General features: G+C 61.4%; 99 protein-coding genes (1 of these 99 running past the window's edge). 50 read left to right on the top strand and 49 right to left on the bottom strand.

Annotation, left to right across the window (positions count from 1 at the left end; genetic code table 11):
- Positions 1–207: 207 nt before the first annotated feature.
- From ACROHD_RS05745 to ACROHD_RS05755, 3 genes are all read left to right on the top strand, one after another.
- On the top strand, positions 208–2,181 hold the full coding sequence (locus tag ACROHD_RS05745; RefSeq protein WP_432676405.1) for a heme lyase CcmF/NrfE family subunit: 1,974 nt from the start codon (positions 208–210) through the stop codon (positions 2,179–2,181).
- Positions 2,178–2,639, top strand: a complete 462-nt coding sequence (locus ACROHD_RS05750) for a cytochrome c-type biogenesis protein (protein ID WP_432676406.1) — start codon at positions 2,178–2,180, stop codon at positions 2,637–2,639. The genes ACROHD_RS05745 and ACROHD_RS05750 overlap by 4 nt, the downstream gene beginning before the upstream one ends.
- Positions 2,640–2,718: 79 nt before the next feature.
- Positions 2,719–3,495 carry an enoyl-CoA hydratase-related protein gene (locus ACROHD_RS05755; RefSeq protein ID WP_432676407.1) on the top strand — a complete coding sequence of 259 codons (777 nt, stop codon included), beginning with the start codon at positions 2,719–2,721 and terminating at the stop codon, positions 3,493–3,495.
- 85 nt (positions 3,496–3,580) lie between these two features.
- On the opposite strand, the gene ACROHD_RS05760 is transcribed toward ACROHD_RS05755, so the two are convergent.
- Genes ACROHD_RS05760 through ccmI form a run of 3 tightly spaced genes read right to left on the bottom strand, consistent with a single transcriptional unit; the run spans position 3,581 to position 5,570 of the window.
- The gene (locus tag ACROHD_RS05760; protein WP_432676408.1) at positions 3,581–3,817 is read right to left on the bottom strand and encodes a DUF1289 domain-containing protein; all 237 of its coding nucleotides are present in this window, start codon (positions 3,815–3,817) and stop codon (positions 3,581–3,583) included.
- Positions 3,814–4,293, bottom strand: a complete 480-nt coding sequence (ruvX, locus tag ACROHD_RS05765) for a Holliday junction resolvase RuvX (RefSeq protein ID WP_432676409.1) — start codon at positions 4,291–4,293, stop codon at positions 3,814–3,816. Before ruvX ends, ACROHD_RS05760 begins: the two co-directional genes overlap by 4 nt.
- Entirely contained in the window at positions 4,290–5,570 is a 1,281-nt protein-coding gene (gene ccmI / locus ACROHD_RS05770) for a c-type cytochrome biogenesis protein CcmI (protein WP_432676410.1), read from the bottom strand. Before ccmI ends, ruvX begins: the two co-directional genes overlap by 4 nt.
- Before the next feature lie 191 nt (positions 5,571–5,761).
- On the opposite strand from ccmI, the gene ACROHD_RS05775 reads away from it, so the two are divergent.
- From ACROHD_RS05775 to rarD, 6 genes are all read left to right on the top strand, one after another.
- Positions 5,762–7,006, top strand: a complete 1,245-nt coding sequence (locus tag ACROHD_RS05775) for a sarcosine oxidase subunit beta family protein (protein ID WP_432676411.1) — start codon at positions 5,762–5,764, stop codon at positions 7,004–7,006.
- Positions 7,007–7,382: 376 nt separating this feature from the next.
- Positions 7,383–7,706: a sarcosine oxidase subunit delta gene (locus ACROHD_RS05780; RefSeq protein ID WP_432676412.1), complete on the top strand. Its 324-nt coding sequence runs from the start codon at positions 7,383–7,385 to the stop codon at positions 7,704–7,706.
- Positions 7,703–10,714 (top strand): sarcosine oxidase subunit alpha family protein, encoded by a 3,012-nt coding sequence (locus ACROHD_RS05785; protein WP_432676413.1) that lies wholly within the window; start codon positions 7,703–7,705, stop codon positions 10,712–10,714. The genes ACROHD_RS05780 and ACROHD_RS05785 overlap by 4 nt, the downstream gene beginning before the upstream one ends.
- Positions 10,707–11,270 (top strand): sarcosine oxidase subunit gamma, encoded by a 564-nt coding sequence (locus tag ACROHD_RS05790; RefSeq protein ID WP_432676414.1) that lies wholly within the window; start codon positions 10,707–10,709, stop codon positions 11,268–11,270. The genes ACROHD_RS05785 and ACROHD_RS05790 overlap by 8 nt, the downstream gene beginning before the upstream one ends.
- A gap of 275 nt (positions 11,271–11,545) precedes the next feature.
- Complete coding sequence (locus ACROHD_RS05795) at positions 11,546–12,151, top strand: superoxide dismutase (RefSeq protein ID WP_432676415.1); 606 nt, start codon at positions 11,546–11,548, stop codon at positions 12,149–12,151.
- A 146-nt stretch (positions 12,152–12,297) separates the two neighbouring features.
- Positions 12,298–13,176, top strand: coding sequence for an EamA family transporter RarD (gene rarD, locus ACROHD_RS05800; protein WP_432676416.1), 879 nt, complete (start codon positions 12,298–12,300; stop codon positions 13,174–13,176).
- Here the strand turns inward: rarD and ACROHD_RS05805 are convergent.
- The gene (locus tag ACROHD_RS05805) at positions 13,142–13,693 is read right to left on the bottom strand and encodes an LOG family protein (RefSeq protein ID WP_432676417.1); all 552 of its coding nucleotides are present in this window, start codon (positions 13,691–13,693) and stop codon (positions 13,142–13,144) included. The two genes, rarD and ACROHD_RS05805, sit on opposite strands and share 35 nt — an antisense overlap.
- Positions 13,694–13,802: 109 nt before the next feature.
- Between ACROHD_RS05805 and ACROHD_RS05810 the strand changes: the two genes are divergently transcribed.
- Positions 13,803–15,872 (top strand): LysM peptidoglycan-binding domain-containing protein, encoded by a 2,070-nt coding sequence (locus ACROHD_RS05810; protein WP_432676418.1) that lies wholly within the window; start codon positions 13,803–13,805, stop codon positions 15,870–15,872.
- Positions 15,873–16,005: 133 nt separating this feature from the next.
- The gene (locus tag ACROHD_RS05815; RefSeq protein ID WP_432676419.1) at positions 16,006–17,916 is read left to right on the top strand and encodes an ABCB family ABC transporter ATP-binding protein/permease; all 1,911 of its coding nucleotides are present in this window, start codon (positions 16,006–16,008) and stop codon (positions 17,914–17,916) included.
- Between the two features lie 244 nt (positions 17,917–18,160).
- Here ACROHD_RS05815 and ACROHD_RS05820 read toward each other — a convergent pair whose 3' ends face one another.
- Together ACROHD_RS05820 and ACROHD_RS05825 are read right to left on the bottom strand one after the other, a co-directional pair.
- Positions 18,161–21,925 carry an efflux RND transporter permease subunit gene (locus tag ACROHD_RS05820; protein WP_432676420.1) on the bottom strand — a complete coding sequence of 1,255 codons (3,765 nt, stop codon included), beginning with the start codon at positions 21,923–21,925 and terminating at the stop codon, positions 18,161–18,163.
- Positions 21,922–23,226, bottom strand: a complete 1,305-nt coding sequence (locus ACROHD_RS05825; RefSeq protein ID WP_432676421.1) for an efflux RND transporter periplasmic adaptor subunit — start codon at positions 23,224–23,226, stop codon at positions 21,922–21,924. Before ACROHD_RS05825 ends, ACROHD_RS05820 begins: the two co-directional genes overlap by 4 nt.
- Positions 23,227–23,508: 282 nt before the next feature.
- Between ACROHD_RS05825 and ACROHD_RS05830 the strand changes: the two genes are divergently transcribed.
- From ACROHD_RS05830 to ACROHD_RS05845, 4 genes are all read left to right on the top strand, one after another.
- Positions 23,509–24,309, top strand: coding sequence for a hypothetical protein (locus tag ACROHD_RS05830; RefSeq protein WP_432676422.1), 801 nt, complete (start codon positions 23,509–23,511; stop codon positions 24,307–24,309).
- Positions 24,310–24,356: 47 nt separating this feature from the next.
- Entirely contained in the window at positions 24,357–25,685 is a 1,329-nt protein-coding gene (locus ACROHD_RS05835) for a PQQ-like beta-propeller repeat protein (RefSeq protein ID WP_432676423.1), read from the top strand.
- 104 nt (positions 25,686–25,789) lie between these two features.
- Positions 25,790–27,232: a ribosome biogenesis GTPase Der gene (gene der, locus ACROHD_RS05840; RefSeq protein ID WP_432676424.1), complete on the top strand. Its 1,443-nt coding sequence runs from the start codon at positions 25,790–25,792 to the stop codon at positions 27,230–27,232.
- A 5-nt stretch (positions 27,233–27,237) separates the two neighbouring features.
- A complete protein-coding gene (locus ACROHD_RS05845) occupies positions 27,238–27,984 on the top strand; it encodes an SDR family oxidoreductase (protein ID WP_432676425.1) in 747 nt (248 codons plus the stop codon).
- A gap of 134 nt (positions 27,985–28,118) precedes the next feature.
- Here ACROHD_RS05845 and grxD read toward each other — a convergent pair whose 3' ends face one another.
- From grxD to ACROHD_RS05875, 6 genes are all read right to left on the bottom strand, one after another.
- A complete protein-coding gene (gene grxD / locus ACROHD_RS05850) occupies positions 28,119–28,478 on the bottom strand; it encodes a Grx4 family monothiol glutaredoxin (protein ID WP_432676529.1) in 360 nt (119 codons plus the stop codon).
- 1 nt (position 28,479) lies between these two features.
- Entirely contained in the window at positions 28,480–28,773 is a 294-nt protein-coding gene (locus tag ACROHD_RS05855) for a hypothetical protein (RefSeq protein WP_432676426.1), read from the bottom strand.
- 7 nt (positions 28,774–28,780) lie between these two features.
- Positions 28,781–29,017 carry a BolA/IbaG family iron-sulfur metabolism protein gene (locus tag ACROHD_RS05860; protein ID WP_432676427.1) on the bottom strand — a complete coding sequence of 79 codons (237 nt, stop codon included), beginning with the start codon at positions 29,015–29,017 and terminating at the stop codon, positions 28,781–28,783.
- A gap of 126 nt (positions 29,018–29,143) precedes the next feature.
- Complete coding sequence (purL, locus tag ACROHD_RS05865) at positions 29,144–31,303, bottom strand: phosphoribosylformylglycinamidine synthase subunit PurL (protein WP_432676428.1); 2,160 nt, start codon at positions 31,301–31,303, stop codon at positions 29,144–29,146.
- 78 nt (positions 31,304–31,381) lie between these two features.
- Entirely contained in the window at positions 31,382–31,771 is a 390-nt protein-coding gene (locus tag ACROHD_RS05870) for a GNAT family N-acetyltransferase (protein ID WP_432676429.1), read from the bottom strand.
- Positions 31,772–32,074: 303 nt separating this feature from the next.
- The gene (locus ACROHD_RS05875; protein ID WP_432676430.1) at positions 32,075–32,977 is read right to left on the bottom strand and encodes a LysR family transcriptional regulator; all 903 of its coding nucleotides are present in this window, start codon (positions 32,975–32,977) and stop codon (positions 32,075–32,077) included.
- A gap of 167 nt (positions 32,978–33,144) precedes the next feature.
- On the opposite strand from ACROHD_RS05875, the gene ACROHD_RS05880 reads away from it, so the two are divergent.
- Positions 33,145–36,546, top strand: a complete 3,402-nt coding sequence (locus ACROHD_RS05880; protein WP_432676431.1) for an indolepyruvate ferredoxin oxidoreductase family protein — start codon at positions 33,145–33,147, stop codon at positions 36,544–36,546.
- Positions 36,547–36,670: 124 nt separating this feature from the next.
- Here ACROHD_RS05880 and ACROHD_RS05885 read toward each other — a convergent pair whose 3' ends face one another.
- Positions 36,671–36,898, bottom strand: a complete 228-nt coding sequence (locus ACROHD_RS05885; RefSeq protein WP_432676432.1) for a sulfurtransferase TusA family protein — start codon at positions 36,896–36,898, stop codon at positions 36,671–36,673.
- 94 nt (positions 36,899–36,992) lie between these two features.
- Between ACROHD_RS05885 and ACROHD_RS05890 the strand changes: the two genes are divergently transcribed.
- The 3 genes from ACROHD_RS05890 (at position 36,993) to ACROHD_RS05900 (ending at position 40,422) form a co-directional block, all read left to right on the top strand.
- Positions 36,993–37,742 carry a cytochrome c biogenesis CcdA family protein gene (locus tag ACROHD_RS05890; RefSeq protein ID WP_432676433.1) on the top strand — a complete coding sequence of 250 codons (750 nt, stop codon included), beginning with the start codon at positions 36,993–36,995 and terminating at the stop codon, positions 37,740–37,742.
- A 65-nt stretch (positions 37,743–37,807) separates the two neighbouring features.
- Positions 37,808–39,076 (top strand): hypothetical protein, encoded by a 1,269-nt coding sequence (locus tag ACROHD_RS05895; protein ID WP_432676434.1) that lies wholly within the window; start codon positions 37,808–37,810, stop codon positions 39,074–39,076.
- A complete protein-coding gene (locus ACROHD_RS05900; protein WP_432676435.1) occupies positions 39,073–40,422 on the top strand; it encodes a cytochrome P450 in 1,350 nt (449 codons plus the stop codon). Before ACROHD_RS05895 ends, ACROHD_RS05900 begins: the two co-directional genes overlap by 4 nt.
- Here ACROHD_RS05900 and tpiA read toward each other — a convergent pair.
- The 7 genes from tpiA to mazG all read right to left on the bottom strand — a co-directional run bounded on the left by tpiA (position 40,410) and on the right by mazG (position 44,808).
- Positions 40,410–41,159 carry a triose-phosphate isomerase gene (gene tpiA, locus ACROHD_RS05905; RefSeq protein WP_432676436.1) on the bottom strand — a complete coding sequence of 250 codons (750 nt, stop codon included), beginning with the start codon at positions 41,157–41,159 and terminating at the stop codon, positions 40,410–40,412. The genes ACROHD_RS05900 and tpiA overlap by 13 nt on opposite strands.
- A 62-nt stretch (positions 41,160–41,221) precedes the next feature.
- Complete coding sequence (locus tag ACROHD_RS05910; protein ID WP_432676437.1) at positions 41,222–41,545, bottom strand: TfoX/Sxy family protein; 324 nt, start codon at positions 41,543–41,545, stop codon at positions 41,222–41,224.
- The gene (locus ACROHD_RS05915; protein WP_432676438.1) at positions 41,542–41,922 is read right to left on the bottom strand and encodes a HesB/IscA family protein; all 381 of its coding nucleotides are present in this window, start codon (positions 41,920–41,922) and stop codon (positions 41,542–41,544) included. The genes ACROHD_RS05910 and ACROHD_RS05915 overlap by 4 nt, the downstream gene beginning before the upstream one ends.
- A 52-nt stretch (positions 41,923–41,974) precedes the next feature.
- Positions 41,975–42,688 (bottom strand): DUF3307 domain-containing protein, encoded by a 714-nt coding sequence (locus tag ACROHD_RS05920; protein WP_432676439.1) that lies wholly within the window; start codon positions 42,686–42,688, stop codon positions 41,975–41,977.
- Positions 42,681–43,328 carry a hypothetical protein gene (locus ACROHD_RS05925; protein ID WP_432676440.1) on the bottom strand — a complete coding sequence of 216 codons (648 nt, stop codon included), beginning with the start codon at positions 43,326–43,328 and terminating at the stop codon, positions 42,681–42,683. Before ACROHD_RS05925 ends, ACROHD_RS05920 begins: the two co-directional genes overlap by 8 nt.
- A 52-nt stretch (positions 43,329–43,380) precedes the next feature.
- The gene (locus ACROHD_RS05930; RefSeq protein WP_432676441.1) at positions 43,381–43,734 is read right to left on the bottom strand and encodes an SUF system Fe-S cluster assembly protein; all 354 of its coding nucleotides are present in this window, start codon (positions 43,732–43,734) and stop codon (positions 43,381–43,383) included.
- 264 nt (positions 43,735–43,998) lie between these two features.
- Positions 43,999–44,808, bottom strand: coding sequence for a nucleoside triphosphate pyrophosphohydrolase (mazG, locus tag ACROHD_RS05935; RefSeq protein ID WP_432676442.1), 810 nt, complete (start codon positions 44,806–44,808; stop codon positions 43,999–44,001).
- A gap of 66 nt (positions 44,809–44,874) precedes the next feature.
- On the opposite strand from mazG, the gene ACROHD_RS05940 reads away from it, so the two are divergent.
- On the top strand, positions 44,875–46,038 hold the full coding sequence (locus ACROHD_RS05940; protein ID WP_432676443.1) for a M20 aminoacylase family protein: 1,164 nt from the start codon (positions 44,875–44,877) through the stop codon (positions 46,036–46,038).
- A gap of 6 nt (positions 46,039–46,044) precedes the next feature.
- Here the strand turns inward: ACROHD_RS05940 and ACROHD_RS05945 are convergent, their stop codons facing one another.
- Positions 46,045–46,548: a flavin reductase family protein gene (locus tag ACROHD_RS05945; protein ID WP_432676444.1), complete on the bottom strand. Its 504-nt coding sequence runs from the start codon at positions 46,546–46,548 to the stop codon at positions 46,045–46,047.
- Between the two features lie 127 nt (positions 46,549–46,675).
- On the opposite strand from ACROHD_RS05945, the gene speB reads away from it, so the two are divergent.
- The 6 genes from speB to ACROHD_RS05975 all read left to right on the top strand — a co-directional run bounded on the left by speB (position 46,676) and on the right by ACROHD_RS05975 (position 51,357).
- Entirely contained in the window at positions 46,676–47,647 is a 972-nt protein-coding gene (speB, locus tag ACROHD_RS05950; RefSeq protein WP_432676445.1) for an agmatinase, read from the top strand.
- A 79-nt stretch (positions 47,648–47,726) separates the two neighbouring features.
- Positions 47,727–48,641: a lysophospholipid acyltransferase family protein gene (locus ACROHD_RS05955; protein WP_432676446.1), complete on the top strand. Its 915-nt coding sequence runs from the start codon at positions 47,727–47,729 to the stop codon at positions 48,639–48,641.
- Positions 48,622–49,434, top strand: a complete 813-nt coding sequence (locus ACROHD_RS05960; protein WP_432676447.1) for a glutamate racemase — start codon at positions 48,622–48,624, stop codon at positions 49,432–49,434. Before ACROHD_RS05955 ends, ACROHD_RS05960 begins: the two co-directional genes overlap by 20 nt.
- 80 nt (positions 49,435–49,514) lie before the next feature.
- A complete protein-coding gene (gene ccmE, locus ACROHD_RS05965; protein WP_432676448.1) occupies positions 49,515–49,985 on the top strand; it encodes a cytochrome c maturation protein CcmE in 471 nt (156 codons plus the stop codon).
- Between the two features lie 242 nt (positions 49,986–50,227).
- A complete protein-coding gene (locus ACROHD_RS05970; protein ID WP_432676449.1) occupies positions 50,228–50,839 on the top strand; it encodes a holin-associated N-acetylmuramidase in 612 nt (203 codons plus the stop codon).
- On the top strand, positions 50,830–51,357 hold the full coding sequence (locus ACROHD_RS05975) for a holin family protein (RefSeq protein ID WP_432676450.1): 528 nt from the start codon (positions 50,830–50,832) through the stop codon (positions 51,355–51,357). Before ACROHD_RS05970 ends, ACROHD_RS05975 begins: the two co-directional genes overlap by 10 nt.
- Positions 51,358–51,374: 17 nt before the next feature.
- On the opposite strand, the gene ACROHD_RS05980 is transcribed toward ACROHD_RS05975, so the two are convergent.
- Positions 51,375–53,801, bottom strand: a complete 2,427-nt coding sequence (locus tag ACROHD_RS05980) for a GcvT family protein (RefSeq protein WP_432676451.1) — start codon at positions 53,799–53,801, stop codon at positions 51,375–51,377.
- Between the two features lie 207 nt (positions 53,802–54,008).
- Between ACROHD_RS05980 and ACROHD_RS05985 the strand changes: the two genes are divergently transcribed.
- Positions 54,009–54,413 (top strand): hypothetical protein, encoded by a 405-nt coding sequence (locus ACROHD_RS05985; RefSeq protein ID WP_432676452.1) that lies wholly within the window; start codon positions 54,009–54,011, stop codon positions 54,411–54,413.
- Positions 54,414–54,416: 3 nt separating this feature from the next.
- Here ACROHD_RS05985 and ACROHD_RS05990 read toward each other — a convergent pair whose 3' ends face one another.
- Both ACROHD_RS05990 and ACROHD_RS05995 read right to left on the bottom strand, forming a co-directional pair.
- Positions 54,417–55,784, bottom strand: a complete 1,368-nt coding sequence (locus tag ACROHD_RS05990) for a M20/M25/M40 family metallo-hydrolase (protein ID WP_432676453.1) — start codon at positions 55,782–55,784, stop codon at positions 54,417–54,419.
- Between the two features lie 59 nt (positions 55,785–55,843).
- Complete coding sequence (locus ACROHD_RS05995; RefSeq protein WP_432676454.1) at positions 55,844–56,575, bottom strand: VIT1/CCC1 transporter family protein; 732 nt, start codon at positions 56,573–56,575, stop codon at positions 55,844–55,846.
- A 163-nt stretch (positions 56,576–56,738) separates the two neighbouring features.
- Between ACROHD_RS05995 and lipA the strand changes: the two genes are divergently transcribed.
- Positions 56,739–57,692 (top strand): lipoyl synthase, encoded by a 954-nt coding sequence (lipA, locus tag ACROHD_RS06000; protein ID WP_432676455.1) that lies wholly within the window; start codon positions 56,739–56,741, stop codon positions 57,690–57,692.
- Positions 57,693–57,747: 55 nt separating this feature from the next.
- Here the strand turns inward: lipA and ACROHD_RS06005 are convergent, their stop codons facing one another.
- On the bottom strand, positions 57,748–58,215 hold the full coding sequence (locus ACROHD_RS06005) for a hypothetical protein (RefSeq protein WP_432676456.1): 468 nt from the start codon (positions 58,213–58,215) through the stop codon (positions 57,748–57,750).
- A 174-nt stretch (positions 58,216–58,389) separates the two neighbouring features.
- On the opposite strand from ACROHD_RS06005, the gene ACROHD_RS06010 reads away from it, so the two are divergent.
- The 3 genes from ACROHD_RS06010 to ACROHD_RS06020 all read left to right on the top strand — a co-directional run bounded on the left by ACROHD_RS06010 (position 58,390) and on the right by ACROHD_RS06020 (position 62,460).
- Entirely contained in the window at positions 58,390–59,661 is a 1,272-nt protein-coding gene (locus ACROHD_RS06010) for a tetratricopeptide repeat protein (RefSeq protein ID WP_432676457.1), read from the top strand.
- Between the two features lie 65 nt (positions 59,662–59,726).
- Positions 59,727–61,094, top strand: coding sequence for a tetratricopeptide repeat protein (locus tag ACROHD_RS06015; RefSeq protein ID WP_432676458.1), 1,368 nt, complete (start codon positions 59,727–59,729; stop codon positions 61,092–61,094).
- 22 nt (positions 61,095–61,116) lie between these two features.
- Entirely contained in the window at positions 61,117–62,460 is a 1,344-nt protein-coding gene (locus ACROHD_RS06020) for an SEL1-like repeat protein (RefSeq protein ID WP_432676459.1), read from the top strand.
- Here the strand turns inward: ACROHD_RS06020 and ACROHD_RS06025 are convergent.
- The 3 genes from ACROHD_RS06025 to hpt all read right to left on the bottom strand — a co-directional run bounded on the left by ACROHD_RS06025 (position 62,452) and on the right by hpt (position 64,596).
- Complete coding sequence (locus ACROHD_RS06025; RefSeq protein WP_432676460.1) at positions 62,452–63,342, bottom strand: c-type cytochrome; 891 nt, start codon at positions 63,340–63,342, stop codon at positions 62,452–62,454. The two genes, ACROHD_RS06020 and ACROHD_RS06025, sit on opposite strands and share 9 nt — an antisense overlap.
- A 60-nt stretch (positions 63,343–63,402) precedes the next feature.
- Positions 63,403–63,888 (bottom strand): c-type cytochrome, encoded by a 486-nt coding sequence (locus ACROHD_RS06030; RefSeq protein WP_432676461.1) that lies wholly within the window; start codon positions 63,886–63,888, stop codon positions 63,403–63,405.
- Positions 63,889–64,053: 165 nt separating this feature from the next.
- On the bottom strand, positions 64,054–64,596 hold the full coding sequence (hpt, locus tag ACROHD_RS06035) for a hypoxanthine phosphoribosyltransferase (RefSeq protein WP_432676462.1): 543 nt from the start codon (positions 64,594–64,596) through the stop codon (positions 64,054–64,056).
- Between the two features lie 95 nt (positions 64,597–64,691).
- Here hpt and ACROHD_RS06040 point away from each other — a divergent pair, with 95 nt between their 5' ends.
- The 3 genes from ACROHD_RS06040 to ACROHD_RS06050 all read left to right on the top strand — a co-directional run bounded on the left by ACROHD_RS06040 (position 64,692) and on the right by ACROHD_RS06050 (position 67,607).
- Positions 64,692–65,138: a type II toxin-antitoxin system RatA family toxin gene (locus ACROHD_RS06040; protein ID WP_432676463.1), complete on the top strand. Its 447-nt coding sequence runs from the start codon at positions 64,692–64,694 to the stop codon at positions 65,136–65,138.
- A 24-nt stretch (positions 65,139–65,162) separates the two neighbouring features.
- A complete protein-coding gene (locus ACROHD_RS06045) occupies positions 65,163–66,230 on the top strand; it encodes an NAD(P)H-dependent flavin oxidoreductase (protein ID WP_432676464.1) in 1,068 nt (355 codons plus the stop codon).
- A gap of 72 nt (positions 66,231–66,302) precedes the next feature.
- Positions 66,303–67,607 (top strand): MmgE/PrpD family protein, encoded by a 1,305-nt coding sequence (locus tag ACROHD_RS06050; protein ID WP_432676465.1) that lies wholly within the window; start codon positions 66,303–66,305, stop codon positions 67,605–67,607.
- Between the two features lie 13 nt (positions 67,608–67,620).
- Here the strand turns inward: ACROHD_RS06050 and ACROHD_RS06055 are convergent, their stop codons facing one another.
- The 4 genes from ACROHD_RS06055 to ACROHD_RS06070 all read right to left on the bottom strand — a co-directional run bounded on the left by ACROHD_RS06055 (position 67,621) and on the right by ACROHD_RS06070 (position 71,104).
- The gene (locus tag ACROHD_RS06055; RefSeq protein ID WP_432676466.1) at positions 67,621–68,802 is read right to left on the bottom strand and encodes an ammonium transporter; all 1,182 of its coding nucleotides are present in this window, start codon (positions 68,800–68,802) and stop codon (positions 67,621–67,623) included.
- A gap of 114 nt (positions 68,803–68,916) precedes the next feature.
- Complete coding sequence (locus tag ACROHD_RS06060; RefSeq protein ID WP_432676467.1) at positions 68,917–69,441, bottom strand: CinA family protein; 525 nt, start codon at positions 69,439–69,441, stop codon at positions 68,917–68,919.
- The gene (locus ACROHD_RS06065) at positions 69,441–69,932 is read right to left on the bottom strand and encodes a phosphatidylglycerophosphatase A family protein (RefSeq protein WP_432676468.1); all 492 of its coding nucleotides are present in this window, start codon (positions 69,930–69,932) and stop codon (positions 69,441–69,443) included. The genes ACROHD_RS06060 and ACROHD_RS06065 overlap by 1 nt, the downstream gene beginning before the upstream one ends.
- On the bottom strand, positions 69,929–71,104 hold the full coding sequence (locus ACROHD_RS06070) for a bifunctional 2-C-methyl-D-erythritol 4-phosphate cytidylyltransferase/2-C-methyl-D-erythritol 2,4-cyclodiphosphate synthase (protein ID WP_432676469.1): 1,176 nt from the start codon (positions 71,102–71,104) through the stop codon (positions 69,929–69,931). The genes ACROHD_RS06065 and ACROHD_RS06070 overlap by 4 nt, the downstream gene beginning before the upstream one ends.
- Before the next feature lie 169 nt (positions 71,105–71,273).
- On the opposite strand from ACROHD_RS06070, the gene dusB reads away from it, so the two are divergent.
- From dusB to ntrX, 5 genes are all read left to right on the top strand, one after another.
- Entirely contained in the window at positions 71,274–72,257 is a 984-nt protein-coding gene (dusB, locus tag ACROHD_RS06075) for a tRNA dihydrouridine synthase DusB (RefSeq protein WP_432676470.1), read from the top strand.
- Positions 72,254–73,336, top strand: a complete 1,083-nt coding sequence (locus tag ACROHD_RS06080) for a two-component system sensor histidine kinase NtrB (RefSeq protein WP_432676471.1) — start codon at positions 72,254–72,256, stop codon at positions 73,334–73,336. The genes dusB and ACROHD_RS06080 overlap by 4 nt, the downstream gene beginning before the upstream one ends.
- A gap of 12 nt (positions 73,337–73,348) precedes the next feature.
- The gene (locus ACROHD_RS06085) at positions 73,349–74,725 is read left to right on the top strand and encodes a response regulator (RefSeq protein ID WP_432676472.1); all 1,377 of its coding nucleotides are present in this window, start codon (positions 73,349–73,351) and stop codon (positions 74,723–74,725) included.
- 138 nt (positions 74,726–74,863) lie between these two features.
- Positions 74,864–77,080 (top strand): sensor histidine kinase NtrY-like, encoded by a 2,217-nt coding sequence (locus tag ACROHD_RS06090; RefSeq protein ID WP_432676473.1) that lies wholly within the window; start codon positions 74,864–74,866, stop codon positions 77,078–77,080.
- Positions 77,077–78,480, top strand: a complete 1,404-nt coding sequence (ntrX, locus tag ACROHD_RS06095) for a nitrogen assimilation response regulator NtrX (protein WP_432676474.1) — start codon at positions 77,077–77,079, stop codon at positions 78,478–78,480. Before ACROHD_RS06090 ends, ntrX begins: the two co-directional genes overlap by 4 nt.
- Before the next feature lie 4 nt (positions 78,481–78,484).
- Here ntrX and ACROHD_RS06100 read toward each other — a convergent pair whose 3' ends face one another.
- Entirely contained in the window at positions 78,485–78,934 is a 450-nt protein-coding gene (locus ACROHD_RS06100; RefSeq protein ID WP_432676475.1) for a hypothetical protein, read from the bottom strand.
- Positions 78,935–79,092: 158 nt separating this feature from the next.
- On the opposite strand from ACROHD_RS06100, the gene trkA reads away from it, so the two are divergent.
- The 5 genes from trkA (at position 79,093) to ACROHD_RS06125 (ending at position 84,473) form a co-directional block, all read left to right on the top strand.
- Positions 79,093–80,469: a Trk system potassium transporter TrkA gene (trkA, locus tag ACROHD_RS06105; protein ID WP_432676530.1), complete on the top strand. Its 1,377-nt coding sequence runs from the start codon at positions 79,093–79,095 to the stop codon at positions 80,467–80,469.
- A 3-nt stretch (positions 80,470–80,472) separates the two neighbouring features.
- Complete coding sequence (locus ACROHD_RS06110) at positions 80,473–81,987, top strand: TrkH family potassium uptake protein (RefSeq protein ID WP_432676476.1); 1,515 nt, start codon at positions 80,473–80,475, stop codon at positions 81,985–81,987.
- A gap of 145 nt (positions 81,988–82,132) precedes the next feature.
- Complete coding sequence (gene hfq, locus ACROHD_RS06115; RefSeq protein ID WP_370255128.1) at positions 82,133–82,366, top strand: RNA chaperone Hfq; 234 nt, start codon at positions 82,133–82,135, stop codon at positions 82,364–82,366.
- Positions 82,363–83,664 carry a GTPase HflX gene (hflX, locus tag ACROHD_RS06120; RefSeq protein WP_432676478.1) on the top strand — a complete coding sequence of 434 codons (1,302 nt, stop codon included), beginning with the start codon at positions 82,363–82,365 and terminating at the stop codon, positions 83,662–83,664. Before hfq ends, hflX begins: the two co-directional genes overlap by 4 nt.
- A gap of 77 nt (positions 83,665–83,741) precedes the next feature.
- A complete protein-coding gene (locus tag ACROHD_RS06125) occupies positions 83,742–84,473 on the top strand; it encodes a class I SAM-dependent methyltransferase (RefSeq protein ID WP_432676480.1) in 732 nt (243 codons plus the stop codon).
- A 12-nt stretch (positions 84,474–84,485) separates the two neighbouring features.
- Here the strand turns inward: ACROHD_RS06125 and ACROHD_RS06130 are convergent, their stop codons facing one another.
- The 6 genes from ACROHD_RS06130 to ACROHD_RS06155 form a co-directional block, all read right to left on the bottom strand.
- Entirely contained in the window at positions 84,486–84,707 is a 222-nt protein-coding gene (locus ACROHD_RS06130) for a ribbon-helix-helix domain-containing protein (protein ID WP_432676481.1), read from the bottom strand.
- Between the two features lie 27 nt (positions 84,708–84,734).
- Positions 84,735–85,664: a Hint domain-containing protein gene (locus ACROHD_RS06135; protein WP_432676482.1), complete on the bottom strand. Its 930-nt coding sequence runs from the start codon at positions 85,662–85,664 to the stop codon at positions 84,735–84,737.
- A 59-nt stretch (positions 85,665–85,723) separates the two neighbouring features.
- On the bottom strand, positions 85,724–85,912 hold the full coding sequence (locus tag ACROHD_RS06140; RefSeq protein ID WP_432676484.1) for a DUF4169 family protein: 189 nt from the start codon (positions 85,910–85,912) through the stop codon (positions 85,724–85,726).
- Positions 85,912–87,306 carry a class II fumarate hydratase gene (gene fumC, locus ACROHD_RS06145; RefSeq protein WP_432676485.1) on the bottom strand — a complete coding sequence of 465 codons (1,395 nt, stop codon included), beginning with the start codon at positions 87,304–87,306 and terminating at the stop codon, positions 85,912–85,914. The genes ACROHD_RS06140 and fumC overlap by 1 nt, the downstream gene beginning before the upstream one ends.
- A 165-nt stretch (positions 87,307–87,471) precedes the next feature.
- Positions 87,472–88,032, bottom strand: coding sequence for a class I SAM-dependent methyltransferase (locus ACROHD_RS06150; protein WP_432676486.1), 561 nt, complete (start codon positions 88,030–88,032; stop codon positions 87,472–87,474).
- Positions 88,033–88,129: 97 nt separating this feature from the next.
- Positions 88,130–88,618, bottom strand: coding sequence for an SspB family protein (locus tag ACROHD_RS06155; RefSeq protein ID WP_432676488.1), 489 nt, complete (start codon positions 88,616–88,618; stop codon positions 88,130–88,132).
- Between the two features lie 220 nt (positions 88,619–88,838).
- Between ACROHD_RS06155 and ACROHD_RS06160 the strand changes: the two genes are divergently transcribed.
- The 5 genes from ACROHD_RS06160 (at position 88,839) to ACROHD_RS06180 (ending at position 102,978) form a co-directional block, all read left to right on the top strand.
- On the top strand, positions 88,839–95,186 hold the full coding sequence (locus tag ACROHD_RS06160) for a type I polyketide synthase (protein WP_432676489.1): 6,348 nt from the start codon (positions 88,839–88,841) through the stop codon (positions 95,184–95,186).
- Positions 95,173–96,171, top strand: coding sequence for a glycosyltransferase family 2 protein (locus ACROHD_RS06165; protein ID WP_432676490.1), 999 nt, complete (start codon positions 95,173–95,175; stop codon positions 96,169–96,171). Before ACROHD_RS06160 ends, ACROHD_RS06165 begins: the two co-directional genes overlap by 14 nt.
- Positions 96,172–96,175: 4 nt before the next feature.
- Complete coding sequence (locus ACROHD_RS06170) at positions 96,176–100,741, top strand: MupA/Atu3671 family FMN-dependent luciferase-like monooxygenase (RefSeq protein WP_432676491.1); 4,566 nt, start codon at positions 96,176–96,178, stop codon at positions 100,739–100,741.
- Positions 100,742–100,744: 3 nt separating this feature from the next.
- On the top strand, positions 100,745–101,476 hold the full coding sequence (locus ACROHD_RS06175) for a 4'-phosphopantetheinyl transferase family protein (protein ID WP_432676492.1): 732 nt from the start codon (positions 100,745–100,747) through the stop codon (positions 101,474–101,476).
- Positions 101,477–101,628: 152 nt separating this feature from the next.
- On the top strand, positions 101,629–102,978 hold the full coding sequence (locus ACROHD_RS06180) for a Wzz/FepE/Etk N-terminal domain-containing protein (protein ID WP_432676493.1): 1,350 nt from the start codon (positions 101,629–101,631) through the stop codon (positions 102,976–102,978).
- Here the strand turns inward: ACROHD_RS06180 and ACROHD_RS06185 are convergent, their stop codons facing one another.
- From ACROHD_RS06185 to ACROHD_RS06210, 6 genes are all read right to left on the bottom strand, one after another.
- A complete protein-coding gene (locus ACROHD_RS06185) occupies positions 102,979–103,890 on the bottom strand; it encodes a CpsD/CapB family tyrosine-protein kinase (protein ID WP_432676494.1) in 912 nt (303 codons plus the stop codon).
- Positions 103,891–103,982: 92 nt separating this feature from the next.
- Positions 103,983–106,061 carry an NAD-dependent epimerase/dehydratase family protein gene (locus ACROHD_RS06190; RefSeq protein ID WP_432676495.1) on the bottom strand — a complete coding sequence of 693 codons (2,079 nt, stop codon included), beginning with the start codon at positions 106,059–106,061 and terminating at the stop codon, positions 103,983–103,985.
- A gap of 12 nt (positions 106,062–106,073) precedes the next feature.
- Positions 106,074–107,045 (bottom strand): glycosyltransferase family 2 protein, encoded by a 972-nt coding sequence (locus ACROHD_RS06195; protein ID WP_432676496.1) that lies wholly within the window; start codon positions 107,043–107,045, stop codon positions 106,074–106,076.
- The gene (locus ACROHD_RS06200) at positions 107,042–108,274 is read right to left on the bottom strand and encodes a glycosyltransferase family 4 protein (RefSeq protein WP_432676497.1); all 1,233 of its coding nucleotides are present in this window, start codon (positions 108,272–108,274) and stop codon (positions 107,042–107,044) included. Before ACROHD_RS06200 ends, ACROHD_RS06195 begins: the two co-directional genes overlap by 4 nt.
- Positions 108,271–109,218, bottom strand: a complete 948-nt coding sequence (locus ACROHD_RS06205) for an NAD-dependent epimerase/dehydratase family protein (RefSeq protein ID WP_432676498.1) — start codon at positions 109,216–109,218, stop codon at positions 108,271–108,273. Before ACROHD_RS06205 ends, ACROHD_RS06200 begins: the two co-directional genes overlap by 4 nt.
- Positions 109,206–110,354, bottom strand: coding sequence for a Gfo/Idh/MocA family protein (locus tag ACROHD_RS06210; RefSeq protein WP_432676499.1), 1,149 nt, complete (start codon positions 110,352–110,354; stop codon positions 109,206–109,208). The genes ACROHD_RS06205 and ACROHD_RS06210 overlap by 13 nt, the downstream gene beginning before the upstream one ends.
- Positions 110,355–110,480: 126 nt before the next feature.
- Here ACROHD_RS06210 and ACROHD_RS06215 point away from each other — a divergent pair, with 126 nt between their 5' ends.
- Positions 110,481–111,227, top strand: a complete 747-nt coding sequence (locus ACROHD_RS06215) for a WecB/TagA/CpsF family glycosyltransferase (protein WP_432676500.1) — start codon at positions 110,481–110,483, stop codon at positions 111,225–111,227.
- Here ACROHD_RS06215 and ACROHD_RS06220 read toward each other — a convergent pair.
- The 4 genes from ACROHD_RS06220 to ACROHD_RS06235 all read right to left on the bottom strand — a co-directional run.
- A complete protein-coding gene (locus tag ACROHD_RS06220; protein ID WP_432676501.1) occupies positions 111,224–111,985 on the bottom strand; it encodes an SDR family NAD(P)-dependent oxidoreductase in 762 nt (253 codons plus the stop codon). The genes ACROHD_RS06215 and ACROHD_RS06220 overlap by 4 nt on opposite strands.
- Positions 111,982–113,556, bottom strand: coding sequence for a GMC oxidoreductase (locus ACROHD_RS06225; RefSeq protein WP_432676502.1), 1,575 nt, complete (start codon positions 113,554–113,556; stop codon positions 111,982–111,984). Before ACROHD_RS06225 ends, ACROHD_RS06220 begins: the two co-directional genes overlap by 4 nt.
- A 71-nt stretch (positions 113,557–113,627) precedes the next feature.
- On the bottom strand, positions 113,628–114,554 hold the full coding sequence (locus tag ACROHD_RS06230; protein WP_432676503.1) for a site-specific tyrosine recombinase XerD: 927 nt from the start codon (positions 114,552–114,554) through the stop codon (positions 113,628–113,630).
- Positions 114,551–115,343: the 3' portion of a hypothetical protein gene (locus ACROHD_RS06235; protein WP_432676504.1), read on the bottom strand. Its footprint extends 713 nt past the window's final position; the window shows 793 of its 1,506 coding nt (coding positions 714–1,506); the start codon falls outside the window, past its right edge; it ends in the stop codon at positions 114,551–114,553. Before ACROHD_RS06235 ends, ACROHD_RS06230 begins: the two co-directional genes overlap by 4 nt.

Genomic DNA, 115,343 nt, shown 5'->3' on the forward strand with positions numbered 1-115,343 from the left:
CGGGGGCGCTCGCCCGTGCCGTGCTGCCGCGAATGAGGGGCGCGGGCCGGGGCACAGAGGGTGCGGCTGCGCCAGGTGGTGCGGGCGGTTGTCTCCGGCGGAAGCAGTTGAGCCAAGACGAAGACCACTGCGTCAGGCGGTCACGGAGACGTGGGAAGATACCGGTTACACTTGGCGGTCGGACGCTGCTGGACTAGGTTGCCTGTCATGATCGTAGAACTCGGACATTTCGCCCTCATCCTCGCCTTTGCCGTGTCCATCTTCCAGATGGTCGTGCCGCTTGTCGGTGCGCACAAAGGCTGGCCTGAATGGATGGCCGCCGCTGCCCCCGCCGCGAGCGCGCAATTCCTTCTGACGGCTGTCAGCTTCGGCGCGCTGACCATTGCTTTCGTGACCTCCGATTTCTCGGTGGCACTGGTAACCGCGAACTCGCACACGCTGAAACCGCTTCTCTACAAGATCACCGGGGTATGGGGGAACCATGAGGGTTCCCTGCTGCTGTGGGTTGTTATCCTGAGCCTTTTCGGGGCCATGGCGGCCTGGTTTGGCGGCAATCTGCCGCCAAGCCTGCGTGCTCGTGTTCTTGGGGTGCAAAGCAGCATCGGCGTGGCTTTCTTTGCCTTCATCCTTTTCACCTCGAACCCGTTTCTGCGGCTGGAATCGCCGCCAATGAACGGGGGAGACCTGAATCCGCTGTTGCAGGATCCCGGCTTGGCCTTCCATCCGCCGTTCCTGTACCTCGGCTATGTGGGCCTTTCCATGGCCTTTTCCTTTGCCGTGGCGGCGCTGCTGGAAGGCCGCGTGGATGCCGCCTGGGGCCGGTGGGTGCGGCCCTGGACTTTGGCGGCCTGGCTCTTTCTGACGATCGGCATCGGGCTTGGGTCCTGGTGGGCCTATTACGAGCTTGGCTGGGGTGGGTTCTGGTTCTGGGACCCGGTGGAAAACGCGAGCTTCATGCCCTGGCTAATTTCGGCGGCCCTGCTGCATTCGGCCATCGTGGTTGAAAAGCGCGAGGCGCTGAAAAGCTGGACGATCCTGCTGGCGATCCTGGCGTTCGGCTTTTCGCTCATCGGTACCTTTATTGTGCGTTCCGGCGTTCTTACCTCGGTCCATGCCTTTGCAAATGACCCCGAGCGCGGTGTGTTCATCCTGCTGATCCTGGCGTTCTTCATGGGGGGGGCATTCCTTCTCTTCGCCCTGCGGGCAGGGGCGATGGAAGCCAAGGGCGTGTTCGGGCTGGTCAGTCGCGAAAGCGCCCTGGTGCTGAACAACCTGCTCCTGGCGGTGTCCTGTTTTGTGGTGTTCATCGGGACGATCTGGCCGCTGTTGGCCGAAATGTTCTTTGACCGCACCTTGTCCGTGGGACCGCCTTTCTTCAATGCTGCCTTCTCTCCCTTTGTTTTCGTGCTGGCCGTGGTGCTGCCTATCGGGGCGGTGATGCCTTGGAAGCGCGCGTCGATCGGACGGGCGGCGAAGCAGATGATGCCAGCGGCGGTGCTTGCCGTGGCGGGCGGTCTTTTGGCCTATGCGATCTTCACTGGGCATTCTGCCATTGGTCCGGTCTTTATCGGTCTGGCGGTCTGGCTGGTCGTAGGCTCTGTGACGGATTTGTTTAGCCGCACCGGGCGGGGTTCATTTTCTGGGCGTCTGGCGCGTCTGACACGCCTGCCGCGGGCGGATTGGGGCAAGGCGGTTGCACATGCGGGCTTTGGCCTGACGCTTTTTGGTGTTGCCGCGCTGACCACTTACGAATCCGAGGATATCCGTATTGCCCGATTGGGAGAGACATATGCGGTTGGGCCCTATGAGATCACCCTGACAGGCGTTCGTGAACATGAAGGGCCAAACTATGTGGCGCTTATGGGCACGGTAGAGGTGGCGCGGAATGACGCTGTGATTGCAACCTTGCATCCAGAGCGGCGGTTCTATCCGGTTGCCGGAATGCCGACGACAGAAGCCGCCATCGACGGGGGCTTTACCCGGGACGTCTATGTGGTTCTGGGGGAGCCGCAACAGGGCGGCTTTGCCCTGCGCACCTATATCAAGCCCTGGGCGAACTGGATCTGGGGCGGGTCGATCATCATGGCGCTCGGCGGACTCTTGTCGCTTACGGACCGGCGTTATCGTGTTGCGGCAGGCGCGCGGCGTCAGGCTGAACCGAAAGGGGTGCCCGCCGAATGAAGCGGTTTCTACTGATTCTGTGCATGCTGGCGTCGCCCCTATGGGCCGTGGAACCTGACGAGATGCTGTCTGACCCGGCCCTGGAGGCGCGGGCGCGGGAAATTTCTTCGGGTCTGCGTTGTCTGGTTTGCCGCAATGAATCGATCGACGAAAGCCACGCGGATCTGGCGCGCGATTTGCGCTTGTTGGTGCGTGAACGGCTGGTCGAGGGCGATAGCAACACAGAGGTCGTTGACTATGTCGTGGAACGCTACGGCGAATACGTACTGCTCCGGCCAACGGCGACCGGGGCGAACCTGCTGCTATGGCTTGCAGGCCCCGCAATGGCGTTGATCGGGATGGGTATGGCATTGGCCTATCTGCGTCGCCAGTCGCGGCGCAAGGCAGAGGGTGAAGCCACGTCTGCAGCACTGAGTGACGCGGAACAGGCGCGGTTGAATGAGATCATGAAAGACTGACGCTGCGTTGCCCTTCCGGTCGGGCGCCTGCCGCCCTACCTGAGAAGGCGGACGCAGACGATCGAGGGAATCTACTGCCATGGACTATTTGACCATCTCCAGCGATCTGCATGACGGGATCGCCGTTATCACCCTGCGCCGCCCGGATGTGATGAATTCCCTCAATACCCAAATGCGCGCGGAACTGTGCCACGCAGTGCAGGAGGCAGGGCACGTCGCTCGGGTTGCCGTGATCACCGGCGAGGGGCGGGCGTTTTCCGCAGGGCAAGATCTGGGAGATACCGGCAATCTCAATGACCTGAACCTCGAAAAACTGTTGCGGGACGAATACTCGCCGATTTTGCGCGCAATTGCCGAGGCACCTATTCCGGTAATTGCGGCGGTGAATGGTGTGGCCGCCGGGGCCGGTGCCAATATTGCCTTGGCCTGCGACGTCGTGATCGCGGCGGAAAGTGCGTCTTTCATGCAGGCTTTCTCCAAGATCGGACTGATCCCGGATGCTGGCGGCACTTACGCGCTGCCTCGCAAGGTCGGGTTTGCCAAGGCCATGGGGCTGGCGCTGTTTGCAGAGAAGGTGAGCGCGCGCGAGGCCGATGAGATGGGGCTGATCTGGGAAGCGGTGGATGACGCGAGTTTTGAGGCGCATTGGCGGGCACGGGCGCAACATCTGGCAAGCGGCCCGACGCAGGCGTTTTCACGGATCAAGCAGGCGCTGCGGGCAAGTCTTGGGAATGACCTTGAAGATCAGCTGATGCTGGAGGCCAGGCTACAAGGCCAGGCAGGCAAGACGCGCGATTTCAAAGAAGGTGTGCTGGCGTTTCTGGAAAAGCGACCGGCGCGATTCGAGGGGCGCTAGAACAGGGCGCGGGGAAGGCTTTTGAAAAAGCCTTATAAGGATCTTGCAAGATCCTTCCACCGCAGAACCCAAAGCGTTGGTTCTGCTAGAGCCCGCGCTTCAGGCGAGCCGCACGACCGCCACGGCGCTTCTGGATGAGGCTCTGGCGCGCGGGAAGCTCGGCCATGATGCGGCTGCGATCTTCGGGCGACATGCGGCTCCAGGCCCCGATCTCATCGATGGACCGCAGACAGCCAGTGCAGAGCCGCGCCTCGGGATGCACGACGCAGATCTTCACGCACGGGCTTTGAATCTCGTCGCGTTTCCAGACCTGATCTGTCATTCGCCGGCACCTTTCAGATGTGCCAGCCTGTCCAGCACCCCTTGCAGGATAAACCCGGCCGCCACATGGTCGATCACCTCTGCGCGACGTTTTCGGGACGTATCCGCCTCTAACAGCGCTCTTTCGGCGGCAACGGTGGACAGGCGCTCGTCCCAGAAGGTGATTGGCATGTCCACCAATCGATCCAGATTGCGGGCAAAGGCGCGGGTTGCCTGGGCGCGCGGCCCCTCGGTGCCATCCATGTTCATCGGCAAGCCAAGCACCAGCCCGCCGACCGACCTATGCGTCAGGATCTTCTGCAACGCAGCCGCGTCCTGAGTGAACTTCACCCGGCGAATGGTTTCCAGCGGCGTCGACACGCTCAGGAAAGGATCGGATACGGCCACGCCGATGGTCTTGGTCCCAAGATCCAGCCCGGCAAGGGCGCGCATGGCGGGAAGGGCGGCGGCAAATTCCGCGATATCCTCAAAGATCACTCTGACGGCTCCCGCAGGGGCGCATCGGCGGGCAAGGGAATGTCGCCACCCGCGTCAAGCGGCGCGCCCGCTTCGCGGATAATCTCCAGCGCCGCATCCGATTGGGCAAAAGCGGACAGAGCCTCCTGATAAATGGGGCGCGCCCGCTCTGGCTGCCCCAGAACGATATAGGCCGAGATCAGCCGCGCCCATTCTTCGGGCGTGCCGCCCTCGTTGGCCAAACGCTCCGACAGACCCGCAACCATGCTTTCGATCATCGACTGACGGTCTTCTGCCGACATCTCGCTGGCGGCTTCGATATCTTCAGCCGTCGGGCCGGGCTGGTTCGGCAGAGGCGGCTGCGGCAGTAGCTCGACCGAAATGTCATCCCCTGCCATTGCGGCGACAAGCTCGATCTGTTCGCGAATGGCCGGCAGCCAGGGCGCGTCTGGATCGCTATCGGCAAGCAGGTTGCGCCAGATCGGATAGCCCAGGTCAGGCCGGCCCTGCTGCGCATACATCAGACCGACATAGTAGCGCGCTGCGCCGTTCATGCGGTCTTCCTGCAAGACGCTGTTCAGCAGTGCCTCTGCCTCGGGCGAAACATAGCCACCAGCGGCAAGGAACATCATCTCCGCCAGATCCAGCCGGTGCTGCGCGGTCGCCTCATCGCCCAATACTTCGATCAGATGCGCCTGTGCGGTCCGGGCGGCAACATAGTTTCCGACACGCGCTTCCTCGAAGGCCAACAGGCGCAGCCCTTCGGGCTCATCAGGGTGTGTTTCCATCGCTGCCCGCAAATCCGCCACAAGTTCCGCGCGGCGCGGATCGGGGTCTTCGCGGGTCACTTGCGGAACGCCAGCCTCTGCCTCCAACTGCGAGGGACGGGCGGCACGCGCCTCTTCCACAAGGGAAATCCGTGTCTCAATCGGCAGGTCAGGATAGTTGGGTGCGCCGATCAGACGGTAAAGCCCGAAGGCCCCTGCGATCACTACGACGACACCCACGACAATGGCGATGCGCTGCGGGCGACCGGCATGGGTGCCAGCCGTCTCCGCTTGCAACGCCCGATCTGCCTCCAGCACCCTGCGGGCCACTTCGGTGCGCGTGCGCTCTGCCTCGTCCTCGGTCAGAACCCCGCGGGCCAGATCCTTGTCAATTTCGCGCAGCTGGTCGCGATAGACTTGCAGGTCATAGGCCGCCGCCGGATCGGTATCGTCGCGCGACCGCCAGGCCGCGATCACAAGCGCGCCGCCTATCAAAAGCGACAACAGCCCTGTGAGCATCCAAAAACCCATGATCCCTCCGCGCGATAGCTTCCCGACACATCTATACATAGCGAGCGTTCACCAAAAGACCCAAACGGTTCCGAAAAGCGGCACAGCCCTGCGCGCCTTGTCGCATTTTCCATGCGAAATGCCGCCGGGGGGTGGACCAGATCGGGCGCAATCCAGCATGTAGTCTGGGCACGCAGCCGTCGGGGATTACCATGCGCCGTTATTCCGCCTTTGCCATCGCCCGCGAAGCCGCCCGCTACCATCAGGGATGGGAACGGGCCTGGGCCTCGCCCGAACCGAAAAAGTCTTACGATGCGATCATCGTGGGGGCAGGGGGGCATGGGCTCGCCACTGCATTTTATCTTGGCAAGAATTTCGGCATCACCAATGTGGCGGTGATCGAAAAGGGCTGGCTTGGCGGCGGCAATACGGGCCGCAACACCACCATCATCCGCTCGAACTATCTGCAGGACGCCTCGGCCGCGATCTATGAAAAGGCGCGTGGTCTCTATGAGACGATGAGCCAGGACCTGAACTACAACGTCATGTTCAGCCCGCGCGGCGTCATCATGCTGGCCCAGACCCATCACGAGGTGCGCGGCTACCAACGCACGGCCCATGCGAATGCGCTGCAGGGTGTGAAGACCGAGTTCATCTCGCCGCAGCGCGTCAAGGAAATCGTGCCGATCATCAATCTCGACGGCCCCCGCTACCCGGTTCTGGGAGGTCTCTGGCAGGCGCGCGGCGGCACCGCCCGGCATGATGCCGTGGCCTGGGGCTATGCGCGGGCCTGTTCCGACATGGGCATGGACATCATCCAGAAGACCGAAGTCACCGGCATCCGAAAGGAAAACGGCGCCGTTGTCGGCGTGGAAACCTCTCGCGGCTTCATTGGCACCAAGAAACTGGGCATCGTGGTTGCAGGCCATTCCGGCGTGCTGGCGGATATGGCGGGCTTCCGTCTGCCGGTTGAATCCGTGGCGCTACAGGCACTTGTCTCGGAACCCATCAAGCCCTGCATGGATTGCGTGGTGATGGCCAACACCGTGCATGGCTACATGAGCCAGTCCGACAAGGGTGAGATGGTCATCGGCGGCGGCGCGGACGGCTACAACAACTACACGCAGCGCGGGTCGTTCCACCATATCGAGGAAACCGTGCGCGCGCTGATCGAGACCTTCCCGATGATCAGCCGGTTGAAGCAGCTGCGCCAGTGGGGCGGGATCGTGGACATGACCGGCGACCGCTCGCCCATCCTGTCCAAGACCCCGGTGGAAGGCGTCTTCATCAACTGCGGATGGGGCACCGGCGGCTTCAAGGCGATCCCCGGCTCTGGCTGGGGTTTTGCCGAACTGATGGCGCGCGGCTACTCGCCGCTGACCGCAGAATTCGGCCTCAACCGCTTCAAGGAAGGCCGCTTCATCGACGAAAGCGTCGCGGCCGGGGTGGCGCACTGATGCTAGCCGGGTCCACCATTAGCATAGCCTTGCCCAGTACTTCGGGCAATTGCGGCGGGATCATTGCCCGAGCTTGGACTGTGCGGACTATGAATGCGAGGTGCCTGCGCCGCTCGTTTCTTGGCGCGCCTTACGAAAAAGAACGCGATAAACACCGTTGCTATCAACAAAATAGTCGCAAATGTGTTGGCCGTCATTGGCTTGAATCTCCCCGGCTTTTCGCAACTGCACGCCGTCTGATCCAGATGTCGTACAACCGGCGCAAAACCCAGACATCAACCGCAATGGCGGCCAGAATGAACAGAATGATCGCTAAAGGTCCCATACTCAAGAACATGGGCGTTGCGATGTCGCCTATCAAGAAGGAACTGGCACAATGCTGATCCTGGAATGCCCCTGCTGCGGCGTGATGGCCGATGAAACCGAGCTCGCTCCCGGTGGCGAGGCGCATCTGAAGCGCTACGGCCCCGGTTCCTCGGACGGAGACTTCGAAAGCTACCTCTTCCACCGCGCGAACCCCAAGGGCGTGCATTTTGAACGCTGGCGGCACGCGAATGGCTGCGGAAAGTGGTTCCTCGCGGCCCGCTGCACCAACACGCTGGAGGTCTTTGCCACCTATTCGGCCCAGACCCCGGAACCGCCCCAACACGTCATCGACGCCATCCGCGCCAAGCGCCCCGACTGGAGCATTGAGGCATGAGCACCCGTCTGTCTTCCGGCGGTCGCCTGATCGACCGCAGCGCCGCCCGCGACTTCACCTTCAACGGCAAGCGCTTCACCGGTTATGCCGGCGACACGCTGGCCTCGGCGCTTCTGGCCAACGGCCAGACGCTCATGGGCCGGTCCTTCAAATATCACCGCCCGCGCGGGGTCGTCGCCTCGGGCGCAGAGGAACCCAATGCGCTGATGGGCATCGGCAAGGGATCGCGGTTCGAGCCGAACCAGCGGGCTACCACGACCGAGCTTTTCGACGGGCTGGAGGCGGAAAGCCAGAACCACTGGCCGAGCCTGGAATTTGACGTGGGCGCCGTGAATAACAGCCTCTCGAAGTTCTTCCCGGCGGGGTTCTACTACAAGACTTTCATGTTCCCGCGTCCGGCGTGGAAGCACCTGTTTGAACCTATTGTTCGCCACTCCGCCGGTCTGGGTAAAGCGCCCAAGGATCGCGATGCGGATCGGTACGAGCATTTCTATGCCTTCGTCGATGTGATGATTGTGGGCGGCGGCATTGCCGGGCTGCAAGCGGCACTGACCGCAGGCGCATCGGGCGCGCGGGTGCTGTTGGTGGAACAGACAGCCCATTGGGGTGGCCGCGCACCGGTTGATGGGGTCGAGATCGACGGCCTGCTCGCCGATGAGTGGATCAAGAACGCCCTGCAAGCCCTTGAAGGAATGGAAAATGTTCGGGTGCGCAGCCGCACCATGGCCTCGGGCGTCTATGACCACGGCTATGTGCTGGCCTATGAACGTCTGACCGACCACGCGCCGGAAATGGACGGTCCGCGCCACCGTCTGTGGCGTATCCGCGCCAAGCAGGTGATCACCGCAACCGGCGCGCTGGAACGGCCCTTGTCCTTCGCGGGCAACGACATTCCCGGCGTTATGCTCGCCTCTGCCGTGCGCGATTATGTGGTGAACTGGGGTGTCAGCCCGGGCGACCGCACCGTGGTCGTGACCAATAATGACGACGCCTATCGCACGGCGCTGGCGCTACATCAGGCCGGTCTGGCCGTGCCTGCCATCGTCGATGCCCGCGCCACCGTCACGGGTGATCTGCCTCAGGCAGCGCGCGACGCAGGGATCCGGGTGCTGACTGGGACCGGCATCGCCTCGGTCAAGGGCAAGAAAGCCGTGACTGGCGTGACGCTCTGCGCGCAGGCAGGCGAAGGCGCCGTGACCGAGGAGATCGCCTGTGAAGCGGTCGCCATGTCTGGCGGCTGGTCGCCGGTGGTGCACCTGTGGTCCCATTGCGGCGGCAAGCTGACCTGGGACGCGGCGCAGGCCTGTTTCCGCCCGGATCACGACCGCGCGCCGACAAGCCATGACGGCAAGCCTTTCGTGACCGCAGCCGGTGCCGCCGATGGCGTGTTCGGGTCTGCGGATGCAATGGCCTCTGGCAGCGCGGCAGCCGTGTCTGTGGCTGAACTCCTTGGCCTGTCCGCGACGGCATCCGCCCCCTCGGCCAACGATCCGCACGAAACTCCGCTGGAGCCCGTCTGGATCATGCCGCAAGGCGCGGGTCCTGCAAAGCGCATGAAGATGTGGCTGGATTATCAGAACGACGTGAAGGTTTCCGACGTGCGGCTGGCTGCGCAGGAAGGCTATGAAAGCGTTGAGCATACCAAGCGCTACACCACGCTCGGCATGGCGACGGATCAAGGGAAGCTTAGTAATATCAACGGTCTGGCGACCCTTGCTGCGGCCCTGAACGATGAAATCCCGAATGTAGGGACCACCACCTTCCGACCGCCCTATACGCCCATTTCCATGGGTGCGATTGCAGGCGAGGCGCGCGGAGAGGTGTTCCAACCCCTGCGCCGCACGCCGATGCACGCATGGCACGAGGAACAGGGCGCCTATATGGAGCCCGTGGGCCACTGGCGCCGTCCTTATTGCTACCCGCGTGCGGGCGAAACCCACGAGCAGGCGGTGCATCGCGAGGTTCTGGCGACCCGCAACAGCCTTGGCCTGCTCGACGCCTCGACCCTCGGCAAGATCATCGTCAAGGGCCCCGATGCGGGCCGCTTCATGGATATGCTCTACACCAACATGATGAGCACCCTGAAGCCCGGCAAATGCCGCTATGGCCTGATGTGCAACGAAAACGGATTCCTGATGGATGACGGTGTCGTGGCGCGGATCGACGAGGACACCTTCCTTGTCCACACCACCTCGGGCGGGGCGGAGCACACCCATGCCCATATGGAAGACTGGCTGCAATGCGAATGGTGGGACTGGAAGGTTCACACCGTCAACGTGACCGAGCAATATGCGCAGGTTGCCGTGGTCGGCCCCAATGCGCGGAAACTGCTGGAAAAACTGGGCACCGACATGGATCTTTCCGCCGAGGCGCTGCCCTTCATGGGTTTTGCGACGGGCAAGATCGGCGGCTTTTCGACCCGCGTCTTCCGCATCTCCTTCTCGGGTGAACTTTCGTTCGAAATCGCCGTTCCCGCCAGTCAGGGCCGCGCCTTCTGGGACAAGCTGCATGAAGCGGGTGCCGAGTGGGATGCGACGGCCTATGGAACCGAGGCGCTGCATATCATGCGGGCCGAAAAGGGCTTCATCATGATCGGCGACGAAACCGACGGCACCGTGATCCCGCAGGATCTGGGGCTCGGTTGGGCGATCTCGAAGAAGAAAGAGGATTACCTGGGCAAGCGCGCGCAGGAGCGCAGCCACATGACCGACCCGACCCGCTGGAAACTGGTGGGGTTGGAAACGCTCGATGGGTCGGTGATCCCTGATGGATCCTATGCCGTGGCGGCGGGCACCAATGCCAACGGGCAAGGCAATACCCAGGGTCGGATCACCTCGACCTATCATTCGCCCACCTTGGGGCGCGGCATCGCCATGGGACTGGTTCTGAACGGGCCGGACCGGATGGGGGAAGTGATCGAGTTCAACAAGGTGGACGGCACTTTGGTGCCCGCGAAAATCGTGAACCCGGTGTTCTTTGACCCGGAGGGGGAGAAGCAGAATGTCTGACGTCAGTGCATTGATGGGCGCGGTGGCCGAAGGCCGGACACGCGTGGAAGAGGCGGGCCTTGCCGGTATGATCACCCTGCGTGGCGATCTTTCCGACACCAAGCTGATCGCAGCCGTAACCGGTTTGGCAGGCGCGGACATGCCCGGCCAGCGGGAAATCAAAACGGACGGTGACAAGGCCGTGGCCTGGATGTCGCGTGATGAGCTGCTGATCATGGTGCCGCATGAGGAAGCAGAGGCCGCCGTGGCAACGCTGTCCGACGCTCTTGCCGGGGAACATGCAACGGTGGCCAATGTCTCGGACGCAAGGGCGCTCTTCCGGGTGGAAGGCGCAGCTGCGCGCGAGGTGCTGGCCAAGCTGGTGCCGGTTGATCTGCACCCCTCCAGCTTCGGTCCAGGGGAAATGCGCCGCACGCGCATGGCGCAGGTGCCTGCTGCAATCTGGCAAAGCGGTGACGACCAGTTTTCGGTCATCTGCTTCCGCTCGGTCGCGCAATATGTGTTCGACTTGCTGGCGCTGTCTGCCAAGGACGGCGCAGAAGTCGGATACTTCTGACCTTTGCCACCGGGGGGAAGCGGTTTCGAAACCGCTTTTCCCACGCGCATTCCAATGCGCGTCAAAAGGGGCCTTCAAAGGCCCTTTTCAAATGGCGCTTCGAAGCGCCATTCCGGCCGCAACACAAACACGCCCGGCCTGCGCGGAATGAGCGGCGAGACCCGCTTCTCGCATATCTGCACAGGAAAAACCCGACCAAAACGCTTGACCAACCGAGGTTCCGGCATCAGGTAGAGGGTATCTGAATTCCCACGCGAACAAGAGGGGCCTTCACAATGGCTTTTGAACTTCCCGACCTTCCCTATGCACATGACGCTCTGGCCGATCTGGGCATGTCTGCCGAGACGCTGGAATACCACCATGACCTGCACCACAAAGCCTATGTCGACAATGGCAACAAGCTGATCGCCGGGACCGAGTGGGACGGCAAGTCGATGGAAGAGATCATCACCGGCACTTACAACGCCTCTGCCGTCGCGCAGAACGGCATCTTCAACAACATCAGCCAGCTTTGGAACCACAACCAGTTCTGGGAAATGATGGGCCCCGGCGAAAGTGCCATGCCCGGCGAGCTGGAAGCAGCGATCAACGAGAGCTTCGGTTCGGTCGATGAGTTCAAATCGCAATTCGCCGCCGCAGGCGCGGGTCAGTTCGGCTCTGGCTGGTGCTGGCTGGTGAAAAACGCCGACGGCTCGCTGGCTGTCACCAAGACCGAAAACGGCGTGAACCCGCTGTGCTTCGGCCAGACTGCTCTGCTTGGCTGTGACGTGTGGGAACATTCCTACTACATCGACTTCCGCAACAAGCGCCCGGCCTATCTGGACAACTTCCTCAACAAGCTGGTGAACTGGGAAAACGTGGCAGCCCGTCTGGCTGGCTAAGCGTTCTCTTTGACACGCTGATGCGATTGAACCCGTCGGTGATCCTCACCGGCGGGTTTTTCTGTACGAGCCGGAATGCCGCTGCTGCTTGACCACCCCCGGTCCTCATGAAAGGGGTAGGGTGAGATCCACAGGGAATAACGGCCATGACCGAGATGCAAAAGGGCAGTCTTGCCCTCATCATGGCCTGCATCATCTGGGGCCTTGCGCCGATTTTCTACAAGGCACTGGCCCATGTCGCACCCTCAGAGGTGCTGGTTCATCGCACCATCTGGTCCTTTGTCACCTTCGGCGTGGTGCTTGCCCTTCAGGGGCGTCTCAGAGAGATTGCGCGCGCCACGAGGCATAGAGGGCAGCTTGGCATCGCCTGTTTTTCCTCGCTGACCATCTCGCTCAACTGGTTCATCTTCATCTTTGCCATCGGCGCGGGTAGGGCGCTTGAGGCGTCGATCGGTTACTACATCTATCCACTCGTGGCGGTGGTGATCGGCCTGGTGGTGCTGCGCGAATCCCTCGGTCGCGCGCAATGGGCGGCGGTCGGGCTGGCGGCACTTGCGGTGTTGGTGCTGACCGTGGGGCTGGGTGTTGCGCCCTGGATCAGCCTGGTCCTGGCGGTCAGCTTTGCCACCTACGGGCTGCTAAAGCGCTGGATCGACGCCGGACCGGTGGTGTCCGTCACTGTTGAAACGCTGCTGCTGACACCCTTTGCTCTGATTTTCCTGGTGATCTGGGGGCAGGGCGCGTTTTTCTGGGGTTGGTGGGAGGCGCTCTTGCTGGTCCTTAGTGGCCCCGTAACAGCGGTGCCGCTGATCCTGTTTTCCTATGCCGCCAAGCGGGTGCCGATGTCGACCATGGGGCTGATCCAGTATCTCAACCCGACGCTGCAATTTCTGGTGGCGTGGCTGGTGTTTGTGGAACCGGTATCGCGGTGGCACGCCATCGCTTTGCCAATGATCTGGCTGGCGTTGGCGCTTTACAGCTGGACGGTGCTCAGCTCTTCTGCGCGCGGTAAAGCCCGGACATAAGCGTTGGGACATCCGGTACGACCTCGTAGAAGTCGAGCAAGCTGGAATCGGCAAATCCTTGGCCCACGATATGGTCTAGAAGATCGCTCAACTTGTCCCAGTAACCATCAGAATTCAAAAGGAAGATTGGCTTTTTATGCAAGCCGAGCTGGCGCCATGTCAGCACTTCGAAAAATTCATCGAGCGATCCGGCTCCGCCCGGCAGCACAACGATGGCATCGGCATTCATCACCATGACCTTTTTACGCTCATGCATGGTCTCGGTCACGATGAACGTATCCAGATCGCGCTTGCCCACTTCCATCTTCAGCAAGTGTTCGGGGATCACACCAAAGGTTCCGCCACCCGCCGCCATGGCCGATCGTGCGACTATGCCCATCAGACCCACATCGCCCGCGCCATAGACCAGCCGCATCCCACCTTCGGCCAATGCGGTGCCTAACGCCTCGGCATCTGCCGCATAACGCGGAGACAAACCGGCACGAGAGCCACAGTAGACACAAACGGAATAAGACATTGGTGAACCTGACTTGATGGTGTTTTGACCCGTGATAGACCTGTTGCTAAGGTCATACAACTGCACCGGCATGTGGGGATGTGCCGGGGCCCGAGGGGAGAGCAGAGACATGGCAGCTTCGGCAGGGTCCGGACTGGGACTAGGCACGCTGGCGGCAGGGGTGGCAGTTGCTGCCGTCGTTGGCGTGGTCGGCTATCAAATCATCTTTGCACCCGGACCGGACCCGGACCCAGGAACGCCGCCGCAGGACATTGCTGCTGAGCCCGGTCCCGATCCCGTTGTCGAGCCTGATGCGACAAGCGACGCGCCCGTTACCGCGCCCGAGATCGCCGAAGAGTCTGAAGCGCCCTCCGCTTTGATCGCCCCCAGTTTTGATCTGGTCCGCGTTGATGCCGCGGGCGGGGCGCTGATTGCCGGTCAGGCAGAGGGCAACGCCGAACTGCGTCTGCGCCTCGACGGGCAGGAAATCCATATGGCCAGCAGCGATGCTGGCGGTGAATTCGTTGCGATGTTCGACATTCCACCTTCTGAACTGCCCCGCATTCTGAGCCTTGAGATGGTGATGGAGGATGGTTCGGTGCTGGTCTCCGAGCAGAGCGTCATCATCTCCCCGACGTTGCGCCCGGCGGCCTCGGACACCGGCGTAGAGGTTGCAGCAGCGGAAGCCACAGGGCCGGAGCTGCCTTCTGATAGTGGTGTCTCGGAGCTGGCCATGGCGTCCGAGCCTGACAGCCCGCCAGTCGGTGGCACTGCGCCAATTGCCCCGGTGACGCCTGACTTGCCGGAACAAGGCAGCGTGGCTGCCGCTGAAGACGCGTCGGTTGAACTGGCTGAGGAGACCGCAAACCTATCGGAAAGCGCCCCCGACGACGCGCCAACCACAGATGTACCTGACGCCGTTGAGTCTGCGTCTGATGAAGGCGGTGAAGACGCCCCGATTCTGGACATGGCATCCGTCGAGCCTGAGGATAGCGAAGGACTAACCCGCAGTATTCAAGACGGGTCAGCCAACCCCGAAACCGGGCTGAGCTCTGACGCGGACACGCAAAGAGATCAGGATGGCCCGGGCGAAGATGCGGATGGGGCTGAACCCGCAGAAGGGTCAGAACTGCCCGCTATCGTGGAAGCCGTTGATGGCGGGGACCAGCCCGATGATATCGCAACTGCACCCGCACAACTGACCGCGGAGGCTTTGCCGACGGAAAATGAAGGCGCGACTGAGAATGCAACAGCAGAGCCGGATAGTCCGGTTGTTGTGGCTGATGGCTCTCAAACCCCTGTCGCAGATGAAGACAGCCAGGACATAGCAACAGCCGCGCCGAGTGATGAACCGATCATCGTGGCTGACGGCGAGGACACTGCCATCGCGTCTGACGGGGCAACCGAGCTCGCCATTGTTGAGGGTGCAGATGATGCGCCTGCTGTTGCTGCCGAAGCTCTGACACAATCAGACGAAACGCCTGTCGCTTCGGATGATGTGACAGAACTGGCCATGGCGGATAGCGCCGAGGATACGCCCTCCGTTGCCACGGACACGCCGGTTTCCTCTGGTGAAACGCCGAATGAACCAGCCGGATCACAGCCCGATCCTGTTGCAGATGACCCGACGAGCGAAAACAGCGAGACCCCGGTGTTGGAGCCACAGACCCCGACCGTTCTGCTTGCGGACAGCCAGGGTATTCGGGTCATTCAATCTGGCGATGCGGCCCCGCAGGTCCAGTCGCAGGTGACATTGGATACAATCGCCTATGACACTGTTGGTGACGTGGTGCTGGCAGGGCGTGGCAGGGCGGAATCGGACGTGCGCTTTTACCTCAATAACCAGCCCATTCACCTTGCCCCGATCGATGTTCAGGGCGGCTGGCGCACAGCGCTGCCGCAGGTTGATCCCGGCACCTACACATTGCGGCTTGATGAGGTCAGCGCCGATGGCGCGGTGCAAAGCCGGATCGAAACTCCGTTCCTGCGCGAAGAACCTGAGACGGTTGCGGCGATCACCTCAAGCGCGGGCGCGGACGTGATCACCGTGCAATGGGGCAACACCCTTTGGGGCATCGCCCAGCAACATCTGGGTGAAGGGGTTGCCTATGTGCAGATCTACGAGGCCAACCGCGATCAGATCCGCAACCCGGACCTGATCTATCCCGGCCAGATCTTTACGCTTCCCGATCGGGACTGACATCCGCCCACTTCCGCAGGATCGCACATGCCGGTTGCGCCTTGGTGATCTGGTCATTCCGGCCGGGCGCGCCTAAGTTGCGCCCAAAGCCAAGCCATCCCTACAGAAAGCCCGCTTCATGCCGCCCACCACAATGACCGATCAGCCAACCGGCGCAGAGGCTCGCCGCAGTGGCTGGCGCACCATTCGCAAAGTGTCGCCTTACCTGTGGCCGGAAGCGCACCCGTGGGTGAAGCACCGCGTTCTGATCGCTTTAGCGATGTTGCTTTTGGGGCGTCTGATCGCCGTCTACACACCGTTTTTCTATGCAGAGGCGGTCGATGTGCTATCGGGGGATGCGACTCCTGCGGGTATGTTGATGCTGGGGGCGGTCGGTTTGACCGTTGCTTATGGCGTTGCGCGGGCCATGTCCGTGGGGTTCCAACAATTGCGCGACGTCGTTTTTGCCAAGGTCGCACAGCGGGCGTTGCGGCAACTGGCGCTGGAGACGTTCCAGCATATCCACGCGCTCAGCTTGCGCTATCATATCACCCGCAAGACCGGAGGCCTGTCTCGCATTATCGAGCGGGGGGTGAAAGGCGTCGAGTTCCTGCTGCGCTTCCTTCTGTTTTCGATCGGGCCGTTGGTGATCGAACTGCTGCTGATCGGCATCGTGTTGGCTGTGCTGTTCGACATCTGGTATTTCGTCGTCGTTCTGGTGACGCTGGCCATTTACATCTGGTTCACCTTCGCGGTCACCGAATGGCGGGTGAAGATCCGCAAGGAGATGAACGATCAGGATACCGACGCGAACCAGAAGGCGATCGACAGCCTGCTGAATTTCGAAACGGTCAAGTATTTCGGTGCCGAGCAGCGAGAGGCCGAGCGCTATGACAGCGCCATGGCCGGCTATCAGCGCGCAGCTTTGAAGACCGCCTATTCGCTTGGCGCCCTGAATTTCGGGCAATCTGTGATCATTACCATCGGGCTGGTGATTGTCATGGTCATGGCTGCCATCGGCGTGAACGACGGCACCCTGACCGTGGGCGATTTCGTGATGGTGAACGCCTATATGATCCAGATCACCATGCCGCTCAATTTCCTTGGCACCGTCTACCGCGAGATCCGCCAGGCGCTTGTGGACATGGGGGAGATGTTCGACCTGCTGGAACAGCCAGCAGACGTGGTGGATGCCCCCGATGCGGGCGAGCTGACATGCGAGCGGGGAGATCTGGTGTTCGAGGATGTGCAATTTGGCTATGAGGCCGCGCGGCCGATCCTCAAGGGGCTGTCCTTTGCCGTGCCGCCGGGGCACACGGTGGCCCTGGTTGGGCCGTCGGGGTCCGGGAAGTCAACCATCGGGCGGCTTCTGTTCCGTTTCTATGACGTGGGCAGTGGTGCGATCCGGATCGACGGGCAGGATCTGCGATCAGTGACCCAGCACAGCCTGCATGAGCACATTGGCGTGGTGCCGCAGGACACGGTGCTTTTCAACGACACGATCCGCTACAATATCGCTTATGGTCGGCCCGAGGCGAGCTTTGCCGAGATCGAGGCTGCGGCACGGGCCGCGAAGATCCATGATTTCATCCAGAGCCTGCCGGAGGGCTATGAAACCGCTGTTGGCGAGCGCGGCCTGAAGCTGTCTGGTGGCGAGAAGCAGCGGGTCGGGATCGCCCGGACGCTGCTGAAAGACCCGCCCATCCTGCTGCTCGATGAGGCGACATCAGCGCTTGATACGGAAACCGAGCGCGAGATCCAGGAAGAGCTTAAGATGATGGGGCAGGGGCGGACCGTGATCACCATCGCGCACCGCCTGTCCACGGTGGTGGATAGCGACCAGATCATCGTGCTGGAGAAGGGTGAGATTGCCGAGCGCGGGACGCATGACGAATTGCTGGCGATGAACGGGCGCTATGCGTCGATGTGGGCCAGGCAGGCGGCAGAGGGTGACGAGGATCGGGGCCCAAGCCTGCGGGTCGTTGGCGAGAGTGGCGCTGAGTCGACCTCCACAACAGGCGATACACCTGTCGATGGGAAGTGGCGCTGGACGCCTGAAAACTGAGGCTGCGGACCGAGGAGCGTTTCGCCGCGCAGCGCGCGGCGACCGGGGGGCGCTGCGCCTCAGGCCCCTGCGGGGCCCTCGTTGCAGCGCGTTGCCACGGATAATTGGTACGGGCGGGGTGACTCATTTTCTGGCTCACGGCTGGCAGGCGAAAGACGCCTCCGGCGGGAGTATTTGAGCAAAGAAGAAGGGGCAGGTGGAGTGATCCATCTGCCCCTTTTCCTGGTGTTTCCGTGAGTGGAAATCATTCGGCCGCGCGCAGGGGTGCGTCGGGGGGGGCGGCGTCTTGTTCTTGCGGTGCATCATCGGGCGTCGGCGTGTCTTCTGGGGCTTCGATGATGAAGACCGGCTGCGGCGGCTCCTCCCAGAGGATCTCGGGGTGGCGGGTGCGGCGGGCGGAGCGGGCCAGCGCCCAGTCTTTCGCCCGCTGGCTGACACCGCGTGCGCCAAGCCGACCGATGGCGCGGGCAATCCAGCTGAGGATCGTCCAGAACCAGACCCGCAGCGCCAGGAGAGACGGGGTCAACACAAGTGTCAGCACCGTTGCCACGCCGAGGCCGAAGACAACAGCCGTTGCCAGCTGTTTCCACCAGAGCGCCGTGGGGCTGTCGACGGAATAGCCCCCGGCCGCGAAGTCGAGGCTGATGCCGTACATCATCGGCATAAGGCCCGCCATCGTGGTGATGGTGGTCAGCAGCACGGGACGGATACGCGCCTCTGCCGTCCGCGTGATCGCCTCCAGCTGTGGCATGTAGCGGCTGTATTCCTGGTAGGTATCAATGAGAACAATGTTGTTGTTCACCACGATCCCCGCCAGGGCCACGATGCCCGTGCCGGTCATGATAATCGAGAAGGTCTGATCCATCACCAGCATCCCGATCAGCACGCCAACTGTGGACAGAACCACGGCCAAGAGCACCAGGACCGAGTTATAAACCGAGTTGAACTGCGCCAGCAGGATGATGAACATGAGGCCGAGCGCGCCCAGGAACGCCTGTCCTAGGAAGGCCTGGCTTTCCTGTTCCTCTTCCTGGTCACCGCCCCATTCCCAGCTGACCGAGGCGGGCAGCGGGTTTTCGGTTTCCAGCCATTCGGTGATTGCAGCGATGCGCTCATTGGCGTTGATCGGGGTCAGTGTCAGATCGCCCGCAGCGATAGCCTGCTGAAGATCTTCATCTGCCTCGACCGTTGCGGCGTCTTCAAACCGGGTGTCACCGGTTTCAGCATCGGTCAGCATCACCATTCCATCCAGCACATCGGCGCGGACGTTGAAGATGCGGCTCTGGTCGCGGCGGTCGATCTCGGCCAGTTGCGGGGCCGGCGTCCGGGTGACGAAATTGGCGAGCGGCACAAGCCCGTCGGCGGTGCGTACGCGCAGCGTATCGAGCGTTGAGAGAACGCGCGCCTCCTCGGGGAAGCGGACGCGGATCTCGATCTCTTCATCCGAGCTTGGCACCCGCATCGTGTCGAGCAGGATGCCACGCGTCACCAATTGCACCATGGCACCCACGGCGGCCACATTGGCGCCATAGCGGCCAGCGGCCTCAACATCCACCGTCAGTTCCCAATCGACACCGGGCAGGGGCAGGGTGTTTTCCACCAATGTCAGGGCTGGCGTCGCCTCGAACCGTTCATGGACGATGCGGGTGGCTTCCTGTAATTCTTCCCAGTTGTCACCGGCCAGGCGCAGGTTCAGCGGCTTGCCCGAGGCGGGGCCACGGGACTGGCTGAAGATCTCAGTTCGGATGCCGGGGATCTGGTCCAGGTCCTCCTGCATTCCCGCAAGGATCATGTCGCCATCATAGGCCGGGTCGATCACGGTTCGGGGCAGTTGGATAAGCCCGCCAAGCAGGGGCACTGGCGCATCCAGAACCGGGCGTTCATCCCAGGGCAGCAGGTCGAACTGAACCTGTCCGATGGTGTCGCGCGGCTGCTCGGCTCCGCCGGTATTATTGTTCAGACCGCCCTGACCGGAAAAAGCAAACACGTCGCGGACACCTTCGGTGGCCAGCACCCGCGCCTCGACCTGACGCACCAGCAGGTCCATCTCATCGACGGACAGGTTGCCGCGTGCGCGAACATAGACGATGCCGTTCTCAGGCTCGGATTCCACGAAGAATTCAACGCCATTATTATTGGCCTGGAAATAGATGAAAACGCTGACAACGAAGGCGATGACACCTGCGATTGTTACCAGCGGCATGATCGGGTTGCCAACGATGGCGTGGATGATCCAGCCGAACCAGCTGCGGCGATAGCCGGCGCGGATGCGCTTGGCCTTGCGAGGAATGGCGATCGAGCCGATCATAACCGACATCAGCGAGGCGGCTGCAATGAACATCGCCATGCCGGGCAGCATTTGGCGGAAGGCACTGGCCGTGGGATCGGCCGGGAACAGGCCATCGGGGCTGATGGTTTCCAGCGCGGCCAGGAACATCAGGTAGCCGGCACCGGCGGTCAGGACCAAGCGAACGGGCCACCACGGGATCAGCGCTTTGACGACGGCGGTGCCATTGTCGATCAGCCGCGAATAACGTGCCGCGACACCGCCCAGAACCGGCAGGTAAATCAGCGCAACAATCAGCGAGGCGGATAGAACGAAGATCAGCGTTACGGGCAGCATCCCCATGAACTCGCCCGGAACACCTGGCCAGAACAGCATTGGCAGGAAGGCACAAAGCGTCGTGGCGGTTGAGCTGACAATGGGCCAGAACATCCGCTTGGCGGCGTCCGTGTAGGCCTGCATGGGGCGTGCGCCCTCTGCCAGTCGCTTGTCAGCGTATTCGACGACCACAATGGCCCCGTCCACCAGCATCCCCACGGCAAGGATCAGACCGAACATGACGATGTTGGAGATTGTCACGCCCATGATGCCAAGGAAGATGAAGCACAGAAGGAACGATGTAGGGATCGCGAAACCGACCAGAAGGGCCGATCGCGTGCCAAGGGCAGCAAGCACCACGATCATCACCAGCGCGATGGCGGTCAGGACCGAGCCTTCCAGCTGGCTAACCATACCTTGAACCGTCACGGATTGGTCAAGCGTCGCGGTCACCGTCACCGATTGGCGCAACTCTTCAGGCCACTCGGCTTGCGCGGCGGCGATTTCGGAGCGGACCAACGCCGCGGTATCCATGATGTTGAAGCCAAGCCGCTTCACGACCTGCAAAGCAATGGCGTTTTCGCCGTTGAAACGGGCGGTGCCTTCACGGTCTTCATATGTCAGGCGGATCTCGGCCAGGTCGCCTAGCGTCACGACCCGGTCACCGTTCACCTTGATGGGCAGGTTGTAGATATCCTCGGTCGTGTCAAAGCTGGAGGGGATCGAGACCGAGATTGCGCCGCTTGCAGTGCTGACCTCACCCGCTGCAATCAGCTGGTTGTTGTTAACGACCGCGTCGATCAGTTCGCGCGCGGTGACGTTGTAAGCCTCCAGCGCCAGCGGATCGATGACGACCTCGACCATTTCATCGCGGCCACCGGCAAGACCCGCTTCAAGAACCGGCGGCAGGGCTTCCAGCCGATCCTGAAGCTCCTGCGCCAGTCGCAAAAGCGTGCGTTCAGGGGCTTCGCCGGACAGGGCGACGATGATGATCGGGAATTCCGAGAAGTTGATTTCGTTTAACGAATAGCTTTCCGCGCCTTCGGGAAATTGCGCCGCGGCGGAATCCATGGCTTCGCGCACTTCGGCGATGGTGGCGTCCTTGTCCCAGCCGAACTCGAACTCCAGGAAGATGCCAGCATAGCCTTCGGCAGCGGTGGCCGAAATCGTTTGCAGCCCGTCCAGATCCTGGAATTCCGCCTCCATCGGGCGGACCAAGAGGCGTTCACTGTCCTCGGCCGAGATGCCGGGGAAGGGGACGGAGACGAAAAGACCGGGGATATCGATATCGGGTTCGCCCTCTTTCGGCAGGCCGATATAGGCGGCGGTTCCGACGACAACGGACAAAACCACAAAAGCAACGACCATCCGCGCACGAGAGGCGGCCCAATCAACCATTCCGATCATTGCGACAGCTCCTGGTAATGGGGCTGAACCGGAACGCCATCGGTTACGAATTCCTGCCCGACAACGATCACGTCAGCGATATCGGGCAAGCCAGCGAGCACAACGCCATTCACTGTATCGCGCAGGAAGGTGACGGGGGCGAAGCGGGCGGTATTGGTCTCATCCACGATGCGCAGGCCAAGCAGGCCCTCGTCATTCAAGGTCAGGGCAGAGGACGGCAGCAGATGCGCCATCTGACCGGGTGAGGCAATCAGAATATCGGCGGTCTGGCCATCCCGAATGGACAGATCCGTATTATCGACGGCAATCTCTACCCGAAACGTCCGTGTCTGAGGATCGGCAGAGCGGCTGAGGAACGTGACCGTTCCCGCGACCTGCTGACCGGTGGCCAGTCGCGCGCTTGCGGTGGCGCCAACCTCGATCCGGTCAACTTCGGCTTCCGGCACGAAGCCAACCAGTTTGATCGGATCAAGCTGGATGACCGTCGCGCATAGTGATCCGGGCTGCATAAGCGACCCAAGCTCGGCCGTGTCGCTTTCCAAAAGCCCTTCGAACGGGGCAAAGATCTGAAGGTTCTCGATTTCCTGCTCGGCACGCAGAACGGCGGCTTCGGCAGCGCTGATACCGCTTTGCGCAGCCTGAATTGCGGCCTGTGCGGCCTGAATTCCCGCGGTTGCCGATTCAATCCCGGCCTCAGCCGCGCTGACCGTGGCGCTTGCAGATGCCGCGCGGGTTTCAGATGCGAACCCACTTTCGCTGAGCCGCGTTGCGGCGTTCGAGTCAATCTCGGCTGCGGTTAAGCTGGCCTGCGCTTCGGCCAGACGGGCGCGGGCGGCGGGCAATTGCGCCTGAGCTTCCGGCAGACGCGCCTGCGCCTCCAGGAGCCGTGCCTGGCTTTCGGCCAAGGCGGCGGCGCGGGTGCCGGGCTCGATCTCGCACAGCAGTTGACCCTCTTCTACGAAAGCCCCGGCGCGGATCGGCTCGGAAATGATGCGTCCAGAGGTTTCCGAGCGCACTTCGACCTGACGGGCCGCTTCGGTGCGACCGCGCAACAGAACCGCTGAATCAACCTCTTCCGCGACGGACCGGCGCACAACAACAGACACGGTGCCTTCTGGCAGGTCGGGCTCGGGCTCTTCCAGCGTGATCTCGACATCGTTTTCGGCGCTGTCCGCGTCCATCGTGTCCTCAGGCGCCGCGCGGAAACCGTTGGCAAATTCAACCAACCGCTCGCGTTCCATCACAACGGCGTAAATTACCGCGCAAACCAGGAGTGCTGTAATAATCGAAAAAATGCGCATTTGCTGCCTCTTACCACGGGCCCGTCTTGTCCGGCCCTACATCTGGATCATCGCATCGCGATTCAACCCATAATTACGCTAAACCGGTCCGTTTAGTTTACTTTTTGTCTGAGCTCTCGGCAAGACTGAACTAACCGGTTCAGTTTTTTGTGTTCCCAAGAAGAATTCCGACAGTTGCTGCGCCCCTGAAAGAGGTGAGACTTGTTCCCGGGGGGCAACTCGCGTTAAGAGGCAATAACAAGTGACACATGTGCCGAAAACGGCTGAAAAATTGGGGCGAAAATGGCCAATACCGACAGTTTTATCGAAGAGGTCAATGAAGAGCTTCGTCGCGACCGGCTGTACAAGCTGTTTCGCAAATGGGGCTGGATCCCGATCCTTCTGATCATCGCGATTGTCGCGGCGGCTGCGTGGCGGGAATATAGCCTCGCGCAGGAGCGCGCGGCGTCAGAGGCGTTTGGCGATGCCCTTATTGCGGCGCTCGACAATGATGATGCGGCAGCGCGCCAGGCGTCCCTCGCCGCGATTTCGCCCGCAAGCGAAGAAGCCAGCGTGCTGCTGGCCATGCTGTTGGCCGGTGAGCAAGCCAATGGCGAGTCCGCCTCCGAGGCCGCCGCCAGCCTGCGCGCGATTGCCGTTGATACGGCAGTGCCTGAACGCTACCGCGATCTTGCGCTTCTGAAAGCGCATATGCTGGATCCGCAAGACGCCGCCACCGCAATGGCTGAGCTTGATCAACTGGCCCGCCCTGGTCGCCCGTATCGCCCGCTGGCGATGGAACAGCAGGCGCTTGTACATGTTTCAAATGGCGATACAGAGGCCGCGATTGCCCTTTTGCGCCTGTTGGAAGAAGACAGCGAAGCGACGCCGGGCTTGCAACAACGCGCGTCTCAGTTGATTGTGGCATTGGAATCCGGCGCTGCCTTGCAGGATCCGGCCCCGGTGGAAGACACCGCGCCCGAAGGAACAGACGCAGCGCCCGAGGACGCCGCCGACCCTGACGCCCCAACCGACGGGACCGGGGACGCGCCGGCAACTGAGGGGGAAGTGCCCCCGGCAGCAGAGAACGCCCCTGAACAATAAGGGGCAATGCGGTCGGTGACGAAACGGTTTGAAGAGGCGGCAGTCAGATGAACAATATCAGCATGGGGTTCCTGGGGCTCGGGTTGCTTGCCACTCTTGCAGGTTGCGCCGAGCGCGAAGTCATTCTGGAAGGTGAGCGGTTCGGAACCCGCACACCTCTGAATCTGGCTTTTCCGGGGATTGAAGCCCCCGAGGTTGCAGAAGACAGCGCGCGTCCGATCTCGCTTGCCGATCCGGTTTCCCTGGACGCCTGGCCGATGCGGTCGCTGACGACACGCAATGTCGTACCGCATTTGGCGCTGTCCGCCGCCCCGACCGAGATTTGGGCCAGCGATATCGGACAAGGCAATTCGCGCCGGGCACGGATCACCGCCGATCCCGTTGCTGCTGATGGACGTATCTTCACTCTTGATTCCGATGCGCTATTGACCGCGACAGGCACCGATGGAGCCGCAATCTGGACCGCAGATCTGACCGCAGGTTTTGAACGCGGCGGCGGCATTTCTGGTGGGGGCCTGGCCGTTGTCGGTGGTGTGGTCTACGCAACAACAGGCTACGGAGAGCTTATTGCCCTGCAGGCTGCGAGTGGCGAAGTTCTGTGGCGTCAACGCCTCGGGGCCGGCATCACCGCACCGACCGTCACCGACAATTCCGTTTACGTTGTCAGCCGTGACAGCCAGGCCTGGTCGCTGAACCCGGAAAACGGCCGCATTCGATGGCAGTTGCCGGCAGGCCCCGCAACATCGGTTCTGTCAGGCGGCGCATCGCCGGCGCTGACGGATCGTCTGGTGATCTTCCCGTTCGGCTCGGGCGAACTGGTGGCAACCCTGCGCCTTTCTGGTGTGCGGGTCTGGGGCAGCACCGTTGCAGGCGCGCGCCGCGGCGTGGCCTATAACGATCTTAACGACATTACCGGCGACCCGGTGATCGTGGGCAATACACTCTTTGCGGGCAATCAATCTGGCCGCGTCGTGGCGATGGAGGCATCATCGGGCGATCGTCTTTGGACGGCGCAGGACGGTGCCTACTCTCCGGTGCTTCCGGCGGGTGATTCCATCTTCTTCGTCTCTGACCGGAACGAGCTCATCCGGCTCGACGCCGAAACCGGTGAACGTATCTGGGGCACCGAATTGCCGCTATACGTAAACGAGAGGGAACGCCGCCGTCAGGCTGTCTTTACCCATTTCGGCCCGATCCTTGCGGGGGGGCGTCTGGTTGTGGCTTCGGGCGATGGCAATATTCGCTTCTTCGACCCTGAAAGCGGAGCAGAGCTCTCGCAGGTTGCCATTCGTGGCGGCGCGGCGGCGCACCCCATCGTTGTGGGCGGGACACTCTATGTCGTGTCCGGTGACGGGCGGCTGCACGCCTTCCGCTAAGATCGCAATCACGAATATTTTCGGGTTTCCGGTTGCGATGGCTTTTCATTGCCGGTTCGCCGCGCTATGCCGCGCGATCTGGATAAAGTAAGGATAACGGGCCGATGAGCTTCGTTCTCGCCATTGTCGGACGCCCAAATGTGGGAAAGTCGACGCTGTTCAACCGCCTCGTGGGCAAGAAACTGGCGCTGGTCGATGACCAACCGGGCGTCACGCGTGATTTGCGCGAAGGGGCGGCGCGTCTTGGCGACCTACGCTTTACCGTCGTGGACACCGCTGGTCTGGAAGAGGCAACCGATGACAGCCTTCCAGGCCGGATGCGTCGTTTGACGGAACGCGCCGTCGGCATGGCCGATGCCTGTCTTTTCCTCGTTGATGCGCGGGTTGGCATCACACCAACGGACGAAGTCTTCGCCGATATCCTGCGCCGGTCCGGCACCCCTGTCATTCTGGCCGCAAACAAGGCCGAGGGCCGCGCCGCCGAAGCCGGGATTATCGAGGCGTTTGGCCTGGGTCTTGGTGATCCGCTGCCGCTGTCTGCTGAACATGGTGAGGGCATGGCAGAACTGGCCGTGGTGCTCAGCCCAATGATCGAAGAGGCCGAGGCCCGCGCCGAAGAGGCAATGACCGATATCGACGTTGAGGATGGTGAAGAGGGGGCAGAACGTACCAAGCCGCTTCAGATCGCCGTCATCGGCCGGCCCAATGCGGGCAAATCCACCCTGATCAACAAGATCCTTGGCGAAGACCGGCTTTTGACCGGCCCAGAGGCCGGGATTACCCGCGATTCCATCGCCGTGTCTATCGACTGGGACGGCACCCCGATGCGGATTTTTGATACGGCGGGGATGCGCAAAAAGGCCAAGGTTCAGGAAAAGCTCGAAAAACTCTCGGTCTCTGACGGTTTGCGCGCGGTGAAATTCGCCGAGATCGTGGTTGTGCTGCTTGATGCCGCCATCCCCTTTGAGCAGCAGGATCTGCGGATTGCCGATCTGGCGGAGCGCGAAGGACGGGCCGTTGTTGTGGCGGTCAACAAATGGGATCTGGAAGAGCACAAGCAGGAAAAGCTTCGTGACATGCGCGAGGCGTTCGAACGTCTTCTGCCGCAGTTGCGCGGCGCACCCTTGGTGACCGTTTCTGCCAAGACGGGCAGGGGGCTCGACCGGCTGCAACAGGCCATCGTGCGCGCCTATGACGTTTGGAACCGCCGGGTGCCGACGGCGACGCTGAACCGCTGGCTGGCGGGCATGGTCGAGGCGCATCCGCCCCCGGCGCCGTCCGGCCGCCGTATCAAGCTGCGCTACATGACCCAGGCCAAAACCCGGCCACCGGGCTTCGTTGTCATGTGCTCAATGCCCGAGAAACTGCCGGAAAGCTATTCTCGCTATCTTGTCAATGGTTTGCGCGAAGACTTCGACATGCCGGGAACGCCCATCCGTCTGCATATGCGCAGTCAGGCGGACGCCAATCCCTACAAGGATCGCAAAAAATCCATCCCCTCGCGGCTGACCAAGCACGTGCGCAAAGGGGCCACCAAAAAGGGCTGAGCCAAATGACGAAAACCCTGATCATCACCGGCGGTTCCCGCGGCATTGGGGCTGCGGTGGCCCGGCTTGCCGGGGGTCTGGGTTGCTCTGTCGTGGTCAACTATCTGGGCAACGAGGCTGCGGCGCTTGACACCTGCTCCTCTGTTGTCGCCGCAGGTGGTCAGGCGCTGGCTGTTCAGGGCGATATGGCCCAGGAACCTGATGTGCTGCGCCTCTTTGATACGGCAGAGGCGCGCTTTGGCAGAATCGACGGTCTGGTGGTCAATGCGGGCATCGTTGCGCGGTCACTGCCCCTTGCAGACATGAGCCTGGAGCGGATCGAAACCGTCATGCGCCTCAATGTCATCGGTGCGCTTCTGACCGCCCGGGAAGGGGCCCGGCGCATGGGGCGCGGTATGGGTGAAGACAGCGCCTCTATTGTGCTGGTCTCCTCTGCTGCGGCCCGGCTCGGATCACCCAATGAATATGTGGATTATGCCGCCTCGAAGGGGGCGATCGACACGCTGGCCATCGGCCTTGCCAAGGAACTCGCCCCGCAAAACATCCGCGTCAATGCGGTGCGACCCGGCTTGATCGAGACCGATATTCACGCCAGCGGCGGTGATCCCGACCGCGCCAACAGGCTCGGCGTGCAGGTGCCTGCTGGCCGGGCGGGTAAGGCGGAGGAAGTGGCCGAAGGCATTCTGTGGCTGCTCGAAGGGGCCAGCAGCTATGTGACCGGAACCCATCTCGATATTTCCGGCGGTCGCTAATTCCCCTTTTTTGCTTTGCTAGAATACCTTGGCGCGGTCAGCGCCCCAAGCAACACTCTATGAAAAACGAAAAGCGCGGCCCGGAAGGGGCCGCGCGGATCGACGCGCGGAACGCGCGGCGAAAGACCTTGAAATCAGGCGTTTGCGGCCCGGATCTTGTCTGCGGCCTCTTTCGAATAGCCGACACCCTTGCTGTCCAGCAACGTATCGAGCTCCCCCGAGAGGGTCATCTCGGTGATGATGTCGCATCCACCTACGAATTCACCCTTCACATAGAGCTGCGGGATCGTCGGCCAGTCGGAAAATTCCTTGATGCCCTGACGAATCTCTTCATCCGCCAGCACGTTCACATCGGCAAACTCGACGCCGATGAAATTCAGCACCCCTGCCACGCGGGACGAAAACCCGCATTGCGGCATGGTCTTTGTGCCCTTCATGAACAGAACCACGTCATTGGCTTCGATGGTGTCCTTGATCTGGGTCTCTGCGCTCATCTCAGTCATTCCTGTTCCTGTTGCCGGGCACGAAGCCCTTTGCGTATTGCTGTGGGTCCTTGGGGACAGTCCAAGCGCGGCTGCTGCCGGGAACCGGCGTTCCGTCCGCTTGATCAAATCCCGAATGGTACAAGACCGTGCCACCGCGTCCGGGGGCTGTTCCCCGTCTTTGTGTTGCACGGAGCGATTGTTTTTGTCGTTCAGACCAAATGATCTCCAGCAAGCCAACGAATGCAATGATGACGATTCCGGAATAGATCCAAAATGTCACGGTTTGCATCATCTCGTCGCTCATCAAGCGATCACTCCGGCGCTTTCGTCGTTAGGGCCAGAGCATGAACTTCGCCCTTGGCACCATCCATCTTGCCCTTCAGAGCTGCGTAGACCACGCGCTGCTGTTGGACCCGGTTCATGCCCTTGAAGCTTTCATCCACCACCTGTGCGGCAAAATGGACGCCGTCATCGCCTTCGACAATGATCTTCGCATTCGGGAGACTTTCCCGGATCAGGTCTTCAATCTCCTGGGCCGATATGGGCATGATGGGCAACTCCTGTCTGTCATCCAAGATGTAATTCGCACTGCGGGGTCCCGCAAGGGCGCGACGTGAAAGGATCTTCGAAGATCCTTGGTAAAAATCTTCGAAGATTTTTCCCCGCGCCCGTGATTATCCGAGTTTCTCCGCGAAGGTGCTGCGATAGATGGCGGCGAGTTCAGCCAAGGATGCCTCGGAGCTGCCCAAGCGCACGGCGTCGCCGCCAAATCGACCCACCGTGGCTATCGGCACCCCTGCCTGACCTGCTGCGACCATCAGGGCCTCTGCCTTGTCGAAGGAGCAGGCGATCAGATAGCGCGCCTGGTCTTCGCCGAAAAGTGTGGGCGTGTCGCCGGCATCAAGTGTCACGCCGACGCCCGAGGCTTCCGCCATCTCGAAGGCCGCCAGCGCCAGCCCGCCATCCGAGAGGTCCGAGCACATGTCGATCAGCGCCCGGTTGGCGCGGATGAAGTCGCCATTGCGCTTCTCTGCCTCCAGGTCCACATGCGGCGCGTCGCCGTCTTCGCGGCCGAACACCTCGTAAAGCAGGGCGGACTGGCCCAGATGGCCGGTGGTTTCGCCCACCAATACCGCAACATGTCCGTCCCGAGCCGTTCCACCAATGAGGTCGGCCACATTGTCCAGAAGCCCCACGGCACCAATGGTGGGAGTGGGCAGGATGCCCTGACCGTCGGTTTCGTTGTAGAGAGAGACATTGCCCGACACGATCGGCACGTTCAGGGCCGCAACCGCCGCCCCGATGCCTTTGATCGCGCCAACGAACTGGCCCATGATCTCGGGCTTTTCGGGGTTGCCGAAATTAAGGTTGTCGGTGGTGGCCAGCGGAAGCGCGCCTGTGGCGGTGATGTTCCGATAGGCCTCGGCCACCGCCTGCTTGCCGCCTTCGAACGGGTTCGCCTTGACGTAGCGCGGGGTCACATCCGACGTGAAGGCCAGCGCCTTGTCGGTGCCATGCACGCGGGTCACGCCGGCGCCAAGTCCCGGTGCACGGACCGTGTCGGCCATGACCATGTGGTCATATTGTTCGTAGACCCACTGCTTGGCCGCGTAGTTGGGCGAGCTGATCAGCGCCTTTAGCCCATCAATCGGGTCGACGCCAGTCACCGGTTCCATCTCTGCCGCCGCCGGGGTTTCCACCCAGGGGCGGTCATATTCCGGCGCGGTCGACGAAAGCTTAGACAGCGGCAGATCGGCCATGACTTCATTGCCGTGGATGATTAGGAAGCGGTCCTCGGGGATCGTCTCGCCCACGATGGCGAAATCGAGGTCCCATTTTTCGAACACCGCGCGAGCTTCGGCTTCCAGATCGGGGTTGAGGACCATCAGCATCCGTTCCTGGGACTCTGACAGCATCATTTCATAAGCGGTCATATGGGTTTCGCGCTGTGGCACGTGGTCGAGGTTCAGCTGAATGCCAAGCCCGCCCTTATCGCCCATCTCCACGGCGGAACATGTCAGACCAGCCGCGCCCATATCCTGGATCGAGATCACGGCGCCGGTCTTCATCAGCTCCATGCAGGCTTCCATCAGGCGTTTCTCGGTGAACGGGTCGCCTACCTGCACCGTGGGGCGCTTTTCCTCGATCGTGTCGTCAAACTCGGCCGACGCCATGGTGGCCCCGCCAACCCCGTCACGGCCGGTCTTGGCCCCAAGGTAAACCACGGGCATGCCCACACCGGAGGCGGCGGAGTAAAAGATCTTGTCAGCATCGGCCAGACCCGCCGCGAAGGCGTTCACAAGGCAGTTGCCGTTATAGGCGGGATGGAAGCGGACCTCACCGCCAACGGTCGGAACACCAAAGCAATTGCCATAGCCGCCGATGCCTTCCACGACTCCGTGAACCAGCTGTCGGGTCTTGGGATGGTCAATCGCGCCGAAGCTGAGCGCGTTCATTGCCGCAATCGGACGTGCGCCCATGGTGAAGACGTCGCGCAGGATGCCGCCCACACCGGTCGCCGCACCCTGATAAGGTTCAATATACGAAGGGTGGTTGTGGCTTTCCATTTTGAAGACAACGGCCTGCCCGTCGCCAATGTCGATGACCCCGGCGTTTTCACCAGGCCCGCAGATCACCTGAGGGCCGTCCGTTGGCAAGGTGCGCAACCATTTCTTGGACGACTTGTAGGAACAATGCTCGTTCCACATGGCCGAGAAGATACCCAGTTCGGTGAACGTAGGTTCACGACCGATGATCTCCAGAATGCGTTCATACTCATCGGGGCTCAGCCCGTGCGCGGCGATGATGTCGGGCGTGATGGCCGGTTCCTGCATGTCGTGATGTCCCTCGGGGCTCAGGTCGCTTGGCGCACTCTTTAGGGCAAGCTCAGAGCGGGGAAAAGGGGTGAGAGGTCACAGGGGGCGGCGGAAAGTGAAGGAAGTGGCGTGATCATAGCCTTCATGGGCACTTGCCCCGACCAAATGAAATCCCATGGCGCGGAACGCCCGGTGATTTTCGCGCAGCTCTACCCGTGTTTCCAGCCGCATCCCGGTGAAGCCGCGTCGCGCTGCTTCCTGCGTTGCAGCATTGATAAGCTGTCGGGACAACCCTTTGCCCCGGTGCGCGTCATCAACTGCCAGTTTGCCGATATAGTAGTCGGGTTCCTTTGAACTGCCAAAAAGGCAGGCAATCGGATCGGAATTGTTCAGAATGAGAAACAGGTCTTCTTCCCGGGCCTTCTGCTTCAGGCTGTCTTCGGTCATGCGCAGCAGCGAAGAGGGCGGATCAATACGCCCTTCCATGTACGCAAACGCCTTGTTGAGAAGGGCAAGAAGGCCTGCCCAGTCGTCAAAGTCAGAAGGGTTGATCAGAATTGGACCGCACATAGCGCCGAATTATCAGAGCGAATGGCCAAAAAAAAGGCCGAGACGAATCTCGGCCAAAGTCCAACAGGGAGGTAGTGAGCGCGCGATGTCTATCGCTCGTCACTGATGCTGAGATAATGAGCAGCATGTTAACGATCAAGGGAAATTTCGCCGCATCGCCGCAAAGCCGCTATGCGCGTTGCACATGGCTCACACTTTTTAGGGCCGTCGGAAGAGACTTCACCCCTCTTGTTCGCGCCGTTTGCGGCGATGAGCGATGATTTCTTCGGTCACGAAATCCCGGAAGGCTTCGATCCGCTTGGAGTGACGCAGCTCTTCAGGATAGGCAAGGAATACGGGCACTTCGTTGCTTTCGACCTCGGGCAGGACGCGCACCAATTGCGGAAAGTCTTCGGCGAGGTAGTCGGGCAACAAACCAATGCCCAGGTCATGGATGACGCCCTGAAGCACACCGAAATAGTTGTTCACAGTCAGGAAGCTGCCCACATCATATGACATGATTTCGCGCACCAGCAGGGCGCCTGCACTGACCTGAGCGGAATGCGCGTTCTGGCTGATCAACCGGTGGCTTCCCAGATCCTCCAACGAGGCGGGGGTGCCGTTGGCCTCCAGATATGTCTGGGAGGCATAGAGTTGCATACGCACGGTCATCAGTTTCTTGCGGATCAGATCGGCCTGGCTTGGTTCCTTCATGCGGATGGCAACATCGGCTTCGCGCATCGGCAGGTCCATCACCCGTTCTTCTAGGATCAGGTCGATCTTCAGTTCGGGGAACTTGTTGTAAAGCTGCGGCAAGCGCGGCGCGAGCCAGAGCGTCCCGAATCCCACAGTGGTTGTGACGCGCAATTCGCCAAACACCTCTTCTTCGCTGTCGCGAATGCGCGCTGATGCCGCTTCCAGTCGTTTGGACATCGAACGGGTGGCATCAAACAGCAGCTCTCCCTGTTCTGTCAGGATCAGCCCGCGCGCGTGACGATGAAACAGTGTTGTATCAAGGCTTTCCTCCAGCGACCGGATCTGGCGGCTGACGGCAGACTGGCTCAGATGCAGGGTGTCGCCCGCATGGGTCAGGCTACCGGCGTCGGCGACAGCGTGAAAAATACGCAGCTTGTCCCAATCCATTGGAGAGACTTTCTTTTCCTGATCAAGCGTCTTGTTACCTGTGGCAACCTAGCCGAATTGCCTTACAGTTCAATGAAGAACTCCGCGCGTCGGGCAAACTCCGCTTGAAAGGTCACAATTGCTGACCTATAATGGCGAAAATTGCGGCATTCCATCGGGAGAGGGCCATGGGACTGGCACAGGTTTCATTGAAAGACCGGTTTGATCTGGGAAAATCCCCGGTTCTACTGAACGGGACGCAGGCCTTGGTGCGCCTTATGCTGGCCCAGAAGTGGCGGGATCAACAAGCGGGCTTGAACACCGCAGGGTTTGTCACCGGCTATCGCGGCTCACCGCTTGGTGCGGTGGATTTGCAGATGAGCAAGGCTGAGAAGGTGCTGACAGCCTCGGACGTGCTGTTCCGCCCCGGTCTGAACGAAGATCTCGCGGCAACCTCCCTTTGGGGCGCGCAACAGGCTGAATTACGGGGCGAAGGCAAGTTCGAGGGAGTCTTCGGGCTTTGGTACGGCAAGGGGCCGGGTGTTGATCGCTCTGGCGATGTGATGCGCCATGCCAATATGGCCGGAACCTCGGCCCATGGTGGGGTGATCATGGCTATGGGCGATGATCATACCGGAGAAAGCTCCACCGTCTGCCATCAGTCCGATTGGGCCATGGTCGATGTGCATATGCCGGTCCTGTCCCCCGCAGGCGTGCAGGAAATCCTGGACTACGGGCATTACGGCTACGAACTCAGCCGCTTTGCCGGGGTCTGGGTGGGCCTCAAGGTGATGAAAGATACGGTCGAAGCCACGTCCGTTGTCGATGGCCGCCCCGACCGCATGGCCTTCACCCGCCCTGATTTCCCGATGCCGCCGGGTGGGCTGAACATTCGTCTTGGCGACCATTGGATCCCGCAGGAAGAGCGCCTTTTGGGGCATAAACGCTTCGCGGCAGAGGCTTTCGCCCGTGCAAACGGCATTGACCGGCGTGTGCTCGGCAAACCCGGCGCCAAGATCGGTTTCGTCGCGGCGGGCAAGAACTGGCTCGACCTCGTTCATGCGATGGAATTGCTTGGAATTCACGAGGATGAGGCCGACCGGCTTGGCATTACCACCTACAAGGTGGGCCAGACCTGGCCGCTCGACATGAAAAGCCTGGGCGAATGGGCCGAGGGGCTGGAACTGATCGTTGTCGTCGAGGAAAAGCGCAAACTGATCGAGGTGCAGATCAAGGAAGCCATCTTCGACAACCGGCGCGGTCGCCGGGTCTATGGCTACAAGGGTGGCAAGGGCGAGGTTCTGTTCCCGACCCATTTCGCGCTCGACCCCAATGATATCGCGGTGAAGCTTGGCAATATCCTGATCGATGAGGGCCGCGGCACAGACCGGATCAAGGCGGGCATTCAACAGGTGACAGACGCCATGCGCGCAGACAATGCGCAGGATCTGGCGACGCGCCTGCCGTGGTTCTGCTCGGGCTGTCCGCACAACACCTCTACCAAAGTGCCCGAGGGCGCGCGCGGCGGGGCCGGGATCGGTTGCCACTTCATGGCCAAATGGATGGACCGCAATACCGAGGCCTTCACCCATATGGGCGCGGAAGGGGCAAACTGGGCCGGCGAGGCGCCGTTTTCCACCCGCAAGCACATCTTCCAGAACCTTGGAGAAGGCACTTATAACCATTCCGGTATTCTGGCGATCCGTGCCGCCATCGCGGCAGGCACAAACATCACTTACAAGATCCTCTTCAACGATGCGGTGGCCATGACCGGCGGCCAGCACAACGAGGGCGATCTAGACCCTGCGCGCATCGCGCATGAAATCCGCGCCATGGGGGTCAATCATATCGCGCTGATCTATGATCCCAAGGAAGAGATTGATTTCTCAGCATTTCCAAAGGATGTGGAACGGCATGAACGTGATGATCTGATGAAGGTACAGGAGCGTTTTCAGGACATCGAAGGCGTTTCCGCCATCATCTACGTCCAGACCTGCGCTGCGGAAAAGCGCCGCCGCCGTAAGCGTGGGCAATTCCCCGATCCCGACCGCCGCGTGTTCATCAACACCGATGTTTGCGAAGGCTGCGGTGATTGCGGAGTGCAATCGAACTGCGTGTCCATCGTGCCGGTGGAAACCGAGCTTGGCCGCAAGCGCGCCATCGACCAGTCTAGCTGCAACAAGGATTTTTCCTGCCTCAAAGGCTTCTGCCCCAGCTTCGTGACCGTCGAGGGCGGCAAGATCCGCAAGGAGGCGTCGGCCAGCGTCGATGTGGGCCATCTGCCCGCGCCGGACCTGCCCATGATCAATGGCACCCATAACGTGGTGATCACCGGCGTTGGCGGCACTGGCGTCGTGACCATCGGCGCGGTGCTGGCACAGGCGGCGCAACTGGATGGCAAGGGCGCGGGTATGATCGAGATGGCGGGGCTCGCGCAGAAGGGCGGTGCAGTGCATATCCACCTGCGTCTGGCAGAGCGTCCCGAGGATATCAGCGCGATCCGCGTCGCCGTTGGCGAGGCCGATGCGGTGATCGGTGGCGACCTGGTGGTATCGGCGGGCGCAAAAACGCTCGGCCTGATGACGACGGGCCGCACAAAGGCGGTGGTCAACAGCCATGAGATTATCACGGGAGCCTTCACTCAAGATACGGAATTCCGTATTCCCGTGAATGACTTGGAGATCGCACTTCAAGCCCGTTTGGGAGACGGATTGGCCCTGTTCGATGCCTCTGACATGGCGCGGATACTGATGGGTGATTCCATCTATTCCAACATGATGGTGCTTGGCGCCGCGTGGCAGAACGGGCTGGTGCCGCTGTCTCATGACGCCATTGTGGGCGCGATCACGCTCAATGGTGCGGCGGTGGAACGCAACAAACAGGCGTTCGAACTTGGCAGATGGGCGGTGCTGAACCCTGCAGAGGCCGCGAAACTGGGCGGCGACGTGGTGGCGATGCCGAAACCTCTGGAAGACCGCATCGCCTTCCGCGAGGCACATCTGGTGGATTATCAGGGCAAACGGCTGGCCAAGCGCTATCGCAAGCTGGTTGACGGGATCGAGGATGCGACCCTGCGCGAGGCGGTGGCAGAGGGCTATCACAAGCTCTTGGCCTATAAGGACGAATACGAAGTGGCGCGGCTGCATCTGACGACCGAGGCCAAGGCGCGTGAGATGTTTGAGGGCGATCTGAAACTGAGCTACCACCTCGCTCCGCCGATGCTGCCGGGGCGCGACGCGTCGGGACGTCCGCGCAAACGGCAATTCGGGGCCTGGATGGGCCGCGGCTTCCGCGTACTGGCTATGCTGCGCAAGCTGCGCGGAACGCCGCTTGACGTTTTTGGCTACACTGCCGAGCGCAAGATGGAACGCGGGCTGATCCGGCAATATGAGGCAGACATGGCGGAGGTGCTGCGCGATGTGACGCCGAAAACGGCCGCGATCGCCGTTGATATTGCATCGCTGCCACGTCAGATCCGGGGCTTTGGTCCGGTGAAAGAGGCCAATGTTGCGGCCGCCGGTCTGCGGCGGGACGAGCTGTTGGCAGCATTCAGAGCGGGTGGCACCCCGATGGCAACAGCCGCTGAGTAAGGGTATCCAGCTGTGGCGCTGCCGCGCCGCTCTATTCCCGCCCGTGGAAAGGCGACGCCAAAAACGTGAGTGTCGGGCTTGGTTTCACGGTCCGGATTTGAGTATTTGGACCAAGATGTAGGGGTCAGGGTGCGCGGATGGTAAAGGCGATGCCCTGATCCATGTCTTCGCTCTTCATCAGCTCGGCGCCGTGTTCTGCGCAGAAATGCGGGATGTCGATGCGGGCGACGGGATCGTCTGCCAGGATGCGTATGATCTGGCCAGATGTCGCGCCAAGCAGCACCTTGCGCAGGCGGAGCACCGGCAGCGGACAAAGAAGGCCAAGCGCGTCGATATCGTGGTCTGGTGTCATAACCCGCGCCTAACGCAGCGATGCGGCACTTGTCCACGGGAATGTGAGATCGCTTGGGCTGGTGTTTTCCCGCGCGGCGCGGCAGGAAGGGCATATGTTCGGAATTGATCTCTTTGATGCGGGGTTGCTGCCCGCGATGCTGGTCGCGCTGACAGCAGGGGTGCTGAGTTTCCTCAGCCCTTGTGTGTTGCCGATTGTGCCGCCGTATCTTGCCTATATGGGCGGGATCTCGATGAACGAGATGCAGGAAGGAACCGGGCGGCGGCGCGCGGTTCTGGCCGCGGCGTTCTTCGTCCTTGGGCTATCGACGGTGTTTGTCTTCCTGGGATTCACCGCGTCAATTTTCGGGCAGTTCTTTTTGCAAAATCAGGACCTTCTGGCCAAGATTGCCGGTGTGGTCGTGATTATCTTCGGACTGCATTTTCTGGGGGTGTTCCGCATTTCCTTGCTGGATCGCGATGCACGTATGGATGCGGGCGACCGGGGGGGATCGGCCTTTGGCGCCTATGTTCTGGGGCTTGCCTTTGCCTTTGGCTGGACGCCCTGTATCGGCCCGCAGCTTGGCGCGATTTTGGGGCTGGCCGCGGTGGAATCGTCGGTAGCGCGCGGGACAACCCTTTTGGCGGTCTATGCGCTCGGCCTTGGGGTGCCGTTCTTGCTGGCGGCAATGTTCATTGAACGGGCCATGGGTCTGATGACGCGGCTGAAACGCCATATGAAGCTGATCGAGCGGATCATGGGCCTGCTGCTGATCGCAGTGGGGCTGATGCTTTTGACCGGCGCGTTCACCACGCTTTCCTTCTGGCTTCTCGAAACCTTCCCGGCACTTGGCGAGTTGGGGTGATCGCGCCATAGCCTTGCCGGATTTTCCCTGTATCTTGCGAAGAAAAGCCGGTGCAGAGTGGTGTAATGAGTGAGGCACAGAGCCAAGAAGTTCGGACCCGGCGGGTTCTCTATATTCCCGGTTTCGACCCGGTCCCGGCGCGCAAATACCGCGAGAGGTATCGGCGTGGGGGCGAAGAACAGGCATCGATTTCCGGCTATGAGCTGACGATGGGGCCGCAGCGCACCAAGGGCTATTATGGCTGGTCGCTGGAGACGCTCATTGACGGGCACCGAACGCAGGCCGATGTCGAGGTGCTGGTCTGGGCCGATATCGTCAAGGACAGCATGGGCCACGGGATTGCCGCCACCTATTGGCAGCTTCTGCGCACGGCCTGGGCCTATATCGGGTCGGGCGCGCTGTTTCGACTGATGCGGCTCAGGAAGGGGCCGGTGATCGCGGCGCTTTATCCGGTGGTGTTGCTGCTTGCGCAGCTTGGCCTGGCCATGGGGCTTGGCTTTGCGCTGGCCTATGGCGCGCTTGCGGGGTCCGAGGCGCTGCTGCGTTGGATCGAAGGGGAACAGTCGGGCGGGCAGAGCCTGTTTGTCCTGCGCGCCGGGCTTGCCTTGGTTCTGTGGCCCTGTTTGGCCTGGCTGATGCTGCGCTGGTTCAAGCGGCGCGATCCCTGGCTTGGCTGGTACCTGATGCATGATTATGCGTTTTCAGCGAGCCATGGCGGGGCCTATCCGCCCGCGCAGGAAGCGCGGATGCGGGATTTCGCGGACCGGATCGCCGAGGCTTTGGGCGAAGATGTGGACGAGGTGCTGGTCGTCGGCCATTCCTCTGGCGCCTATATGGCGGTGTCGCTGCTGGCGGATGTCATTCGGGCGGGCAGGGTGCCTGCGAAGGGACCGAAACTGGCGCTTCTGACCCTTGGTCATGTGGTGCCGATGGTCTCTTTCCTGCCGAAGGCCACACGGCTGCGGGCGGATCTTGCGTTTCTCTGCACCCGAGACGAGATCATCTGGCTGGACGTAACGGCACCGGGGGATGGCTGTTCCTTTGCGCTATGCGATCCGGTTGCGGTGACGGGCGTCGCGCCTGAGGGGCAGCGTTGGCCGCTGGTGATCTCGGCGGCCTTCACGCAGACGCTCAGCCAAGAACGGCAGAAAGCCCTGAAATTGCGGTTGTTTGAGCTGCATTTCCAATATCTTAACGCCTTCGACCGGCCTGGTGATTATGACTATTTCCAGATCACGGGCGGGCCTTTGACGCTGGCCACTCGCTACGCCGGCCGCGCGCCCTCGCCGGGGCGGATCAGCACGCCAGTGAACCGGCACAGGGGGATGACATGATTCCGCCCAAGCCGAAACCACGTGCCGATCGGGTGTCATTGTGGCGCTATATGCGGCTCTTTCGGCAGGACATCCTTTCAGCGCAGCCCGCGCGGCTTTACCGGGCGTGGATGGCCGAATTCAGAACGCCGTTTTTCCGCAGTTTCATGGTCAATCAGCCCGCGTTGCTTGACCTTGTTCTGAAGGAACGCCCCGACGATTTCCCCAAATCCGACCGGATCGGTGAAGGGCTGCGCCCGCTTCTTGGCGAGTCCGTCTTCCTGACAAATGGCGAAACGTGGAAACGCCAGCGCCGAATCATCAACCCGGCGTTTGAGGGCGGTCGCTTGCGCGACACCTTCCCGGCGATGTGGGCGGCGGCAGAGGCCGCGTGCGACCGGATGGGCGCGGGTGAGGTGGAGGTTGAGGAACAGATGAGCCACGCAGCTGCGGACGTCATTTTCCGCACGCTGTTTTCGATCCCGATCGAACATGAGGTGGCAAGCGAGGTCTTCACCCAGTTCCGTGACTACCAGCGCACGCAGCCCATCCTGAACCTCGCCGCTTTCCTACCGCTGCCGCGGTTCCTGCCGCGCGGGCACCGGCGCAAAACGCGGGCGACGGCCAGAGCGATCCGGGATTTGATCACCCGACTGACGGCAGAGAGGATGGCGGAGATAAGGGCAGGCACAGCGCCCGATGACCTGGCCACCAAGATCATGACAACGGCCGACCCGCTGACGGGGGACAGGTTTACAACCTCTGAAATGGTCGATCAGGTGGCGATCTTCTTCCTTGCAGGTCACGAAACAAGCGCCTCGGCGCTGGCCTGGACGCTTTATCTGATGGCGCTTTATCCCGACTGGCAGGAACGCGTGGCCGAAGAGGCGCAAGCATTGAACAGCCCTGACATTTCAATCATGTCCAAGTTGAAGTTAAGCCGTGATGTGTTCCGCGAGGCGCTGCGCCTTTACCCGCCCGTGCCGATGATGGTGCGCGAGGCGGCCCGCCCGGAACGCTTCCGGGACCGCGACGTGCCCAAGGGCGCGCAGATCGTTCTGTCGCCTTGGCATCTGCACCGGCACGAACGGCTGTGGGACAATCCCGACGGGTTCGATCCGACCCGCTGGCAGACAGAAAACGGCAAGACATGTCAACGCGAAGCGTACATGCCCTTTTCCACTGGCCCCCGTGTTTGCACCGGAGCGGGGTTTGCGATGGTCGAAGGGCCGCTTCTGCTGTCGATGCTGCTGAAACGCTACCGGTTCGAGCGGGTCGAAGGAAAAGACCCGGTGCCCGTGGCCTTCCTGACCGTGCGCGCAAAGGATGGCATCCATCTGCGCGTGACCCCCCGTCAGGAGGCCTGAAGCGCCTCGACAATCGGCAGGAAATCGGCGGCTTTCAACGAAGCCCCGCCCACAAGCGCGCCGTCCACATTGCTGACCGCAAAAATGTCTGCCGCGTTCGAGCCCTTGACCGAACCGCCATAGAGGATCGGCACCGCGCGGCCCACGCCCACACCGAACCGCTTTTCCAACTCGGCGCGGATGAAGTCATGCACTTCGCCAATTTGATGAAGGGTGGGCACCTTGCCGGTGCCGATGGCCCAAACGGGCTCGTAGGCGATGACCAGACGGTCAGCCGTGACCAGATCGGGAACCGACCCGGCAAGCTGTCCGCCGATGATGGCCAGCGTGTTTGCGGCCTCTCGTTCAGCCAGCGTTTCACCGACGCACACAACCGCGATAAGCCCCGTGGCAATCACGGCCTTTGCCTTTTCACGTACATCCAAGTCGGTTTCGCCATGGTCGGTGCGCCGTTCGGAATGGCCGAGGATCACATGGGTTGCCCCTGCGTCCGCCAGCATCCCGGCAGAGATATCGCCGGTATGGGCCCCGTTCTCGGCCGCATGGCAATCCTGTCCGCCGGTGGCGATCAGACTGCCCGACAGCGCGTCCGACATCCGTGACAGCAGCGTCGCGGGCGGGCATATCAACACGTCGACGGAGGGCGCGGGCAGGGCGGCTTTCAGCGCCTCCGCTTCTGCAAGGCTGTCGCCCGTTCCGTTCATCTTCCAGTTCCCGGCGGCTAGCTTGCGGACCATGTTACATCCCTTTCAATCAAGATTGAGCCGGAGATAGCCTGAAATGGTGGGGGCGGGAAGGGTCAGAGATGGCGCAGGGCGCGGCGTGCCCAGTCACAGGCCATATCGGGATCATCCAGCGCCGCGTCGGGCATGGTCCAATAGGGCATCGCCGTGGGTTTCCCGCCCTCGCGCTGATAGGTCCAGCGCGTACAGCCCTCGGCCTCCAGTTCGGCAATGAAATCGCCCGCGCCTTTCAGCCACAAAGACCCGTCGCCGTGGACGATCGCGAAGATCGTGCCCTCATGGTAAAGGCACAACCCGCCCATCATCCGCCGTGTCGACTGGTCGCCAAGCCCCGAGAACAGCTCCTTCGCGAAGGCGATCTCTTCGGGCGACAGGCTCATTTTCCAGCCTGTTCGGCCTGCAACTCGTCGATATCCTTGAACTTGATCGATTCCCCGCAGCCGCAAGCATCTGCGACATTTGGATTGCGGAACTTGAAGCCCGATTCCAGCAGGCTGACCTCATAGTCGATCTCAGTGCCAAAGAGGAACATTTGCGCCATGGGGGCAATCATCACCCGCGCGCCATCCTGTTCCACGACCTCGTCCAGCGGGTCGATCTCGGACACGTAGTCCATCGTGTATTCCATGCCAGCGCAGCCGCCTTTCTTGACGCCAATACGCAATCCTTGCGATCCGCCAGAGGCCATCAGCTTGGCGATCTGCTTTGCTGCAGCCTGGGTCACGGTCACGGCCTGTTTGCCGGGAATGCCGAACATGGGATTGGTCCTTTTCCTGTTACCCCAAATCTAGGGCAGCTGGCCCCGGTTCTCAAGCACCACCAAGGCGGGAAATCAGCGCAGCGGTTCCGATCCCGGCTAGCAGCGCCCAACCGATCGACGCAAGCGTGCCGATGATCACGTATTCGGCCAGTGTCCGGTCCTTCTCGATACTGCCCACCCGCAGGAAGGATTTGGCAGCAATCAGAAAGCCCACGCCCGCCATCTGACCGCTAAGCACGAGGATGAAGGTCAGACCCCGTTCCAGCAGGCCGATGACCGCACCGCCATTTGACAGGCCCTCGGCATCGGGCAGAGCCGCCGCATAAGGGGCCATCAGCTTGCCAACGGCAAACTGACCCGCGCGGGTGGCCAGCAGAAACCCCGCGATTAGCGCCATGGCTTCGGGGGCTTGTGCGGTCAGTATGGGCAAGTGCCCCCAAAGCCCGCTGGCATAGGCGTCGGTCCATAGCAGCCCGGCGGCGAGGATCGACATCAGATGCGCGCCCTGATCAATCAGGAAATGTGCAAGGCTGTCATCGGAGCCAAGCCGCGCCTTGGCATAGTCGATCTGCATATGCAGCGCCGCCACGAACAGGGCGGCCCAATGCGCCCCACCAAGTGCCGCATAGCTGAGACCAAAGACAATTCCGGTATGCAGCAACAACGGCCCGATCTTGTCTTTACCCAAGGCCATCGCTTTGGATTGGAACATGAAATCGGCAAGAACATGGGCGAATAGCAGCGCCACGACAGTTTCAATCATATGTGCGTTCCTTTTGTTCCCAGGCCTCGACCGCTCGCCGCAGCGCCTGTGCACCTGCGCCCTTCAGACGGGCATGCACCGCCTGCACCGATATGTGAAGCGTTCGGGCGATGGATTTCTGGGTCGGGTTGTCGGGGGACAGGTAATAGGATGTTGCCTCCGCCTGTTCCGGCGTCCAGCGCATGACATGTTCTTCAACCAGGTCGATGATCGCGTGGTGAAGTGGCGTCATGCCCTCACCGGCTACGCAGAACAGACGTGATTTCTCTAACCTGTCCAGCGCTCGGCCCGAGGCTATCAATGCGCTGCCGGACGCATTGGACAGATCGCCGCCGGGAACGGGGTCTACCGATCCAACACCTGCGGATATTCTGCTGAGGGGGACATCTTCTGCCGCCCTCAAGCCCGCATGAATGCAGACCAAGGCGCGCAGGGAATAGGATGCGCGTGGGATCAGAAACTGCCAGCCATCGCCGCGAAACCGAGTGAAATACACCCTGCCACTGCCGGGCCAAGCGGCGATGTTTTCGGCCACCGCGCTGACACGACCGACGGCCTTGTTGACCAAATCGGTGCCAGCATCGGTTGAGCTCACAAGATCGCCGGTCAGAACAACGGCACGAGACGCGGATTCTGTCATAGATCAAGCCATAAGACTTGATATTCGCAAAATCAAGCCAAAAGACTTGATCTTACATGAAGCCCAGTTCCAGCCGTGCTTCGTCCGACATCATCTCCATCCCCCAGGGCGGATCCCAGGTAATCTCGACATTGACGGTCTTTACCCCGGCCACCGGCAGAATGGCATCTGCCAGCCAGCCCGGCATTTCGCCCGCAACCGGGCACCCCGGCGCGGTCAGGGTCATGGTGACCTCAACCTCGTTCTCGGCTGTGATCTCGATGGTGTAAACCAATCCCAGATCATAGATATTCACTGGAATTTCAGGATCATAGACCGTGCGGCAGGCCTCAACCACGGTGTCATAAAGCGGGTGCTCGGTCGATGATGGTTTGATGAGGGGCGCGCCCTCGAGCTGCTCTTGCATTGCGTGCCATCCGGCTTGGAAAACCAATTGTTGAGCAAAGATATAAGGAAAGCCTCCTGCAAGGTCCAGTGCCCGCGGTCTTCCTGCGTATTCCTTTCACCCTGACGCAAATATCTTTGAGGTTTTGGGGGGAATTCCCAAACGCCCCTTCCAGCCCCGCGGCGCCGGCCATGCAGGGAGAAGGGCCGCCCTCAGGTCGACGCCGACGGGCGGCGAAACTGGTTCACCATATGCACGGGGGGGGGGTGCGGGCAGATTGCGGCTTCAAAGCCCCGCCGCTTTCGCCGCGTCCCAAAGCCCGTCCATCTCTTGCAGATCGCTTTCCGAAGGCTGCTTTCCGCGCGCGGCCAGTTCTTGTTCGATGAAGTGAAAGCGGCGCACGAATTTGGCATTGGCGTCGCGCAACGCGGTTTCGGGATCGACCTTCAGGTGCCGCGCCAGATTGGCCATGACGAACAGCAGATCACCCATTTCCTCGGCGATCTTTTCCTGCGGCAGCTCTTCGCGCGCCTCGGCCAGTTCGCGGGCCTCTTCAGCGATTTTATCAACAACATGGGAAATATGCGGCCAGTCAAACCCCACACGCGCGGCGCGCTTTTGCAGCTTCTCGGCACGCATCAACGCGGGCAGGCCAATCGCCACGTCGTCCAGCACGCCACCGCGTGCCTTGGCGGCCCTTTCAGCGGCCTTGATCGTCTCCCAATCCTGTGTCTGCTGCTCTGCCGACTTATCGCGCGACTGGTCGCCAAAAACATGCGGATGGCGTGCGACCATCTTGTCAGACATCGTATCGGCCACCTCTTGAAAGGTGAAAAGCCCCTTCTCTTCCGCCATTTGCGCGTGAAAGACCGATTGGAACAGAAGATCCCCCAACTCGCCTTTCAGCTCGTCCCAGGCCTCGCGCTCGATGGCGTCTGCGACCTCGTAAGCCTCCTCGATCGTGTAAGGCGCGATCGTCGAGAAATCCTGCTCAATGTCCCAGGGACAGCCAGTCTTAGGGTCGCGCAACCGGCGCATGATCTCCAGCAACCGGGGCATCCCGCCATGAGGGTCATTGATCAGCGCGTCATCCATTGCCGGGCCTCCGGTTTTCGGTCAGGGTGCCCCGAATAACACCCATGAGCCCCGGAGAGTCCACCCATGCCCGTCCTCAACCGCATCGCAGGGTTTGCCGAGGAAATGACCGCCTGGCGCCGTCACCTGCACGCCCATCCAGAGCTCGGTTTCAACTGCCATGAGACGGCCGCTTTCGTGGTGGAGCGGCTGAGGGAATTCGGCATCACCGATATCCATACCGGAATCGCTGACTCCGGCGTCGTTGCGATCATCGAAGGGCAGGGGGACGGGCCCACCATCGGGTTGCGCGCCGATATGGATGCGCTGCCGATCGAGGAAGAGACGGGGCTGGATTATGCGTCTGAAAACAAGGGCGTGATGCATGCCTGCGGCCATGACGGGCACACTACCATGCTGCTTGGTGCGGCGAAATACCTGGCCGAGACGCGCAATTTCCGAGGCCGCGTTGCGCTGATCTTCCAACCAGCCGAAGAGGATGGCGGCGGTGCGGGCGTGATGTGCCAGGACGGAATCATGGACCGCTTCGATATTGGGCAGGTCTATGCCATCCACACCACACCGGCGCTGCCAGTGGGCCATTTCCAGACCACGCCGGGGCCGATCATGGCCGCCGTCGACAGCTTCGACGTGCATATCAAGGGCAAGGGCGGGCACGGCGCCTATCCGCATGAATGCGTCGATCCGGTGATCGCGGCGGTCCACATTGCGCAGGCGCTGCAAAGCATCGTGGCCCGCAACCACTACGCGCTTCAGGATCTGGTGGTGTCGGTCACGATGATTCACACCGGCACGGCGGAAAACATCATTCCCGACACCGCCTATCTGGGCGGGACGGTGCGCAGCTTCGACCCGGACGTGCGTGATATGGTCGAGGCCCGCATGGGGGAGATCGTGGCCGGGCAGGGGGCGAGCTTTGGCGTTGAGGCAAGGCTCGACTATCGGCGCAGCTATCCGGCGACGGTGAACGACCCGGCGAAGACCGAATTTGCCGTCAGCGTGGCCGAGGAGATCGCGGGAAAGGACGCCGTAGATGGTGCCCAGTGGCGCGAGATGGGGGCCGAGGATTTCAGCTATATGCTGGAAGAGCGGCCCGGTGCGTATCTGTTCCTCGGCCAGGGGGAGGCGGCAGGACTTCATCACCCGCGCTTCAATTTCAACGACGAGGCGGCACCTTACGGGGCGAGCTTTTTCGCCCGGCTGGTTGAAAAGGCGCAGCCGCTTGGCTGACAGGTCTCAGTGCTTCTCTGCCCGCAGGTAGCTGCGCATCCCGTAGAGCAGGGGTGATCCTTCAGAGGCGACTCGCACCTCTCGCACCGCGCCGATGCAGATATGGTGAGTGCCGATTTTCTCTGCCGAGACCAGCTCGCAATCGAAGCTGACCAGCGCTTCGTCAAGCATCGGCGCACCGGTTGCGCCGGGCGAGAAGTGGCCCGCGTTGAAACGCTCTCCATCCGGGGGGGCAAGTCTGCCAGAGAAGACATCGGAAATCGCTTGCTGGTCGATACGCAGCACGTTGATGCAGAAGCAGCCGTTTTCCAGCAGCGGCGGCAGCGCCGATGACGCTGCATTCAGGCAGACCAGCATTGTCGGCGCTTCACCATCGGCGCTGACAGAGGTCATGGCGCTGACCGTGATGCCGTGGCGGCCCGCCGGTCCATCGGTTGTGACAACGCTGACCGAGGCGGCCGCACGGCTCATGCCTTCGAGGAAGTGCTGGCGAAGCGTGCTGTCGGGCATGATGGGCTGGCTCCTGTTCTGATGCTTCCCTTGATGTAGCGCCTTCGTAGCTCTTGCAAGGCGGCATTGCCTTTTTCCTCGCGACAGGCTTTGCATGGGGCAAGACGGATACGGGAAAGGGCCGAACATGGCGCTGGAAGACGCGAAGAAGGATATCGACGGGGCGTTCACGCGGACAGATCTGAAGGGCCGCGCCTTTGAAAACACGTTCGGGGGCGCGGTAAGCTTCCTGCGCAGGCGCTACACCAAGGATCTGGCGGGTGTGGACGTGGCCGTGACCGGCGTGCCCTTCGATCAGGCAGTGACCAACCGGCCAGGCACGCGGCTTGGCCCCCGCGCAATCCGCGAGGCAAGCGCGCTGCAGGTCTATGATCCGCCCTACGGATGGGACGGCTATTGCCCACTGACGAGCCTGGCCATCGCAGATTACGGGGATCTGGCCTTCGACTATGCCAATCCGGCCGAGTTCCCCAAGGTGCTGGAGGCCCATGCAGACGGCATCCTGAACCAGGGCGCGGCGATGGTGACGCTTGGCGGGGATCACTCGATCACCCTGCCTCTTTTGCGCGCCCACGCGAAGAAACATGGGCCTGTCGCGCTTCTTCAATTCGACGCCCATACAGACACCTGGCCCGACGATGACCCGGCCCGAGTCGATCACGGCACCTTTGCCTATAAGGCCGTGAAAGAGGGTTTGGTGGATGTCGCCCGCTCTGTTCACGTTGGCATCCGCACGGTGGTCGAGGATAATCTGGGCATCGAAATTCTCGATGCGCGAACGGTGCATGAACAGGGCCCACAGGCCATTGCCGCGCGGGTGAAAGAGATCGTGGGCGATGCGCCTGTCTATCTCAGTTTTGACATTGACTGCCTTGACCCCGCCTATGCCCCAGGCACTGGAACGCCGGTCTGGGGCGGGCTGACCTCGGCACAGGCGGCGATCATTCTGCGCGATATTGCCGGGATCAATCTGGTGGGCGGCGATGTGGTCGAGGTCTCACCCCCGTTCGACAATTCCCAGATCACCGCCGTGGCAGGGGCGCATGTGGCGATGGAACTGCTCTGTCTGTGGGGATGGGTGCGGCGAGACGTGTCATAAAACTGTGACAGGGAAGTGCTGGCAGGAATCGGGTAACGGGCGTATGGCCAATGCATGGTTTTCAGTTCGTGACAGCGCCATGACACGCAAACGACACTCCAAAGAAGAAAAGCAGATCGCACGCGAGATCTCTTACGCACATTCCGCCCGGACCAAGGGCGGGCGGGTGATGATCCGTGCGATGGAAAACTCCACGGGCCGGATAAAACTGATCCGCAAAGCGCAAGGATACGAAACCGAGGTCGCTGCGGGGCGGGACTTCTGGCAGGTGATGGTCGAACGCTACGGGCTGACGCTGGAAGTTGTGGGCGGAAGTCTGGACAACATCCCGCTAGAGGGCCCGGTCATTGCCATTGCAAACCACCCCTACGGCATCCTCGACGGGCTGATGCTGGGGCATATCCTGTCGGTGGCGCGGGGGGATTTCCGCATTCTGGCACATCGGATTTTCCGCAAGGCTGAGGATCTGGACAAGGTCATTCTTCCGATTTCTTTCGACGAGACCAAAGAGGCGGTGGCCCTGAATATCCAGACCCGCAAGACGGCGCTGCGCTATCTCGCGGATGGTGGTGCGATCGGGATCTTTCCGGGCGGGACGGTGTCCACGGCACTGAAACCCTTTGGGCGGCCAATGGACCCCTATTGGCGCAGCTTCACGGCTCGGATGATCACCAAGTCGGATGCAACCGTGGTGCCGATCTTTTTCGAAGGGCATACCAGCCGCCTGTTTCAGCTGGCCAGCCATTTGCACAACACGCTGCGCATGGGGCTGTTGATCAAGGAGTTCCGCAAGCGGGTGAACACGCCGGTGCGCGTGGTCATCGGTGCCCCCATTCCGCGCGCAGAATTGGACCGGTTCGCAGGTGACACACGCGCGATGATGGACTTCCTGCGGCAATCGACCTACGAATTGTCGCCAACACCCATAAACCCGGCTGAAATCGGGTTCGAATTCGAGGAAAAGCATAAGCGAAATGGCGGTCGGGATCTTTGACAGTGGCTTGGGTGGCCTGACGGTTCTGGATGCCGTCAGCAAACGCCTGCCGGATGTGCCCTTTGTCTATTATGGCGATAATGCCCATGCGCCCTACGGGGTTCGGGATGCTGACGATATCTATGCCCTGACCACGGCGGGCGTGCAGCGCCTGTTCGATGCCGGGTGCGATCTGGTGATCCTCGCCTGCAACACCGCAAGCGCCGCCGCTTTGCGCCGGATGCAGGAATCCTGGGTGCCCAAGGACAAACGGGTTCTGGGCGTCTTCGTCCCGTTGATCGAGGCGCTGACCGAACGGCAATGGGGTGACAATTCCCCGCCTCGAGAGGTGGCCGTGAAACATGTTGCGCTCTTTGCGACGCCCGCAACCGTATCGTCGCGCGCTTTTCAGCGAGAGCTGGCGTTTCGCGCCATCGGTGTGGATGTCGAGGCGCAGCCCTGCGGCGGCGTGGTGGACGCGATCGAGGACGGCGACCTGATCCTTGCCGAAGCGTTGGTGCGCAGCCACGTGGAGGCATTGCAGCGGCGGATGCCCAAACCCGAAGCGGCTATTCTTGGCTGCACCCACTACCCTCTGATGGAAGACGTATTCCAGGATGCCCTCGGGGACGGGGTTGCGGTCTACAGTCAGGCCAATCTGGTAGCAGAGAGCCTGGCCGACTATCTTGAGCGGCACCCGGACAAGATCGGGGAGGGAACGGATAGTGCCTTCCTGACCACCGGCGATCCGGCGCGAGTGTCGAACAAGGCGACCCAGTTCCTGCGCCGCAGGATCGAGTTCGCCAAGGCCTGAGGCAACCTGTCATGGGGGCGCCCCTCGACGTGGGACGGGCCCGGGCCTATCTGTGGATCAGTCAGACGCGGAGAAGAGCCATGCGCGGATTGAAGAAACAACGCCGAATTCAGGTGATCATCGTCGCAACAGTGGCGCTGGCCATTTCTGCCGCTCTCATCGGCTATGGCCTGCGGGATGGCATCAATTTCTTCCGCACGCCTTCGGAAGTGGCGGAAACCCCGCCACCGCCGGACGAGGTGTTCCGTATCGGCGGCTTGGTTCTGGAAGGCACGCTGGTGCAGGATGAGGGTCTGGATTTCACCTTCACCGTAACCGATGGCGGGGCCGATATCCCGGTGCGTTATGTCGGCAACGATGCGCCGCCCGATCTGTTCGGTGAGGGGCAGGGCACAGTGGCGACAGGCACGTATGAAGATGGCGTGTTCCTGGCAACGGAATTGCTGGCCCGGCATGACGAAACCTATATGCCCGCCGAAGTGATCGATGCTTTGGAAGCGCAAGGGGTCTACCGGCACACGGAAGATGAGGAACCGGCGCCGAGCTATTGACGGCGAGCGCTCCTCCTCAAGCCCCCTGCGGGAGCCTTCGTCAAAGCGCGCTGCCGCGGCTGTGTGGCGGGGAGTGGGGTGAAGTTAGATCCGTAAGTAGTTGTTTTTACATATATATCTAGGGCGATCACCCTGAAACCCCCTAGGGATATTTTCCAAGACGGGCGGGCCTTAGGGGTTTCTTAATGCTGTTGTGATTGTTTGAAGGTCATCTTGAACCTTGAGCATGGGAGGGCTGAACCATGCTGTCGGTTCGCCAGATTGCGTCTGAAATTGTCGACCGCGAAGGCGGGTATGTGAATGATCCCAATGATCCCGGGGGGGCAACGAATTACGGGGTGACGATCCATACAATGCGCCGTTTGGGGCTGGACCTGGATGGCGACGGGGATGTCGATGAGGCGGATGTGCGCGCCTTGCCGCGGGAACGTGCGGTCGAGATCTTCATTGAACATTACTATTTGCGCCCCCGGATCGCCCAATTGCCGGAAGCATTGCAGCCGACGGTCTTCGACATGCAGGTCAATGCCGGATCGAATGCGGTTCGTATCCTGCAACGGCTGCTGCGGGACATGGGGCTGGAGATTGTCGTAGACGGGGTTATCGGCCCCCAGACCGCAGCGGCAGCGCAGACTGCATATGACAGTGCCGGCCAACGGTTGGTGGACGCTTACGGCATTGCGCGGCGTAACTTTTACTATGGCATTGGCGACCGGCGTCCGGCGTCTCGCCGCTATGCCACGCGCCGTGACGGTGGCAAGGGGGGCTGGATTCGCCGGGCAGAGACGTTCATTTCGCCAGAGTTTCACCTGACGGATGCGGAACATCGCGCGCGAGTGGCGTCATGGGGTTGATGCAGCGGATATTGGGCGGGCCGCAGACCATTGCCGCAGCCGGTGAGGCGGTCAGCGATGTGGCCGAGATCTTTCACGCCAATGAAACACGGGCGATGGAGCTGTCGGCACAGGCGCATCGCGCTGCACTGGACGCGCATGGGGAAGAGTTTCAATACGCACGGCCCGGTCTGTTTGATCGTATTATCAATGGCATAAACCGGATGCCAAGACCGTTTCTGGCGCTTGGGACGATCGGGCTTTTTGTCTTTGCCATGGTTGATCCGGCGGCGTTCTCGGATCGGATGGTGGGGCTGAATGCGGTGCCGGAACCGCTTTGGTGGCTATTGGGCGCGATCGTCAGCTTCTATTTCGGGGCGCGCGAGATGCATTATTTCCGCACGCCCAATGGCGGAACCTTGCCCCGGATGCGGCCCCGCGATCTGGCGGAGGATGCAGAGGACACGGCCACTGATCCGAACCCGGCACTGGAGCGTTGGTTCAGGGAACAAAGGGAAAGCGAAGAGGGCGGGGATTGACCCCCGCCCTCAATGTTTCAGCCGCGCATCCGCTCGAAATTGGCATCGAACAGTGGTGTGTGCTGAGGCTGCGCGTCCAGCATCTGGCCGAGCAGTTCGATGGCCCAGGGCCCTTCGCTGTCCGCAACTTCCTTCGCCACATACCCCATGGCAACCGATTGGCCCGCGTTGTGGGCGTAGCCGCCCGACGTGACCCAACCCACGACCTTGCCATCATGCCAGATCGGTTCATCCCCGATAACATCAGCATCAATGGCGGCCACGGTAAACGCGCGCAGACGCAGTTTGCCGCCGCTGTCACGCTCTGACAGGGCTGCGGATTTGCCGATGAAATCGGCCTCCTTCCCATAGGCGATGAAGCGGTCCAGACCGGCCTCCAGCGGGCCATAGATAGGCCGGAATTCCCGCGCCCACCCGCCGAAGTTCTTTTCGAGCCGCATGGCGTTGAGTGCGCGCAAGCCAAAGGGTTTGAGCCCCAGATCTTTGCCCTCAGCCAACAGCCGATCGAAGACATGGCGCTGGTATTCGGGCTTCATCCAGATTTCGTATCCCAGATCGCCGGTGAAGCTGACACGCCCCACGAGACAGGGGGCAAAGCCCACGTCGATCTTGCGGATATCCATGAAGCGAAACGCCTCGTTTGACACATCGGCGGGGGTCAGTCGTTGCAGCAGCTCGCGCGATTTGGGGCCTGCGATGGAGAGGCCGACCATGCCAAGCCCCACAACTTCCAGCGACACTGACCCGTCTGCGGGCAAGTGCTTTTCGAACCAGCGGGCGTAAAAGACCTCGGCCATGCCGGATCCCGCAAGGAAATACTCGGTCTCGGACAGGCAGGCGACGGTCAAATCGCCCTGAAGCTTGCCGTTTTCCTTCAGCATCGGGGCCAGCGTCATGCGGCCCGGTTTGGGCAGCTTGCAGGCGAGCACCTTGTCGAGGAATGCCGTAGCACCCGCGCCCCGGACGTAGAACTTGGAAAAGCCTGAGATTTCCATCACGCCCACGTCTTCGCGGGTTGCCCGCACCTCTTCCTTGACGTGCTTGAAATCGGTCGAGCGGCGCCAGCTGAATTCATCCTTGGTGCCGTCGGGCGAGAACCACAGCGGCGCTTCCAGCCCCCAGCTATCCCCCATCTGCGCGCCAAGCGACAGCATCCGGTCATAGATCGGCGTGGTCTTGTAGGGGCGGGCGGCCTGCAACTCCTCGTTGGGGAACTTGATCGAGAAACGGCGGGAATAGTTTTCCTGCACCTTGGGGTTGGTGTAGCTCATCGTTGCCCAATCGCCGTAGCGCGCGATGTCCATCGCCCAGACATCGAAGCCGGGGTCGCCTTGGGTGATCCAGTTGGCCAGCGCAAGGCCCACACCGCCACCCTGGCTGAAGCCCGCCATGACGCCACAGGCCGACCACATACCGGGAAGGCCGCGGATGGGGCCAATTAGCGGGTTGCCATCGGGGGCGAAAGTGAAGGGGCCGTTGATGATCTGCTTGATGCCGGCATTGGCGAAGGCGGGGAAATGTTCGAACCCGACCTCCAGCGAGGGCGCGATCCGGTCAATATCGGGTTGCAGCAGTTCGTGCCCGAACTCCCACGGGGTGGTTCTGGTGGACCAGGGCACACAGGCCTTTTCATAGGTGCCCATCAACATTCCGCCGCGTTCCTGACGCAGGTAGAGTTCACCATCGAAATCAACCGCGTGGATCACTTCCTTGCCGGTCTTTTCGTTGATCTCAGCAACCTCCGGCATGTCCTCGGTGATCAGATACATGTGCTCCATCGCCAGAACCGGCAGTTCAAGGCCCACCATGCGGCCCACTTCGCGTGCCCACAAACCGCCCGCGTTCACCACATGGTCACAGGCCACGTCGCCCTTGTTGGTCTTGACGATCCAGCCGCCGTCGCGGGCGCGCAGGATCTCTTCGACCTTGCAATGCTGTTCATAGGACGCGCCCAGTTTCTTCGCCGATTTGGCATAGGCCCAGGTCACGCCAGAGGGGTCCAGATGTCCGTCAACCACGGTTTCAAGCCCGCCCACGAACTGCGCGGGGTCAAGAAGCGGCATCAGCTCATGCGCCTCTTCGGGTGTGATGACGCGGGACTGGATATCCTGATAGCGGCCTTTCGCCATGGTGGATTTCAGCCAGTCGAACCGTTCAGGTGTGGAGGCAAGCATGACGCCGCCGGTCATGTGAAATCCGGTGGACTGGCCCGACAGTTCCTCGATCTCGCGATACAGCTCGATCGTGTATTTCTGTAGCTTTGCCACATTGGGATCGCCGTTGATCGTGTGACAGCCCCCCGCGGCGTGCCAGGTGGAGCCAGAGGTCAGCTCGGACCGTTCCAGCAGCAAGCTGTCGGTCCAGCCTGCCTTGGCCAGATGGTAGAGCACCGAGCAACCAACGACACCGCCACCGATCACCACCACACGTGCCTGGGTCTGCATGAAAATCTCCCGTTTCGCAGTCCTGATTGGCGGACAGATTACCTTGCGTCCTGCACAACGGATCGCACGTTTTCGACAAAGAGGGGGGGCGTTTTGGCGGGAAGGAACCTTGGACAGGCCCACCCGGCTTCGAGAAGCACGCGTTTTGTGATAGGCTTTGTCGGCATCACAAAGGATTCAAGACTTATCACAGACTGGGAGGTTAGAATGATCCGCAATATCGGAAGGGGTCTTCTTCTCATGGCTGCTATGGCGTTTTCAGGGCCCGCAGCCGCATTGAACTGCGACAATCGGGGGGCGAACTGGCAGGGTCGCATCGATCTGCCAAGCGGCATCTACGGATTCGAGCTGAGGCGGTTGACCTGCGCCGGCGACAGCCTTTGGAACTATTACATCTGGAACACGGTTGACCGGTGGGAAGGCACTGCGACAGTGGGCATGGCGGGCATGGCGGGCACGGCGCTGACGGTCAACACGGTCTCGGGGTCTCTAACGGGCTGTTCGCTTTTTGGCACCTGGTATCCGCGCGACACGACGAACGGCATTCCCTATAGCGGACGCGGATCGGCAAGTTGCTTCGGCTCCGGCAGTTGGAGCGCGACGATCCAGTAAGGCCTAGTCCAGCCCCAGATCGGCGCGCGAGGAGGCGCCGATATCGTGGTAAAGCCCTGCCATTAACGTGATGGCCCCGGGGATCATCGCCTTGGGCAGATGCTCGTCCGGCGCATGTTGGCTGCACCCGGGGTAGCTGTGCGGCACCCAGACGGCGGGAAGGCCGAGGGTGTCGGTAAAGACGTGGTTGGGCAGTGACCCGCCAAGCGATGGCAGCAGTACAGGTTCGGCCCCGGTGGTGCGCGCGATGGACGCGCAGGCGAACCGGGCAAAGGGATGATCGGGCGGCGTGGACGAGGCCGGGAAGCGGGCGTCGGGTTCCTTGATTTGCACGTAGTCATATCCATTCGCATCCAGATGTGTTCGGAGCGCGGGCAGGATCGTGTCGGGGTTTAGCCCGGTGACATGACGCAGTTGGATATGGGCGTGGGCCTCTGGCGGGATCGCGTTAACGGGCCGCTCGGGCGTGCCGCAGGTGAAGGCCAGAACCTCGACCGCCGACCATGCGAACACGCGTTCAGCAGGGGTCAGGCCGGGGGTGCCCCATCCGGCGTCAATCTCTCCGCCCGCCGGGGTGATGCCAGACAGGATTTTGCGGGTCGCCTCAGGCACATTGTCGGGCGTCCAGCCGGGAACAAGGCATTCGCCGTGCGGGCCGATGATGCAGGTCAGCGCATGTGCCAACTCGGTGCCGGGATTGCGCAGAAGCCCGCCGAAATTGCCGGAATGGCGACCAGCCTCTCGATGTCGGATCGACAGCTTCACCGTCACAGACCCACGCGCGCCAAGAAACACGGTCGGTTGATCCTGAGACAGGCGCGGCCCGTCAGAAGCCAGCACGAGGTCTGCCTTCAGATCGTCCTTCAGCCCCGCACAGATCGCATCCAGCCTCGGTGATCCAACCTCCTCGCCCATTTCCACCAGCATGTGGCAGTTGAACCCAAGCGCGCCTTTTTCCTCCAGCACCAGCCGAAGCGCGGTCAGGTTGACCAGCAGTTGGCCCTTGTTATCCGCCACGCCGCGCCCGTAAATCCTCCCGTCACGTTCGGTCAGCACCCAAGGGTCCAGCCCGTCGCGCCAGCGCCCCTCCATCCCCGGAACAGTATCGGCATGTCCGTAGCCAAGGATCGTCGGCAGGTCGTCGCCTTCATGGCGGGACAGCACCAGGGCAGGCGGGTGGTCGCCTTCGATCCAGCGGGCGACGAAGCCATGGCCAGCCATCAGCCCGGCAATATGCTTCAGGCAGGTGGTATGGGCCTCATTGCCGCCAGGTTCAGTGGGGAAGGCAACAAGCCTGGCCAGCTCCCTCACGTAATGTTCAAGTGTCTCCGGTGCTGCGGCTCGGGCGGTGATCTGTTCGCGGGCGGTCATCTGGTATCCTCTTGCGGGTTGCCAAGCAGCCTGCCGGTTTTGCCCGGCATTGCAAGCGATTAGCCGCCAACCAGAGCCCCGACTCCATAGGCCACAAATGCGCAGATGCCGCCGACGATGACCGTTTCGCCAATACAGCGGAGTGCCGATTCCCGCGTCACGCGCCACCGCAGAGCCCCAAGACCGAACAGCGCCAGGAAGGTCGCGGCGACAGAGACGGGGAAGGCCAGAGTCGTTTCCATGCCGATCAGATAGGGGGCAAGCGGGACCGATCCGAGCGTGATGAAAGCGGCAAAGGTCGACAGCCCGTCGCCGACGGGATTGGTGCTGCGCGGGTCCGTCATCTCGAATTCATAAGCCATCATCAGATCGGCGGCAAAATCATGGTTGCGCATCAGGATGATGGCAACCTTGTCTGCATCGTCCCCCGCCATGCCACGTTCCCTCAGCATCTGTTGCAGCTCGGCCTGCTCTCCGACCGGGTCGGTGACGAGTTCCTGCAACTCCATCCTTCGGCGCGTGTTGTAGAGATCGCGTTGCGACCGGCCTGAAAGGAATTCTCCCAGCCCCATCGACACCCCGTCGGCGAAAAGGTTTGCCAAACCGAAGACCAAAACGGCCAGCGCGCCAATCTGCGCGGTGTTTTCGGCAGAGGCCCCGGCAAAGCCTGCGACGATGGCGAAGGTGGTGACAATACCGTCATTGCCGCCATAGACGATCTGCTTGAGAAACTCCTGCGCGCGCGTGATATGATGATCTTGCGTGCGGTGCTTCGCCCAGTTGATGGCCATTGCGGTCCCCCCTGATTGCACAGGCAGTCTGACCGCAGTGGTTGGCAATGACAACCGCACCCTGCGCCAAGGAATCGCAGATTTGCATAGCCGCTTCCCGCCTTCTGTGGGGTTACTTTTGGATTGTTTAGCGTTAAATAGTTTGCAGTTGGAGGAACACCCGATGCGCGATCTCAAGATCCCCGAACAGCGCCACCCCGAAAAGGCACGCCGCCCGGACAACCCGCAGCCCAAGAAACCGTCTTGGATTCGGGTCAAGGCGCCTGTTGGCGAAGGGTACAAGAAAACCCACAAGATCATGCGAGAGCACAAGCTGGTGACAGTCTGCGAAGAGGCGGGCTGCCCCAATGCCGGTGAATGCTGGAGCCAGGGCCACGCCACCATGATGATCATGGGCGAGGTCTGCACACGCGCCTGCACCTTCTGCAACATCGCGACCGGTAAGCCGCCAGAGGATCTGGATGTGTTCGAGCCTGGCCGTGTCGCGGATGCGGTTCAGAAACTGGGGCTCAATCACGTGGTGATCACCTCCGTCGATCGCGACGATATCGAGGATGGCGGGGCTGAACATTTCGCCCAGACCATCCGCGCCATTCGCCACCGCAGCCCCGGCACGACGATCGAGATTCTGACGCCCGATTTCATCCGCTGCGCGCCCGAGGCGCTTGAGGTCGTGGTTGCGGCAAAGCCTGACGTGTTCAACCACAATCTTGAAACCGTGCCGGGCCTTTACCCCGAGGTGCGTCCCGGTGCCCGCTACTTCCATTCGCTGCGTCTCTTGCAGCGGGTGAAGGAACTGGACCCGACCATGTTCACCAAATCCGGCATCATGGTGGGCCTGGGCGAGGACAGGCAGGCGGTGATTCAGGTCATGGAGGACATGCGCGCCGCCGATATCGACTTCCTGACCATTGGCCAGTACCTGCAACCGACGCCCAAGCACCATGCGGTCGACCGGTTTGTAACGCCCGAGGAATTCAAGGCCTATGAAAAGGCCGCCTACAACAAGGGTTTCCTGATGGTCTCGGCCACCCCCCTGACGCGATCGAGCTATCATGCGGGTGACGACTTCGCTCGATTGCGTGAAGCGCGGCTGAAGAAGCTGGGACAGGTCTGAAACGAACAACCCCGGCGCAAGGCCGGGGTTTTCTTTTGCGGGTACGTGTCGGGGATCAGGCGCCCCAATAAACGGGCGTGCCCGGATAATCTTCGATCGCCCATGATTCACCGCCCGATGCGTAGGTCGTGCCGTCGTTGCTCGTGTAGACGACGTTGCCAGTGGCCGGATCGACCAGTGGGCTGTCGAAGTTGTAGCCTTCGGGCATATCGGCGATGGCTTCCTGTTGCGCCCAGTAATAGGTGGCACCATTGTTGCCGGGTGCGAGGCCTGCGCCGATGTTGTAGTAGTCCTGCGATGTGCGGCCGCTCCAAGTCCAGGATCCGTCTCCGCCGCCACCAAAGCTGGTCGAGATGACCTGGTTTTCCATCTGGCTGCCGACGTCACCGCTTAGGTCTTCGACACCGGAACTGACCACAGCCATTGTGGCAAGGCCAAGGCCGACCAGACCGGCCGTCAGGACAACCCAATCGACCGTAACCGCGCCGCTTTCGTCGGATAAATAGTTTGTAACATATGACATTTTTCTGCTCTCCTAATCAGCGTAGCTCACGTCAACACTACTCTGCACAACGAATACCCTTCAAAGTTGAACGAACGAAGGAGACATGCGGGCCATTCCAAGGCAGCAGAAAATGACCTGCTATGTGTCAGGCATGATAAGGTGCGATCATTCACTGTATGCGAGAGGTGCAATATGCAATTTGACAGATTTGGATTGGACCTTTCGACAGACTCCGCTCTGGCTGCCAGTGCCTATCAGGATGGGGTCGACCTGTTCCTTGCCGGTCAATCCGGCGTGACAGAGGCGCTTCGAGCCGCACTCGCCGCCGATCCCGATTTCACCCCGGCCCATGTTGCCTTGGCCCGACATCACCAAAGCTTTGGCCACATGACACAATCGAAAGCGGCGCTTGATGCGGCGCGAGGGTGCGACTGCGCGCTGACCCCGCGCGAAGCGGCGCAGTTGGAGATTTTCGGCCACTTGATCGAAGGGCGTCCGGCAAAGGGCTATGCGCTGATCCGCGCGCATATCCTTGAATATCCCCGCGACGCGCTTGTCGCGCAGACCCTTCTGGGTGTGTTCAGCCTGATCGGCTTTTCTGGCCGGGTCGGGCGCGAGGCTGAGCATCTGGCAGTGGCCGAATACCTTGCACCGCATTACGAGGGCGATTGGTGGTTCCCTGCGCAGATGGCCTTTGCCCATTTGGAACTGGGACAGTTTCAGCAGGCGGAAATACAGATCGAACAGGCGCTTGCGGGCAACAAGGACAGCGCCCACGCTGCCCATATCCGCGCGCATCTTTACTACGAGGTCGGGGAAAGCGCCGAAGGGTTGGCGTTTCTAGGCACCTGGATGCGCGGCTATGACAGGGCCGGTCTGATGCATTGCCACAACAATTGGCACGTGGCGCTATGGACCATGGCCAGCGGTGATGAAGCCGGGATGTGGCGGGTTGTGGATGAGGATCTGGCCCCCGGTGTGTCGCAAAGCCCTGCGATCAATGTGGTGACTGATCTGGCGGCGCTTTACTACCGGGCGTCTCTGGCCGGGGTTGCGATCGGGGCGGAGCGTTGGAAGACGCTTGGGGATTATGCGCTTCAGGCCTTTCCCAAGCCAGGCATGGGCTTTGTCGATATTCATGCGGCTCTGATCCACGCCATGAGTGGAAATAAAGACGCGCTTGACCGGATCATCAGCGATGCCAAAGGACCGATTGGCGATCTGGTTCCGGGATGCGCCGAGGCGTTCCGCGCCATTGCCTCTCAGGATTGGGCGGGGGCCGAAGCTCGGTTGATTCCGGTGGTGGCGCAATCGGAACGGGTTGGCGGCAGCCGGGCGCAGCGCGACATTCTCGAATTCGCTTTGATGAACGCACAGATTCGTCAGGGCCGGGCGGAGGAGGCGCTGCGTCTTCTGGCCCTGCGCCGCCCCAATATCGACGCGCCGGTGCACCTGACCCACTGACGGCAAAGCGTTTTGCGATTTCACCATGTTGCGCTAGCATTCCCGCATTTAAGGGAGGTTTTGCCATGGTCCGCTTTCGCGTCCGTCTGACGGCTGCTGTCGTTTTTCTGTTGCTTTTTCCCCTGACGGTCCATGCCGATTGGCTGGAAGATGCCCGTGCGGCCTATTCAGCCGGCGACTATGCGACGGCACGGCAATTGTCTGAACCGATGGCCGAGGCGGGTGATCCCGCGGCGCTCAATATCCTCGGGGTGATCTATTTCCACGGTTCAGGCGTAGCGCAGGATACGCAGCGTGGGCTCGACTATTACGAAGCCGCTGCGGCGCAGGGATATGCGATTGCTCAGTCGAACCTGGCATGGATCTACTACAAGGGCGTGAATGGCGCCCCGCGAAACCTCGCCCGCGCCCGTGACCTGGCCGAGGCTGCCGCCGAAGCGGGCAATGCCGAAGCGTTGAATACGCTAGGTGCCATGTTCGAGGAAGGTGCTTTTTGCGATCCAGATTACGCCGCTGCCGTCGAGCATTACCGTCTGGCCATGGATGGCGGGTCTGCGGATGCGCACAGCAATCTGGGTGCGCTGTTCGCCCAGGGGCTTGGTGTGCCACAAGACGACACTCAGGCGCGGCTCCTGTTTGAACAGGCGGCCGCACTCGACCATGCGCAAGGCACCCGTAACCTGGCCTATTTGATGGAGCGAGGACGGGGTGGCCTACAGGATATTCCTGGCGCGATTGCGCTCTATCGGCGGGCGATTGAGCTTGGGTATGCCGGGGCGGGCAATGATCTTGGTATTCTGCTGATGAACGGTGCGGCAGGTCTGTCCCCAGACCCGGCTGCAGCGGCAGAGGCCTATGAACAGGGCACGGCATTGGGCCATGACTGGGCGCCAGCAAATCTGGGCTATCTGCTGTCGGACGGGGATGCGAGCGTTCCCGACGACATCGACCGGGCGGTGGTGCTTTATCATCTTGCCTATGAACGCGGGAATGCCGACGCCCTGTCGGACCTGGCCTACATGTACTGGGATGGTGAAGGTGTTGCGCAGGACCATGCCGAGGCGCGTCGGCTGTTGCGGATACTTGCCGATGATAATGTGCCGTCGGCGATTAGCGATCTGGGTTTCATGGAAGAAACCGGGCTGCTTGGGCCGGCCGATCTGACTGCTGCGGCCACGCTTTATGAGCAGGCTGCGCGGTTGGGCTATCCATTTGCGGCCTGGAACCTGGCCAGCCTTTTGCTGAACCCTGACAATCCTGCCGCCGATCCGGTCGAGGGCCATGCATGGTGTAACTGGGCGATAACGCGCGAGACCAACCCAGAGGAGCGCGCGCGCTACAGTGAGGATTGCGGAACTCTGCCAGAGAGTTTTGCGAATGAAGATGTCGAGGCCGTCGCCAGCCGTACGGAGGAGCTGCTGACGACCTATTGACCCTAATCAGGAGGAGACCATCATGAATATCAAAGCTCTTTCCGTTGCCGCAATGCTTTGCCTTGCGACCCCGCTTCACGCGCAGACCGCTGACGATGCCATACAGGCCTATCGCGATGGCGATTACGCGCAAGCGTTGGCGATTTCCCGGCCCCTGGCGAATTCAGGTGACGCCGTGGCACTGAACATGATGGGCATTCTCTACGAAAATGGCCTTGGGGTGCCTGCGGACGGATTCCGCGCGGCAAGCTATTATCAGGGTGCTGCCGATCAGGATCTGCCGCAGGCGCTGAACAATCTAGCCGACCACTATCTCGATGGCTGGGACGGGCAGGAGCCGCGCCCGGATCTGGCCATTCCGCTGTTGTTGCGGGCCGAGGGCATGGGCTATGCCGGTGTCTACAACAATCTGGGCGTATCCTATTTCGAGGGCCATTTCGGCACCCCGGATTCCCGTCGCGCGATGGAATATTTCCGCCGCTCCCATGAGGCAGGGTATGTAGACGGCACTGCCAATGTGGCTTGGATGTATGCCCATGGCGAAGGCGTCGCGGAAGATCAGATTGAAGCGCGGCGTTACTATGTTCTTGCCCACGAAAATGACGGGCCCCTTTGGGCTTTGGAAAACCTGGCGGACATGTGGCGCGAGGGCGAAGGCGGTCCGGTGGACTTGTCTCAGGCCGTTGCGCTTTATGAAGAGGCCGCCGAGCGGGGCAGCGCCTATGGGGCAAACTGGCTTGGATATTACTATGACAACGGCGAAGGCGGTCTGCCGGTCGATTACGAACGCGCCGTGGCGTATTTCCAGCTGGCGGCCGAACAGGGCAGCACGACGGGCTATTACAACCTTGGCTCGATGTATGAAGGCGGGCGCGGGGTCGAGGAAGACGCTGAAATGGCCCGCCACTACTATCAACTTGCCGCTGATCAGGGGGACGCGGAAGCGGCCTATGAGCTGGCGATCATGTATTGGCACGGGCAGCTTGGCTATGTCGATGAAATCGAGGCCCGTCGCATGATGGAGCTGGCGGTGGACCGCGAGGCGGAACTGGCCTTTGGCGATCTTGGTCTGATGTTGCGCAACGGTGTTGGCGGCGGGCGCGACCTGCTGCGGGCGGCCGAGATGTTCGAGCGTGGGCTTGCCGAAAATGACTCTCTGGCCTTCGTAAACATGGGCGAAGTCGTCTCCGACCCCGCATTTCCTGACCACGATCCGGTGCGCGGTTTGGCGCTGTGCCTGCGTGCGGTCGAGATCACCACGAACGAAGAACGGCAGGCGCAGTATGTTCGGCGCTGCAACCGGTTGGCACGCGTGCTTAGCCCCGCGCAGCAAAGCGACGCGCGGGCGATGGTTGGATCACTCTAGGGGCGGCAGTGCCTGAAGATAGGCCGCAATAGCGGCGCGGTCGGCGTCTGGCAGGTGGGCCATGTTCAGGATCACTTCGGCCATTTCGCCGCCGGCGCTGTCAAATTCGGGCGTGAACCCGTCGCGCAGGTAATTGGCGATGTCAGAGGCTGACCAGGTCAGTGCGGCGGGGGTGATATTGGGAATACGCCCCTCGCCTGACGGGTTCGGTGCCCCGGCCAGCCAATTGGCATAGTCCAACCCGCCAAGAGCGTTGCGAGGCGTGTGGCATTCACCGCAATGACCGAGCGATTCCACAAGGTAGCGCCCGCGCATCACCTCTGGGGACAGGTCATCGCCCTGCATCACCCAGTCATCCGATGCAAACAGCAGCTTCCAGCCCCCGAGCGAGCGGCGGATCGAAAAGGGAAAGCCCACGTCATGATCGCGCGAGGGTGTGGTATCGGCGGGCAGGGTCTGCATGAAGGCCCAAAGATCCTGCAAATCGGTCATGCCCGCGCGGGCATAGGTGGTGTAGGGAAAGGCGGGGAAGTAGTGCTGCCCCTCGGGGCTGACCCCGCGCATGACGGCGTTTAGGAAGTCGGCTTCTGACCAGCTGCCTATGCCATTCTCGACATCCATCGAGATATTGGGCGCATAGAACGTCCCGAAATCGGAAGGAAAGCCGCGGCCCCCGGCAAGGATCAGGCGCTCCTCCCCGTCTGCTTCCTCGGCTGCGTGGCAAGAGGCGCATCCGGCGGCCCAGAACACCAGTTCTCCATGTTCTGCATCCCCTTCGCGGGAGGGAATATCAGACGTTGAAAGCGGCGCAGGGGCGGTTAGATACCAGCCGATTGCGGCACCCAGAATAGCAAGACCGAGGAGAAACCGGAGAAATCGCATGTGAAAACAGCCTTTGATTGGGGCGGCCCTGCGCAAGTGCAGAGCAGCCCCAAGTCTAGATTATTCGTCGGATTGACGGAAGTTGCGGTGGCAGCTGCCACAAGAAGCTCCAAGCGGGCCGATTGCACCTTGCAGCGCCTCCAGCCCGTTACCAGCCGCGTCAGCCATGCCGCTGGCGGCGGCACCAAGGGCCATCCATTCCTCACCGAAGCCGCCCATGTTTTCCCAGATCGCGGGAAGGGCGCGGGTGGCATCGCCAAGCGCGGCATTGTCGGACCCTGCGGGCCAGAAGGGGCGGCCATCGACGGTGGTCATCGCTGCGATATTGTTGGCGGCGGTCTGTGCGGCCTCGGCGTCATAGTCGACATTGCCGCGGGCCATGCCACCAAGCACACCGATGTTGAAGGCAAGGATATCCATGTATCCCTGACGGGCGGCGATATGGCCTGCATATGGATTGTCGCCGTGGCCCGCGCCCTGGACCGTGGCGGCCAGAGGCAAAGTCAATGCTGCGGCAGCGAGAATGGATTTTGAGAAGATGCGCATGGGGACTCCCTAGTGAAAACGTGCGGTGCCACACAGCATCGCGGTATCAGGAGGTTTCACGCAAGGCCCTCACACTCGCCTCACGCGGGTGTGATCTGCACAGGTGATGTGCGAAAATGCAGAATTGCCTTGTGCGAAAATGCACTTCTTTGGCCAATGCTGCCCTCACTCCTCCGTGAACCGGACCTTGCCGATATGGCCGAGGTTGCGGTTGTTCTGGGCGTAGTCGATGCCGTAGCCGACGACAAATTCATCGGGGATCTCAAACCCGGTCCATGTGGCTTTCACTTCGACTTCGCGGCGCGAGGGCTTGTCGAGCAGCGCGATGGTTTCCAGACGGCGGGGATGACGGCTTTCCAGCAAGTGCAGCACGTGGTTCAGCGTGTGGCCGGTGTCGACGATATCTTCCACCACCAGCACGTCGCGGCCCTCGATCTCGCCCCGAATGTCTTTCAGGATGCGCACCTCGCGGCTGCTTTCCATGCCGCTGCCGTAAGAGGAGGTTTCGAGAAAATCGACCTCCACCGGCAGATTAAGTTCCCGCACCAGATCCGCGATGAAGACGAAACTGCCACGCAACAGCCCCACGACAACCAGCTTGTCGGTGCCCGCGAAGGCGCGTTCGATCTCTCGCGCAAGTTCCTCGATCCGCGCCGCGATGGCCTTGGCCGAGATCATCTTGTCCACTACGTAAGGTTTCTGCGCCATATCGCCCCTTTCAGGCGGCAAAACCGCCCCTGTCCCTTGAATTCTCGCAGGAACTTTAGGACATGGGGTGCACCCGAGGAAACCGGAAAAGACAGATGCCAAGCCACGCCGAAACCCGTCTGCTGCCCTACAGTGCAGCCCAGATGTATGATCTGGTGGCCGATGTGGCGCGCTATCCGCAGTTCATCCCGTGGATCATGGGCGCGCGGGTGCGGTCGGTGACGCCGATTGATGGCGGCGACGAGATGCTGGCGGATCTGGTGGTGGGCTTCAAGATGTTCCGGGAACGGTTTGGGTCTCGCGTGACGCTGCGCCCCGAAATGAGTGAGATCGACACGGAATATATCGATGGTCCGTTCAAGCACCTGATATCGCATTGGCGGTTCCGGGATATGCCGGAGGGCGGTTGCGAGGTTGGTTTTGACGTGGATTTCGAGTTCAAGAACAAACTCCTTCAAGGTGCGGCGGGGCTCTTCTTTCACGAGGCGATGATGCGGATCGTGCAGGCGTTTGAAGACCGCGCAAAGGTGCTTTACGCATAGCGCATGGCCAGCTAGCGTTTGCGCATGGCTTGGCGTGATACACCGCTGACGCGGCTTCTGAACATCGACTATCCGATCATCCAGGCCCCCATGGCCGGGGCCACCACACCAGCCATGGCAGCGGCGGCGGCGAATGCTGGAGCCATGGGGTCGCTCGGCTGCGCGATGATGGGGATCGAGACGATGACCGCGGAACTGCGCAGCGCGCAGGCCGGGACGAACCGCAGCCTCAACGTGAATTTCTTTGTCCATGACAGGCCCGTGCCCGATGAGGATCTGAATGCTGTCGTCGCGGCCCGTCTGGCCCCCTGGTATTACCGGTTGGGTGCAGGCGTGATGCAGTCCCCCGCCGATACGATCCCGGCTTTTGATGAGCTCTTCTGCGAAGCGGTGATCACCTGTCGGCCGACGGTGGCATCGTTCCATTTCGGCCTGCCGGATGCGATCTTGGTAGAGCGTCTGAAAGCGGCTGGCATTCTGATCCTGTCCTCGGCGACCTCTGCGGCAGAGGCCCGCTGGCTGGAAGATCACGGCGCTGACATCATCGTGGCTCAGGGGGCGGAGGCCGGGGGGCATAACGGCTGGTTCCTGCCGCGAAAGGGTGCCGATCTGACGGGCACCATGGCACTCGTTCCGCGCGTGGTTGATGCTGTCAGCGTGCCGGTGGTCGCCGCAGGAGGCATTGCTGACGGGCGCGGCGTGGCGGCAGCGCTGATGTTGGGGGCGGCCGGTGTGCAGGTGGGTACGGCCTTTCTGGCAACGCCGGAATGCGCAAGCCCCGAGGTTCACAAGCAAGCAATCGTCGCTGCAACAGGCGATGACACCATGGCCACACGGGCATATTCGGGGCGCTTGGCGCGCGGCGTGGTTAATGATTTCTCGCGCCAGATGGCCGACCATTCGGATTGGCCGGACTTTCCCCTTATGAATGTGGCAACCGGCCCAATCCGCGCGGCATCTGCCAAGGCAGGGCTGCCGGATGCGGTGGCCCTGTGGTCAGGGCAGGGGGCAGGGTTGGTGCGGGCCGAGACGACGGCAGAGGTGATCACCCGGCTGGTAGCAGAGACCGAGGCTGCGCTGGCACGAATTTGACGACACATCTCTCGGCGGGCGCTTTATGCTGTGCAAACCGCTGATATCCTTTCCCGCATTGGCAGAGGCCCCATGACCGAACCCCCCTTCACAGACGCGCTTGCCGCCTTCGCAGCTGCCCCGATCCAAAGTGCCGAAACCGCGCGTGATGTGCTGAGCCTGTCGCTGCTCGACTGGTGCGCGGTGGCGATCGCAGGTCGGCAGGAACCGGTTGCGCGGGTTATCCGGTCCTTGGCAGAGGAAGAGGGCGGCGCGCCTCAGGCCCATGCGATCGGGATGACGGCCCGTGTTCCGACGCGTATGGCGGCGCTGGTCAATGGCACGATCTCTCATGCGCTCGACTATGACGATACCCATTTTGCCCATATTGGCCATCCATCGGTGGCGGTGATTCCGGCTGCGCTGGCCCTTGGGGAGCGGGTCAGTGCAAGTGGCAGGGCGATACAGGAGGCTGCGCTGATCGGCGTCGAAGCCTCTGTTCGCGCGGGCCTCTGGCTCGGGCGCGGGCACTATCAGGCGGGGTTTCATCAGACCGCAACCGCGGGCGCTATCGGTGCGGGGCTGGCAGCGGGACGGCTGTTGGGGTTGGATAAGGGGGCGCTGGCCGATGTTATTGGCCTGTTGGGCACCCGTGCCTCGGGGCTGAAATCTCAGTTCGGAACCATGGGAAAACCTTATAATGCCGGCATTGCGGCGGCCAATGGGGTAGAGGCCGCTTTGCTGGTCGCCCATGGATTCGCCCCGCGCCGGGCGGGGTTAGAGGATGCTCAGGGGTTCGGGAAGACCCACCACGGGTCCGGGGATTTCGGGGCGCTGGAGGGGCTTGGGCAAAGCTGGCTATTCGAGCAGGTCAGCCACAAGTTCCATGCCTGCTGTCACGGGTTACATGCCGCTTTGGAGGCTATGGCAGACCTGTTGCCAGTGGACCCGGACGGTATCAGCGAGATCAGGATCGAGACCCATCCGCGCTGGCTGACTGTTTGCAACATTGCCGCGCCCAGAACCGGGTTGGAGGCCAAGTTCTCCTACGCTCACGTCATGGCGCTGGCCGCGCTTGGTCACGACACGGCGCGGCTGGAAAGCTTCACCGAAGCGTTGGCCCGTGATCCGCAGGTTGCAGCGCTGCGTGGCAAGGTGCGGGTTGTTCCGGATCAGGCCCTGCCAGAAACCGCCGCCCGCGTTCTGATCTCCGTGAACGGGGTCGCGCAAGAGGCCCACCATGATCTGTTGACCGCGATGCCCCTGGCCAGCCGCGCGGCCAAGGTGCGGGCCAAGGCGGTGGCGTTGCTTGGGGCGGATCGCGTCGCCGCGCTACATGCGCTGATAAATGAAAACGCCGCACCGGGAGAGATCGGTGCGGCGCTTTGCAAGCTGTGACAGGTCTGTCAGATCAGCTCGACATATCGTAGGCCCGTTCGCCATGGACGGTCAGATCGAGCCCGTTGGTCTCGGTTTCTGCATCGACGCGCAGGGGCGTGATGGCCTTGACGACAAACACCAGAACAACTGTCACGATGGCGGTGTAAACCCCGACGATAACCAGCGAGCCAAGCTGTGCGGCCCAGGCACCGGCGCCGAATACCGCGATCATGATCGTGCCGAAGATGCCGCCCACGCCATGCACCGCGAAGACATCCAGCGTGTCGTCGATCTTGGCCTTGTTGCGAATGAAGTTCACCGCTTCCTGACAGAGGATGCCAGCGACGGCCCCGATGATCAGCGCCTCAATCGGCCCCACGAAGCCAGAGGCCGGGGTGATCGAGGCCAGACCCGCGATGGTGCCGGTGACGACGCCCACAAGGGACACGGTGCCGTATTTGATCTTTTCCCACAGGCCCCAGGTCAACGAAGCGGTGGCAGCAGAAATATGCGTCACGGTCAGCGCCATGGCCGCGCCGCCATCGGCTGCCAGCTGCGAGCCGCCGTTGAAGCCAAACCAGCCTACCCACAGCATCGCCGCGCCGATCATCACATAGCCGGGATTATGCGGCGGCGTGGTGGTGTGGCGGCGCGCGCCAAGGAAGGCCGCGATGATCAGGGCCGCGAGGCCTGCAGTTTCATGCACCACGATGCCGCCGGCGAAGTCGCGCACGCCGACCTCTCCGAAGATACCGCCATCAGCCAGGAAGCCGCCGCCCCAGACCCAATGCACGACCGGCGCATAGCACAAGAGCATCCAAAGGGCGGAAAACAGCAGGACGAAGCCAAAACCGACCCGTTCCACATAGGCCCCGACGATCAGCGCCGGGGTGATGATTGCAAAGGTCATCTGGAAGGCGAAGAACAGAACCTCTGGCAAGGTGCCCGACAAGCTGTCGGCGGTGACACCGTTCAGGAACGCGCGGTCAAGCCCACCCCAGAACCCGTTGCCTGATCCGCCGAAGGCAATGGAATACCCAACTGCCAGCCACAGGGTGCTCATCAGGCAGGCAATCGCGTAGCAATGCATGAAGACGCTGAGCACGTTGCGCGCCCGAACCAGACCGCCGTAAAAGAGCGCCAGTCCCGGCAAGGTCATGAATAGAACCAACGCCGTGGCGACGATGATCCATGCTGTATCTGCTCCGTTCATGGTGAAATGTCCCTTCCCAAGCATGTTTTTTCAGCGGTTGAGCGCCGAAAAGCGGAAGGCAGGCAGATAAATAAAGAGGCAACCGGCATTTGAAGCGGTTAAAGAGGCGGCAATTCACAAACTGCGTAATTCTTGTGCGCAAATGCGGCGCTTTGCCAAAGACTCGTGCGCATCATGTCTGATGCTGTGAAGGATCATCTGCAGCGCGTGATCAACCGACGCCACGCGGACCCGATCGCGGCCAAGAGCGCCGAAATCCACTGTTTCCGTGCGCAGCCCGTTTGCCCAGGCAAGGCCAAAGCACACACGGCCCTCGGGTTTCGTGCCGGACCCGCCTGGACCTGCAATGCCAGTGATCGACACCGCGATTGTGGCCTGCGACCTCGCAAGCGCACCAGCCGCCATCTCTTTCGCGACTTGTTCAGACACGGCGCCAAACTCTTGAAGCGTCTCGGTTTGGACCCCCAGCATCTGCGCCTTTGCACGGTTCGTGTAGGTCACGAAGGCCCGGTCGAAGATATCCGACGACCCCGCAACGCTGGTAATTTCCCCTGCAACCAGCCCGCCTGTGCAGCTTTCCGCCGTGGCGATCACGTGACAGCCTTCTCGGGCCTCGTTCAGCAGTGTCTGTGCTAGCATCACAGCCGCCCCGGAAGATGCGCCAGCACTGCCAGAACCGCGACAACCATCATCGCAAGCCCGCCTGCAATGGCGTCGTCCAGCATCACTCCAAGAGCATCGCCGCGCCGGTCGGCAAGGCCTACGGGGCCAGGTTTCCAGATGTCGAACAGACGGAAGGCAAGGAACGCCGTCAGCACGCCGGGCCAAAGTGCAAAGAAATCCGTCCCCGCCATCATCGCACCATAGGACACTGGCCAAAGCGCAAGGAACATGCCCAGAACCTCGTCGATCACGATCTCGGACGGGTCTTTTTCGGCACTGTTCCGGGTCAGCTCGTTCGTCACCCACCAGCCTGCGATCGCCACGATCAGCGTAGCCGCCGCAAGGGCCACGAAGCCGCCAAGCTGGTGTAGCAGATAGGCCAGCGGTATGGCGGCAAGGCTGCCCCATGTGCCGGGGGCAGGGCGCAAAAGGCCAACGAAAAATACGGTGGCGATGAGACGGTTCATGTTTTCACCAATGTGACTGTGGCCATGGCGGCGATGCCTTCTTCACGGCCCGTGAAGCCGAGCCGTTCAGTCGTGGTCGCCTTGGCAGAGATGCGGTCAGGGTCTATGCGCAACAACTCTGCCAGCCGAGCGCGCATGGTCTGCGCATGGGGCCCGATCTTGGGCCGTTCGCACAGGAAGGTGAGATCGACATTGCTGATCGAAAATCCCTTTTCCGCTGCAAGATCAACCGCATGGGTCAGGAAAATGTGGCTTTCCGCACCTTTCCATTGTGGATCAGATGGCGGAAAATGGGTGCCGATATCGCCCTCAGCAAGCGCGCCGTAGATCGCGTCAGTCACCGTGTGCAAACCCACATCGGCATCGGAATGGCCAATCAGCCCGTGATCGTGGGGGATCTTTACACCACACAGCCAAACATGATCGCCGGGGCCGAAACGGTGCACGTCAAAGCCATTTCCGGTGCGAATGTCGATCATTCTCTCCGCCTCCAGTAGTCGTTCAGCGCGGGTAAAATCCTGCACCCGGGTCAGTTTCAGATTGTCCTCGTCACCTGGCGTGATGGCGATGTCGAGCCCATGCGCCAATGCGACTTCGACGTCGTCGGCGGCTCCACCGGGATGGGCGGCATGAGCGGCGCGGATGGCGGCAAGATGAAAGCCTTGCGGGGTCTGGGCACGGTAAAGCCCATCACGGGCACCGATGCGCTCAACCCTGTGATCCCCTCGCCAAAGGGCATCTACGACCGGCAGGCCAGGGGCCGCGCCCGGATGGGTCGACAGCGCGGCAATCACGCCGTCGATAACCCACCGGGAAACCAGGGGGCGAGCTGCGTCATGGATCAGCACGCAATCCGCATCGCCTGGCACCACATTCAGCCCGGCGCGGACGGACGCATCGCGGGTCGCTCCGCCATGAGTGGTGATGACAGGGTGTCCGAGTGAAGCCAATGCCAGTGCCAGAAGATCCGAGTCGTCAGGATGGTGGACAACAACGAGATCGTGCACCAGCGGATGAGACGCGAGCGCCCTTAGTGTTCGTGTCAGCACCATCTGATCCCCGAGCCTTTGATATTGCTTGGGAATATCGCCACCCGCCCGCAAGCCCCGACCTGCCGCCACAATCAGGGCGGCCACGCGCGGGTTGGAGGGATTGGGGGCGTCATGGGTCATGCCGTTCTGATAGGGCGAAAGTTGTCCCTGCACAATGTCGCTGAAATCCTGCTCTTGATTGCCTAAAAATTGAGCAACCAATGCGCGATGGAAGGTTTCGTCCGTGAAACCTTTGCAACCCCCTTTGAAACCTCCTACATCGTGGGGTGACTGCTCAAGGATTAATCACTTGTCCATTTTGCTGGCAGATAAGCCTCTTGCCCCACCGGTTTTTCTGGCCCCTTTGGCCGGAATCACCGATCTGCCGTTTCGCAACCTCGTGTCCGGTTTCGGAGCGGGCCTTGTCGTGTCGGAAATGGTCGCCAGCCAGGAAATGGTTGAGGCGAAGGCCAGTGTCCGCGCCCGTGCAGAGCTGGGTTTTGGATTGGACAACACCGCAGTGCAATTGGCCGGGCGCGAGGCATACTGGATGGCAGAGGCGGCGCGGCTGGCCGAAGGGCAGGGCGCGCGGATCATCGACATCAATATGGGCTGCCCGGCGAAAAAGGTCGTTAACGGCTATTCCGGCTCGGCTCTGATGAAAGATCTCGACCACGCACTTGGGTTGATCGAGGCCGTTGTGGGGGCGGTCAGCGTTCCGGTGACGCTGAAAACCCGGCTTGGCTGGGATGACGACCTGTTGAATGCGCCGGATCTGGCGCGACGGGCAGAGGCTGCGGGTATCCGCATGATCACCATTCACGGGCGCACTCGATGCCAGTTCTACAAAGGCGCTGCTGATTGGGCCGCGATCCGTGCGGTGAAACAGGCCGTGAGCATCCCGGTGATTGCCAATGGTGACATCATCGACAGCGACACGGCGGGCAAGGCGCTGCGCCTTTCCGGGGCTGATGGCGTCATGGTCGGGCGCGGCGCTCAGGGGCGGCCGTGGCAGTTGCAGCAGATCGCCCATGACCTTTTTGACGCCGCCGCGCCGGATATCCCCGAGGGCGACGCGCTGGCCGACATGATCGCGGAGCACTATCAGGCAATGCTGTCCTTTTACGGAGAGGTGCTCGGCGTTCGGGTGTCGCGCAAACATCTGGGCTGGTACATGGACGAGGCAGGAACTGCCAAACCCCTTCGTCGCGAGGTGCTGACCGCCAGCGACCCGGCCCGCGTGCTGCGGCTGATCCCCCGGATGCTGACAGAAGTTGAGGAGATGGCGGCATGATCGACCTTACGGCCACGCTCTGGACCTCTTTGCCGATTCCGGCGGTGATCATCGACGCAGAGGATCATATCGCCGATGTGAATCCGGCTGCTGAACAATTTCTAAACGCCTCGGCCCGGTCTCTTAAGGGCAGTCCGGTCTGGGACAAGATCTTTGTCGATGCACCGCTCGAAGAGGCATTTGCGCGGGTCCGGTCCGGCCGTGCACCGCTTTTTGTCAATGCGGTCGACGTAGGTACCGGCAGCCGCAAACCCGAAAGCTGCGATGTACAGATCGCGCCTTTGGCAGAACAGGGCGACCACGTTCTGGTTTTGCTTGAAAGCCGCGCTCTGGCGGGCAAGCTGCACCGGGCGCTGACCTCCAAATCCGCAGCGAAATCGGCCATTGGCATGGCCGAGATGCTGGCACATGAAATCAAGAACCCGCTGGCAGGCATCACCGGGGCGGCTCAGCTGATTTCCATGTCGGTGTCCGGTGAAGACCTTGAACTGACCGATCTGATCGTCGCCGAAACCCGGCGCATTGTGAAGCTGCTCGACCAGGTTGAAGAGTTCGGAAATGTCCGCCCCCCTGCTGTCAAGCCGGCGAATATTCATGATATTCTGGACCGCGCCAGGAAGTCTGCCGCCTTGGGCTTTGCCGCCCATATGCAGATCGAGGACGACTACGATCCGTCTTTGCCGATGACGATGGCCGACCCGGATCAGTTGCAGCAGGTATTTCTGAACCTGTTGAAAAATGCCGCCGAGGCGGGTCAGCAGGGCGGCACGATCCGCCTGCGCAGCTTCTATGAGCCGGGCCTAAGGGTGCGCCGCACCGACGGAACGCGGGGCGCCGTTCCGCTGCATGTGGAAATCAGCGACGACGGCCCCGGCATCAAGCCAGAGATCGCCGCCCATATCTTTGACCCGTTCGTATCCGGGCGGGAAAACGGCACCGGGCTGGGGCTGGCGCTGGTGTCCAAGATCATCGCCGAACACGACGGCTGGATTGCGGTGGACTCCGTACCCGGCAGAACCGTGTTTCGCATTTCTCTTCCGGTCGCGCCTTCGCGCCCGGCCAAACCGCAAGACCGCTGAGGACGACCAACCATGGATGGAACCGTACTAGTCGCCGATGATGACCGCACGATCCGAACTGTATTGACGCAGGCCCTGACCCGAGCGGGTTGCAAGGTCCATGCGACCTCATCGCTTGTGACGCTCATGAGATGGGTAGATGAGGGCAAGGGTGACCTTGTGATCTCGGATGTGATGATGCCTGACGGGAACGGCTTGGATATGCTGCCCAAGATCAGCGAGAAACGTCCCGGCCTTCCGGTCATTGTGATCTCGGCCCAAAACACCATCATGACAGCCATTCAGGCAACCGAAGCGGATGCCTATGACTATCTGCCCAAGCCCTTCGACCTGCCGGACCTGATGAAGCGATCAGCCCGCGCGCTGGAGCTGAAGCGCCGCGCCCCCGTGACGCGCACGTCTGGTGCGGCCAATGGCAATGCCCCGCAAGAAGATTTGCCGCTGGTCGGACGCACGGCCACAATGCAGGCGCTCTACCGGTTGGTGGCGCGGGTTATGAATGCCGAATTACCGGTCCTGATTACCGGTGAAAGCGGGACGGGCAAAAGCCTGATCGGCCGCGCGATCCACGATTTTTCCGACCGGCGCACATTGCCGTTCGTCACAGTAACCGCCGCTGACCTCGACGCCCCGGATGGGCCGCAACAGGTGTTGTCCCGCGTCCGGGACGGATCCTTGATGTTTGACGAGATCGGGGATTTCGACGATGCCTCCCAAGGCAAGATCGTCCGCATGTTGGACGGGTTCGGAGAAGGCGCGCCGCGCGTCATGGCGACCAGCCAGAAGGATCTGACAGAACGGATGGAGGCGGGAGCGTTTCGTCAGGATCTGTTCTATCGCCTGTCGGGCGTGACCATTGCGGTTCCGGCCCTGCGCGAGAGGGTGGATGACATCCCGCTGCTGGCAGAGCACTTCCTGGCCCGGTCCGAGCGCGACGGCCTTCCGACGCGCCGTATTTCGCCCGGCGCGATGGAAATGATCCGCGCCTACAGCTGGCCGGGTAATGTTCGTCAGCTGGAAAACACTGTGCGCCGCCTGACGGTGACGAGCCCGGTCGAGGTCATCGGCAAGCCAGAGGTCGAGGCAGTTCTGGGCAATCAGCCCGAGATTGAACCGTTGATCGGATCGAATGACGGAGAAAAGCTGTCGGCCTCCGTCGCCAAGCATCTGAAGCGGTATTTCGATCTGCATGGCGGTGTGTTGCCGCCCCCGGGCTTGTACACACGTATTCTGCGAGAGGTGGAACTGCCATTGATCGAGATCGCCCTCGATGCGACGGGGGGCAATCAGGCGAAATGCGCCGACCTTCTTGGTATCAACCGCAATACGCTGCGTAAGAAGATCACCGATCTGGATATTCGCGTGACTCGCCGCCGGAAGTTGATGTAAAACCGCAACAGTAGCGTTGCCCGCATGTGACGGCGGAAGATTGGCTACTCTATTTTGCGGTCGGGCGGGATTTCCGCCCAACATATGAGGCTTCTCCGGGTGGATACCCCTGCGCAGAGTGATGCAGATTCCCCACTGATGCGGTTGCTGGCCCTGCGCCAGCAGCGCCGTCTGCGCACCATCGGCACTTTTGCGCTTGTTTTGCTTGGGCCGGTTCTGGCGGTTGCGACCTTCCTGGTGATGGGGCCACTGGGGCAGGCGGTGGCTTCGCCCTCGCTGCGCCTGGTTTTGCTGGCGGATCTTGTCTACACGCTGGTTGTGGCGGCTCTGGTCTTTTACCGGATCGCAAAGATGATCGCCGCGCGGCGCGCGCATTCGGCAGGGTCGCGGCTGCACTTGCGGCTGACGGGCGTCTTCGTGCTGCTGGCGCTCCTGCCTACGGTCGCCGTTGCGGTCTTTGCCACCATCACCGTGAATATGGGGCTGGAGGGCTGGTTTTCCGACCGGGTGCGCAATGCGCTCGGCCATTCGGTGGAGGCCGCCCATGCCTATCAACAGGAACACCGAGATGACCTGAGCGAGGATGCTGTCGCTTTGGCGGCCTTCCTGAATCTCAACCGTCGAGCCACGCCGTTCCTTGCAGATGGTGATCTTCGTCAGCTTCTCAGTCAGGGACAGGGGGCCATTCAGCGCGGGTTGAAGGAAGCATATGTGATCGACGGCGGCGGCGAGATCCGGGCGCGGGGCGAACGCAGCTACCTGTTTGATTACGAGAGGCCGTCCGATGAAGATCTTGAGGCGGCCATCAATGGCGATGTGATCGTTATCGAGGATCGCACCACGAATGAATTCCGCGCCCTTGTGCGCTTAACCGCCTTTGCCGACCGCTATCTCTATATCAGTCGAGAGGTGGATGGACAGATCATCGCGCTGCTGGATGAAACGCAGGCTACTGTCGGGTTGTATCGCCAGCTGGAAAACGAACGGGGACAGTTCCTGTTTCAGTTCGGCCTGATTTACCTGGGGTTCGCGGTGATCCTGATTTTGGCCGCGATCTGGCTGGGGCTTTGGTTCGCCGAACGCCTGTCGCGCCCGGTTGGGCGCCTGGCCGGGGCCGCGCAACGCGTTGGTATCGGGGATCTCGATGTGCGCGTGCAGGAAGAAGAGGGCGACGATGAAATTGCCATGCTGGGGCGCCTGTTTAACCAGATGACCCGGCAATTGAAGGGCCAGCGCGATGCGCTGATCGAACAAAACGGCCGCACCGAAGAACGCCGCCGACAATTCGATTCCGTGCTGAGCTCGGTCACGTCCGGTGTAATAGGGCTGGATGCTGACGGGCGTATCGACTTCATGAACCGGTCGGCGATCCGTCTGCTCGATCTGGTCGAAGCGCGCGATCACGGGATCAGCCTGGCCGTTGCGGTGCCGGAATATGCCACCTTGTTCGACCGTTTGCGCGACCGGGCCGCACCAGTCGTGCAAGAGGAAATCAAGGTTACGCGCCGGGGGAAATTGGAAAGCCTGCTGGTGCGCATGTCGATGCGGCTGGATGAAAACGGTGAACTGGAGGGCTACGTGGTGGCCTTCGACGACGTGACCGATCTTGTCAGTGCGCAGCGCATGGCAGCCTGGGGGGATGTGGCCCGTCGCATCGCGCACGAAATCAAGAACCCGCTGACACCCATCCAGCTAAGTGCGGAACGGGTGCGGCGTAAATTCGGTAAGTTGCTGGAAGAGGCCGATGCCGAGCAGCTTGAGCAATTGACCGACGTGATCGTCCGCCAGACCAATGACCTGCGCCGGATCGTCGATGAGTTTTCCAAGTTTGCCCGGATGCCGGAACCCGAACGTCAGCCAGAAGATCTGACGCGACTTTTGTCCGATGCAGTGCTGCTGCAAAAAGCGGGCCAACCTGGAACCGTATTTGTCAGCGACATTCCCGATGGTCCGGTGAACGCCGATGTTGACGCGACCATGATCGGTCAGGCGCTGACCAACCTGATCAAGAATGGCGGAGAAGCCATTGAATCCTTGCAGGAAAAAGGTGCACCCGAAGGGCATATTCCCGAAATTCGCGTGTCGATGACATTGCAGCCTGACTCGGCCGTCATCACCATCAGCGACAACGGCATCGGCCTGCCGCCGGATCGGGCGCGGCTTTTCGAACCCTATGTGACGACGCGGGAAAAGGGGACCGGATTGGGCCTGCCGATCGTAAAGAAGATCATTGAAGAACATGGCGGGTCGCTGGACCTGCTGGATGCAGAGCCCTTTGCAGATGGCGCGCATCCGGGTGCCATGGCACGGATTGTGCTGCCACGCCTGTCTGAGGACGGAGGAGAAGCGATATGAGCGATATTCTGGTTGTCGATGACGAACGCGATATTCGAGAGCTGATTTGTGACATCCTTCAGGATGAAGGCTTTACGACCCGTATGGCGTCGAATTCCGATGAATGCATGGCCGAGCTGAACAAGGAGCCGCCGGGGATGATGATCCTCGATATCTGGCTCAAGGACAGCAACATGGACGGCATCGACATCCTGTCCCATGTGAAACGCGACAACCCCGATGTGCCGGTGGTCATCATTTCGGGCCATGGCAACATTGAGATTGCGGTGGCCGCAATCAAGCAAGGGGCCTTCGATTTCATTGAGAAGCCCTTCAATATCGACCAGCTTCTGGTGGTGATCCGCCGCGCGATGGAGGTCAGCCGCCTGCGTCGCGAAAATTCTGTGCTTCGCCGTCAGGATGGCCGGTCAGATGAGATGATCGGCGCGGGTGCGGCCTTCAAGACATTGAAATCACAGCTCGACAAAGTCACCAAGTCCAATGGGCGGGTGATGCTGACCGGCGGGCCGGGATCGGGCAAGGAAATCTCCGCCCGCTATATCCACGCCCATTCGGACCGCTCTGGCGCGCCCTTTGTGACGGTCAGTTCGGCCTCGGTATCGCCCGATCACATGGAAGAGGTGTTGTTTGGCCGCGAAAGTTCTGAACGTGGCGTCGAACAGGGCCTTCTGGAACAGGCGCATGGCGGCGTTGTGTTCTTTGACGAAATCGCTGACATGCCGCTTGGAACCCAGTCCAAGATCCTGCGAGTGCTGGTGGATCAAAGCTTTACCCGAGTTGGCGGCACGTCGAAGGTGCGGGTTGACCTGAGGGTGATTTCCTCGACCACGCGCGATCTGAAAGTGGAAATCGCGTCGGGGAACTTCCGCGAAGAGCTGTACCATCGTCTGAATGTTGTTCCGATTGATGTGCCGAGCCTAGAGGACCGCCGCGAGGATATCCCTGAACTGGCCCGCCATTTCATCGAACGGTTCAACCGAGAGCAGGGGTTGCCCCTGCGCGAGTTGGGGCAGGATGCCGAGGCGATGCTGCAAACCATGCGCTGGCCGGGCAATATCCGCGAGCTGCGCAACGTGATTGAACGGGTGCTGATCCTGGGTGAGGGGACTGGCCCGATCGAGGCGAAGGACTTGCCGGGGCAGGGGGCGGTGGCCAGCGAAGACGAACGGATTGCCCTGTCGCCTGGCCTGACGACGCTGCCGTTGCGCGAGGCGCGCGAACTGTTCGAGCGTCATTACCTGATGGCCCAGATCAACCGCTTCGGGGGCAATATCAGCCGCACCGCCAATTTCGTGGGGATGGAGCGCAGCGCACTGCACCGCAAGCTGAAATCTTTGGGCGTTGTGACAACCAACCGCGCGGGTGCGCGGGTGGCTCAGGTGGAAGACAGCGGCGATTGACTGGTCATGGATTGACGATCATCGACGCGCCGCCGTTGCGGATCACGCAGGTATCGTCTGTGAGGGGAGCCATGATGGTCGAGGGGCGCACCGGCTGATCCGAGGGGCACATCGGCAGGCTGACCCTCGCATAACCGCGCCCGCCCATGCACCCCGTGAAGGCCGTGGCGCGCAGGTCTTCGTTCAGATCGACTGAATATGGCTCGCCACCGGTCCAATGTCCTGCGCTGGTTACGCAGTTTCCGGCAGCGTCACAGGTTGTGGTGCCGGGGTGAAAAACGCGCGGAGTTAAGCGGGTGACAATCCGGGGCGGGTACGTGTTTTGCGCTTCGGCCTCGCATAATGCGGTATCTCTATCCCGAGCGGCAAGAGAGCGCCCCTCGGCATAATATTCAGTTACATTGCATGACGACAGCATAAGAAAGGTTGCGGCAATAGCGGCAGGACGGATCATGGTGGCCTCGGATCAAATAAAGCAATGGCCTGATCATACCCCGAATTCCTTACCGCGCCAGAGGCTCTGACCGGGGCTGGCAATTGACGGCTGTCCCCGTCTCTGCCATGCAGAGGACCCGGCCTGGTGGCCGGTCAGACGAGGACGGGCAAGGACCGATGAAGATCATCATTTGCGGGGCAGGTCAGGTCGGTTGGCAGATCGCCCGTCATCTTTCCGGTGAAAACAATGACGTCACCGTGGTTGATAACAATCCCGAACTGGTGCGCCGGGCAACAGATACGCTGGACGTTCAGGGCATTACCGGGTTTGCATCATACCCCGATGTGCTGGACAAGGCGGGCGCGCGCGATGCCGATATGATTATCGCCGCCACCTTCTCGGACGAGGTCAATATGGTCACGTGCCAGGTGGCCCATTCGATCTTTGCGGTGCCGCGCAAAATCGCCCGGCTGCGCGCTCAGAGCTATCTGACGGCGGTCTATTCCGATCTCTACCGACGGGAACACCTGCCGGTCGATGTTGTGATCAGCCCGGAACGAGAGGTCGCAAAGGCCGCATTGCGCCGGCTGGCGTCGCCATCGACCTTCGACACGGAATATTTTCTGGGCGGTGAGGCCATGCTGATGGGCATTCGGCTGGATGACGATTGCCCGGTTCTGAACACGCCGCTGAAACAGCTGTCCGAACTGTTCTCGACGCTTCGTGCCATTGTGGTCGGTGTGCGCCGCGACGGTACGCTGTTCGCCCCGGAACCGGGCGACCAGCTGTTCGCGGGCGATGAAATTTATGTCTTCACGCATGACAATGATGCGGCGCGGACGCTTGAAATTTTTGGCAAACCTGCACCGCGTCAGGAGCGGGTGGTGATCATTGGAGGGGGCAATGTCGGGCTGGCTGTGGCGCAGGAGCTGGAAAAGTCATCGTCCCGGATTCGCGCCCGCGTGATCGAGAAAAGCCGCGACCGCGCCGAACGCGCCGCGGATGCATTAAGCCGGACAATCGTGTTGCATGGCGACGGGCTTGATATCGAGATCCTGCGTGAAGCCGGGGTGGAACGCGCCGATGCTGTGTTGTGCGTTTCTGACGATGACAAGACAAACCTGCTGGCCTCGGTTCGGGCCAAGGCGGCGGGGGCGGGGATGGCCATTGCGCTGGTGAACGATCCGACCATGGTGCAGATGATGGATGCACTTGGCATCGACGCTTATGTGAATCCGCGCGCCACCACCGTTAGTTCCATCCTGCGCCATATCCGGCAAGGCCGGGTTCGCGGCGTCTATTCCATCGGTGACGCCGAGGCAGAGGTGATCGAGGCACAGGTTTTGTCGACATCTCCGATTGCGGGACGTGAATTGCGCGACATTGACGTACCCGAAGGGGCGCTAATCGGCGCGATCCGCAAGCGAGACAAGGTCATCCGACCCACCGGATCCACCCGCATCGAGGAGGGCGACACCGTCGCCATTTTCGCTCTCTCCAAGGATGTGCCTGCGGTCGAGGCCCTGCTGCGCGTCTCGGTCGATTTTTTCTGAGCCATGGGGCAGTTCCTTTCCAGATTGCCGTTGCTGGTCCTGCTGGTCGGGATCTGCGCATTGGCGATGCTGGTGCCCGCCGCCGTCGCGATGATCGAAGAGGAGTTTCGTGTCGGGCGCAGCTTTCTCTATTCCTCGATGTTGTTTTTCATCCTGACCTTGTTCCTGGGGTTTGCAACGCAAGGTATGAAACCGGTGACATCCGCCCGCAGCCACTTGGCGGGACTGGCCTTGGCCTATCTGCTCTTGCCTGCTGTTCTGGCCGTTCCATTGGCTGATGCCATTGGAAACACGCGGTATTTCAATGCCTATTTTGAGATGGTCTCGGCCCTGACAACAACGGGCGCCACTGTGTTTGACCCTGCGCGTCTTGGGGACGGGGAACATCTGTGGCGTGCTATCGTGGGGTGGCTTGGCGGGCTTTTGGTTTGGGTGACAGCGATGGCGGTCATGGCACCACTGAACCTTGGCGGATTTGAGGTTTCGTCAGAGGCGCAGGGTCGATTGCCCCTGTCCTCGGGCGCGCAGATGCAGGCCGCAGCTCCGGGCGTGCGAATGCGCCGGGCGGTTTCCTTTCTGGCCCCCACCTATATCGGCCTGACGGCGGTGTTATGGCTGTTGCAGATCCTGGCGGGCGAACAGGATTTGACGGCGCTGGCCCATGCCATGGCGGTCATGTCCACCTCTGGCATCTCGCCCGAGGGCGGGCTGAATGCCAATCCGGGCGGCTTCGTTTCAGAGCTGCTGCTGTTCTTCTTCTTCCTGTTTGCACTGACGCGGCACAGTTTTGCCGATCGCGTCACCCCAAATACCCCGCGTATGCTGTTTCAGGACCGGGAACTGCGCCTGGCGGTCTATGTGGTCGGGGCGTTGGTTGGGCTGTTCTTTCTGCGTCACTGGCTTGGCGCTTTGGAGGTCGAGGCCGGGTCCGAGGGCCGCACAGCCCTGGCGGCGATTTGGGGCAGCCTTTTCACCATCACCTCATTCGTGACCACCACCGGTTTTGTGTCCGACTACTGGGCCGAGGCGCGCAGCTGGTCTGGCCTGCCAACGCCAGGGCTTTTGCTGGTGGGGCTGGCCTTGATGGGGGGCGGGGCCGCGACGACTGCGGGCGGGATCAAGCTGATCCGGGTCTACGCGCTGTATAAACATGGCGCGCGGGAATTGGGTAAGTTGACCCATCCGCATTCGGTTGCATCTGGCGGGCGAATGGGCCGACGCATCAGACGTGAGGGCGCCTATATCGCCTGGGTGTTCTTCATGCTGTTCATTCTGTCGACGGCGGCTGTCATGTTTGCGTTGTCGATGACTGGGCAGGGGTTCGAAGAATCCTTCGTGCTGGCCGCTGCTGCCTTGTCCACAACCGGCCCGCTTGCCGCCTATGGTGGGGAATACCCGATTGTTTATGCCACGCTCAGCGATCCGGCAAAAATGGTGCTGATTGCGGCAATGATCCTGGGCCGACTGGAAACGCTTGCATTGATCGCCTTGTTCAACCCGGGTTTCTGGCGAATCTAGGCCGAAATGCTGCCTTTGCAGCAATCCAGAGCCAAGTTGCGGGAATCGGGGTGGAAATCCGCGAAAAACATGCACATACTCCGGTTCAGGTTTTCATCGCGTTCCACGATAAGGGACGGTAACAAAGAATAAGGCAAGGTTCCCGATGGCCGAAAGCAAGCAGAATCTGCAGGACGCGTTCCTGAATCATGTTCGCAAGACCAAGGTTCCGGTGACGATATTTCTGATTAATGGCGTAAAGCTTCAGGGCGTCATCACGTGGTTTGATAACTTTTGTGTCTTGTTGCGCCGCGACGGGCAATCGCAACTGGTTTACAAACACGCGATTTCCACCGTGATGCCGGCTCAGCCAATCAATCTTTATGACGGGGAAGAGTGAGCGCAACTGACCCTCTGGGAACTGGTCCGTCCGGTCCCACCCGCGCCATTGTTCTGCATCCCGACATTCAGTCGGATCGCGACCGCCGCATGGCGGGCCCCGCGTTGTCCGAGGCTGTCGCCCTAGCGGCCGCCCTGCCGGAGCTTGAGGTTGTCGGCGCAGAGGTCGTTCGTCTGCCAAAGGCGCAGCCCGGCCTGTTGTTCGGCAAAGGCAAAATCGCCGAGCTGAAGGCGAAGATTTCCGAGTCCGAGGCAGATCTGGTTCTGGTCGATGGCCCTGTGACACCGGTTCAGCAACGCAATCTGGAAAAGGAATGGGGCGTTAAGCTGCTTGACCGGACCGGATTGATTCTGGAGATCTTCGCAGATCGCGCCCGCACGCGGGAAGGCGTGTTGCAGGTGGAACTGGCGGCGCTGTCCTATCAGCGCACCCGGCTGGTCCGGGCCTGGACGCACCTTGAACGCCAGCGCGGCGGGCTTGGCTTCGTCGGCGGCCCCGGTGAAACCCAGATCGAGGCTGACCGGCGCGCTATTGACGAGGCGGTGACACGGATCAAGCGACAGCTTGGCAAGGTCGTGAAAACCCGGGCCCTGCACCGCGCTGCGCGCAAGAAGGTGCCTTATCCGGTGGTTGCGCTTGTGGGCTACACCAATGCCGGAAAATCCACCTTGTTCAATCGGTTAACCGGGGCAGAGGTGCTGGCCAAGGATATGTTGTTCGCCACACTCGACCCGACGATGCGGGCCGTTCAACTGGCAGACGGGACTGATGTCATCCTGTCGGATACTGTGGGCTTCATCTCGGATCTGCCAACGCAACTGGTCGCAGCCTTCCGCGCAACGCTCGAGGAAGTGCTGGACGCCGATCTGATCCTGCATGTGCGTGATGTGGCACATGCGGAAACCGAGGAGCAAGCGGCGGACGTGGCGGCGATTTTGGCCGATCTTGGCGTCAATCAGAACACCTCGATGATAGAGATCTGGAACAAGATCGACCTGTTGCCTGCAGACCGTCAGGACGAACTGACCGTTGCTGCCGCGAGACGAGAGGACGTGGTTGCGATCTCGGCCCTGACCGGCGCCGGGCTGGATGCGTTCCTTGAGACGGTCAGCGCCCATTTGGCGCCACCGCGTTTTGCGGGGGTGGTTGAATTGCCCTATTCCGCCGGTCGCGCGCGGGCCTGGCTGTATGACGCAGGTGTCGTGGAACATGAAAGCCAGGGGCAAGACGGCTATCGCTTTGACGTGTCCTGGACCGCGCGGCAGAAAAAGGCCTTTCATACGCTGTTGAAGGGTTAAGCCCAAGAGCACGGACTTGTTCCTGAAAGGGTGCCAGCCTAGGCTTGTGTGACAAAGCATTGGGACGGGGCAAGAAATTGGGTTTCTTTTCAGAGTATATTCCGCGCTCGGGCGACAAGGTGCTGACGAAATGGGCGCATTACTTCGAAGTCTATGAGCGTGAGTTAAGCCGCTTTCGTTCTCAGCCTGTCACGTTCATGGAAATCGGTGTGTTCCGGGGCGGCTCGCTGCCGATGTGGAAAGAGTTTTTCGCGCCGGGATCTAGCCTTGTCTTCATTGATATCGATCCCGATTGCAAAGCGCATCAGATCGAGGGAACCCATGTGGAGATTGGCAATCAGGGCGACCCGCAGTTTCTGGCTTCGCTTGCGGAAAAATACGGTCCTTTCGACATTGTGCTGGATGATGGAAGCCATCTTTGCCAGCATCAAATCGCCTCTTTCGAGGGGCTTTGGCCCCATCTGCGCAGCAGAGGGATTTATTTGGTCGAGGATTGTCACACGTCGTATTGGCCCGGTTTCGGCGGCGGATATCGCAACGAAGCGAGCTTTATTGAATACAGCAAGCGTCTGATTGATCGGATGCATTCCTGGTACACGGATCAAGACGCGCTGTTTCCCTTTGACCAAATGGCTCGAGAGCTGAACAGCATCCGGTTCTATGACAGCATCGTTGTGTGCGAAAAGTTGGACAAGCAGCAGCCTCCGACCTCGCTTGTCATTCAGAACGGGCAGGTTGAAGCCTCTCGCAAGGCGTTGAATGTCCGTAACCGGACGTCGGTTTTCGCCCAGAAAGACGGCCGGGGTTAGGCGCGGGCGCGGTCAGTCCCTCTGCAGGACCTCATTCAGAACGAACACTCTGATTGCCGAGGCAAGACCGCTTTGCAAACCGCGGTCCGCATCGACAAGGCCCGCCAGCTCATTGACGGAAACCCCGCGCGCTTCGGCAATGCGGCGGAATTCCAGCCAGAACGCTTCCTCCAGCGAAACGCTGGTGCGGTGGCCGTGCAAGGTAAGTGACCGTTTGACGGGGCGCGTGCTCATCCTGGCATTTGGCACCAAAACGCGGCCTCAGGAAAGCCTTTGCAGAAGCGGCGCTTCCCAGGGTTTTAGGGCAGGGCGGACTGCCTGATAGGCAGCCATCCGATCACCAAGGGCCCGCGCCAATGACATCTGGGTTCTTGGTGCCATCATTGCTAGCGTCCGGTACGAGGGTTGAAAGCTCTCCGTCTGCACGCCCTCGCAAAACAGCAATTCGTGCCGGTCGAGCAGCAGATGCACAAAGCTCACAGCACGCGCTGAGCGATTATGGAGAACGCGGTTTCCATCCACCAATCCCTTGGCAGGGGCCAGCATTTCTTCATTGTGAAACATCAGCGCCGCATCACCAATGCAGAACCGATGCTGCGAGGATACACGGATATCGCGGGCCGGTTGACCGGGGCCAAAGGCATCCTTTCGGATCAGTACCGGGTGCAGATCGCGCGCTACCCGTTTGAGACCGGGAATGTCGCTGCGCCCGATCCAGCGCAGGGCTTGAAGGCCGTTATCAGCAGTGTGAAGCAGATCACCTTCGCGCAACGCACCAGCAGGGATGGGTCCGCGCTTAGTCTCGATCCGGCAATCGGGGGTGAAGCAGACAACATCGTCATAGTCGATGCCGTCCATATCCTTCCAGCTGTTGGTCGGAAAGCACGAGATCGTGCAGCCCGCGTCGAAGGCCGATCCTTCCTGCGGGATTATGTAGTATCCGTCCGTTGTGTAGCTGTAGACCAGATCCTCGGTATGGACCTGTCCGTCACTGTCGACAAACTGGGTTTCGATCGTGCCCGACCATTGCACCTCATGGATATTTCCATCAATCGACACGGTTTCAGCACTGCCAGTGTCTTGGCCGGCCCAGTCCAATTGGTCGTCATCATCGGTCACGGTGAATTCCACCGTGCCGGAATATTGTGTGAATCCGGCCCATTTATAGGCCGTCAACTCATGCGTGGGCATCGCGAATCCCCAAGGCGTTGCTTCGGGTTCACTTTCGGACAAAGGGCTTGAGAAGGGGTTTACGCGTCTGTGTCGTCGCTGCTGCGATGCGCGTCTAGATCGCGCAAGGTCTTGTTCCGGCGGGCGGTTTCCAGTGATTTCTGGGCTTTCGTCCGACCGTGTTTCACAGCGTTTTCATCGGCACGGGCCTTGCGTTCAGCCCGTGCCTTTTGCTTTCTGAACCGGTTCAGGTTGACCGGCTCAGCCATTACGCCTTGGGGCCGATCATCTGTTCGGGCCGCACCACGCGGTCGAAGGTTTCCTCGTCCACGAAGCCAAGCGCAATGGCTTCTTCCTTCAGGGTCGTGCCGTTCTTATGCGCGGTTTTGGCGACCTTGGTGGCGTTGTCATAGCCGATGGTGGGCGCCAGCGCCGTCACCAGCATCAGGCTTTCCTGCATCAGCTTCTGGATGCGGGGACCGTTCGCTTCGATGCCAAGCAGCATACGCTCGGTGAAGCTGTCGGCCGCGTCGCCAATCAGCTGGATCGATTGCAGCAGGTTATAGGCCATCATCGGGTTGTAGACGTTGAGCTCGAAGTGGCCCTGGCTGCCCGCGAACTTGATCGCAGCATCGTTGCCCATGACATGGGCGGCGACCTGCGTCAGCGCTTCGGCCTGCGTGGGGTTCACCTTGCCCGGCATGATCGAGCTGCCCGGCTCGTTTTCGGGCAGGATCAGCTCGCCGAGACCGGACCGGGGGCCGGAGCCCAGAAGGCGGATATCGTTGGCGATCTTATAGCAGCTGCCCGCCACGGTCGCGAGGGCGCCGGACATGAAGACCATCGCGTCATGGGCGGCGAGAGCTTCAAACTTGTTGGGCGCGGTCACGAAGGGCAGGCCCGTGATTTCGGCCATATGCGTGGCAACGGCGCTGTCCCAGCCCACTTGCGTGTTGAGGCCAGTGCCGACGGCGGTGCCGCCCTGTGCAAGCTCATAGATGCCGGGCAGGCAGGCTTCCACACGGGCGATGCCCTGGCGGATCTGGTGGGCGTAGCCGGAAAACTCCTGGCCCAAGGTCAGCGGGGTCGCATCCTGGGTATGGGTGCGGCCGATCTTTATGATGTCCTTGAACTCCTCGGACTTGGCTTCCAGCCCTGAGAGCAGCTTCTGAAGCCCCGGTAGCAGGACGTCCCGCACGCTCATCGCGGTGGCGATATGCATGGCCGTGGGGAATGTATCGTTCGAGCTTTGGCCCATGTTGCAGTGATCGTTCGGATGCACAGGGTCCTTGGAGCCAATGACGCCGCCTAGGATTTCGATGGCGCGGTTGGCGATGACCTCGTTGGCGTTCATGTTCGACTGGGTTCCCGACCCTGTCTGCCAAACCACCAGCGGGAAGTTGTCGTCGAACTTGCCCTCGATGACTTCACCGGCGGCCTGAATGATCGCATCCGCCAGTTTGGCGTCGAGCTTGCCGGTGGCCTTATTCTCCATCGCGCAGGCTTTCTTGATCACGCCAAGCGCGCGCACGATGGCGACGGGCTGCTTTTCCCAGCCAATCGGGAAGTTCATGATGGAACGCTGCGTCTGCGCGCCCCAGTACTTGTCGGTGGGAACCTCGAGCGGTCCGAAGCTGTCGGTCTCAGAGCGGGTTGCGGTCATGGCTTGGCCTCCTGCAAAACGGGTTGCGACAGGCTATAAGCGTCCCGCGACACGGGGGCAATGATCGCAAAGCCCTGTTGGCGCAAACAGCCGCAGGCAACGGTCGCGGGGAAGGATCTTCGAAGATCCTTTCAAAGCCCTTGCAAGGGCTTTCCCCGCCCGGCCTCAGGCGTTGGGATAGGCGAAGCGGTAGACGCGGGCGGGGGGCAGGTTGCCCCAGATCTTGCGGCTGGTGGTCCAGGTCAGTCCCATGGCGGCGCGAATCTCGGCCTTTACGGGCGGTTTGGGCCCATAGGTGAATTGGATATAACTGCCCGTTGCGCCGACCTGCTTGAACGTTCCGCTCAGGATGGCATTCTGAAGATCATAGGGCATCGACAGCAGCGGCAGGCCCGAAACCACCGCCTGAGCGCCCTCGACCGGCAACTCCCCCACATCGCCTGCCGACATCTGGTAGACGTTGAGCCCCGGGAAATCCGCACGAAGACGCTCGCAAAACACCGGGTTCATTTCGATGGAGTGGACCATTTCCGCCGGGATGCCCCGGTCCAGAATCGCCTGAGTGATCCGCCCCGTGCCTGCACCCAATTCGATCACTGGCCCGCCGGCAGGATCCAGCGTTGCCGCCATTTCCGCCGACAGGGCGCGGGACGATGGGGCCAAAGCCACCACCTGATGGGGTTTTTTAAGGAGCTGGGTGATAAAAAGACCTAGATCGCCTGACATGGGCCGTTCCCGTTTGCGCTTTTTCCCGCGTCATAAGCCACGCTTGGTGACCCCATGCAAGGGACAAGGCCATGCGTCATGAAAGCGTCACACGAGATCAGTGATTCTTGCGGAACGTATCCAGTCTGACAACTTCCGCATCATGATGCGGTTCGGCCTCGGCGCCGCCGGCATCTTCTTCGTGCTCATCGCCCGGAGGCTCATCATCTGGCCCGTCTTCCACCTGCGTCTCGAACCGCAGGCCGAATTCCACCGACGGATCGACAAAGGTGAGGATGGAATCGAAGGGAATCCGCAGCGGCTCGGGGCTGTCGCCGAAGTTCAGCGTCACCCTGAAGCCATCGTCATCCACGCGCATATCGTCGAACCAGTGCTGGATCACGATTGTCATCTCGCCGGGATAGCGGTCCCGCAGCCAGGTGGCGATATCGACATCCGGATGGCGGGTGTCGAAGGTGATGAAGAAGTGGTGCTCTCCTGGCAGGCCGGTTTCCGACACACCTTCCAGAACGGTCTGAATAAGGCTCCGCATCGCGCGGTGCATCAGGCGCCCATAGGCGATGGAGTCGGAAGGTTCGTCAGTCATCCACAGCATCCCAGTCCAGTTGGCTCCACCATAGAAGATTCGGGGCCGATGAAAAGGTGCGAGAGACGCCGAGGCTGGACATTCCGGCAATGTCCGCAGTCAGCCCGCACCACCTGTTTCCATTTTTCACAGCCGATCCGCGTCTTTGCCCTATTATCACCAAGATAGGGGGGCAGTCTGCAGCCAATCAACATGCGAAAAAAGCTGGACAAAAGCTGTCATGACCCGAGCAGAGACGACCCCTGAGATAGGGGAAAACGATATCGCCATCGTTGGAATGGCCGCGCATCTTCCTGGGGCGGAGGACGTGCAGACCTATTGGCGAAACCTGCGCGATGGACTCGAATCCATCCGCAGGCTGAGTCGTGAGGAGTTGCTGGACGCCGGAGAGGCCCCGCATCTGATCGACCGGCCCGACTATGTGCCTGCCGCCGCCGTTCTGGACGGGTTCGAACGGTTCGACGCCGACTTTTTCGGGCTGTCGCCAAAAGAGGCCGCAATCATGGACCCGCAGCATCGCCAGTTTCTGGAAGTTGCCTGGGAAGCGATGGAGCAGGCAGGCCATGTTCCCGATAATTTCGTTGGAAATATAGGGGTTTACGCGGGCTGCGGCATGGGCAGCTATTTCTATTTCAACGTCTGTACCAACCGCGATCTGGTGGATCAGACCGGCATGTTCCTGCTGCGCCATACGGGCAATGACAAGGATTTCATGGCCACCCGCGTCAGCCACATCTTCGACCTGCGCGGCCCGTCGATCAACATGCAGACGGCCTGTTCAACCTCGTTGGTGGCGACCCATTATGCCTGTCAGGCGCTTCTGATGGGCGAATGCGACATGGCGCTCGCGGGCGGCGTGACGATCGAGCTGCCACACGCGCGCGGCTACCTGTTCAAAGAAGGGGAAATCCTGTCCCCGGACGGTCATTGCCACGCGTTTGATCACCGGGCCCAGGGCACGGTTTTCGGGTCCGGCGCGGGCTGCGTTGTGCTGCGCCGTGCAGCGGATGCGATCGCGGACGGGGATCACATTTGGGCCATAATCAAGGGCTCGGCAGTGAACAATGATGGCGCCGATAAGGCGGGCTACCTCGCGCCTTCCGTTGGTGGGCAGGCCGAGGCGATTGCCGAAGCGCAGGCTTTGGCCGGGATCAGCGCCGAGACCGTGGATTACGTCGAATGCCACGGCACCGGCACCTATCTTGGCGACCCGATTGAAGTCGCCGCACTGACCGATGCTTTTCGCCGGACGACCAATGCGGTCGGCAGCTGCCGCATCGGCTCGGTGAAGACCAATATCGGGCATCTCGATACGGCGGCGGGTGTGGCCAGCCTGATCAAAGCGTCGCTGGCGCTGCATCACAAACAGATCCCGCCTTCGCTTGGCTATGAAAAGCCAAACCCTGCAATCGGGTTCGATGGCTCCCCCTTTGTGATGAACGATCGCCTGACCGACTGGCCCCGGACCGACCACCCGGCGCGCGCCGGGGTAAATTCGCTTGGCGTAGGCGGCACCAACGCCCATGTGGTGCTGGAGGAAGCGCCGCAACGCGTGGCAAGCGAAGCATCCGATTTCCCCTTCCAGCTGCTCTGTCTTTCCGCACGCGGGAAATCTGCTCTGGAGGGCAATGCCGAACGGCTTGCCGCGCATTTGGAAGCGAACCCGGACGAAGACCTTGCCGACGTGGCATGGACACTCAAGGAAGGTCGCCGCGCATTTGAACGCCGTCGTGTGGTCGTGGCGGAAACGCCCGAGGAAGCTGCCGAAGCGCTGCGCGAAAACGATCCGCGCCGGGTCTTTACCCATGCGGTTGTGTCAGACACGCCAGAGATCACCTTCATGTTCCCCGGCGGCGGTGCACAATATGCAGGGATGGCGCGTGATCTCTATGAGACCGAGCCGGTTTTCGCCGACTGGATGGATCGTGGGTTTGAGGTGCTGGAACCCAAGCTCGATTTCGACATCCGCGCCCTTTGGCTGCCCGAACCGGGCGACGAGGACGCCGCAAATGAGCGGCTGAAGACGCCCTCTGTCCAGCTGCCGCTGATCATGATCGTGGAATACGCGCTGGCGCAGCTCTGGATGAGCTGGGGGGTAGAGCCCAAGGCGCTCATTGGCCATTCAATGGGCGAAAACACTGCCGCCTGCCTGGCTGGCGTGATGAGCTTCGAGGACTGTATCGGGCTGGTACACCTGCGGGGGCAGTTGATGGATTCGGTAGAACCCGGCGGTATGCTGTCGGTTGCCCTCAGCCCCGAGGCGCTGCAACCCTATCTGGGCGAAGACCTTGATCTGGCCGTGGTGAATGGCCCTGAACTGACGGTTGCCTCCGGCGCGGATGCCGCGTTGGACAAGCTGGCCGAGCGGCTGAAGGCCGAAGACATTCACTGCCAGCGCATTGCGATCAACATCGCCGCCCATTCCCGGTTGCTCGATCCGATTCTTGAGCGCTTTGGTGATTACCTGCGGTCCATCGACCTGCATGCGCCGCAGATTCCTGTGATCTCCAACCGGTCGGGCCAAATTCTCTCGGATGCCGAGGCGCAAAGCCCCGACTACTGGGTCAACCACCTGCGTGGCGCAGTGCGTTTTGCTGATGGTCTGGCCACGCTCGCGGAAAACCCGCATCGCGTGTATCTGGAGGTTGGTCCTGGCAAGGCACTCACGTCTCTCGCCGGTCAGCACCCTGCCATCGATGCCAACCAGGTCATCAACTCCCTGCGCCATCCCGATGATACCACCGCGGATGACGCCTATTTCCTCGCCACGCTTGGCCGGATCTGGGCTGTCGGCGGCAGTTTTGACTGGGGCCAGTACTGGGGCGAGGCGCGCAGGAACCGAGTGGTCCTGCCAACCTACTCCTTCCAAAAATCCCCCTATTTCATCGAACGGACAGCGCCGCAGATCGAAATCGGTAGTGACTGGCTGATGCGCGAGGACGACCCGGCGCAATGGGGTTGGAAACCAGTCTGGCGACCGACCTACGCACCCTGCGAGGTGGACCTTGCGGGCGATCTGTCAGACGCCGCACAGGAAAACTGGCTGATCTTCGCGGATGAGGCCGGGGTTGCCGACCAACTGGCTGACCGTCTGACCGACGCTGGTCATTCCGTGATACGCGTTTCCCCCGGCGATGCTTTCGCGCGCACCAGAACGGGCTTTGTGCTGCCCCCTGAACGGGGGCGCGAAGGCTATGACCAGCTTTTGCGCGCCTTGGCTGAAGACGGGACTCTGCCCACCCGAATCGCGCATATGTGGTTGCTGACCAAGGGCGAACATCACCGTCCGGGGTCTAGCTTCTTCCACCGGATGCAGGAACAGGGGTTCTGGTCGCTGTTTTATCTTTCGCAGGCTTGGGCCGACGAGGGCACCGGGCCGCTTCATATCGACGTGATCACCAACGGTGCCGCGCAGGTCAGGGCGGAGTCACTGCCACACGCTTCCAAGTCCACCATCATGGGGCCAGCTCGGGTGATCCCGCGTGAATTCCCCTCTCTGTCGGTTGCCGTGCTGGATGTTGATACGTTCGACTCCGCGCCGGTGCTGGAGGAGATGCTGTCCGTGCCTGCAAACCGTGTTGCAGCAGTTCGCGTTGGCAAAAGGTTTGAGCAGGGCTGGAAAAAGACGGAGCTGCCAGAGGCCGACACGCTTAACATCCGTGAAGGTGCGACTGTGCTTCTAACAGGTGGATATGGTGGTATCGGCACTACCGTGGCCGAGGAACTGATCCGTCGCCACAGGGCTAAGATCGTGCTTGTGTCCCGCAGCGGGTTGCCGCCGCGCGACCGCTGGTCGAGCCTTCTGAACAATGCCGCACCAACCGACCGGACAGCTGCACGTATCCGTGCCGTGAAGCGGTTGGAAGCCGCCGGAGGCGAGGTTCTGCCGCTCGCGGCGGATGTCTCAAACGTCGAGGAAATGCGCGCCGCCATCGCCGAGGCAGAGACGCGATTTGGCAAGATCAGTGGCGTGATCCACGCGGCGGGTGTCATTGACGATGCGCCGATCCTTGCAAAGTCGCCCTCTCGTATCGAGGACGTCTTCACGCCAAAGATCCACGGCACGCAGGTGCTGGATACTCTGTTCCCTGATGGCACGCTCGAATGGATGGTGCTCTTTTCCTCCAGTTCGACCGCAACCGCGCCCGCGGGGCAGGTGGACTACGTGGCCGCCAATGAATACCTCAACGCCTATGCCAAAGCGCGTGCAGGTGGCACGACCCGGGTGTTGGCAATTGATTGGGGGATCTGGTCGGATGTGGGCATGGCCGCCGAGTCGATGCAGGCGCGTGAGGCCGAGCCGCCAGCGCCGGTGCCCGTCAAGCTGCCGTTGCTCGATACCGCAGGCTTTGACGCCGATGGCAATCGTCGCTTCGAAGCCCAGTGGCGCCCGGAAAGCCGGTGGGTTCTGGACCAGCACCGGACCAAGGCTGGCGACGCACTGTTGCCCGGCACCGGTTATCTGGAGCTTGTGGCCGAGGCGTTGGAGGGGCAGGGTGAGGACCGGCCTTTCGAGATCCGTGACCTCTGGTTCCTGCGCCCTCTGCGGACTGAGGATCAGCAGACCACCCGAATTCGCCTGACCCTGCCGCGCAGCGCTCAGGGCTATGATGTCCGGGTCGAAAGCGCGCCCGAAGGCGCAGGATGGAACCTGAACGCCGAGGCTGGAATTCGCCTGTTGCCGATGGATCCGCCTGCGCGACTGGACATACCGGCTTTGGAGACCCGTTTGGGCGAGGTTACCCGCGCCGAACCTGGGCAAAGCCTGATCAGCCCGCAAGAGGCGCATCTGCGCTTCGGTGCGGGCTGGCGTGTGCTGCGTGAAACCCGGCTGGGGCAGGGCGAGGGAATGGCGCGACTGTCGCTGGAGGAACACGATAACCGCTGGCGTCTGCCTCCGGGCTTGGTGGATCTTGCGACCGGTTGGGCGATGGACCTGATCGAGGGGTATCGTCCCGATGCGCTCTGGGTGCCGGTGAACTATGCCTCGGTGAAGGTCTTTCGGGCCTTGCCGTCCGAGGTCATTTCATATGTTCGCAACGCCAGCGAGAACCTCGCAAGCGACCAAACGGCAAGCTTCGACATCACACTTACCGCGCCCGATGGCACGGTTTGCGTCCAGATCTCGGGCTTCACCATTCGTCGTCTTGTGGGCAACATCGCGTTCGCCGCAGCACCTGCCAAACAGGCCGAAACCGATGGCCCGCGTCCGCTTTCGCCTGCCGAAGAGCGCCTGCGCCACAACATCGCCCAAGGCATCAAGCCGGAGGAAGGGGCCAAGGCATTCCTCCAGGCTCTGGCCAGCCCGCTGCCGCGGGTGCTGATTTCTTCGCTCAATCTTGACGCGCTGATCGCACAGGCAGGAACCGAAGAGGCGCAAGCCAGCCAAGGCTTTGAGCGGCCCGAGCTAGACAGCGATTTTGTGGAACCGGAAGGCCCCATCGAGGAAACGCTTGCGGGCTTCTGGCGCGAGCTTTTGGGGGTCGCTCAGGTGGGGGCCGAGGACAGTTTCTTTGACCTCGGCGGCCATTCCCTGATTGCCGTTCGGCTTTTTGCCATGGTTAAGAAAACCTGGGCGGTGGACTTCCCGATTTCGGTTCTCTTCGAGGCCCCCACAATCCGCAAGATCGCAGGTTTGGTGGCCGCGCAGGGTGTTCGTACCGAGCCCGGCGAAGATGCGCCGAAACGCGAGGAACCCACCCGTCGCTTTACCCATCTTGTGCCCATGCATCAGGGTGAGGGTGGGCCCAAAACCCCCTTCTTCCTCGTTGCGGGGATGTTCGGAAACGTTCTGAACCTGCGCCACCTTGCGCATCTTCTGGGCCAGGATCGGCCGTTCTACGGGATGCAAGCCAAGGGGTTGTTCGGTGAGGATGAACCGCATCGCTCAGTCAAAGAGGCCGCGCGCGACTATATTTCCGAAATTCGGGCCATTCAGCCGCATGGGCCTTATTTGCTCGGCGGGTTCTCAGGTGGTGGCATCACCGCCTACGAGATTGCGCAGCAGCTGACCGCAGACGGTGAAGAAGTGGCAGCGCTGGTCATGCTCGACACACCCCTGCCGCAACGCCGAGAACTGTCGCGTGCCGACCGCATTGCCATCCAGATGCAGGAACTGCGGGCGGGCGGGTTTGCGTACCCGGTCAAATGGCTTGCGCGTCGGATCCGGTGGGAATTCGCCAAGCGTCGTCAGAAGACGGATGTTGAAGGCGATAGCCCCGTCTTCCACAACGCGGCAATCGAGGCGGCTTTCCTGGACTCTGTGGCAAGCTATCACTTACAGCCATGGCACGGACCGCTGACGTTGTTCCGTCCTCCGATGGTTGGCAAATGGACGCTTTCTGAGGGACGGCTGGTCAATTCGGAACGCGCTTATGTGACCCATGACAATGATTGGTCAGAATGGGCGCCGGAGCTTCAGGTGTTCGAGGTGCCGGGCGATCATGACTCCATGGTACTGGAGCCAAATGTGCGGGTATTGGCCGCGCGCATGGGCAAGGTGATTGAAGCTGCTGACCGTGCGCAGCAGATTGCGCAAGCGTGGGAGGGCAGCCATGCCGCCGAATAACCCCAAGCTGCTTACGGTTCTGCTCAACTGGCGCACAGCTGACATGACCCTGCGCGCGGCGGAAACCGCCTTGCGGGAAATGGAGGGAATCTCCGGGGAACTGGTGATTGTCGACAATGATTCTCAGGACGGATCATTTGAACAGATGACCCGGATTGTAAGCGAACGTGGATGGGCGCGAACCCGTGTGATCCAATCGGGCCGCAACGGCGGGTTCGGGGCGGGCAACAATGTCGGCATCCGGGCCGGTCTGTCGGACGGTACCCGCGCGGATTATGTCTATATCCTGAACTCCGACGCCTTTCCTGACCCCGGGGCGATCCGGGCTTTGCTGGACCATCTGCAAGCCCATCCCGATACCGGTTTCGCGGGCAGCTATATTCATGGCCCCGATGATGAACCGCACCTGACCACCTTTCGCTTTCCGACCATCGCAAGCGAATTCGAAGGTGCAGTACGGCTTGGCCCCATCAGCCGTTGGCTGCGCAACCAGGCGGTTCCGGTGCCGATTCCCGACAAGACGACCCGCGTCGATTGGCTGGCAGGAGCGAGCTTGATGATGCGGATGGAAGTGTTGGAGGAGATCGGTCTTTTTGATGAAAGTTTCTTTCTCTATTTCGAGGAGACAGATCTGTGCCATCGCGCAAAGAATGCCGGATACCCAACTGATTTTGTGAGAGAAAGCTCAGTCACGCATATCGGGTCGGTCTCTACCGGCATGAAGGAGTGGCAAGAGGTTCCAGGCTATTGGTTCGACTCTCGCCGGCACTATTTCGAAAAGACCCACGGCCGCGCCTATGCGCGCATCGCCACGCTGTCGCATCTGGCGGGCGGGGTTTTGCACCGGCTGCGCTGTGCGCTGACTGGCCGAAAACCGGCAGATCCGCCGCGTTTTTTGCGCAGTCTTTTGTCCCATGAATTCAAACAGACCCCGTCCGGGGCCGCCCAAGGGCGCAATCCAGCCCCCCGCATGACAGGAGTGTAGTCCTATGGCCCAGTTTTCCTCTCTTATTATCGGTCACGACACTTTGGCGCTGAACTGCGCGAAGATGCTTGCGGGCGCTGGTCATCCGATCCGCGCCGTTGTCAGCCGCTGCCCGGACTTCCGTGCGTGGGCGAAGGCCGAAGGGCTGCCCCTGATTGAGCCGGGCGAAAACTTGAAGGATCGACTTCAAGATATTGAATTTGAATGGATATTGTCGATTGCAAATCTCGATATTATCCCTGCTGATGTCCTGGCGTTGGCACGCGAAGGCGCGGTCAACTTTCACGATGGTCCCTTACCGGCCTATGCCGGTCTAAATGCCCCGGTCTGGGCGCTGCTGAACGGCGAAACCTCTCATGGTGTTACCTGGCATCGGATCGAAGGCGGTGTGGATGAGGGCAATATTCTGTCGCAACGGTCTGTCGAGATTGCACCGGGCGAAACGGCCCTGACGCTGAACACCAAGTGCTACGCAGCGGCTCTGGACAGTTTCTCCGAGGTCATCGCAGCCCTTTCGGAAGGGCGTGCAGAGGGAACCCAACAAGATCTTTCGCGCCGCAGCTACTATGCCCGGAACAGCCGTCCGAATGCTGGTGGACTAGTTGATATAACGCTTAGTATCAGTGAGATAACAGGCCTTGTTCATGCGTTGGATCATGGTGATTACTGGAACCCGCTGACCTGTCCAAAACTGGATACCGGAACCGAAATTCTGCTTGTTGGGGATGCCGAACGGGCCGATGGCACCGGCGTGCCCGGCACTGTGCTGGAAGTTACTGGCGGCACTGCCACCATCGCGGTGGCAGACGGTGCCGTGCGCTTCGGTCGGTTCCGCGCCGCTGATGGCGCGCCAGTCATACTGGCCGATCATCTTGGCGCTGGCCATCAGCTGCCGACGGACCAGAACCGCGCCGGAATTACTGAGGCAATGGCCGCCGTTGCCCCGAGCGACCCTTTTTGGCGCAAGCGGCTAGAAGCCATGGTTCCCGCAAGCTTTGCTTTCCATCCGGGATCGGGGAGCGGGAAGGCGACCCGGCGGGTTGTGCTGCCTGATGGCGTAAATGCGCGTCAGGCCTTGGCGCGGTTCGCAATGCTGGCGCTTCGCAAGGGTGAGGGAGAAGCCGTCGATCTGGCCCTGCAAATGCCAACGGCCATGCCGGGCTACATCACGCCTTGGGTGCCGGTTACCATTGATCCTGACGGCAATCTGGAAGAGGCAGAACAGCGGTTCACGGCACGCATTGACGCTGCTCGCGCGAAAGGCCCGTTCGCAACCGACCTGCCTGCCCGCATTCCGGGGATGTCCGGTCTGACGGTGCCCGCTTTCGCCATCGGTCATGACCCGGTTCCCGGCGCCGCCCTGACACTGTCGGAAGACGGTCAGACCCTTATGGCTGATACAGCTCAGGTGACCGAGCCGGAGCTGGATCTGATCGCCGCCCGGCTGGAACATGTGCTGACAGCAGATCCGGCAACGCCGGTGGCTGAGCTGTCCATCGTGCCCGATTGCGAGCGGCAGAAACTGATCCACGACTGGAACGCCACTGATACGGACTATGACCGTGCCCATTGCATCCACCAGATGTTCGAAACCCAGGCTGCAAAGACGCCGGACGCGACCGCACTGATTTTCGAGGGTGAACAGCTGACATATGCGCAGCTCAATACCCGCGCCAACCGCGTGGCGCATGTATTGGCCGGGCTTGGGGTGCGACGGGGTGATCTTGTAGGGCTCAATATCCGCCGGTCAGCCGACCTGCTGATTGGGGCCATTGCCATCCACAAGGCGGGTGGGGCGTATGTGCCGCTTGATCCCGACTATCCGGCGGACCGTGTGGCGCTTTACGTTGAAGACAGCGGCGCGAAGGTGATCCTGACCGAAGCGGAGCTGACCGCGCATTTGCCCCCGCATCAGGCCCAGGTGCTGGAAATTGACCGCGATCCGCGAATTGCCTCGGCCCCGGATACGGACCCTGACAGCGGTGTCACATCAGAAGATCTGGCCTATCTGATCTATACCTCCGGGTCCACCGGACGGCCCAAGGGCGTTATGATCGAACATCGCAATGTCTCGAACTTCTTCACCGGCATGGACGGGCGCATTGACCATGAAAGCGGCGGTGTCTGGCTGGCCGTTACCAGCCTGTCCTTCGATATTTCAGTGTTGGAGCTGTTCTGGACCCTCGCGCGGGGGTTCACGGTCGTCATCTCGGGCGATGAAAACCGCACGCTGGTCAGCAATGGGCGCATCGGCCAGACCGGTCGGGGAATGGATTTTTCCCTGTTCTACTGGGGGAATGATGACGGTGTGGGTCGTGATAAATACGCAATGCTGCTAGAAGGCGCGACGTTTGCCGACCAGAACGGCTTTTGCGCGGTCTGGACGCCGGAACGCCATTTCCACGCCTTTGGCGGGCCTTACCCGAACCCCTCGGTTACTGGGGCTGCCGTTGCGGCTGTGACGCGCAATCTGTCGGTGCGCGCAGGATCCTGCGTTGCTCCGCTGCACCACCCGGCAAGGATTGCCGAGGAATGGGCGGTGATCGACAACCTCACGAACGGGCGTGCTGCGATTGGAATTGCCAGCGGCTGGCAACCGCATGATTTCGTGCTGAGGCCCGAAAACACGCCACCCAACAACAAACCGGCAATGTATGACGCGATCGACAAACTGCGGGCTTTGTGGCGGGGAGAGGAAGTCGCCTTCCCAATGGCGGACGGATCCGAACACAAGGTCATAACGCAACCGCGCCCCGTGTCGAAGGAACTGGCTATCTGGGTCACGACCGCAGGCAACCCTGACACCTGGCGAGAGGCCGGAGAAATCGGGGCCAATGTGCTGACGCACCTTCTGGGCCAGTCGGTTGATGAGGTCGGTGAAAAGATCAAGATCTACCATGATGCGCTGCGCGCCGGTGGCCGCAACCCTGCAGATCACACTGTCACGCTGATGCTGCATTCCTACCTTGCGCAGGACCGCGAGGAGGCGAGAGAGGTCGCGCGTGGTCCTATGAAGGATTATCTGCGTTCGGCCGCCGGGTTGATCAAACAGTTTGCCTGGGCCTTCCCGGCGTTCAAGAAACCCAAGGGCGTAAACAATCCGATGCAGCTCGACCTTGGGGTGCTGTCAGAGGAAGAGCTGGAAGCGATCCTCGATTTCGCGTTCGAGCGCTATTTCAACGATAGCGGGCTGTTCGGAACCGTTGAGGATGCGCTTGACCGGGTTGAGCAGTTGAAGCGGATCGGTGTGGATGAGATTGCCTGCCTGATCGACTATGGCATTGAACGGCAAAAGGTCCTTGAGGGGCTGAAGCCGGTGGCCGAGGTGCTGAAGCGCGCCAATCAGGGTGATGCGCTGGCCGAGGATGACTTCTCCATCGCAGCGCAGATCATTCGCCATGGCGTGACCCATCTGCAATGCACGCCTTCGATGGCGCGGATGCTGGTCAGCAACGATGAGGCAAAGATGGCCTTGGCCCGCGTAAAACACCTGATGGTGGGCGGCGAGGCGCTGCCTGGGTCTCTGGTGGCAGAGCTTCAGTCCGCGACAGACGCCCATATCGAAAACATGTATGGCCCGACCGAGACCACGATCTGGTCGACAACCCAGACAGCTACGGGCGGCGAGGGGATCACGGGCGTCGGCACGCCAATTGCCAACACGCAGGTCTATGTACTTGACGAGGCGATGCAGCCGGTTCCCATCGGTGTGCCGGGAGAGCTTTACATAGGCGGAGAGGGTGTAGCGCGCGGATACTGGCAGCGGCCGGACCTGACGGCAGATCGCTTTCTGGACGATCCGTTCAAATCCGGCAACCGCGTCTATCGCACTGGAGACCTGGTGCGCTGGCGCGCCGATGGCGGGCTCGATTTCCTTGGACGGGCGGATCATCAGATCAAGCTGCGTGGATACCGGATCGAGATGGGAGAGATCGAGACCCAAATCGACGCGGTGCCAGGGGTGCGCCAATCCGTTGTGATTCCACGCGAGGACACACCGGGCAATGTTCAGCTTGTGGGCTATTACCTGGAAACGGCGCCGGTTGATCCCGCCAAGATCCGTGATCATTTGGCGGCAGAACTGCCGGCGCATATGGTGCCCGCGCATTTCGTCCGGCTTGATGCCTTTCCGTTGACACCGAACAAGAAAATCGACCGCAAGGCGCTGCCCGCGCCACGCGCCCGTGCAGTGACGCCCACCAATGTCACTCCGATCACGCAATCAGCCAGCACCGCAGGCCGTATCGCCGCGATCTGGACAAAGATACTGGGCGTCGAAGGCATCGGCCCGCAGGATCATTTCTTCGATCTTGGTGGCCATTCGCTTCTGGCGGTGCAGGCGCATCGCGATATTCGGGCGGAGCTCGGGGCGGATCGGCTCTCGATCACCGATATCTTCCGCTTCCCGGTGCTGTCCGCTCTGGCGGCCGAGGTCGACCGGCTGGTTCGTGGCGACACGACTGAACCTGAAACACCCAAACCGGCCAGCACGCCTGATCGGGCGATCAACCGGGCCGAGGCAATGTCTCGTCGTCGCCAGATGCGCGCCGCCAGAGCGGGAAGGGGATAACACATGTTTGGTGACCTGATTGAAGCCGGTTGGCGCGGCAGTATGCTTGGCTATGGCGAGGCGCGTGTTGGTGATGGCCATGACTTCTGGCCCGGTGAATCCCGTGCCCTCGCGCGGGCCACCCCGGCCAGGCAAGCCGAATTTGCCGCTGGCCGCGCGGCGGCCCGTCAGGCTTTTCGTGCCATCGGCATGGTGCCCTATGCGATCCCGATGGGGGCAGATCGGGCGCCGGTTTGGCCAAATGGCATCGTCGGATCCATCACCCATCACGAAGGCCGGTGCATGGCGGTCATCGCGCGTCGATCCGTTTTGGCGGGGCTGGGGCTGGACCTCGCCGCGCTTGATCCGCTGGCCGAGGATCTGTGGCCGGCGGTTTTAACCGAGGTCGACCGCAACTGGTTGTCTATGCAAGAAAAATCCCTGCGTGGCGGCTATGCGCAAGTGATCTTTTCCGCCAAGGAAGCCACCTACAAGGCGCTCTATCCGCAATCGCGCCGGGTGGTTGGGTTTGATGCCATGGACATCGTCCCGGACCTTGCAAGAAACCGGTTCACGGCCGTTCTGCGCATTCCCTTTGGTCCATATCCCGCTGGCAGCAGCCTGCTCGGGCAGGTGTTCTGCCGCGACGGATTGATCTGCACTCTGATGGCCCTGCCAATTTCGGGTGAATGTGGCGGGATTGTGGCGAAAAATGCCGAATTGGAAATGCAGTGTTTCCAGCCTGAAACGGTCTAAACCTTGGAAATTTGACAGAAACTCATCTAAACTAGGGCAAGGATATGGCAGCGCGGGGGCGGTTGCCGCCTTTTTTGACCAGCCCGGGTTTCGGGCGTTGATACAAGCCTGCCGTTTGGCACCAGCAAATTTGATCGGAAGGACTGCCCCCAATGGGTCCGATATCATCAATCTGGGATATCCCGCGCATCATGATCCGTCGGATCTGGGTGATCTTGCTGATCGTTCTTGTGGGCATTCCTTCTGTGCTTTTCTACGCGCTAAGCCAGCCGCGAGTTTATGAAGCTACGGCCGTGGTCCAGATCGAAGCTGCGCAGGTGGTGGAACGTCTGACAAGCCAAACCGGGGGCGGCGCAGCCAGCGGCACATTGAATCCGAACAGCGAACTGGAACTGATCGAGCAGCAGCTGATGTCGCGCGATCATATCCTGAGTATTCTGGATGAATTTCAGCTGTTCGTGGGAATTCCTTCTGTCACTGAACGCGTGGCTCTTGTGCGCCGCGCAGTGCAGATTGTCGAGTTGATCGATCCCGAACAGGCCTGGCGCCCTGATGCGCAGCCTTCGGGCCTGGTGATCACGGTGCGCCTGGACGATCCTGACATTGCCGCTGCAATCGCCAACACTTTCCTTGATCGGGTGCTGGAGGAGGCGCAGGAACGCACCTCTGGTCGGACTGCACGGACGCTGGAATTCCTGGTGGCCGAAGAATCGCGCCTGACCGGTGAAATCGAGGATCTGGAATTCGCGTATTCGGAGTTTCGGCAGGCCAATGCGGGCGCGCTGCCTGCGGCCATCGCCTCGCAACGCACACAGCTATCACGCCTGGAACAAAGCCGGATCGACATCGAAGAACAGATTATTGAGCTGGAAAGCGAAAGCGGCAGGCTGCTGGCAGAGGCGCGGTTGCGGCAGCAGGAGCTTCTCAATCAGCGCCTTGGATTGGTGACTGATGCCATAGCCGAGATTCAAGCCGTTCTGGCCACTGCACCGGAAGTGGAACGTCAGACCCATGTCTACGACCGCCAGCTGGCCCAATTGCAGGAAGAACTTGGCGTCATCACCGAACGCCGGGCACAGGCCGCGATGAACCAGCTTCTGGAAGTCCGCAATCAGGCAGAACGGTTCGAGGTTCTGGAAACCGCCATTCCGCCGGAATATCCCGTCTCGACCAGCCGCAAGAAACTGGCTCTTGCCGGTGGTGTTATGGTGGCGCTCCTTGCCTGCGCGGCTGCCTTGACGCTGGAAATCCTCGACGGTCGCCTGCGTAGTGCGCGCCAGTTCGAGAAAGAGCTTGGTGTTCAACCGGTTATCGTCATCCCTAACCTGCGCAGCCAGCGTCAGGTCCGTCGGGGGCGGGTGCTTTGGATTGGTGTGGTGACGGCAATTGTTGTCGGGGCTGCCGGATATCTTGGCGGATGGTTCCGCAACATAGCAGACCGGATGCCGCGGGCGCAGAACCGTCAGCTTGCTGTTGTCATGCGGCGCACGACGCGCAACTGATCAGCCGCCATAGCCATAGCCGGGCTCTTCATCCACCTCGGCCTTGTTCATAACGACGCCCAAGATCGGCAGATCGTCGCCAAGACGGCGCTGAACCTCTCGTACGTCGCGCGCGCGGGTTTCGCCGCCGCCCACGACCAGCAACACACAGTCGATATGCGAGCGAAAGGCCAGCACGTCATCCATCGCAAGGGCAGGGGGCAGATCGTACAAGATCAGGTCCGCCCCTAGCTCCTCCTGCATTCGGTTCAGGATGGTGGTGGTGTTCGGGTGTTGCAAAAGCTCTGCGGCGAAAGGATCGGTTCGACCATTGACACCAAGCGCCAGACGATCGCCGATATTCAGCATATTGGGTGCAAAGCTGGACAGGTAGGTGGCAGAGTCTATTTCACCACGCAGAAAATCAGCGGTCCCGGGCATGTCGCGCAGGCCCAAAATGCGCGCAAGTCCAGGGCGGCGCAGGTCCATGTCGATCAAAGCCGTGCGAAGATCGCTCAGCCGTGACAGGCTGATGGCCAGGTTGATGGCCGTAAAGCTTTTGCCATTTCCGGGATTGGGTGAGGTGATGCCGATCCGGCTCCAGCCATGTTCCCGCATGGCTTGCACAATGCGGGTCCGCAGCACATCGAACGCCCCGTGAACGGGGTCGTGCCGGCTGGCAGTGATCACCAGATTTCGATCGAGTCGGGCGGGTTCCACCGGGATTCGAGGAAGGCGGTCCCAGATATCGGTTTCAGGGGAACGACCGGCAGGTGCGGGCCTTTCGGGCGTTTGTTCCCCTGCTTCGGTGTCCTGACCCAAAGGCTGATCGGCGGTCAACGCCTCGCGCAGCCGCCGTTCCAACGCCCGGCGGCGCCGGTCGCTGTCGCTCAGCCCTTTATGGGAGCCGGTAGTGGGGCGGTTACTGCTCATACTGTCTCAAGTCCTGTTTATTGGCCGGAGATCCGGCACTCACTGTTATATAGGCCAAGTTTGGCACAATTAAGCCCCTCGACCGAATTGGCTCAGACCCCGAACAGCGCCTTGGCGTTCAAAGCGCGGCTCAGGAAACGTGCGCGGTCGGCCTCTGGCTGCCATCCGAGCACCCGCTTTGGCTGGCTGTTGTCAAACCGGGCCAGATGCGCCCGCGACTTCCAGTCCGCAAGCGACGGTCTGACCGCATTGCGCCGTCCAAGCGCATAGCGTTTGAGCGCATATTTCACCCCATCCGCCAGCCACATCGCCGTCAGATTGCCGGAACTGACCTGCATTCGCGCGCCGAGCTTGTCGTGGATGGCCTCAAAATACTCGCGCCCGGTCAGAAGATGTTCGCCCGTCAGGTTAAAGCTTCGCCCAATTGCCGCATCACGATCCATCATTGCAATCAGCCCCTCCGACAGGTCGTCGGCCAGCACGAAGGGCAGGATGTTGCGCCCGTTGCCCCAGAGCTTGACCGCACCCGCGCCGTGCCAGCGTCCGATCCCCCAATGCTGCAATGGCCCGTCGCCGCCCACCACGATGCCGGGGCGCGCGATGACCAGCGGCAACCCGTCCTGGCGGTGCATCCGCATCAGCCGCCGTTCACATTCGGCCTTTGATCGCGCATAGAGATTGCGCGCCTCGATATCCCCGAAGCCTGTGGCCTCGGTGATCATCCCGTCGGGGTCTGACATGTCGTAAGAGGCAATGGTGCCGGTATAAACAAGCCGCGACACACCCGCCTGCAACGCAGCTTCACCGATGCGCACGGCGGTGCCGACATCGTTCTTCAACGCGTCCTCCCACGTGTCATCCATGGATTTCGCAAGGTTATAGACGGTGTGAATACCCTCCATCGCTTCTGTGATGCCGGCTTTGTCTTCCAAGGAGACGGGGCAGGTTTCCACATGATCGGCAATGTCCGCAAAGGGCCCATGCGCCCCGCGTGACAGCACCCGGACATCATGGCCTTCCGCCACCAAAGCCCGCGTCAAGTTACGACCGATATAGCCGGTGCCGCCAATAACCATCACGCCGGGGCGCGGGGTGCCAGTGATGACCGCAGGCGCGGGCTGAGCCGGGATCAGGGCCAGCGTGTCGTCAATGGCCTGCATGACCGTGATGGCGGCTTCAGGCGAAAATCGCGGATCAGCGCCGCCATAAACGGCTCGGTTCATGCCCTGAAAGCTTTGCCCATAGGGGCTGCGACGGTTCAGCGAAGACGTCTGGATCGCTGCATTACGCAGGCCCTCGCGAAGATGCTCCTTCGCCGCCCCCAGTTGCTTCAGTAGTGGGTTCACCACGAGGTCGGCTGTGTTATCGCGTGTCACGACCAGCGTATCGGCTGCATAGTCTAGCCGCGCCATGCCCGATGATCCGCGTAAGGTGACAGACCGATCGTCGATGGTTTCGACCATGGACAGCGTCAGCGTCACGTCCACATCGCCCGCGCGCGCAAGGATGCGCCAGCTTTGGTCTCGGGTCTCGCCGCCAGGCAGGGAAACGGGTTGGCCGGTGATGGCAGAAAGGATTTCCAGCGGGCCAAACTGATCGACCGCAAAGGAAAACGGGTGCGGCCCAAGTTCCAACAGCAGGTTCTTTGGCTCTCGCAGCAGCCACAGCCCATAGGGGCCGGAGCGCAAGGGTGCAAGCGGCAGGCACCAGCTGATCCGCGCCTCTGCGATGCGGCCAAGCTGACCATCCGAAACCATGGCTTTCAGGCTGTCATACCGGGGCAGGCCAAGGAAATTGTGGCCGGGAGAGAAACGCTTGCCGACACGGGCTGCGGTCTCGGCGATGGAACGCGTCTCGTCGGCAGAAAGGGCCACCGGCTTTTCCACAAGCACATCCAGCCCGCCTTCAAGGCATTCCACTGCCAGATCGTGGTGCAGATTCGGCGGTGTCAGGATATGTACCGCGTCGCAGACCTGTGCGGCGATCAGGTCGGTGACGGAGGTGAACACCTGTGCGGAATGTGCTGCTGCCAACCCCTCTGCAGCACCTTGGCTGCGGTCACAGACGGCAGTGATCTCAACACCGGGCGTCGCGCGCAGTGCATCCGCATGCCAGCTTGCGATGTAGCCCGCGCCGATGAGGCCGATCCTGATAGGGTGTGATGCACTCACTTTAAACGTTCCTTACTTGTATTCGATGATCTGCATAGAGCGTCCGCGCAGGCGGCGCAGAGCGAATGTGGTCATACCGATGAGGTTTGGGATTTTGGACAGCGTCAGGAAGCCAGCGAACCGCCACGCAATGCCGGGCGCAATCCCGTCTCTCAACAGGCCCCGCAAGGCACTTGCATAAGATCCGGCATAGAGCGCAACGACACCCGCCAGAACCCAGATATTCGTGATCAATCCGGCCAGTGCCACGGCAGGTAGCATCAGGCCGAACACATAGACCCGTGCCCGTTCCCGCGACAGGTGCCCCCCATGCAACGCGCCAAGCTGAGCGAAACCGTGGCCGTTCCTGACCGAGCGTTTCCACCATTGTGAAAACCGGTGCATGTCGGCGTCATGGGCCGTCATGTTGCGGGGAATGCGAAGCAGTTTGTAACCCGCCATGCGCACCCTCAGGCAGAACTCGTCATCCTCAGCCGCGATGACTTGCGGGTTGAATCCGCCTGCCTTTTCGAATGCCATTGTGCGCACCAGCATATCGCCCCCGCAGGCCACGATTGGCCCCGCCGGTCGATACCATTCATGGTCGCACATGGCGTTGTAGATGCTGTCCTGTGGGTGAATCTCTCGTCGCCAACCGGTAACGATGCCAAGTCCGGTATCGGCACGCATCACAGACAGAGCCATAGACAACCAGTCGCGCACCATCGCGCAATCGCCGTCGATGAATTGCAGGAACTCTGGCAGGCCCTCGTCGCGCAGCGCGTCGACGCCGGCATTGCGGGCGCGGGCGGCGGTGAAGGGGATGGACATGTCAAGCTCGACCACTTCAATGCCTTTCGACTGCGCATAGAGCACGCTGCGATCGGTTGAGCCGCTATCGACATAGACGATCCGGTCAACAAGACCGATGACCGAGTCGAGCGCGCGTTTCAGGCGGTCGCCCTCATTGCGGCCGATAAGGATAATTGCAACGGCGTCGTTCATCCTTTTGCCTCCGGTCGTTTCTCGGGCGGCAGGTCAGCGCCTGCGCGGAATAAACGCGCGAGGCGGGCCGCTTCCGTTGTGGCGGTGAAATGGGCTTCGACTTTGGCGCGCCCGGCCTCTGCCATGCGCTGGCGGAGGGGGCTGTCCCCCATGACCCGCAGGATCGCGGCCCGCAAGGCCGCCCCGTCCCCCGGTGCCACGAGACAACCTGTCACCCCATCTTCCACCAGTTCCGAAACCCCGCCAACTGCTGTTGCGATGGTGGGCATCCTGGCGGCCATGGCCTCCATCAGCACCACCGGCACGCCTTCCGCGAAACTGGGCAGTACCAGGGCGTCATGGCTGGCCAGCAAGTCGGCCACTTCGGATTGCGATTTGTAGCCCGCGAAACGCACGGCCCCGGCAAGGTTCAACGCGGTCGCCTGAGCCTCCAGCGCGGCGCGGTCCGGGCCATCCCCCACGAGGGTCAGCGTCAGGTCGGGGCGGGTCAGGCGGGCCTCTGCCAGCGCGTCCAACAGAACGGGTACGCCTTTGACCGCCGCCAGACGGCCCACGAACATAAGCCTCGTACCATCACGTTCGCCCGGCGCGTAGCGCTCCGGTTCCACCCCGCAATGGATGATCTTGAGCTTGCTCCAATGATCCTGGGCCGAGAAGAACATCGCCTGAGAGCGGCAGAATTCGCTGATGCAGGCCACGAACCGGGCGCGGGCGATCTTTTCATCGAGCCGCCAGTGATCGGGGGCAAAGAAGATGTCAGGCCCGTGCAGGGTGAAACTATAGGGAATGCCCGACAGTTCCGAGGCCAGCATCGCCACAGTGCAACTCGACTTGGCGATATGGTTGTGCAGATGCTGGACGCCGTTCTTGCGCAGGTGATGGGCCAGAACGAGCGCCTCGGTAAAGTAGATCATGTTGTAAAGGCGGCCCTTGATCCCCTTGGGCGCAGTCCGCCATGCAAGTGCCAGTGCCCGGAAATAGCGCCCAAGCCGGGGCAGCATCGCCAGTTCGGCCCGCGCCATGGTCAAGGGGTTTGCTGTGGCGGAAAGCACGCGGAAGGTGCGCGCGGCCTCCTGCCTCTGCTCCTCGCCTACCAGATGCTCGTCACCGGTGCGGCGGATGGAACAGGTCAGAACCTCCAACCCTTCAGCCCGCAGAGCCGCCACTTCGCGCTGAATGAACGTATCGGTGGCGCGGGGGTATTCGCCGGTCAGATAGGCGATTTTCATGCGTTGGCCCCCTCAATCAGATTGGCAGCCATCAGCGCCTCAAACTCATGCTGCGGAGCAAGGCCAAGCGCTGCGACCGCGCGATGCCCGTCCCAGCCCATGGGCATCATCCGGGCACGCAGAACCGGGCGGCGCAGCAGGCCGGGACGGTTGGGATTGTCGCCAGCGAGACAATCCAAAAACCGCCAGTGGACGGGCAGGATCACGCGGGGCCAGCCCGAAACGGAAAGCGCATTCAGAAAACGCACCCGGTCGGGCAGATCGTCATCCAGCACATTGACGGTGCAGGACGGGGCGGTCACGGCGGATATCAGCGCTTCGCCTGCGCGGTCAATTTCACACAGGGGCACTTGCCCGTCGCGCCCGATACGGATCAGGACCGCACCCTTGGCAGGGCCGAAATGCGCGGACCACAGCCGCCCCGGCCCCCAGATCGCCCCAAGCCTGAGAATGCTGAGGTCGATTCCGGCCCTTGCGGCTTCGGCCTGCATACACTCCTCCTGCATCAGCTTGGCGCGGGTATAGGCATCGCGCAGGTCGGGACGCGGCTCCAGCGGACTGTCTTCGGTGATGACCCCGCCAGGTTCACCCGCCCCATAGACCGAGACGGATCCGGCCAGTACGACGCGTGATACCCCGGCCTCTGCGGCTGCGCGCATGAGTGCGGCGCTGTCCTCCACCACATCCTGTTGAAACTCCGCGTCCGTTCCGGCCATCCGACCCGCTACATGGATCACCGCAGACGAGCCTGCGAGCATCCCTGCCAGATCCGGGCTGTGCAATGCGCCCTCAACATAGGTCACATCTGGCCCGTTCGACCCGCCGTTCCGGTGGCCATAACGAGAATGCAGCACCACCTGATGACCCGCACGCATGGCATAGTCCGCTGCCGCGCGGCCCACATAACTGCCAGCCCCTGTGATGCACAGCTTCAGCGCGCCCATGGCATCGGCTCCATCTTCTCGCAGCTCGTGGACATTCGATGGACGCCCTCAACCTGACATGCCAACGTCACCTCTGTCAGGTGCAACGCATATTCCCCCGCAATACGCGACGGGCGGCCAGCGGCAATCGAGTCAAGCATCTCCACGGGACCAAGCGCAAAGTTCATTGCGGCTGCACCTTCGCGGCTCACTTTCGGATGGGTGGGGCCATGCAGGCGCAGGCGCTTCGTCAGTGGACTTTCCATCAGTCGCCGCCGGATGCGCAGCCGCTTGCGGAACCGCACTGGCGCGGCATTGTCCCAGGCCTTGTCCAGTTCCAGCACGCCATTATCCCCAACAACACGTAGGCGATGGTCGTGGGGGGCGGTGATGGAACAGGTCAGCCGCGCAACGGGGCCGCTTGCGAAATGCAAGGTGGCGACTGAAAAATCCGGTGCGCAGCCGGTCACACCGCGTTTGTCGGGGATAGTTTCGGCGGTGGCGGTCACGACCTTTTCCACCGCACCGAAGCAGGCAATCAGCCAGCTGAGGTAATAGCCCGCATGTTCCAGCGTGCAGCCGGTGCGGAATTCGTCGGCATAGGGCCACGGCGCGCCGGATGCGCTGACCCAACCTTCTACCGGGGCTTGCGGGATGAACCCGTCGTCAAGCTCTGCATAGATCAGCCGGGGCGTGCCCGCGATCTCGTCGCGCAATGCCGTTGCCAGTGTCTGCGCCGCTTCGCCCAGAACCGAGGACGGCGCGCTGCCCAGTTGAAGACCCTTGGCGAGGGCCAGGTCATGCAAAGCTCGGGCGTCGCCCATCGCCAGCACCATTGGTTTTTCGCTAAAGACGTGGTGCCCGGCGCTTAGGCAGGCGCGGGTGATTTCAGCGTGCGATGACGGATTGGTAAGGTTCAGGATCAGGTCCGGCGTGGTCGCGAAAACCGCTTCCAGGCTGTCACAGGCGGGCAGGGACCAATGGGTACTGAACGCCGCCAGCCGCGCCGGATCACGGTCATGCACGGCCACAAGCTGCACATCAGGATGTTTGGCGAAGGACCGCATGTAAAGATCAGCCACAAAGCCGCACCCGATCACCGCCACGCGATGCGTGCCCTGCGGCGTGATGCCGTTGGCTGGTCTGGTCTGGGTCATGTGCCTGCTCTTTTTCTTGTCTTGGCGTCACTTTGACCCCAAAAGCATGGCAACAGTTTGTCCTGCCGGGTGCTCTTTTGTGCAAGGGCGCTTTCGGGCAAGGTGTCGCAAAGGCAGAGGTCGACGATGAAATTTCGGGCAGGTGATCATGAGGTAAGCGTCACGATTGACAGCTGGCCTGCGCTGGACCGCGCCTTGAGGGAGCGGTTCGCAGCGGGTGAAGGCTTTGCGCTGGCGACGCTGAATCTCGACCACTTGACCAAGCTTCGCGAACCGGGACCGTTCCGCGCCGCCTATGATGCGCAGGATCTGGTGACGGCCGATGGCAATCCGATCGTCTGGTGTTCGCGTCTTGCAGGGCAACCTGTGGATCTGTTGCCGGGGTCTGACATGATCCTGCCGATCTGTCGGATTGCCGCCGAGATGGAGGTTCCACTTGGGTTGGTGGGCAGCACGGATGACAGCCTTGCCGGTGCGGCCGCCACGTTGGAGGAATTGGTGCCGGGGCTGCGTGTTGTGTCCCTGATCGCGCCGCCGATGGGATTTGATCCCGAGGGCGCAGCAGCGGATGAGATCTTGAAAGACCTGGCCCGCGCCGGGGTTCGCCTTTGTTTTCTGGCACTTGGTGCTCCAAAACAGGAGGTTCTGTCCGCCCGTGGCCGACGTATCGCGCCCGAGATCGGGTTTGCCTCTATTGGGGCGGGGCTCGATTTTCTGTCGGGCCAGCAGACCCGTGCACCGGAATGGGTGCGGCGGTTGGCGCTGGAATGGCTATGGCGCTTGCTCGGCAATCCGCGCCGGATGGCTGCACGCTATGGCGCAGCCTTCCGCGATCTTCCGGTGCATCTGTGGCGATCCTGGCGGATGCGTTAAGGCAGACGTCGTGCGCTCATGCGGGGCTTCATCAGAACTCGGTCAGCGATCCGGCGTTTCAGCGACCGCGGCGGCGGGATTTCCCGGTCCATTTCCCATGTTGTTCCGGTCAGGCTTGGATCATGCCAAAGCGCCAGCTGCGCGCCCCATTTCGCGGCCTGTTGAGGGGCCAAACCGTCAGGAATGCCCATGCTTGTCGCCAACATGCCCGGCATCCAGTCATTCACCACGATTCCGGGAAAGCGATCACCCAAATCCGCGATCACCGCGCGGGTAAAGATACGCGCAGCGCCCTTGGACACGGAATAGGCGGAAGAGGCGGGCAGCGGTGCAATGTCAGCGAAGGTTGCGACGTTCAGAATGCGTCCAAAACCGGTGTCCAACATACCATCCAGTGCCGCGCGGGTGCAGGCGACGATGCCACCGAGATTGGTGGCGACAACCCCCATAAAGCTTTGGGCCGTCTCCTCGGTGAAGTCGCGACGCGGGTATTGGGCGGCGTTGTTGACAAGCACTGTGATTGTGCCATGAGATTTAGCAATTTCAAAGGCATGAGAGACAGAGTTAAAGTCAGATACATCTGCTTCTACGCCGTGAAACCTGCCTGACTGTGCCTGTTTCCCGGTGTCATCAAGTGCTGCCCTGTCGCGCGCAAGGCCAACCACGGTCATGCTTTGCGAGAGCTCTACCGCCAAAGCTCGGCCAAGTCCGCCGCCTGCGCCGGTAACAATGGCTATGCCTTTGGTCAGATCATTCATCTGCTGTCCTTTATCCTGTCGGCCACACGCAGGGCGTTTGCAGCGATAGTCAGGCTTGGGTTCACACCCATCGAGGTCGGGAAAACCGAGGCGTCCGCGACCCAGAGATTGTGCACATCATGCACGCGGCAATCGGTGTTAACGACCGAGTCCCCAGCATCCGATCCCATCCGTAACGTGCCGCAAGGATGGCCGAAATTCGGCTCCGGTTCATGGGTCAGGAACGCGGTTCTTATGCCTTTGAAGGATTTGCGGATCAGCCGCCGGAACAGTTTGCGCCGCGCCAAAAGCTCATCCGACACCCGGTATTCAAGCTGAATGCGACCTGGGTTCTGTTCGTCCAAGACCACCCGGTTTTCCGCATAGGGCAGATCCTCCAACAACCCGACGAACACTTTGGCGGTGCCCATCAGTTTTGCTCCTATCGCGGCCGGAATTCTGGTCATGTCCAACGCGCCCGGTATGCGCCGTATCCAGCTACGGGCGACCCGACCGCGAAGATGGTGCACGATCTCTCCATATCCCACGTCAATTCCCATAGCTTGAACCATGCCAAGCCTCTGATTTTCAACGAAATACAGATCACGAAAGCCAACGGATTTCGATGGCCCCGCAAAGCTTGCCGCCTTGCCGGGCCAAAGCGCGAAGATTTCATTGAGGTGAAACATCAGGTTCCGCCCGACCAGATCCGCGCCATTGCCGATGCCATTCGGGTCTTGGTCCGACTGTGAGGCGAGCAGCAGGCGCGGGGAGGACAAGGCGCCAGCGGCCAACACCACATGGCGGGCAGACAGGATCTCTGACTGGCCATCCTGGCACGCTTCGACGCACACGGACCCATCAGCGTTTCGAACCAGCCGCGTCACCTCACAACCCGTGAGAATCGCGGCATTTCCAGTTGCCAACGCCGGTTCAAGCCCGGCTGAGCGCCCGTCCATCTTGCAGGCGCGGGGGCATTTATGGCCAAGACAATCCTTACAGCCGTCAAGACGCTTCACTGCTGTATGCAGCCGATACGGATGCAGCCCGTTGCCGCGCAGACGGTCCATGATCATCGCGTCGCCAGGGGCGGTCGGATGGGGCGTTGCGACCGAAGGGCAGGGCACGCGGGACAGCGGATCGGGCTCTCCGTGCAGGTGAAACATGCTTTGGGCAGCGTCGAACCAGGGCCGCATGGCGTCGAAACCTATTGGCCAGCCACCTGTCGGGTGCGGGCGATCCGGCAGGTTATCCAGATCATGGGGTTCGGGGCGTTCCAGTGTCGCCGCGTAAAAGACGGATGATCCACCGGGGCCGGACCCAAGGGGAGCGAAAAGTTCCTGTGTATGCCCTTTCAGCGTGACTGAGATCGGCTCGGCCCAGAACCCGCGTATCGCCCGTGCCACCGGATCGCCCATACCGAGATCGAGCGCGGTTTCCTCGGCCCTGAACCCGGCCCTGCCCTTTTCGAGGAACAGCACTTTCATGCCAGCCTCTGCCAGCGCCCGACCGGCCACGCCGCCGCCCACGCCCGTGCCGATCACGATCGCGTCCCAATGGGTGTCCCGGATATCGGAAATCTGTGCCTGCATCTGTGCTTTTCGCCTTTTGCAGCAGTCCTAGCGGTAAATTGGGGCCAGTTCGGGGCGAAATCTGCGGGAAATCAGGATTTTGCCAAGGGATGCTTTTCCAGCACAAGGGCCTTCAGGCGCTCGTCCAACACATGGGTGTAGATCTCGGTCGTGGCGATGTCGGCATGGCCCAAAAGCGTCTGGATCGCGCGCAGGTCAGCGCCATTCTGCAACAAGTGGGTCGCAAAGGCATGGCGCAAGGTATGGGGGGTGACGGCATCAGGGGATACCCCCCCAGCAACTGCCAACTCTTTGATCAGTGTGAAGAATCGGACACGGGTCAAATGCCCCGCCTTGCCGCGTGACGGAAACAGGAACCGAGATGCTGGGGCGCCCTTTTCAATGCGAGCCAGCTCCTCCATTTCATCACGATGCACAAGCCAGGCGACAAGCGCAGCGCGGGCGGGCGGCGACAATGGAACCATCCGTTCCTTGTTGCCTTTGCCCCGGATCAGCAACAGTTGCGGATCGCCCCGCGCGGCGGACACGGGCAGGCCAACCAACTCACTGACTCGCATTCCGGTCGCGTAAAGCAGCTGCATGAGGCAGGTGTTTCGCAGCCGGTCTCCGGCACTGCGGCCATGGGTTTCGGCGGCCTCTAGCAGGCGGTCAACCTCCTGCATGGTCAGGGTCTTGGGAAGCGCCTTGTCACGGCCAGGCCCCTTGATCTGAAGCGCCGGATTGTCCAGCCGCAGTCCATCCTCATAGGCAAAGCGATACAGCTGTTTGATAGAGGAAAGCCGCCTTGCGCGGGTGGATCGGGCCAGGCCAAGCGCATCCAGCGAAATCAGATAAGCCTCGATATCGGCGCGACTGGCCGTGTCAAAGCCAAGCCCACGCTCGGACAGCCACCCGCAGGCATCCATCAGGTCACGGCCGTAGGCCAAAAGGGTGTTTTCAGCGGCATTCAGTTCGGCGGCCTGCGCCTCCAGAAACGGCGATATCCAGGCCGCAGTCATCCTCGCCGTTCCAGGATCATCAATTCAAGCGCGGTTCGGCGGGCAACAGTTTCCAGCCCCACGGCCCGAAACAACGACAGCGCGTCCTGCATGTCATCGAGATCGCCCGACCCGTCACCAAGCACAAGTGAGGCGCGCAGCAAGGCTTCTCCGATCCGCTCTTCAGCGACCATTCGGGCATACCGGTCCGGCATGTCCGTGGTTGAGAACACATCTGCAATCACACGGGGCAGGGCCCCTACGGGGGCAGGTGGGGCGCTTTGACCGCGCGCCACCGCAAAGAGAAACCGCTCGCCGGGCGATTGGGGAACAGCCATTTGAGCAACGGATTCGTATTCGCCTGACAAAAGCGCCACGCGCCGCGCCAAAAGTGCCGCGTCCCCGGTCAGAGGCAGGCGCAGCAGTCTTTGTGCGTAGAGTTCCGCAAAAGGAACTTCCAAATGCGTTTCCTGCATTGCAGTCCACGCCGGAAACAGGGTTTCGGACACGGCCTGAGGGTCCTGAGCCAAAAGCGCCACGTCGAATTCCTGAAGCGCGTCGATCCGGTCCCAGACCCCGCCCGAAGCTGAGGGGACGCGGCTGGTGGCGATCAACTGCCATTGATCGGGGGTGATGGCGCCCGCCCGTGCAAGTCGTTCGGCGGCGTCAAGCTGCGCGCGCCACCCGGCAACATCAGCCATATCTGCATGGGCGAAGGGCAGGGGCAATTGCCCCGCGCCCGGGCGCTCGCCAATGGCCACCCGCATGACGTAGTGAAGCGGTGAGGGCGACAAGTCGAGCGGCAGCGGC

The organism is Nioella aestuarii (assembly GCF_050896395.1).
Taxonomy (GTDB): Bacteria; Pseudomonadota; Alphaproteobacteria; order Rhodobacterales; family Rhodobacteraceae; genus Nioella; species Nioella aestuarii.

Bases quoted from the DNA above. Each gene is read 5' to 3' on its own strand.
- ACROHD_RS05745 (WP_432676405.1), top strand. From the start codon at position 208: ATGATCGTAGAACTCGGACATTTCGCCCTCATCCTCGCCTTTGCCGTG.
- ACROHD_RS05750 (WP_432676406.1), top strand. From the start codon at position 2,178: ATGAAGCGGTTTCTACTGATTCTGTGCATGCTGGCGTCGCCCCTATGG.
- ACROHD_RS05755 (WP_432676407.1), top strand. From the start codon at position 2,719: ATGGACTATTTGACCATCTCCAGCGATCTGCATGACGGGATCGCCGTT.
- ACROHD_RS05760 (WP_432676408.1), bottom strand. From the start codon at position 3,817: ATGACAGATCAGGTCTGGAAACGCGACGAGATTCAAAGCCCGTGCGTG.
- ccmI (WP_432676410.1), bottom strand. From the start codon at position 5,570: ATGGGTTTTTGGATGCTCACAGGGCTGTTGTCGCTTTTGATAGGCGGC.
- ACROHD_RS05775 (WP_432676411.1), top strand. From the start codon at position 5,762: ATGCGCCGTTATTCCGCCTTTGCCATCGCCCGCGAAGCCGCCCGCTAC.
- ACROHD_RS05780 (WP_432676412.1), top strand. From the start codon at position 7,383: ATGCTGATCCTGGAATGCCCCTGCTGCGGCGTGATGGCCGATGAAACC.
- ACROHD_RS05785 (WP_432676413.1), top strand. From the start codon at position 7,703: ATGAGCACCCGTCTGTCTTCCGGCGGTCGCCTGATCGACCGCAGCGCC.
- ACROHD_RS05790 (WP_432676414.1), top strand. From the start codon at position 10,707: ATGTCTGACGTCAGTGCATTGATGGGCGCGGTGGCCGAAGGCCGGACA.
- ACROHD_RS05795 (WP_432676415.1), top strand. From the start codon at position 11,546: ATGGCTTTTGAACTTCCCGACCTTCCCTATGCACATGACGCTCTGGCC.
- rarD (WP_432676416.1), top strand. From the start codon at position 12,298: ATGACCGAGATGCAAAAGGGCAGTCTTGCCCTCATCATGGCCTGCATC.
- ACROHD_RS05805 (WP_432676417.1), bottom strand. From the start codon at position 13,693: ATGTCTTATTCCGTTTGTGTCTACTGTGGCTCTCGTGCCGGTTTGTCT.
- ACROHD_RS05810 (WP_432676418.1), top strand. From the start codon at position 13,803: ATGGCAGCTTCGGCAGGGTCCGGACTGGGACTAGGCACGCTGGCGGCA.
- ACROHD_RS05815 (WP_432676419.1), top strand. From the start codon at position 16,006: ATGACCGATCAGCCAACCGGCGCAGAGGCTCGCCGCAGTGGCTGGCGC.
- ACROHD_RS05820 (WP_432676420.1), bottom strand. From the start codon at position 21,925: ATGATCGGAATGGTTGATTGGGCCGCCTCTCGTGCGCGGATGGTCGTT.
- ACROHD_RS05825 (WP_432676421.1), bottom strand. From the start codon at position 23,226: ATGCGCATTTTTTCGATTATTACAGCACTCCTGGTTTGCGCGGTAATT.
- ACROHD_RS05830 (WP_432676422.1), top strand. From the start codon at position 23,509: ATGGCCAATACCGACAGTTTTATCGAAGAGGTCAATGAAGAGCTTCGT.
- ACROHD_RS05835 (WP_432676423.1), top strand. From the start codon at position 24,357: ATGAACAATATCAGCATGGGGTTCCTGGGGCTCGGGTTGCTTGCCACT.
- der (WP_432676424.1), top strand. From the start codon at position 25,790: ATGAGCTTCGTTCTCGCCATTGTCGGACGCCCAAATGTGGGAAAGTCG.
- ACROHD_RS05845 (WP_432676425.1), top strand. From the start codon at position 27,238: ATGACGAAAACCCTGATCATCACCGGCGGTTCCCGCGGCATTGGGGCT.
- grxD (WP_432676529.1), bottom strand. From the start codon at position 28,478: ATGAGCGCAGAGACCCAGATCAAGGACACCATCGAAGCCAATGACGTG.
- ACROHD_RS05855 (WP_432676426.1), bottom strand. From the start codon at position 28,773: ATGAGCGACGAGATGATGCAAACCGTGACATTTTGGATCTATTCCGGA.
- ACROHD_RS05860 (WP_432676427.1), bottom strand. From the start codon at position 29,017: ATGCCCATATCGGCCCAGGAGATTGAAGACCTGATCCGGGAAAGTCTC.
- purL (WP_432676428.1), bottom strand. From the start codon at position 31,303: ATGCAGGAACCGGCCATCACGCCCGACATCATCGCCGCGCACGGGCTG.
- ACROHD_RS05870 (WP_432676429.1), bottom strand. From the start codon at position 31,771: ATGGAAGGGCGTATTGATCCGCCCTCTTCGCTGCTGCGCATGACCGAA.
- ACROHD_RS05875 (WP_432676430.1), bottom strand. From the start codon at position 32,977: ATGGATTGGGACAAGCTGCGTATTTTTCACGCTGTCGCCGACGCCGGT.
- ACROHD_RS05880 (WP_432676431.1), top strand. From the start codon at position 33,145: ATGGGACTGGCACAGGTTTCATTGAAAGACCGGTTTGATCTGGGAAAA.
- ACROHD_RS05885 (WP_432676432.1), bottom strand. From the start codon at position 36,898: ATGACACCAGACCACGATATCGACGCGCTTGGCCTTCTTTGTCCGCTG.
- ACROHD_RS05890 (WP_432676433.1), top strand. From the start codon at position 36,993: ATGTTCGGAATTGATCTCTTTGATGCGGGGTTGCTGCCCGCGATGCTG.
- ACROHD_RS05895 (WP_432676434.1), top strand. From the start codon at position 37,808: ATGAGTGAGGCACAGAGCCAAGAAGTTCGGACCCGGCGGGTTCTCTAT.
- ACROHD_RS05900 (WP_432676435.1), top strand. From the start codon at position 39,073: ATGATTCCGCCCAAGCCGAAACCACGTGCCGATCGGGTGTCATTGTGG.
- tpiA (WP_432676436.1), bottom strand. From the start codon at position 41,159: ATGGTCCGCAAGCTAGCCGCCGGGAACTGGAAGATGAACGGAACGGGC.
- ACROHD_RS05910 (WP_432676437.1), bottom strand. From the start codon at position 41,545: ATGAGCCTGTCGCCCGAAGAGATCGCCTTCGCGAAGGAGCTGTTCTCG.
- ACROHD_RS05915 (WP_432676438.1), bottom strand. From the start codon at position 41,922: ATGTTCGGCATTCCCGGCAAACAGGCCGTGACCGTGACCCAGGCTGCA.
- ACROHD_RS05920 (WP_432676439.1), bottom strand. From the start codon at position 42,688: ATGATTGAAACTGTCGTGGCGCTGCTATTCGCCCATGTTCTTGCCGAT.
- ACROHD_RS05925 (WP_432676440.1), bottom strand. From the start codon at position 43,328: ATGACAGAATCCGCGTCTCGTGCCGTTGTTCTGACCGGCGATCTTGTG.
- ACROHD_RS05930 (WP_432676441.1), bottom strand. From the start codon at position 43,734: ATGCAAGAGCAGCTCGAGGGCGCGCCCCTCATCAAACCATCATCGACC.
- mazG (WP_432676442.1), bottom strand. From the start codon at position 44,808: ATGGATGACGCGCTGATCAATGACCCTCATGGCGGGATGCCCCGGTTG.
- ACROHD_RS05940 (WP_432676443.1), top strand. From the start codon at position 44,875: ATGCCCGTCCTCAACCGCATCGCAGGGTTTGCCGAGGAAATGACCGCC.
- ACROHD_RS05945 (WP_432676444.1), bottom strand. From the start codon at position 46,548: ATGCCCGACAGCACGCTTCGCCAGCACTTCCTCGAAGGCATGAGCCGT.
- speB (WP_432676445.1), top strand. From the start codon at position 46,676: ATGGCGCTGGAAGACGCGAAGAAGGATATCGACGGGGCGTTCACGCGG.
- ACROHD_RS05955 (WP_432676446.1), top strand. From the start codon at position 47,727: ATGACACGCAAACGACACTCCAAAGAAGAAAAGCAGATCGCACGCGAG.
- ACROHD_RS05960 (WP_432676447.1), top strand. From the start codon at position 48,622: ATGGCGGTCGGGATCTTTGACAGTGGCTTGGGTGGCCTGACGGTTCTG.
- ccmE (WP_432676448.1), top strand. From the start codon at position 49,515: ATGCGCGGATTGAAGAAACAACGCCGAATTCAGGTGATCATCGTCGCA.
- ACROHD_RS05970 (WP_432676449.1), top strand. From the start codon at position 50,228: ATGCTGTCGGTTCGCCAGATTGCGTCTGAAATTGTCGACCGCGAAGGC.
- ACROHD_RS05975 (WP_432676450.1), top strand. From the start codon at position 50,830: ATGGGGTTGATGCAGCGGATATTGGGCGGGCCGCAGACCATTGCCGCA.
- ACROHD_RS05980 (WP_432676451.1), bottom strand. From the start codon at position 53,801: ATGCAGACCCAGGCACGTGTGGTGGTGATCGGTGGCGGTGTCGTTGGT.
- ACROHD_RS05985 (WP_432676452.1), top strand. From the start codon at position 54,009: ATGATCCGCAATATCGGAAGGGGTCTTCTTCTCATGGCTGCTATGGCG.
- ACROHD_RS05990 (WP_432676453.1), bottom strand. From the start codon at position 55,784: ATGACCGCCCGCGAACAGATCACCGCCCGAGCCGCAGCACCGGAGACA.
- ACROHD_RS05995 (WP_432676454.1), bottom strand. From the start codon at position 56,575: ATGGCCATCAACTGGGCGAAGCACCGCACGCAAGATCATCATATCACG.
- lipA (WP_432676455.1), top strand. From the start codon at position 56,739: ATGCGCGATCTCAAGATCCCCGAACAGCGCCACCCCGAAAAGGCACGC.
- ACROHD_RS06005 (WP_432676456.1), bottom strand. From the start codon at position 58,215: ATGTCATATGTTACAAACTATTTATCCGACGAAAGCGGCGCGGTTACG.
- ACROHD_RS06010 (WP_432676457.1), top strand. From the start codon at position 58,390: ATGCAATTTGACAGATTTGGATTGGACCTTTCGACAGACTCCGCTCTG.
- ACROHD_RS06015 (WP_432676458.1), top strand. From the start codon at position 59,727: ATGGTCCGCTTTCGCGTCCGTCTGACGGCTGCTGTCGTTTTTCTGTTG.
- ACROHD_RS06020 (WP_432676459.1), top strand. From the start codon at position 61,117: ATGAATATCAAAGCTCTTTCCGTTGCCGCAATGCTTTGCCTTGCGACC.
- ACROHD_RS06025 (WP_432676460.1), bottom strand. From the start codon at position 63,342: ATGCGATTTCTCCGGTTTCTCCTCGGTCTTGCTATTCTGGGTGCCGCA.
- ACROHD_RS06030 (WP_432676461.1), bottom strand. From the start codon at position 63,888: ATGCGCATCTTCTCAAAATCCATTCTCGCTGCCGCAGCATTGACTTTG.
- hpt (WP_432676462.1), bottom strand. From the start codon at position 64,596: ATGGCGCAGAAACCTTACGTAGTGGACAAGATGATCTCGGCCAAGGCC.
- ACROHD_RS06040 (WP_432676463.1), top strand. From the start codon at position 64,692: ATGCCAAGCCACGCCGAAACCCGTCTGCTGCCCTACAGTGCAGCCCAG.
- ACROHD_RS06045 (WP_432676464.1), top strand. From the start codon at position 65,163: ATGGCTTGGCGTGATACACCGCTGACGCGGCTTCTGAACATCGACTAT.
- ACROHD_RS06050 (WP_432676465.1), top strand. From the start codon at position 66,303: ATGACCGAACCCCCCTTCACAGACGCGCTTGCCGCCTTCGCAGCTGCC.
- ACROHD_RS06055 (WP_432676466.1), bottom strand. From the start codon at position 68,802: ATGAACGGAGCAGATACAGCATGGATCATCGTCGCCACGGCGTTGGTT.
- ACROHD_RS06060 (WP_432676467.1), bottom strand. From the start codon at position 69,441: ATGCTAGCACAGACACTGCTGAACGAGGCCCGAGAAGGCTGTCACGTG.
- ACROHD_RS06065 (WP_432676468.1), bottom strand. From the start codon at position 69,932: ATGAACCGTCTCATCGCCACCGTATTTTTCGTTGGCCTTTTGCGCCCT.
- ACROHD_RS06070 (WP_432676469.1), bottom strand. From the start codon at position 71,104: ATGACCCATGACGCCCCCAATCCCTCCAACCCGCGCGTGGCCGCCCTG.
- ACROHD_RS06080 (WP_432676471.1), top strand. From the start codon at position 72,254: ATGATCGACCTTACGGCCACGCTCTGGACCTCTTTGCCGATTCCGGCG.
- ACROHD_RS06085 (WP_432676472.1), top strand. From the start codon at position 73,349: ATGGATGGAACCGTACTAGTCGCCGATGATGACCGCACGATCCGAACT.
- ACROHD_RS06090 (WP_432676473.1), top strand. From the start codon at position 74,864: ATGCGGTTGCTGGCCCTGCGCCAGCAGCGCCGTCTGCGCACCATCGGC.
- ntrX (WP_432676474.1), top strand. From the start codon at position 77,077: ATGAGCGATATTCTGGTTGTCGATGACGAACGCGATATTCGAGAGCTG.
- ACROHD_RS06100 (WP_432676475.1), bottom strand. From the start codon at position 78,934: ATGATCCGTCCTGCCGCTATTGCCGCAACCTTTCTTATGCTGTCGTCA.
- trkA (WP_432676530.1), top strand. From the start codon at position 79,093: ATGAAGATCATCATTTGCGGGGCAGGTCAGGTCGGTTGGCAGATCGCC.
- ACROHD_RS06110 (WP_432676476.1), top strand. From the start codon at position 80,473: ATGGGGCAGTTCCTTTCCAGATTGCCGTTGCTGGTCCTGCTGGTCGGG.
- hfq (WP_370255128.1), top strand. From the start codon at position 82,133: ATGGCCGAAAGCAAGCAGAATCTGCAGGACGCGTTCCTGAATCATGTT.
- ACROHD_RS06130 (WP_432676481.1), bottom strand. From the start codon at position 84,707: ATGAGCACGCGCCCCGTCAAACGGTCACTTACCTTGCACGGCCACCGC.
- ACROHD_RS06135 (WP_432676482.1), bottom strand. From the start codon at position 85,664: ATGCCCACGCATGAGTTGACGGCCTATAAATGGGCCGGATTCACACAA.
- ACROHD_RS06140 (WP_432676484.1), bottom strand. From the start codon at position 85,912: ATGGCTGAGCCGGTCAACCTGAACCGGTTCAGAAAGCAAAAGGCACGG.
- fumC (WP_432676485.1), bottom strand. From the start codon at position 87,306: ATGACCGCAACCCGCTCTGAGACCGACAGCTTCGGACCGCTCGAGGTT.
- ACROHD_RS06150 (WP_432676486.1), bottom strand. From the start codon at position 88,032: ATGTCAGGCGATCTAGGTCTTTTTATCACCCAGCTCCTTAAAAAACCC.
- ACROHD_RS06155 (WP_432676488.1), bottom strand. From the start codon at position 88,618: ATGACTGACGAACCTTCCGACTCCATCGCCTATGGGCGCCTGATGCAC.
- ACROHD_RS06160 (WP_432676489.1), top strand. From the start codon at position 88,839: ATGACCCGAGCAGAGACGACCCCTGAGATAGGGGAAAACGATATCGCC.
- ACROHD_RS06165 (WP_432676490.1), top strand. From the start codon at position 95,173: ATGCCGCCGAATAACCCCAAGCTGCTTACGGTTCTGCTCAACTGGCGC.
- ACROHD_RS06170 (WP_432676491.1), top strand. From the start codon at position 96,176: ATGGCCCAGTTTTCCTCTCTTATTATCGGTCACGACACTTTGGCGCTG.
- ACROHD_RS06175 (WP_432676492.1), top strand. From the start codon at position 100,745: ATGTTTGGTGACCTGATTGAAGCCGGTTGGCGCGGCAGTATGCTTGGC.
- ACROHD_RS06180 (WP_432676493.1), top strand. From the start codon at position 101,629: ATGGGTCCGATATCATCAATCTGGGATATCCCGCGCATCATGATCCGT.
- ACROHD_RS06185 (WP_432676494.1), bottom strand. From the start codon at position 103,890: ATGAGCAGTAACCGCCCCACTACCGGCTCCCATAAAGGGCTGAGCGAC.
- ACROHD_RS06195 (WP_432676496.1), bottom strand. From the start codon at position 107,045: ATGAACGACGCCGTTGCAATTATCCTTATCGGCCGCAATGAGGGCGAC.
- ACROHD_RS06200 (WP_432676497.1), bottom strand. From the start codon at position 108,274: ATGAAAATCGCCTATCTGACCGGCGAATACCCCCGCGCCACCGATACG.
- ACROHD_RS06205 (WP_432676498.1), bottom strand. From the start codon at position 109,218: ATGGGCGCGCTGAAGCTGTGCATCACAGGGGCTGGCAGTTATGTGGGC.
- ACROHD_RS06210 (WP_432676499.1), bottom strand. From the start codon at position 110,354: ATGACCCAGACCAGACCAGCCAACGGCATCACGCCGCAGGGCACGCAT.
- ACROHD_RS06215 (WP_432676500.1), top strand. From the start codon at position 110,481: ATGAAATTTCGGGCAGGTGATCATGAGGTAAGCGTCACGATTGACAGC.
- ACROHD_RS06220 (WP_432676501.1), bottom strand. From the start codon at position 111,985: ATGAATGATCTGACCAAAGGCATAGCCATTGTTACCGGCGCAGGCGGC.
- ACROHD_RS06225 (WP_432676502.1), bottom strand. From the start codon at position 113,556: ATGCAGGCACAGATTTCCGATATCCGGGACACCCATTGGGACGCGATC.
- ACROHD_RS06230 (WP_432676503.1), bottom strand. From the start codon at position 114,554: ATGACTGCGGCCTGGATATCGCCGTTTCTGGAGGCGCAGGCCGCCGAA.